Origin of the sequence: Paraburkholderia sp. RL17-347-BIC-D (genome assembly GCF_046027915.1) — a bacterium.
Lineage (GTDB): Bacteria > Pseudomonadota > Gammaproteobacteria > Burkholderiales > Burkholderiaceae > Paraburkholderia.
The window spans coordinates 1-113,479 of record NZ_JARESS010000025.1; the positions used below are offsets into that span (position 1 = coordinate 1).

Genomic DNA, 113,479 nt, shown 5'->3' on the forward strand with positions numbered 1-113,479 from the left:
AATCGGCGCCGAGGCAGGCCTGTATCCCTATCGTCCGAACTGGGACGTGACCGTCTACAACTGGGCGCCAGGGCCGGGCGTCCCAACATCAACCATTCACGCTGATACCCCCCACGCGTGGCAGCTCGGAAAGGTCGTCGGCGTGTCGGTCGGCCGCAGCCCGCTCTCGTTGACCTACCAGCATTATTGGCTCCCCACTCGCTACGACTCGATGCACTCGCCGGCCATCTGGTCTGGTGCTGACGTGCTCATGGTGAAGTATCGGTTCTAGTCGACGATAGGTTCGCGAAGAAATACGTACATCGGGCTCGTAAAATAGTACTTGTCCGATGTCGCTGTCGATGCATCGGCTAGCTCAAGCTGATAATCACTCGTCCGAATGAACGCCCGATATGCATGCGGATGCGTTTGGGCAATACAGCTTATGAACGGACCGGCAAAATCACCGAAAAGCTCAGTGATAATTGCCCTTGGCGGATGCTCTCTTAGAGTCTTGATGGCTCCATGCAGAGCATCGATCTCCGCGCCTTCAATATCGAGTTTCCAGACGTCGAAATGTCCGTACTGCTCGGCCAGATCGTCAATCGTGGTCAGGCTAACCACTACCTTCTGCGGCGAGTCGCCGAAAATAGCCGGAAACATTTCCAGAATTTCCGACTTGAGGCTGGAACCTTGGTTATGCGTACGCGAAACAGTGATTTCAGCATATCCACGGTTAGACGAAATAGCTCTGTCAACCGCGATGATCTGATCATCAGAAACGGTCGAGAGCCTCTTAAACAGTTCCGGTACGGGCTCAACCGCGATCACCTTCTTGGCGCCAACTTCCATGAATTCCAAGGCGGTGAATCCGATGTTAGCGCCAGCATCCAGAACAGAGTCTCCCGGAGCGACGAAATGCTTGAACAGAAACGTGTCGATGTCAGACTGCGGATGGCGCACATGGAGGAGCAGAGTTGCCGCGTATGCTCTCTCGTGCCTATTTGCCAGATCCAATGTGATGGATCGATCACCGATACGAAAGGTTGCCGTACCAGTCGTGCGAATGAATCCATCCAGTTGACTCAAAAGGAGATTTTCGTTGCTCATGGCACATTGGCGACCGTTGTGAATTCTGCATTATGCCCTATGATCCTGCCGGGGAGGCAGACCGGCGCGCATCGGATGCTGGACTCACTGTGGCGTAGAATTCGGACTTCCCTTACATCTAATCAGTCATGCGCAGCCGAACTCGTTACCGCAACAGCTTTGATCTGCTTCGCATCCTTGCTGCGATCGGCGTTTTGTATAGCCATAGCTTCGTTTTGAGCGGGAATCAGGCGATGGAGCCGATCGCCCGCTACACCAGATACGGGTCGATCGGGCAAGTCGCCGTTGACGTGTTTTTCGCGCTGAGTGGATATTTGATGGCGACGTCTTACCGCAACAGTGACGGCCCGGCACACTTTCTTGCGAAACGGGCGCTTCGCATATTCCCGGCGTTATTGGTGACAGTGTGCGTCACAGTCTTCGTTCTGGGCCCGATTCTGTCGCCGTTACCCGTCACGACGTATTTCCATCACCCGCAGGTCTTGGAGTACCTCAAAAACGCATACCTCGATGTGCGATATTCCTTGCCGCTGATTTTCGTCAATAACCCATTCCCCAATGCGGTCAACGGATCGCTATGGAGCCTCCCACTCGAAGCTTTCATGTATCTTGTCGTCGCTTCGCTAGGGATGTTGCGAATGCTGGATGCCAGAGGAGCGCTGGGAATGGCGCTTTTATTCGCAGCGCTGCATTTTTTTGTTCCTTCTCCGCTGTTTTCTGCGAGCGGCACCGTGTTGTGGGTCATGCCATACGATCATCTGACTCGCCTGGGCGCGATTTTCTTTTTCTCCACATTCCTTGGCTGCCTGAATGGACAGCCATTGAACTCGTCCAGATGGGGAATGCCGCTCGCGGTTCTATTCCTGGCGATTTTTGCAAACTCGGCGCTTTCCGGCGTGGCGATCATTTTCGCGCTCCCGTATGTTGTACTGGTGCTTGCATCCTACGAGACCCGTGCATCGAATGCGATTTCACGGATCGGCGACCTTTCTTACGGCACCTATCTATTCGCTTTCCCTATTCAACAAACAGTTGCCATGATGTTGGGCAACAGGGTGTCCACGTACCCGATGTTTGCCATCGCTCTTCCCGTAACGCTTATCCTCGCCTACATATCGTGGCGAAAGGTGGAAAGCCCTGCGCTGGAGCTGAAACGGATCATCTCGATTCGCCGGATAGACTCGCCAACCACCGACCATACTGTGTCACCCGATCATGCTGATGTCGGTGACGGCAGGAACGCAGCGGAAAATTGTGGAAGCGAGGCGAAGTAGGCTGAATATCGCGAATCGCTCAGCGCTACTTCACCCTGATTGGCGAACGCCTGAGCGTTCTGGGGACTGGAGAAGCATGCGATGACCGCCGTTTCGGTCGAATCAGAAAACTGGACGTACATTTTTATCCCTTAGATTTCGTAGCTGTTCACACTGATCGAGAATGTCGGCGTGCCGGCCGTACTCGAACTCGCGTAGTAGAGGGTTTGCAGGAGACTTATCTGGGCGCGATAAGAGGTCGCCACAGCGCCGCTGGCCGCAGATGAAATGAAGTTCAGGCCTTGAGAGCCTGTCGATGCTGCCGAGGAATAGACAGCTTGTGCCGATTGCGATTCCCGAGCCGCAGGATGAAGCCATCCGCGACCTGGTTCGCGCCCGCGAGGATGCTGTGAACGACCAGCGTAGAGTGCGGCAGAGGCTAAAATCCTTCCTGCTTCGTCACGGTCATGCCTACACCGGCACTCGCTGGGGGCCGAAGCACGAACTTTTCCTCTCCAAGATAAAATTCGAGAATTCCGCCCAGCACATCGTCTTCACTGAATACCGGATGGCGGTGCGGTTCGCCACCGAACTCGTCGAGCGCCTCACGCAGTCGCTGCGTGCTCATGCCGAAACCTGGCGGTGGCTGCCAATGGTTAAAGGCCTGATGACCCTGCGCAGCATCGACCTCATCTCCGCGCTCACAATTGTCGCTGAACTCGGCGATCTGCGGCGCTTCCCGCATCCACGCGAATTCATGGGTTACCTGGGTCTCGTGCCCTCAGAGCATTCCAGCGGAAACTCGAAACAACGGGGCAGACTGACCAAGACGGGCAATACGCACGTGCGCAGGATACTCGTCGAGGCAGCCTGGAACTACCGACTGCCGGCGAGGATCGGGGAATCGCTTCAGCCTCGCCTGGAGGGGCAACCTCAACAAATCATCGACATTGCGTGGAAAGCGCAACTCCGCCTCTGTCACAGGTTTCGCCGGCTTCGGGCACGCGGTCTACATCAGAACAAGACATGTGCGGCAATCGCACGCGAGCTGTGCGGGTTCATTTGGGACATAGGAACCCGATTGCAGCCCGCCTGAGCATTCGCGCAGCGCCCTCACCCAGTCATTGAAGTCAGGAGGTGCTATCGCAGAACTACGTCTTCCACCTGATCGGTAACGCGGCACCGGGCTCGATGAGGGGAACCCTCGGGATTTTTTTGTGAGCACGCGATTGCGTGATCTCCGTTTCCAAGAGCGAGGCAGCCCCGCGACGGAAAGATGAAATGCGGTAATCAGCCCGCGGATATGAGCTTGATCCATCGTCGACAAACAGCCCATGTACCGCGTTACCAATCAGGTCGGATGCACCGAAGCTATAAATCGCGGAAGCGAGAGCGGCGCTCGTCCTGCTTGCAAAAACAGGCCATATGAAAAATCAATCTTCCCGTAGAGTGTCTGCGCCGAGATTTCCCGCTTTTCAAGAATGCGTCGGAATGGGGACTTGTCCACGAGCTCCATGAAGATTTCGCGGTTCTCATGGGGCTTCTTCTGGCGCGTTGTCGGGCCGCCGACAGCAAAGGTCTTGCGGCATCCCTTGCACCGATAGCGCCGCGAGCCGTGACGGGTCAGGCCGAACCGCTGGTACGAGGATGGCGAAGCGAAGATGCCGAGCTGATGTGCCGCGCAGCCAGCATTCGGGCAGCTCGGCTCCGTTTCCGGGTCGAGATAGGCGAGCAGCCCGGTTAATTTCCTGGGTGATGGCGAGGTTGGATTTAAGAGCAGGCTTGGACCCGCACAGCTTGCACAGCAGTTTGCTCGCCACGCTGCCGCGCGAACCCGTCGTTCCGTCATCAATTTTGTAGTTATCGCGCAGGCCGGCACCCCTGCCTCGCTTATTGACGGGAAGCGCGGGAATGCCGAAATTGGCGCAGCGTGGATTTTTGCAGAAGTTGACCTGCAGCCCTTCTGCCGAGAGCGGAATTCGAGGCAATCCGGCCTTCGCAGACCGCACTCCGCCCCCAGATTTGCGCTTCCCGGAACCTCCGAAACCGCTTCACCATTATCTGAAGATATTTCCGGCACAAAAAAATCCCACCACGGTAGACCAGTGGCGGGATTCTAGGCAATCAATACGCGTCTACCAACACCTTTGTGGAACGGGTAGCGTAAAACGCTGCGGGGCTTTTTATTGACGCCCTCGCCTGCCAAAGCGAATCGCCCGCTCACGGCAAGCCGCGAGACGACCGGTGCAACGCGGCCCCGTGCACGTCTGCCAAACAGACATCCCGCTTCAGGCGCGAGGCGCTTCCTCGCGACCGTCTCCAACATCACGAAGGGAATAAATGGCGAAGTCTTCCGAGTGCATACAGTCGATAAACGTATGCGCTCGCTTCTCTGCGTATCTGAACGCATCCTGCTCAGAGATGAATTCCAGTTGCTCTGGAAAACTTGCAACCTTTTGTGCAGGTTGACTGGACGAACTGATAGTCCAGGACACCTTGTACCGGCGTCCGACATTGTGCAAACACAACGTCCTCCCGGTCGTGACCTGAACGTAAATTCTGAACCCGCGATACGGAGCATAGGTTTGGCAAACCATGATCATTCTCCTGACGCGATGGTCCGCGTATGCAGCCAACATCGCGCAACCGCCATGCCCCGAGGTGAGCCACCAGGGAAACTACCATCCCGGTTCAGAAAGGCTGAGTAAAAAAAAGCCGCAGGCAACGCTGCGGCTCAAAACACACACACCGCGCTCGGGGCGCTGACGTGAACCATTATCTTACAGAAACCTGTCGATGAATATAACCAGGGATTTCATATGATGTTTTCAAAAACCCTTACCGAGCCGTGATCCACTACTGCTCGATATACATCCGCCATTCCGGGAACTGCTCGAAGAAGCTTTGGCTCACGTAGACCTGGTACAGAACCGGTGAGCTACTGTCGGTCGTGGACCCGGGCTCGCTCAACACAGTCAGTCCCGGATCAACGCCAGAGAGGCTCGCCCATGCGGTGAGATCGTCCGGCAGGTCGGCGGCTTCCTCGCGCGGCACACGCAGTTTGATCGGTTTCATGGGGTCTCCGACAATTGGTGAAGGGCATCTGCCGAATATCATACAAAGAAGCGGCGTGGCCGTGTCAGCAGCGCTTGGGTGCCGGAGAGTTTTTCACGAGATTGCTTGTTCACGCTGCCGCCTTGACCTCAAAGCGGCTATCCGCATCTCTTGCGACGCGGCGGCCAGATACACCCGGGTACGTAGCCGCTTCGATGCGCGCACTCAATACGATACGTTTCGCCCCCCTCGCACCGAGCCCGCGAAGTGATGAGCACGTCGGAAATCATTCACTTACCGCTGCGCTAAGCATTGGCCCGATTCACCTTCGTGGTGACGCCGCGTAGCGCCAATCTCGCCCATGGACCAGTTGCTTGCAATGCGCGCCTTCCGCTTCATCGTCGAAGCGCAGGGATTTTCGGCTGCGGCCGAACGGCTCGACACCACGCATTCAAGCGTGTCGCGTCAATTGAAGCAACTCGAGATTTCGCTCGGTGTTCAGTTGCTCAACCGTAACACGCGACGCTTTACGCTGACGGCCGCGGGTGAGCGCTACTACAGGGCCAGCGTCGATATTCTCGATCGCGTGGAAGCAGCGGCGCAGGCCATGGCGGACGAACATCAACAGGCGGCCGGCTTGCTGCGCGTCACCGCGCCGCTTGCCATCGGCACACTGGAACTGGCTGACTGGCTTCCGGCGTTCCAGAAGCATTATCCCGACATCCAACTAGAGCTGTCGTGCAGCGATCAGTTCGTCGACCTCGTTGCAGAGGGCTTCGACGTAGCGCTGCGCATCAGCGGACCATTGGCGGACACGACGCTGGTTGCGAAGACCTTGGCCGTCTCGGACGTCGTGCTGGTTGCATCGCCGACCTATCTGGCTCGACACGGACTCCCACACACAGCCGGGCAAGTCGCCGAACACGAGTTACTGTCTTTTACCGGCGCGCTCGAACCGACAGAATGGGTGCTGACGTCCGAACAAGGCGCGCCAATCCATGTCTTGCCTTGCAGCCGGCTGAGAACGGACGCTATCACTGCGCTCTACTCCGCGGCGCTCGCGGGCGCGGGTATTGCCGCCTTCACGTGGCAGACGGTTCAGACAGACATCGGAAGCGGCCGTCTCGTTCAAGTCTTGCCAGGCTACACGCTCGGAAGCCGCCATTACTACGCGCTGTATCCGCAAACGCGTTATGTGGCGCCCAAGGTGCGGGCGTTCGTCGATCACATGGCTGAGCACTATCGCGGACGATGACGATGCGCTCGACGCAGCGTCAAGCGAACGCAAATAGAAGAGAGAGAGAGACAACCCAAGATCCACGCAGAAAGCGCGTCGGGTCCAAGATGAACGACGGCCGGCCGACGAAGCTCGCCGCCCAGCCGCCTGAATCGATTACGACGGACGCTTCGGAATATCCAGTCCCTTCGCCACGGCCGGGCGCGCGACGAACGCAGCCAGTGCGCGCGTCACGTTCGGGAAGTCCTGAATGCCGACGAGATCGCCCGCTTCATAGAAGCCGATCAGATTACGCACCCAAGGAAACGTGGCGATATCGGCGATCGAATACGTATCGCCCAGAATCCAGTCACGTCCTTCGAGTTGCCGTTCCAACACGCCGAGCAGCCGTTTCGATTCGCCGATATAGCGATCGCGCGGACGCTTGTCTTCGTACTCCTTGCCGGCGAACTTGTGGAAGAAACCCACCTGGCCGAACATCGGCCCGATGCCGCCCATCTGGAACATCACCCACTGGATCGCTTCATAGCGGCCGACGGCATCCTGCGGAATGAACTGGCCGCTCTTGTCCGCGAGATAAATCAGGATCGCGCCGGATTCGAACAGCGGCAAGGGCTTGCCGTCAGGCCCGTGCGGATCGATGATCGCCGGAATCTTGTTGTTCGGATTGAGCGACAGAAACTCCGGCGTCATCTGATCGTTGGCATCGAAGCGCACGAGATGCGGCTCGTACGGCAAACCCGTTTCTTCGAGCATGATCGACACCTTCACGCCATTGGGCGTGGGCAGCGAGTAGAGCTGAATCCGGTCCGGATGCTCGGCAGGCCATTTCTTCGTGATCGGAAAAGCGGATAGTTCGGTCATGTGGCGGTGTAACCCTTGTGCGAAAGTGGCGACTTGAAAAGAGAATCGGGTATCGGCAGCCGGCCGGACGACCGGCAGCGAAGATCCCAATGCAAGATCGCCAAATATAAACCGACTCGGCGCAACGCGTGCGCGCGCGGCCCGACGCTCCTATCGGCACGCAAGGTTTTACAGTCGACGTGTAACCAGAGTGGCCCGCGAACGCAAAACGCGCACGCTAGCCCGCACTCACCACAAATCCTTGGTCGCCGTGCCGGCGCGCAGGTTATAACCATCTCGCCACAAGGACGCGCCGACCGTCAGCAACAGCGTCTTCTGCTCGCCGTCGAGCAGTGCCCAAGCCGCCGCCAGCCAACTGGCGAAGCTCGCGCAGGTCTGTTCCAGGTCGACGGGCGTTTTGCCCTCGAGGTATTGTCGTTCGAACATCGAAAGAATTTTTTCGGGTGTCATGGGCGCCGTCTCCGTGTTGGATGCGCCAAGTCTAAAGGCGGCGCACCGCGTGCGGAATGCTCCCGACGCCAATCCCGGGTTACTCCCAGGCAAAATCCGCCATCGGTTGAAAAAGGCCGTTGCGCGACGCAAAAGCGTCGGCAAAAAGGAAAAGGCGCCGAAGCGCCTCTTCCGTCGAACCCGTCGCAAGCGGAATTACGGCGCGTTGCGCTTGGCGTTGTCCTTGGCGTCTTCCTTCGCGTCGCCATAGGCCTTCTGCACCTTGCCCGCGCCTTGTTGTAGATCGCCCTTCAGTTCCTTGCCCGGGTTGTTCGTGGCCTTGCCGACCGCTTCGTTGACCTTGCCCTTGACCTGCTCAGTCACACCCTTCACCTGGTCCTTGTTCATGTTCGGCTCCACTATTTGGAATGCCGGCGCGACATTACGCCAGTATCCGTACTCAGCAACGGGTGTGCCCGTGCCTGCGCACGGCTTCGTTTCTCCAGCGCGCGTCGCGTAAAAATATTTTCAGAAAGGCCTAAAGTCCCGCCTCTGCCTGCCGTAAAGGTGCCAAGGAGGAGCCATGGACCGCACACTCATTACGCTTTCGGGATCATCCCAAGCCGCATTGATCGACCGGGACATCGCGCACATTGCGCGTGTGATGCGGCCGTCTTTACACGGCGACCTGGGCGGCCCGATCCTGCCGGCGGCGTATTGGCGCAAGCGTCTGTACCAGCTGCTCGACGCCGGCAACCTGTCCCACGCGCAACTGTGCACGGTCGACAGCCTCCTGCTCCAGCTCGATCAGTACGAAGCCGAACCTCAACTGGCCTGGGACGCATTGGCGCCTGCCACCGCCGCCCTGTTCCCACCGCCCTATCCGGCCAACGCCAGCCACCCGGTCTGACGCGCTGCGAGCCTGAACCCCGGCCCTTCCCAGGCCGGCGGCAGCCCCTTTGCACGAGTTAAAAAAAGGCCGCGAACACGTCGCGGCCTCAACACGTCGCAACGCGGGGAATTCGCGTCACGCCAGAAGCGTACACGCGCAACTGTGACAGCCACATTTAGCCGTGGACTTCCCCTGTCCCCGGTGTGCCGAACCTGGAAATTTACTGCCCAAGCCGCGCAAAAAATAGGGAAATGGGACGACCTTAGGTCATAATGTCCGCAAAAATTCCCAGCAAGGACACCCGTGACCCTCGCCGCACCGCTCGCACTGCTCAAGCAAGCGCGCGCCCGCTTCACTCAACGCGAAATCGCCGCGCATGTCGGCAAGGACATCAAGACGGTGCGCCGCTGGGAAAAAGGCGAAACGCAGTGCCCGGCGATGCTGGAACCGGCCTTGCGCGATCTGCTGCAAAACCGCGCGCGGGCCAAACGCAGCGCGGGCGGCGACGCCCAGTTCCGCTTCATCGATCTGTTCGCCGGCATCGGCGGGATTCGCATGGGCTTCGAGGCGCATGGCGGCGACTGCGTCTTTACGAGCGAGTGGAACGACTTTTCGACCAAGACCTATCGCGAGAATTACCCTGGCGGCGGCGAGCACGCGCTGATCGGTGACATCGTCTCGTTTCCGGCTGAAGACGTGCCGAGCCACGACGTGCTGCTCGGCGGCTTCCCGTGCCAGCCGTTTTCGATCGCCGGCGTGAGCAAGAAGAACGCGCTGGGCCGGCCGCACGGTTTCGAATGCACGACCCAGGGCACGCTCTTTTTCGACGTCGCGCGGATCATCGCGGCGAAACGCCCCGCCGCGTTCCTGCTGGAGAACGTGAAGAACCTGCTCTCGCACGACAAGGGCCGCACCTTCGACGTGATCCTGCAAACCCTGCGCGACGAACTCGGCTACGAAGTGCACTATCGCGTGGTCGACGGCCAGCATTTCACGCCGCAGCATCGGGAACGGATCATCATCGTCGGCTTTCGCGGCAAGACTTCGTTCTCCTGGGACGACCTGCATCTGCCGGCAGACGGCCCGCGCCTCGGCTCGATCCTGCATCGCACGGACGGCAGTGAACCGGTGCTGCCGTGGGACCAGGATCGCTTCTTCGATCACACGGGCCGGCGCGTCCAGCCCAAGTACACGCTCACGCCGAACCTCTGGACCTATCTGCAAAACTACGCGGAGAAACATCGCGCGGCAGGCAACGGTTTCGGCTTCGGCATGGCCTATCCGAACAGCGTGACGCGCACGCTGTCGGCGCGCTATCACAAGGACGGCTCCGAGATCCTGATCTATCAAGGCGAGGCAGTGCGTCCGCGCCGCCTCACGCCACGCGAATGCGCGCGGCTGATGGGTTTTCCCGATACCTTCCGGATCCCGGTAAGCGACACGCAGGCCTACCGGCAATTCGGCAACAGCGTCGTGATGCCGGTGATGCGCGAAGTGGCGCGCATCATGCTGCCGCATGTGCAAACCCTGCTCGCCGAGGAGACGCGCCATGGTTCGAAGCAAACGCTCTCGCTTTACGCGTGAGCGGTCAGCTTGTGTCGGTGGCCGGCGTGTTGAAATCTTCGAAACACTAGCTAAGCGCTAAAGATGGTCGATATCGTCGACAGCGCGACGCGCAGCCGGATGATGTCCGGCATCCGCGGCCGCAATACCAAACCGGAAATCCTGATCCGCAGCCTGCTGCACCGGCAGGGCTTTCGCTTCCGTCTGGATGCGCGCGATCTGCCGGGACGCCCGGACATCGTCTTGCCGCGCTACCGCGCTGTCGTGCTGGTGCATGGCTGCTTCTGGCACGGCCACGACTGTCATCTTTTCAAATGGCCGCAAACGCGGCCGGAGTTCTGGCGCGACAAGATCGGCCGCAATCGCAGCAACGACGACAAGGTTCGCGCGGCGCTGCTCGCCAACGGCTGGCGCGTCGCGGTGGTATGGGAATGCGCTTTACGCGGCGGCAATCGCGATATCGAGGGTGTCTTGCAGCGGCTCGTCGAGTGGCTGAAGAGCGACGCGCCGAGCTTCGAGGAACGCGGCTGAAAGCCGCCTGTAGCCTCGCCGCCTGCCACGAATTCCAAGCCCGCTGGTGATACACTCGACTGGCTAACTCGGGGTACTTCCGCGCGGCGCCCTGCCCCGCAAACCGGTTGCAAAACCGCACGCCCCGACCATCCCAGAACCACTCAAGAAGGGAGGCACATCATGGCAGATTTCCGTCTCTGGTCCGACGAATTTCCCACCAACGGCTTCATGCCAAAAGCCCACGAATACCACGACAAGGCCTTCGGCGTGGACGGCGAGAACATCTCGCCCGCGTTGCAATGGGAGGCGCCGCCGCCCGACACGCAAAGCTTCGCGCTCACCGTTCACGATCCCGACGCGCCCACCGGCAGCGGCTTCTGGCACTGGGTCGTGGTGAACATTCCGGGTGATGCCCGCTCGCTGCCACGCAACGCCGGCAAGGCGGATGGCTCGTTGCTGCCGCAAGGCGCGCTGCAGGTGCGCAACGACTACGGCACGGTCGGCTTCGGCGGCGCCGCGCCGCCGCGCGGCGACAAGGCGCATCGCTACATTTTCCGTCTGCATGCGCTGCGCGTGCCGCATCTGCCGATCAACGCGGACACCACCAACGCGGTGGCGCGCTTCATGACGCATCTGAACGAACTCGACTCGACCACTCACACCGGCTTGTACGAACTCAAATAACGCGGGAGACGCGGTGGCCGGTGCGCGCAAGCAGCGCCGGCCATCGTCGCAGCGGCTGCCTGTTCTCTCAGGTCGGCACGCGGCACGCGCACGCGGCGAGCCACCCCACTACAACTCCAACAATCGATGCACGCACAACCACCGCGCAAGAACGGCGCCATATCCGCCGAAGCGGCCGACACACTCGCCCTCGACAGCTCGTCCTCCGACAACACCGAACAAGGCTTGCCGATTCCGCAGCGCTATTGGGCGATGCTGGTCATCGCACTCGCCCTCACGCTCGCGGTGCTCGACAGCGCGATTGCCAACGTGGCGCTGCCGACTATCGCGCGCAACCTGCACGCGAGCGCGGCCGGCTCGATCTGGGTCGTCAACGCCTATCAGTTGGCAATCACGATCTCACTGCTGCCGCTCGCCTCGCTCGGCGACCGCATCGGCTACCGGCGTATCTATCTCTCCGGGCTGATCCTGTTCACGGTGGCGTCGTTCGGTTGCGCCTTGTCGACTTCGCTGCCGACTCTCGCGCTCGCTCGCGTGATTCAAGGCTTCGGCGCGGCCGGCATCATGAGCGTGAACACGGCGCTGGTGCGCATGATCTATCCGCCCGCGCAGCTTGGGCGTGGCATCTCGATCAACGCAATGGTGGTCGCGGTGTCATCGGCGGTCGGGCCGACCGTCGCTTCCGGCGTGCTCGCCGTCGCCTCGTGGCCGTGGCTGTTCGCCATCAACGTGCCGATCGGCATCGCGGCTATCGTCGGCGGCTTCAAGGCGCTGCCGATGAACCCCGGCCACGAATCGCCCTACGACTACCTCAGCGCGGTGATGAACGCGTTCGTCTTCGGCCTGCTGATTTTTGCGGTCGATGGACTCGGCCACGGCGAGGGATTCGGCTACGTCGCGCTCGAAGCGATCGGCGCGGCGGTGATCGGCTATTTCTTCGTGCGCCGTCAGTTGACGCAGCCCGCGCCCTTGCTGCCGATCGATTTGCTCAGGATTCCCATCTTCGCGCTCTCGATCGGCACCTCGGTCTGTTCGTTCTGCGCGCAGATGCTCGCCTTCGTGTCGCTGCCCTTTATGTTGCAGGAAACGCTGGGGTTGTCGCAGGTCGAAACCGGGCTGCTCATGACGCCATGGCCCGCCGTGATCATCATCGCGGCGCCGATTGCGGGCCTGCTGTCGGACAAGGTGTCGTCGGGATGGCTGGGTGGCGTCGGACTTGTTGCGATGACGGCCGGGCTGTTGCTGCTCGCCACGCTCGGCGCGCATCCGAACGCCATGCAGATCGCGTGGCGCATGGCCTTGTGCGGCGCCGGCTTCGGCATCTTCCAGTCGCCGAACAATCGCACCATACTGTCCGCGGCGCCGCGCGAGCGCAGCGGCGGCGCGAGCGGCATGCTGGGCACCGCGCGTCTGACCGGCCAGACGCTCGGCGCGGCGCTGGTTGCGCTGATCTTCGGCATTGCGGCACAACACGGGCCGATCATCGCGCTCTATGTGGCCGCGTGCTTCTCGGCAGTCGCCGCGGTGATCAGCACGACGCGCGTCATGCAACGGGTCAACGCGCAACCGGCCTGAACGCTCGACTGAAGTATCCGGTCACGCCAATGCAAAAAGGGCGCGCCTCGCATGTCGCGATTCGCGCCCTTCTCTCCCAAATCCGCAAACGCTATTCGGAAGACGTGACCAGCACACGCGGCCGCACTGCAAGCCGCGCGACCGTTGATCCGGCTACGACGACGCGGTCACGTCAGCGAGCTTTACCGCTTTGGCCGTCACCGAAGATGCCGTCGCGACGTTGCGCAGATCGGCAAGGAAGGTATCGCGCCAGACCGACAGATTGTTCTCGCGCATCGGCGCCATCATGTCCGCGTGTCGCGCCTGGCGCTCCGCGAGCGGCATCGAGAGCGCGCGTTCCAGCGCTTCGGCCATCTGCGACAGATCGAACGGGTTGACGACCAGCGCGCCCGGCAGTTGTTCGGCGGCGCCGGCGAATTGCGATAGCACCAGTACGCCCGGATCGGCGGGATCCTGCGACGCCACGTATTCCTTCGCGACGAGATTCATGCCGTCGCGCAGCGGCGTCACGTAGCCGACCTGCGATTGACGGAACAGCGCCATCAGCAGATTGCGCTCGTACTTGCGGTTCAGGTATTGGATCGGCGTCCAGTCGAGCTGCGCGAACCGGCCGTTGATGCGGCCCGCTTCGCCCTCGAGCGTCTGACGAATCCTCTGGTAGGTAGTCACGTCCGCGCGCGTCGGCGGCGCGATCTGCACCAGCGATACGCGGCCGTGCCACCCCGGTGCGTTGAGCAGCAGCCGCTCGAACGCCTGGAAGCGCTCCACCAGACCCTTCGAATAATCGAGGCGGTCGACGCTCATGATCAGCTTGCGTCCGCGCATGCCGTCGCGCAGGCTGCGCACCGGCTTGCGGTCGGTAAACTGCTCGGCGGCTTTGGCGATCGCGTCCGGATAGATCCCGATCGGATACGCGCCCACTTTCAGGAAACGGTTGTACGCGTGCACCATGCCGTCCTCGCTCGAGGTGCCGTGCTGGCCGCGCTCGATAAAGTCGACGAACGACTGGCGATCCGCGTCGGTCTGAAAGCCGATCACGTCATAGCTGCACATGGCCTTGACCAGTTCTTCGTGCGGCGGAATCGTGCGCAGCACTTCCGGGACCGGAAACGGAATATGCAGAAAGAAGCCGATCGGATTCTTCACGCCGAGTTCGCGCAGGCAGCGCGCGAACGGCAGCAGGTGATAGTCGTGGACCCAGATAATGTCGTCGGGCTTGAGCAACTCCTTGAGCTGCTTCGCGAGCGTCGCGTTGACGCGCTGATAGCCCGCGTATTCCTGCCGGTCGTAGCGCGACAGGTCATTGCGATAGTGGAACGTCGGCCACAGCGTCGCATTGGAAAAACCGCGGTAGTACTGGTCATAGTCGCGCTTGGTGAGACCCACCGTCGCGTACGTCACATTGCCTTGTTTCTCGATCACCGGAGCGCTCGGCTCACTCACCGTTTCGCCGCTCCAGCCGAACCAGACCCCGCCGCTTTCCTTCAGCGCGTCCAGCACGCCGATAGCGAGGCCACCCGCTGCAGGACGGCCTTCCTGAGTCGGCGCGACACGATTCGATACCACGATCAGTCTGCTCATTGGTGCTCCACCTAGTTCAGTTGTTTCGTTGCATACGGATATGTGCCGAAAAGGTGCACGCAAGTCGCGTGCCGTTTTTTGAGATGCTGGAAATAAAAATGTATGCAAATGTGACAGACGAGCAGAAACGCGCGGCCCTATCACGCCGCGAAGAATTTTTTTCTGCTTTGTATGACAAAACCGGAAGGCCTCTTACCGGCCGTCAAATCGGCTCAGGCGTCCTGCTCCGAGCCGAGGTCGCGCTGGTATTCCAGCCCTTCCGGACGCACGCCGCCCTGGTTGTGCTCGCCGTCAGGCGGCGCATCGGGCGCGACACGGTTCTGCCCTGCCGGATCGGGCGACGCCGGCGGGCTGTCTTTGCTGCCGCCCGGCCGGGAATCGCGCTTCGAGTGGCGCGCTGAACGTCGCAGTGCTGGATGTCTCATGATCCACGCCTCCAAGGGAAGCCCGCCGCCAAGTTTGCGGCATTCATACAGTCTAGGGGTCACGACGGTAATTTGCCGGTAAAAGATGCGCCGGCTTTGTAACAAGTACATAAATTCCGTGCGCCGGACTGTGGTGTAACGCACAGAACGAGTCAGAGTTGCATGCGTAGCGGCCGTAACGTCTGACGTTGACTGGCTTGTGGCGTTTGCGTGGGCTGCGGCGGCGGATCGCCGATCGGCGGAGCGACCGGCTCGATGGGTTCGATCGGTTGCGGACTCGGATCGGGGCTTGGAACGGGAACGGTGTCGGGCTCGCCGGGGCTCGGCGGCGCAACCGGAGGCGGTGATGGCGGCTCGATCGGCTCGGGACGGTGAGCGTGCATCGGCAGGGGAAGCGCGGGAGCGGCAGCGTAGTCCGGCATGTTATTTATCCTCGTTTGCGTTCCACCAGATCGCAGCAAGGCCTGTGCCGTTACGGATGCGCCCCCGGCTGGGCTGGCACCGGTCGTGTCAGCGCGCGGGTGGCGTTAAGCGTCCGCGCCGCCCAGCGCGCGTGATTCGTCGGCGGCGTCGCCGTCGTCACGCGCGTCGTTGCCGTACTCGACCAGACGGTTGTACAGCGTCTTCAGGCTGATGCCGAGAATCTCGGCGGCCCGCGTCTTCACGCCGCCGCACTGCTCGAGCGTAGCCACGATCAACTGACGGTCCGCTTCGGCGAGCGACGTGCCGAACGGAATCGTGATCGCCGTGCCGGCCGCGGGCTTCGACAGCGTGATCTGTAGCGGCACCGTCGCCGTGCTGTCCGAATCCGAACCCGACATGATGTGCGCGCGCTGCACATAGTTCTTCAGTTCGCGCACATTGCCCGGCCACGGATAGGACATGAGCATGTCCTTCACGGCCGCTGGGAAATGCTTCTTCGTGCTGTGGCGTTCGTTGAGTTCGTCGAGGAACGCCTGAGCCAGCAGCTCCACATCCTTGCCCCGGTCGCGCAATGGAGGCAGGCTGATAGGAAACACGTTCAACCGATGGTACAAGTCGAGCCGCAGCTTGCCTTCCAGCACGGCCTGCTCGGGATCGCGGTTGGTCGCCGCAATCAGGCGCACATCGGTTTCGATTTCCTTGGTCGTGCCGACCCGCATGAACATGCCGGTTTCCAGCACGCGCAACAGCTTCACCTGCAACTCGATCGGCATCTCGGTGATTTCGTCGAGGAACAGCGTGCCGCCGTTCGCTCGCTCGAAATAGCCCTTGTGCTGACGATCGGCGCCGGTAAACGAGCCGCGCTCGTGGCCGAACATTTCCGATTCGATCAGGTTCGGCGAGATCGCGCCGCAGTTCACCGCGAGAAACGCGTGCTTGCGACGCAAGCTCAGTTGATGCAGCGTCTGCGCGGCGACTTCCTTGCCGGTGCCCGACTCGCCCACCAGCATGACCGAGGCCGCCGTCGGCGCGACACGGCCGATCTGGTCGTAGACCTCCTGCATGGCCGGCGAATTGCCGAGCATCAGGCCGAAGCGGCCCATGCGGCGCAACTCGCCGCGCAACGTGCCGATCTCCGCCTTCAGGTCGCCGGCGCGCGGCAGGCGCGAGAGGATCGCCTTCACGCGCTGCATGTTGATCGGCTTCACCAGATAGTCGGTGGCGCCCATCTTCAGCGCGTTGACGGCCGACTCCACCGTGGCGTGGCCGGTAATCACGATCACTTCCACGCCGGAGCGTGGATCCAGATCTTCGAACAGATCGACCCCGCTACCGTCGGGCAGCTTCAGGTCCGTAAAGACGACGTCCGGCATCTGCCGGACCAGTTGAATGCGCGCTTCGCGCAAATCGCCCGCGGTGGCGGTGGTCAGGCCGTCTTCCCCGATGATGGCGGAAAGCGCCTCGCGGGTACCAGCATCGTCATCGACAATCAGTACATGTGGCATCGCGTCTCGAAAGCCTGCAAGCGTGGGGATGGGAAAACATGCAAACGCGCATGCTGAAAAGCGTGCCATCGACCTGGCGCTGCGCCGTTGGCGCGGGCCCTAATGTGAGCACCCACCAACTTTAAGGCAACGCACCAGCCGACGACTTGATTCAATCTTGCAACAATACAAGGGCAAACCCACCCGCCCAAAGCGTCATTGTTGTTTATTTGCCTATTATAAGGCTTTATCGAGACAAATTAGCAAGCTGTACGGGGCGCCGCCCCGTCAGCGCGGTGCGTCGGCGATGCCGTGCAGGCGAGCCCGCTCAACTGCGCGGGAACGGCCATGCGCCGCCATTGCCATTCGGATAAGCGGAGCCGTTGGCGCCATGCGCGCTCGGGCTCGCGTCGCCCGCCGTAGTCGCCTGATTGGCCATCGGCGCAGCCGGCGCCGCGACCGTGCCGCCCTCGTTTTCCCAACGGCTCAATTCGCGCGCCACAGGGACTTGTGCCGCGCGGTTGCGCTGCTGTACGTAGCGCACAGCCAGAAAACCGCCGAGTGCCATCAGTGCGCCGAAGATGCCGATTTTGGGTCGTGCCATCGTGAACTCCTTGTCATCATGAAGCGGATTGGTGCTCGAATGCGCCTCAGCGCGCAGTCAGCACGCCGAGCAGAAAGCCGACGCCCGCGGCAATCCCGATCGAGCGCCACGGGTTGTGCCGCACGTAGCGTTCGGTATTGACGGTGGCCGCGCGGTAACGCCGCTGCGCGTTCTGCTGCGCATCGCCGAGTGCCGATTGCAGGGTTTCGACATGCGTGCCAAGTTTATCGCGCAGTGCGCCGACGCCCTCCCCCGGCACGTTGGCGGCGAGCCGCAGCATTTCTTCCGAGTCCTTCAGCAGCACTCGCAGATCCTCGACAATCTTCTGGCCGCCGAGTGCAATCTGTTGCGTGGTGTCAGTCATCATTCACTCCTGGTCTGAGTTCGGCGTTCGCGTGTGCGTTCCGGCGAGTGCGCATATCGCTGCAAATTGGCGAATGGCGATCGCCACCGTCGCGCAACATGCCGATATGCAAGGCCATCGCGCCAAAAAAGCACACGCGTGTCGGGTGGAAGTCGCAAACGCCGTGCCCGGTAAGTTTGCCTCGCGCGGGCCAAGCAAACACCAAGCCAGTCAGTTTCGACCGGCCGTGCATAAATGTATTTTTTAGGCCCTCACATCGTTTGCCGAAAACGGTGTCAAAGTGGTTAAATCAATCTTTGAGAGATAGCGGCATCGCTGGTTTATCTCATTCCCAGGCCTGCGCGCCGTAACAACGAACTCATTTGCACAGGACCCCCGTTTATGGCGTCAATCGACCTGGCCTCGCCCACCGTCTCCGCTGGCGGCAATGCTTCGGCACTGGCGAAGCAGCGCGTCGCCGACGGCATCGTGGGACTGAAATCGTACGGGCTGCTGTATGGCTCGTCGCCGGTGATGCTGGATCTGTACCAGCAGATCGAACGCGTCGCCGGCACCGACGCGACCGCGCTGATCATCGGCGAATCCGGCACCGGCAAGGAACTGATTGCCCGCACGATTCACGATCAAAGCAGCCGCAAAGACGCACCGTTCGTCGCCGTGAATTGCGGCGCGATTCCCGACGAACTCATCGAAGCCGAACTGTTCGGCCATGAGAAGGGCAGTTTCACCGGCGCGGTCCAGGGCCGCATCGGCTACTTCGAACATGCGAACGGCGGCACCCTGTTCCTCGACGAAATCACCGAAATGGCGCCGGTGCGCCAGGTGAAGCTGCTGCGCGCGCTGGAAACCGGCACCTTCTACCGGGTCGGCGGCAATGACCTGATCAGCGGCAACGTGCGCGTGATCGCCGCGACCAATCGCGACCCCGCCATCGCAGTCAAGGAAAACGGACTGCGTGAAGACCTCATGTACCGGCTCGCGGTTTTCCCGCTGCGCGCGCCGCCGCTGCGCGAGCGCGAGAGCGATCGCGAACTGCTTGCGCAGCACTTCCTCGCGCTGCTGAATCAGCAGGAAGGTACGGGCAAAAGCTTCAGCAAACGGTCGATCGAAACACTGCGCACCTGGTCGTGGCCGGGCAACGTGCGCGAGTTGAAGAACGCGGTGTATCGCGCGTTCATTCTCGCGGAGAAGATCGTGGAGTTGCCGCATCCGCATCTCGCGTCGCGCGTGAAAAAACCCATGACGCAGGGCGACGCGATGAGCGTATGGATCGGCACGCCGCTCGCCGACGCGCAAAAGCAGATCATTCTCGGCACGCTCAAATATTGCGGCGGCGACAAACGACGCGCGGCCAAAGCTCTCGGCGTGAGTCTCAAGACCTTGTACAACCGCTTGAGCGCATACGGCGACGAAGGGGCGGAAGACGAGCCCGAGCAATAACGTCACGACGCGGCACTCAGGTGGCGACGCCGCGTGAGTGCTTGCGACGGCGCCTGAATGTCCGGGCACATGCGTGCTTCGGCGTCTGACCACCAGTTGCAAAAAGCCTGTGCTGCGCGACTTGAACGACCAACCAAATCCCTTCGCACCACCAATCAAAATCGGCCACTGCCCAACAGAAACCGATTTGTCTCGCACCATCTTTTGCAATTGCTTGCATTTTCCCTCTGCCAATTACAAATAGCATCCTGCAAAATGCGGCACACGCATTGCTAGGTGGGGAACGCGTGTTACTCGTTCGCACAGTTGATATCGAGCGCGAACGAAAGGCACTTGCAGGAGCAGAGACAGGGAAATGCAAAAAAGTATGGTGTGGGCTGAATGGGCAAAACGAACAGCCGGGCGTCGACGTCCCAATGCAACGGCACTCGTTGCTCTCGCTGTGGCGATCTCGTCGGCGTTGAGCGGCTGTAGCTCGCTCTATTCGGAAGGCGCCACTGCCGGCGCCGGTATCGCAGGCGCCGCGCTCGCGGCGAAGGTCACCAACAACGCGGCTGTCGCGACCGGTATCGGTCTCGGCGCGGTGGCCGCGGCGCGTGCCGGGGTGCAGTACTCGGAGCGCGTGGTCCACAAGAATACGCAGGACGGTATCGCCAAAATTGCCGGTCCGCTGGACGTCGGCGCAATCGCGCCGTGGAGCGTGACCCATTCGATGCCGATCGAAGACGACGAGCACGGCCGCGTCACCGTCAGCCGCACGATCAGCGCGGGCGCGCTCGACTGCAAGGAAATCGTCTTCTCCGTCGATCAGACGGCGACCAAGAACGTGCCGGCGAGCAGCGCGTTTTACGTGGCGTCGATCTGCCGTGACGGCGACAACTGGAAGTGGGCGTCGGCCGAACCCGCCACCGAACGTTGGGGCGCGTTGCAATGACGGCGCGTTCGTATACGGCTGGCCTCACGGTGCGCCGGCCTCGCCTCGCTGCCTGGTCCGGCAACCGGTTGCGGCTCGTGCTGGCCGGCGCGCTTTGCGTCGGCGCAAGTGTACTGACAAGCGGCTGCTCGTCGGTGGGCGCGGCGAGCGGCGCGGCGGCGGCCGTCGCGTCCGGGCTGGTCACTTCCAATCCGGCAGTCGGCATCGGCATCGGCATTGCCGTGCAGGCGGCTACCGACGAAGCCGTCGGCCGCTACATGCGCACCATGCACACCGATCAGCAGAACATGATCGCCGCGTTGGCGGGCGCCATGCCGGTCGGCGAGACTCGCCCCTGGTCGGTCAAGCACACGCTGCCGATCGAGAACGGCCACGGCCAGGTGCGCGTGACGCGCGCGTTCGGTTCGGCCCTCGCGCTCTGCAAGGAATTCGTGTTCTCGGTGCAGGACGGCGATGGCCCGAACGCGCATGAGGACTGGTACACGGCGAGTGCGTGTCAGCAGGACAAAGGCTGGAAGTGGGCGTCCGCGGAGCCGGCCGTCGCGCGCTGGGGCAGTCTGCAATAAAGGCGCGGAAATGAAAAAACGGCAGGGTCTCCCCTGCCGTTTTTGCTGGCTTCGCGCGTCTTGAACGACTTAAACGCGCAACTCGAAGGCGCTTAAGACTCCACGTCTTCCAAACTGAAGATTTCGGTCTGGTCGTTGTACGAGAAGATCTCGCCATAACGGCCCCAGTTGATGACCGCGTCGAGCGTTTCTTCCGCGGCGCTGTCCGACAGAAAATCCTCCAGCTCCTGCTCGAAGCGCACGCGCGGCGCGCGATGCCCCGGCCGTTCGTTGAGCACCTTCTTGATTCGCGCGGCGAGTGGCACGTGCCGCAACAGATGCTCGGCGAACATCATCTTGCGTTCCTGGGTGCCGAACTCGGAGAACACGCGCGCCGGCGGCGTCAGGAAAATGTCGCCTTCGCGTATGTCGGCGAAACCGAGGTGCTGCAGCACTTCGGCGACCGGGAACAGATCGTCCACCTCCAGATGCAGCGAACGGGCGATTTCCGGCATATCGGCGCGGCCGTGGTACGGCGCCGCGGCCAGCGTTTCGATCAGACCGGCCATCAGGTTGGTCGACACGTGCGGCAGCCAGCTATGCAGCTCGAGACCCTTCTTGGTCTTTTCGTCGGTCTGACGCGCGGTCATCTTCGCGTAGATATCGTCCACCAGCCGGCGGAAAGCCGGGTCCAGACGATTACGCGGATGCTTGAACGGCACCTTGATTTCGGCGATCACACGGCCCGGATTCGACGACAACACCAGAATGCGGTCGCACATGAACACCGCTTCCTCGATGTTGTGCGTGACGATCAGCACGGCCTTGATCGGCATGCGGCCTTGCGTCCACAGATCGAGCAGATCGGTACGCAGCGTTTCGGCGGTCAGCACGTCGAGCGCGGAGAACGGCTCGTCCATGAGCAGCAGCGTGGGATCGACCACCAGCGCGCGCGCAAAGCCGACGCGCTGGCGCATGCCGCCCGACAACTCGCGCGGATAGGCGTTTTCGAAACCGTCCAGACCGATCAGGTCGATCGCCGCCAGCGCGCGCGTGCGCCGCTCGCTCGCGCCGACGCCTTGCGCTTCGAGACCCGCTTCCACGTTTTGCAGCACGGTCAGCCACGGAAACAGCGCGAAGGTCTGAAACACCATCGCGACGCCCTTGGCGGGACCGTCGAGCGGCTTGCCCATGTAGGTGACTTCACCGTCGGTCGGCTCGATCAGACCGGCGATGATGCGCAACAGCGTCGACTTGCCCGAGCCCGAACGTCCAAGCAGTCCGACGATCTCGCCTTCGCGCAGCGACAGATTCGCGTCGTCGAGGACGAGCAGTTCGCCCTGCGACTTGTTGAACCCGCGGCACACGTCCTTGACGAGCAGGATCTCTTCGCCGAGGCGCGGCGGCTTCGGCGGGGTCTGGATCGGCGCGGCGGTCATAGCAGCTTTAGGATTTTGCATCGCGTTTTGCCTTTATTACTCAATCGAGCCGGAGCTTGGCTTCGGCGTAGGCGTACATCGGACGCCACAGCAGGCGGTTGAACAGGGTCACGAACAGGGACATCACGGCAATGCCCACGATGATCTTCGGATAGTCGCCCGCGGCGGTGGACTGCGCAATGTAAGCGCCCAAACCGTGCGCGGCCACTTTCGTGTCGCCCCATTGCACGAATTCCGCGACGATGCTCGCATTCCACGCGCCGCCCGACGCGGTGATCGCGCCCGTGACGTAGTACGGGAAAATGCCCGGCAAAATCGCCTGACGCCACCATTGCCAGCCGCGGATGTGGAAGTTCTTGGCCGCCTCGCGATAGTCGTTCGGATACGACGTCGCGCCGGCGATCACGTTGAACAGGATATACCACTGGGTGCCGAGCACGATCAGCGGCGACAGCCAGATGTCCGGGTTCAGATGGAAGCGCACGATCGCGATCACGAACACCGGGAACAGCAGATTGGCCGGGAACGCGGCGAGAAACTGCGCGAGCGGCTGGATCTTTTCGGCGAGCGCCGGGCGCAAGCCGATCAGCACACCCACCGGCACCCAGATCACAGAGGCGATCGCGATCAGCACGACCACCCGCAGCAGCGTGATCAGCCCGAGCACGAACACGTGCCAGACTTCATCCAGCGACACACCGGTGCGCACATAGATCACGACGCGATACACCACATAGACGGTCGTCAGCAGCACCAGCGTCGCCCACACGATATCGCCGACGCGCGAACTCTTCTGCTTCTGCGGAATCTGGAAGCGCGGCCCCTGGAACGCCGGCAGCCGTAACGGCACGCGCGCGGCCTTGGCGAACATCCAGCCGAGCGGCACCAGCAGCCGGTGGATCAGGCGGGTGCGGCGGATCAGATCGAGCAGCCACGATTCCGGCGCGTCGCCCGAACTGGTGGTTTCCATGCGGAACTTGTCGGCCCACGCGACAAGCGGACGGAACAGGAACTGGTCGTAGGCGAGAATCACGACCGTCATCGCGAGGATCACCCAGCCGATCGCGTGCAGGTTCTTGTCCGAGATCGCCTGCGCGAGATAGGCGCCGATCCCCGGCAGCGTGATCGTTCTGTTGCCGACCGTGATTGCCTCGGAGGCGACCACGAAGAACCAGCCGCCCGACATCGACATCATCATGTTCCAGATGAGGCCCGGCATCGAGAACGGCACTTCCAGCTTCCAGAAGCGCTGCCATGAAGTCAGGTGAAAACCGCGCGAGACTTCGTCCAGATCGCGCGGCACGGTTCGCAGCGACTGATAGAAGCTGAATGTCATGTTCCACGCCTGGCTCGTGAAGATCGCGAAGATCGCCGCGAGCTCAGCACCGAGTACGCGCCCCGGGAACAGTGCTAAAAAGAAGGTGACCGTAAACGAAATGTAGCCCAGCACCGGCACCGACTGCAGGATGTCGAGAATCGGCACCAGCACGAGCCCGGCGCGGCGGCTCTTGGCCGCCAGCGTGCCGTACACGAGTGTGAAGGTCAGCGAGGCGACCATGGCCGCGAGCATGCGCAGCGTGGTGCGCATTGCATATTCAGGCAGGTTCGCCGGGTCGAGCGAGATGACTTGAGTCTTGAGCGTCGACATGGGCGCCAAGGTCTCGTGAAAGCCGATCGCCGCCATGGCGATCACACAGATGATCAGCGGGAAGGCGACGAAGTCCCAGCGGTTGGGCAGCACCCGCCATGCCGAAGCATTGGCGGTGCGCTTCAGGTTGAAGCTGAAGTCCATCAGATGCCCTCCCCGTCGAACCATGCGCTCAAGAACAGCAAGGAGGCCGCGGCTTCGGCGCGGCGGTCTGAAGATCGGTCCGGAAAGCGGAAATCAGGCATGGCAAAACGCGTGTGCGCGGTAAATCGTTAGCGTTGGAGACACGTGAACCGGTGACGAATGTGTCCGTGGACGAACCCGCCCAGGACCGCAACCGTCAAGCCAGACTCCTGTCGCCGCAGGCGCCGCCCGTAAGGGCTGGCGAGCTTTCCTTGTTTTGGACGGCACGACACTACACCATCCTATGTTTCAGGCACAACCTTTCGCGGCAAATAGCAATAAATAGCGGAAAACCTCAGATTGCCGCCCTCGCGCCAGCGAGCACTGTTCGCGACTCAGACTATTTATCGTGGCGCGCCGACCACATCTTCGACCCTCGTGGCGGCTGCCGCGATAGCTCAGAAGCCCACCCGAAAAATCCGAACAACCATCAAGAATCCGGCCGGGCTGCCGTTAATAACCTGATGGACGCGGCAGTCGCACTTCGCATTCCCGCAATAACGGTGGCGTCTGGCCCCATGACGGTTAAAATCAGGAGACGACGCCTGTTATCGGTTTATCCCGGGCCACAGCGACGGCGTATTGCCGACCGCTTCCACAGGGGCGAAACAGCGCAAGCGCGCTGCCACGAAAGAGCCAGTTGCATGTCACAGCCAGACGGATCAGAGAGTCGATGAACAGGACAACCTTGCGCCAGGCAACCGGGCCGGTCAGCTTCATGCTGATCGTCCTGGTTTGCTGGTTCGTGGCCGGCATGGTTGCGGACCGGATGGTACAGCAAGAGCTGGACGCAGCCCTGCGTGCGCAGCGGCAAATGTCCGCGTCGATCGTGGACAACATGGCGGAAGTGATCGCCAGCGACCTTGCGATGTCTCGCGCCATCCCCGCAACCATGGCCGAAATGGACGTGGTCCAGCGCGCTCTGGTGCAATCCCAGAATTATGCCGTGAACGGCGAAGCGACGGAACCCGTCCTGCGCGCCGCGTTGCTGAAAGACAAGCAGATGAGCGCCGTGAGCAACTTCCTGCACGACGCGCAAGGCTTCTCCGGGCTCGACCAGATCTGGCTCGTCAACGCCAACGGCGTCTGCGTCGCCTCGAGCAACTCCATCAACAATCCGCTCGCGGCCGAGCGCTCCTTCGTCGGCACCGACATGCGCGTGCGCGGCTACCTGACGAACGCGCTGCTCGGCGCGTTCTCCGAAGCCTATGGCGTCGGCCGCGCGAGCGGCGAGCCCGGCATCTTCATCGCCGCGCCGGCATACGCGGACGGTCTGCTGGTCGGCGTGGTCGTCGCCAAGGTCGGGATCGCCCGGCTGCGCCACTGGGTCGCGCACGCCGGGACCTTCGTCGCCGACGACAACGGCGTCATCATCATGGCGCACAACAGCGAGCTCGAAGGCCGCGCGCTGCCGAACTCACGCGTCACGCAAATGACGGCCGCCGAGCGCAAGGTCATCTACCTGCGCGACGCGATTCCCGACATCCATATCAGCGTGGATTCGCAAGTGCGCGAACAGGCGCCGTGGGTGCCGTCAGCCGTGGCCGGGCAACTGTTCGGCATGTCCGACCGGCCTATGCCGTCGCTCTATCAGACGCGCGGCGGCCTGAACTCGGGGCTGTCAGCGCATCTGGTCGATCCGCTCGTGGCCTGGCCGGAACTGCTGCGCAATCACAAGCGCGATCATTTGCTGGTGTTTCTGACGCTGGCCGGTACAGTCGCGCTGGCGTGGGTGATCACGGTGTCGTATGTGCGCGAGCGGCGCCACCATCGCGCCACGCGCGATCTCGCTGAACAACTGCAATCCGCCAACACGCTGCTGTCGGCCGAGGCGCGCCACGACGCGCTGACCGGCGCGCTGTCGCGGCGCTACTTTCTCGACCTGCTGCGCCATGAGATCGAACGCGCGCATGCCGGCCACGAACCGCTGTGCATGGCGATCGCCGACCTCGACCACTTCAAGCAGATCAACGACCGCTTCGGCCACGCCGCCGGCGATCGCGCGCTCGAACATTTCGTCGACACCTGCCGCGCCGAGCTGCGCGGCGCCGACGCGATCGGCCGGCTCGGCGGCGAAGAGTTCGGCCTGCTGCTGCCGGCCACGGATCTGGCCGGCGGCCACGAAGTCGTCGAACGCTTGCGGCTGCGTCTGAAAGCGGTCCCTTCGCCGAAGCTGCCCGCTTCGGTGGGCTTGAGCGTGAGCATCGGCATCACCGAACTCTCGCCCGACGATCTGCCCGAGCGAATCATGAGCCGCGCCGACATGGCGCTCTACGCGGCGAAATCGGGCGGCCGCGACCGCACCGAAGCCTTGCCGCCCGACGACACCGCACCGCCCACCCGCACGGTGGCCAACGTGTGGTGATGCGCTCGGCAGACGCGAAACACCGGCGTCTCAATCAACACGCAAGCTGATGCAAGGCAAGACCCGCCCTCCGGCATCCCCTAACGAAGCAGGTATGATCGACCCTGATATCGAGGTTGCCGCTACCGCTTTAACGGGAGATTCGCATGAAGGGAAATTTGGTGATCGTGTGTCGCGATCAGGATGCTGACGCGTTCGACCATCTGCTGGCTGAATACGGCGCGTTCCAGACGCGCCTGTCGTCCACCGCGTGGTATCTGAAACTGGAGGTGGCGCCGGAACTGATTCAGGAAGAGATCCTGGCGCGTCTCGGCAAATACACCACGCACTATATTTTCGAAGCCGAAACGGTGACGTGGAATACGGTGGATAGCGACGCGGCGAATGCGCTGAATACGTTGTTCTCGGACTAGCGCGCCGGTTTCCGGCCGCACCTCTGAACCTTGCGTTCGGATCCCGAGGGCACGGCGCGGGCCGGGAGGCCGACACCGCGCACTGCACGACTTACCAGGCGCTTTCCGACGCTGCCGCGACCTGCGGCAACACTTCAAACGGAAAGCTCATCAGGACTCGCAAACCACGGCCACCGTGGTTGCCGATCTCCCACTCCCCGCCCGCACGCCTTACCAGCCGCTCGACAATGGCGAGCCCGAGACCGCTATGGCCGTTACCGCCGCGCGCCGGATCGAGCCGCACGAAAGGCCGGCTGGCGTTGATCAGATCCTGGGCCGCGATACCGCTGCCGCTGTCGCTCACCGACAAGGTGAAGCCCTGCGAGCTACGCGCCGTGGCGACGACGATCGGCGGCGCACCGTAGGCATGCGCGTTGTCGAGCAGGTTCGACAGAATCCGGTCGAGCGTGGCGGCGGGCAACAGGAACGCCGGCCCCGCATTGAGTTCCGTCTGCACCGTGGCCACACCGGAGGCTACCGCGCGATAGCTGCGCACCACCCGCTCGCACTGCGCGTCCACTTCCACCGCTTCGCTGCGATCGGCGCCGTCGTGCGCGAACACCAGAAACTGTTCGACGATATGCGTCATGGAATCGACATCGCGCACCACGCCGTCGCGCATCTTCACTTCGTCCATCATTTCGGCGCGCAGCCGCAAACGCGCGAGCGGCGTTTTCAGATCGTGCGCGACGCCCGCCAGCATCACGGCGCGGTCGTTTTCCGTGCGCGCCACTTCCTGGACCATCTGATTAAAGCCGTGCGTGAGTTGACGCAATTCGCGCGGCCCGCGCTCCGGCACCGGCGGCACCGGCAAGCCGCGGCCGAAGCGCGCCACCGCCTGGGCGAGCGAGCGCAACGGCTGCTGCAGCGCCCACGCGGCGAACAGCGCCGCCATCACTGCGAACGAGAAAATGATGGCAAGCCACAGCACCGTGCGGTCGAGCGAGCGCGGCGTGCGCAACGGCTGCACCGGTACGACGATCCAGCTTCGGTCGGAGGTGGCGCGCACCCATAGCGTGGGCGGACGACCCGGCAGGCCGACGCGCACCTGCGTGCCCGACGGCATGCGGTCGCGCACGTCTTCGACGAAGCGTTCGAGCGGCGGAGGCATGTCCACGGCCTCCGGCGGCACTTCAGGGCTCGCCGGGTCGACCAGTTTGACGCGCGACGGCAATGGCTGATCCGGCGTTCGGGCGACGTGTTGACGCACCGCGTCGACGAGGAAGGTCGCTTCCTCGACCGCGTAGCGCGTTTGCAGTTGACTGCGCTCTAGGCGCATGAGCGCGTACCACGCGAAATGCGACAGCAGCAGCACCGCGACGACTAGCAGCGCTAGCCGCCCGAACAGCGAATCAATGGGCCGGCGCATGCTGTTCGCCGTCGGGCACGAACACGTAGCCGCGGCCGCGCACAGTCTGAATGAAGCGCGGTGTGGACGGATCGGTTTCGAGAATGCGGCGCAGACGCCAGACCTGCACGTCGATGCCGCGGTCGGTGCCGTCGTATTCCGGACCGTGCAGCAGTTCGAGCAAGCGCTCGCGCGTAAGCGTGCGCATGGGGTGATTGACGAAAATCTTCAGCAACGCGAATTCGCTGCCCGACAACGTGAGCGGCTTGTCTTCCAGATGCAGCGTGCGCGACTGGAAGTCCAGCGTGAAGCGGCCGAAATTGAACGGCTCGCGCTGCTCCGGCGCCGCCGCCGACGGCAGCGTGCGGCGGCGGCGCAGCACCGCCTGTACGCGCGCGAGCAACTCGCGCGGATTGAACGGCTTGCCGAGGTAGTCGTCCGCGCCGAGTTCCAGCCCGACGATGCGGTCGACGTCGTCCGCCCGCGCCGTGAGCATGATCACGGGGATGTCGTCGCCCGACGCGCGCAGCTTGCGCAGCGCCGTGAGCCCGTCGACACCCGGCATCATCAGGTCGAGCACGATCAGATCCGGGCGCTCGCGTTCGAGCCTGCGCTCGAGCGAGCCCGCGTCGTGCAGCACCGAAACCTCGATGCCCTGGCGGGCCAGATAGTCGCGGAGCAGATCGCGCAATTCGACGTCGTCGTCGACAACAAGTATTTGAGTAGCCATGGGATGAAGTTTAACGCGCAGCAGGATGGGTTTTCGATTTCAAACCGGCCCCAAGGGTTACCGGGTGTTACGGTGAAAGGTGTGCGTAATCCCCCGTAACAGCCGCATCCTGCCACGTAACACAGCGAACTGCGCAGTTCTCTACGCTGTGTCTTACCGAATGCAGGCCGTCCACTTTAACCGGTTGCATCGTCGGCTATTCCATTACAGGGAGTCTCACATGTCTACCAAAAAGATGTCGCGCGTTCTCGCCGTTGCCGCCACTGCTCTCGCCATCGGCGCGGGCGCCGCCTATGCCGCACAACCCGCCGAACACGGCGGCCCCGGCGGCTGGCACGGCCACTTTATGAAGCAATTGACCCAGCTCCACGATCAGTTGAAGCTGAACGCGGATCAGGAAAAGCAGTGGCAAGCCGCGCTCGACACCATGAAGCAGAACCACGAGGCCATGCGCGCCAATCATGAACAGATCAAGAACCAGTTCAAGGCTGCGCAGCAACAGCCGATCTTGGATCTGAACGCCATGGCGGCCGCGCACCAGCAAGTCGAGCAGAAAGACGCGCAACTGCGTCAGCAAACCTCGGATGCCTGGCTCAAGTTCTACAACGGCCTGAACGACCAGCAGAAGACCACCGTCAGCACGGCGCTCAAGCAGCGCTTTGCGAAGATGGAATCGCGTCACGAAAAGATGCACGAGCGCTGGGAGCATCGCAAGGGCGCGGCATCGGCGCCGGCGGCCAATCAGTAAGCGGCCCGGTATCGATGCACAGGCGGCCCGCGCGGCCGTCTGCGCTGCTGGATGCAAAAACGCCACGGAGGTTGGCCTTCCGTGGCGTTTTTTTGACTACGTGATGCGGCGCGGTGTGTGCGTGCGGACCGTCGCGATGCATGCGTGAGGCTTGCTCGTTGCGCCTTCAACTATTCCTTCAGTGAAAACGCAACCGAACGGGCACGGCTTAGCCGTTGAGCTGCCCCAGCTCGAAGAGCAGCACTTCAGCGTTCTCGCCCTTCTCCAGCGTCACCGTATCCGTGTCGCTGAGCTTGGCGGCGTCGCCCGCATGGAGCGTCTCGCCGTTCACCGTCAGCGCGCCGCGCGCCACGTGCACATAGGCGAGCCGTCCTTTGGGCAGCGCGAACGTGGCGGATTCCGCGCCATCGATCAACGCCGCGTAAATCGACGCATCCGCATGGATCGTCACCGAACCGTCGCGGCCGTCGGGCGACGCGACCACGCGCAGGCGGCCGCGCTTGTCGGCGGCGTCGAAGCGCTTTTCCTCGTAGCTGGGCTGATCGCCCGCGCGTTGCGGTATTACCCAGATCTGCAGCAGATGCGCCGATTCGTCCTGGGACGCGTTGAACTCGCTGTGCTGCACGCCCGTGCCGGCGCTCATGCGCTGCACGTCGCCGGGACGGATCGTCGAGCCATTGCCCATGCTGTCGCGGTGAGCCAGCGCGCCTTCGAGCACATACGTGACGATTTCCATGTCGCGATGGCCATGCGTGCCGAAGCCCTCACCGCCGGCGATACGGTCTTCGTTGATGACCCGCAGCGGGCCGAAATGCACGTGCTGGGGATCGCGATAGTCGGCAAACGAGAAGCTGTGATACGAGTCGAGCCAGCCGTGGTTGGCGTGACCGCGTTCTTCGGAGCGGCGAATCTCGAACATGGAAGTACTCCTGGTGAGTAAATAGCGATGCCGAGAATGTATGGGCATGGCCTGCACTAAACAATCGGCGCGGGTGCACCGGATCGTTCCATAAATCCGTGCAATCGGGCGTTGGCGCGGTCCGGCGCTGGTCCGGGCGATGTTCCGGCCGCGCGTGCAAGACCGCGGCTGCGATTCCGGCCTCGGCATAGGTACGACAAACGCCCCGCACATGAGTCGCGCATCCGCCGCAAGCGCGACCGGCCTCGCACGGCCTGGAAAGAACGCACCAGCGTCGCGCCCGCACAACGTCCGCGCGCGCCAGTTTGCCGCCGCCGGCGTCCCGGACTGGCGCCTCGTCCCTGTTCGGGTAAAATACCGCGCTTTTCGAGATTGCGTGCGCGCCGAAGGCGCACCGGCGAGCCAGGCATGGCGGGCCGCGGTGGGTCGGCTGCAGCTTTCAGACCCGCGCCGGGCTGCCTCGATGCATCGGATGCACGCGCCGCGCTCCGAAGCAGAAACCCGAGCGGCGCGACAATTTTGACCGCCTAGAATAGCGACGGCCGGCCACGAGCCGGCGGTCGTCGAGATCGAAGCACCACGACGATCAGTTTGACCCAGGAGAAACATGAAGAAGTTCGCACTCTGCGTGGCGCTTACGGTCATGGCCACCGGCGCGCTGGCGAAAGAGTGGAAAACCGTGCGAATCGGGGTGGACGCCAGCTATCCGCCGTTCGAATCCAAGGCGCCCAACGGCCAGGTGGTCGGCTTCGACGCCGATCTGACCCGCGCACTGTGCGCGAAGATGAACGTGAAATGCGTGTGGGTCGAGCAGGATCTCGACGGCATCATTCCGGCGTTGAAGGGCAAGAAGTACGACGCGATCGTGTCGTCGCTGACCATCACGGACAAGCGCCGCGAGCAGATCGACTTCTCCGACAAGCTGTTCGACGCCCCCGCCCGCATGATTGCCAAGGCAGGCTCGCCGCTGCTGCCCACACCTGATTCGCTGAAGGGCAAACGCGTCGGCGTCGAACAGGGTTCGACTCAGGAAGCCTACGCCAAAGTCTGGTGGGAGCCCAAAGGCGTGACCGTGGTGCCTTATCAGAATCAGGATCAGGTGTACGCCGACCTCGCTTCGGGGCGTCTGGACGCCGCCTTGCAGGACGAAGTGCAGGCCGACGCCGGTTTCCTGAAGACGCCGCGCGGCAAAGGCTTCGGCTGGGCGGGCCCGGAAGTGAAGGACCCGAAGACGATCGGCGAAGGCACGGCCATCGGCCTGCGCAAGGACGACGCCGAGTTGAAGGCGATGTTCAACCAGGCGCTGGCGCAGGTTCACCAGGACGGCACGTTCAGGAAGCTCGAGAAGCAGTACTTCGACTTCGACATCTATCCCGGGCATTGAGCCGGGCATCGAGTCTGGACGCTAAACCCGGGCACAGAATGCAGCACCCACGAAACTCGGGGCTCGCCCGCATGGGCTTTCACGAGGCTTCGTAATACAGTCGGCAGTAGATTCACAAGCAGTTTCACAACGAGAGTCGAAAAGCGCGCTGCAAGACCGGCAACGGCCATGCAGTCATGATTTGCACAGCGGTGCGCTGTGCGCCGCTGGTCACAGCGAGCCTCAGGCTCGCGGCAAACGCGGCGCAGAGTTGGCCGCGTCTTTCGCGGTGTGTCGCAAACACATCGTCAAGGACCCCATATGTTCCTTCAAGGCTACGGCCCGCTGCTCCTCAACGGCACCTGGCAGACCGTCAAACTGGCGGTGTTGTCGCTGGCGTTCGCTTTCGTGCTGGGCCTGCTCGGCGCGGCGGCGAAACTGTCGAAAAACCGTTTCTCCTACGGCGTCGGCACGGTCTACACCACGCTCGTGCGCGGCGTGCCCGACCTGGTTCTGATGCTTCTGCTCTTCTATAGCATCCAGATCTGGCTGAACAACCTGACCGATCTGCTCGGCTGGGACCAGATCGACATCGATCCCTTCGTGGCCGGCGTCGCGGTGCTCGGCTTCATTTACGGCGCGTACTTCACCGAGACCTTCCGCGGCGCGTTTCTCGCGGTGCCGCGCGGCCAGCTCGAAGCCGGCGCGGCTTACGGCATGACGGGCTGGCAGGTGTTCACCCGCGTGATGTTCCCGCAGATGATGCGCTTCGCGCTGCCCGGCATCGGCAACAACTGGCAGGTGATGGTGAAGGCCACCGCGCTGGTGTCGATCATCGGTCTCGCCGACGTGGTCAAGGCTTCGCAGGACGCGGGCAAAGGCACGCTGCGGTTCTTCTTCTTCACCCTGTTCGCAGGGGCGATCTATCTCGTCATCACCACAGTGTCCAACTTCGTGCTGATGTACCTCGAAAAGCGTTACTCGACCGGCGTGCGAAAGGCGGATCTATGATCGAGATCATTCAGGAATACTGGCGCAACTATCTCTACACCGACGGCTATCGCATCACCGGCGTCGCGATCACGCTGTGGCTGCTGGTGGTGTCGATCGGGCTCGGCTTCTGCCTGTCGATTCCGTTCGCGGTGGCGCGCGTGTCGAAGAGGAAGTGGCTCTCCCGCCTCGTGTGGCTGTATACGTACATCTTCCGCGGCACGCCGCTGTACGTGCAACTGCTGCTCTGCTACACCGGCTTGTACAGCCTCGAAGTCATTCGCAATCACGAGCTCACCAATGCGTTCTTCCGCGACGGCATGCATTGCACGCTGCTCGCTTTCACGCTGAACACCTGCGCGTACACCACCGAGATTTTCGCCGGCGCGATCAAGGCGACGCCGTACGGCGAGATCGAAGCGGCACGCGCGTATGGCATGTCGTCGTTCACGCTGTACCGACGCGTGATTCTGCCGTCGGCATTGCGCCGCGCGCTGCCCTACTACAGCAATGAAGTGATCCTGATGCTGCATGCGACCACCGTCGCGTTTACCGCGACCGTGCCGGACATTCTCAAGATCGCGCGCGATGTGAACTCCGCGACGTATCAGTCGTTCAATGCATTCGGCATCGCAGCCCTGCTCTATCTGTGCATTTCTTTCGCGCTCGTGTGGCTGTTCCGCCGCGCCGAGCGCCGCTGGCTCGCTTACCTGCGGCCGCAAGGCAAGTAACCCGGGGCACCGCGCCCTCCGCAAGTAAGCATGCCCAAGGATCCTGATGACCACCAAGAAGCAAAAGCTCTTCGTCGACGAGCTTCACAAACAGTACGGCGACAACGAAGTTCTCAAGGGCGTGTCGCTCAAGGCCAACGCCGGCGACGTGATCAGCGTGATCGGCTCGTCCGGTTCGGGCAAGAGCACGATGCTCCGCTGTATCAACTTTCTCGAGCAGCCGAACGCCGGGCGCATCTTCGTCGACGGTGAGGAAGTGCGCACGCAGATTGGCAAGAACGGCGCGTTGCGCGTGTCGGACCCGAAGCAGTTGCAGCGCGTGCGGACCAGGCTGTCGATGGTGTTCCAGCACTTCAACCTGTGGTCGCACATGAACGTGCTCGAGAACATCATCGAGGCGCCCGTCAACGTACTGGGTCTGAAGCGCAAGGAAGCCGAAGATCGCGCGCGTGAGTATCTGGAAAAGGTAGGGCTCGCGCCGCGCCTGGAGAAGCAGTATCCGTCACATCTTTCGGGCGGGCAGCAGCAGCGTGTCGCGATCGCGCGTGCGCTGGCCATGCATCCGGATGTGATGCTGTTCGACGAACCGACTTCCGCGCTCGACCCCGAACTGGTCGGCGAAGTGCTCAAGGTCATGCAGACGCTCGCCGAAGAAGGCCGCACGATGATCGTCGTCACGCATGAAATGGCGTTTGCGCGCAACGTGTCGAATCACGTGATGTTTCTGCATCAAGGCCGGGTGGAAGAAGAAGGCCATCCCGACGAAGTATTCAGGAACACGAAGAGCGACCGGCTCAAGCAGTTCCTGTCCGGAAGCCTCAAATAATAAACTCAACAAAACCCCGGATTCAGCCCGCTATTTGGGTTGTAGTCAAAGTAGCATTACAAGGCGCTTACTAGCGCCTTTTTTGTTTCGCTCACCTGTGCATTCCGGCGATTTCCGCCGCGAAAACCGCGCCCCGCAAGCCTCGAACTCCCGCCTTTTCGCCCTACTCTGCCGCATTTAAAGCGTCAATAGTGGCAATCCTTAACGTTGCCCGCGCCGATCCGTGATTCCCTTGTCGCATAAGGGTTTTCGCGTTTTTCGAAGGCCTTGTAACGGGTCGTCGCGCACATTCGTATTGCAATTTGGAGACATCGATCAAGGCAGGTACTAATTTCTTCTCCCAGTTCAGGGTATTTTTGATAAATTAGTAACCAAAGTAGCAAAACAAAGTTCATTAAAAGTAGTTTCACTTCAAAGCACAGAGGAGAACCGGTCGGCGAGGGATCGGCATGGCGACCAGATAGCCCCAAGGCTACACGTCACGGCAGGAGACCCAATCCACCCGCTAATCTCCCTGGTACCGATTTCTGTTCGGCGCAAATCGCGGCCGAGCACCATTCGCAGTACTGGGTTTCACTTTTTGACAGGGTATGGAGGAGAAGATGAAGAAAGCTTTGCTCGCCGCTGCGCTGATGACAGCCGGTGTTGTTGCGCACGCCCAAAGCAGCGTGACGCTGTACGGCCGCCTTGACGCCGGTATCGAATACATGACGGGCGTTCCGCAAGGCTCGAACGCGGCTGGCCAGGCAACTGGCAGCACGAACCGCTGGCGCGCAGAAAGCGGCGACTGGGGTACCAGTCTGTGGGGCTTGAAGGGCGTTGAGGACATCGGTGGCGGCAACAAGGTCCTGTTCCAGTTGGAAGGCTCCTTCAACACCATGACGGGTGCAGGCCCTGGCGGCGGCGGTCTCTTCAATCGTTGGGCAACTGTCGGCTTGTCGAACGACCAGTACGGTACGTTCACGATGGGCCGCATGCTGTACATCTCGAACGGCGTGTGGGACTTCGACCCGTTCGGTCAATCGAACTGGTCGTCGGCATCGCTGGTGCGTGGCCGCAACTGGCCGCAATCGAGCAACAACTTCGCATACCAGTCGCCGAAGATCGCCGGCTTTGACTTCTACGGTCAATACGCGCTGTCGAACGCAACGAGCTGGAACGGCAACGGCACGACCCCGCAAGGTCGCGAAGCTGGCGCGCAAGTTACCTACACGAGCTCGCTGTTCCAGATTCGCGGTATTTACGACGAAATCCGCAATCCGGCTAACGGCGTGCTGTACGGCCCGAACCCGAGCGCGGTCAATACGGCCAATATCGGCAACGGCGTATTCGCGGCATCGCGTGAATACTCGGCTCTCGTGAACGTCTTCCTCGGCCAGTTCAAGATTCAGGCTGCTTACCAGGCTGTCCGTTCGGCAGGTGCGCAGAACGTTCTGCCGGGCCAGCCGACGACTCTGGATCACGAATGGGGCGGTGTGACGTGGCAAGCAACGCCGGCTGCAGCGCTGATTGCGGCGGTCTACCACGTGAACGGCAACAATGGCGCAGGCAACGCGACGATCTACACGATCGGCGGCTCGTACAACCTGTCCAAGCGCACGCTGCTGGACATCCAGATCGCAACGACGCAAAACAGCAAGACGGCTAACTACGGCCTGAATGCTAACAACGCCGGTACGGCAACCAGCACGGACAACCCGCTGCCGGGTCACAGCCAGTCGGGCGTGTACGCAGGTATTCAACACTCGTTCTAATCGAACGGTGTTCCCCGAAGGGACTTCCTTCGGGGTGTAATCAAGAGTTCTTCAAGAGAATCTTTTTCACGCTGCTGCGAGAGGCGCGTATCGGTGCGATGTCCGAAAGGGTATCGCACCGTTTTTTATTTGAGCGCACGGTTTTTCCACCACCCGAGCGCACCGGCGCGGTGCATTCATGGCTGAGGTTGTGCGGCTGACTGCAGTTGGCAAATCCCGACGCTCGACACCTGCTTTGAGGCGACGAACTCTGGTGCTTCAAACCGCTGCTTCGTTTTCTTCACCCGTACGAATGCGGATCACGCGCTCGACGTCCGCGACGAAAATCTTGCCGTCGCCGATCTTGCCGGTGCGCGCCGCGCCGATGATCGCGTCGATCACCTGGTCGCACTGATTGTCCGCCACCACCACTTCGATCTTCACTTTCGGCAGAAAGTCGACCACATACTCTGCACCACGATAGAGCTCGGTATGGCCTTTCTGACGGCCGAAGCCTTTGACCTCGGTCACGGTCAGCCCAGTGAGGCCGACTTCAGCGAGCGCCTCGCGCACTTCGTCAAGTTTGAACGGTTTGATGACTGCAGTGATGCGCTTCATGGCGAACCTCGTCTCGTGTCTGGAAGAGTGAAAGGGAAATGGATGTTTTTATTCTACGCCGCGCCGGATGCGTTGCGGCAATCCGGCACTCGCTTCGGGTTAGTCCGCAGTCATTCGCCGCGGCTCACTCCACCGGTTCGGTGTAGCGCGACGTGATCGGATAACGCCAGTCGCGCCCGAACGCGCGATGCGTGACGCGAATGCCGATCGGCGCCTGACGCCGCTTGTATTCGTTGATCTTGATGAGGCGCGTGACGCGTTTGACGTCTTCGACCGCATAGCCCGCCGCGATGATTTCGGCGAGCGAGCGGTCCTCTTCCATGTACATGCGCATGATCGCATCGAGGACTTCGTACTCCGGCAAGCTGTCCTGATCGGTCTGGTTCTCGCGCAGTTCCGCCGACGGCGCGCGCGTCAGAATCCGCTCGGGAATGACGTCCCGCTTGTCGAAAGTGGTGGCCTGGTTGCGGTAGTGGCACAGCCGGTAGACGAGCGTCTTCGCAATGTCCTTGATGACCGCGAAGCCGCCGGCCATGTCGCCATACAACGTGCAGTAGCCCACCGCCATTTCGCTCTTGTTGCCGGTGGTCAGCACGATCGAGCCGAACTTGTTCGAGAGCGCCATCAGCAGGGTGCCGCGAATGCGCGCCTGAATGTTTTCTTCGGTGGCGTCTTCGGCGCGGCCCGCGAACTCCTGCGCGAGCGAGCCGCGGAACGCGTCGAACATCGGCGCGATCGCGATTTCGTCGTAGCGCACGCCGACGCGGCGCGCCATCTCGGCGGCGTCCGTGGTGGAAATGTCCGCGGTGTAGCGCGACGGCATCATCACCGCGCGCACCCGGTCCGCGCCGAGAGCATCGCACGCGACGGCCAGCACCAGCGCCGAATCCACGCCGCCGGACAGGCCGATCAGCGCGCCCGGGAAACCGTTCTTGTTGATGTAGTCGCGCACGCCCATCACGAGCGCGGCATAGACCTGCGCCTCGATCGACAGCTCCGGCGCGATCGGCGCGGGCAGCGGCTTGCCGTCTTCGAATTCGACGATTGCGGTCGCTTCCTCGAACTGCGCCATCTTCGCGACCAGTTCGCCTTGCGCGTCGAGGACGAACGAGCCGCCGTCGAACACCAGTTCGTCCTGCGCGCCGACCATGTTCACATAGACCATCGGCAATTCGGTCTCGCGAATCCGCGCGCGCAGAATGTCGAAGCGCACCGCTTCCTTGTTCAGGTGATACGGCGAGCCGTTCGGAATCAGCACCACTTGCGCGCCCGCCGCCTTCGCCATTTGCGCAGCCGACGCATGCCATGCGTCCTCGCAGATCACCACGCCGTACTTCACGCCGTCCAGCTCGAACACGAACGGCTGCGGGTCGGACGCGAAGTAGCGCTTCTCGTCGAACACCTCGGTGTTGGGCAAATCCTGCTTGCGATAGGTGCCGCGCACTTCTCCGTCGACGATCAGCGAGGCCGCGTTGAAGGTATCGACCGGCGGCACGCCGCGCTCGATCGGCGCGTTTGCATTACCATGGCCGTGCGCCGCGCTGTGCGCAACATCACGTAGGGGATGGCCGACGATCACATGCAGGCCGGCGAACGGCTTCAGTTGGAGAGCGAGGTCGGCCAGCGCCGCCGCGCTCGCGGCATAGAACGCGGGACGCAGCAGCAGATCTTCGGCCGGATAGCCGGACAGCGCGAGTTCAGGCGCGATCAGCAGCTTCGCACCATCGTTGTGCGCGGTGCGCGCGGCAGCGACGATCTTCGCGACGTTGCCGGCGAAGTCGCCGACGGTGACATTGATTTGAGCAAGAGCGATTCGGGTCTTCATGGCAGGATCGACAGGCAAGCCGACGTGGCTTGCGAGTACCGCGGCTGGTTAGCTCGACGGAATGGACAAATCGGATAAACGAACGGCATCGCGCTCAGAGCGCCGCGCCGCTCATTGGGAACAGTCACACAGATTGAACCAGGAACGCTTTGATTATCGCACGGGCATTCTGGCGTCGCCCTCCGAGGTGGACGCCGCCGAATGGAATGCCCTTCTCGCGCAGCAGTCGCAGCCCACGCCGTTTCTGCGGCATGAGTTCTTGAGCGCCTTGCATGCGACCCGCTGCGCGGTCGCGGATAGCGGCTGGGCGCCGCAATTCGTCACGCTGACCGACCCGCGCACGGACAAGCTCGTGGCCGCCGCGCCCGTGTATCTGAAAGGGCACTCGTACGGCGAGTACGTGTTCGACTGGGCCTGGGCCGACGCCTACAAGCGCAACGGTTTGCCGTATTACCCGAAGCTGTTGTGCGCGGTGCCGTTCACGCCGGTGCAAGGCAACCGGTTGCTGTCGGCGGATACGTATGCGCTCAGGCATCTGGCGGCTACGCTGATGGCGTTCGCCGAACAGGCCGACGTGTCTTCGCTGCACGTGCTGTTTCCCACGGAAACGGAAGCGGACGCGCTCACCGAAATGGGCATGATGCAACGCGAAGGCGTGCAGTTTCATTGGCTGAACGACGGCTATCGCGACTTCGACGATTTCCTCTCCACGCTCGAACAGAAGAAGCGCAAGAACATTCGCGCCGAGCGCCGTAAAGTGCACGAGGCCGGCGTGACGATGCGCCGGATTCGCGGCGAGGACATCCAGGACGCGGACTGGCGTTTCTTCAGCAAGTGCTATCGGCAGACGTATCGCGAGCACTTTTCGAGTCCGTATCTGAACCTCGATTTCTTCCGCATGATCGGCGCGTCGATGCCGGAGAACCTGCTGCTCGTGATCGCCGAATACGAAGGCAAGCCGATCGCGAGTTCGCTCGTGGTGTATCAGCGCGACGCGAAAACCGGCGGCACACTGTATGGCCGCTATTGGGGCGCGCTCGAACACGTGCCGTGCCTGCACTTCGAAACGGCGTACTACCAGCCGCTCGAATTCTGCATCGAGGAAAAGCTCGGCGCGTTCGAAGGCGGCGCCCAAGGCGAGCACAAGATGGCCCGCGGCTTCCTGCCCACGGTAACGCGTTCGGCGCACTGGCTCGCGCATCCCGCTTTCGCCGATGCGGTCGGCCACTTTCTCGACAACGAAAAGAACAGCATCCACGCGTATGTGGACGAGCTGCGCGAACACAATCCGTTCAAAGGCTGAAGCGCATTCATGGCTTGGTTTCTCTATCTGCTCGAATGCTCGGACGGCAGCGTCTACACAGGCATCGCCGTCGATGTGCAGGCGCGCTTCGACAAACACGTGAGTGGCGAGGGCGCGCGCTATACGCGTTCGCGCAAGCCGGTGCAGGTGCTGGCGTCGTTCGAATTGACGGATCGGTCAAGCGCGTCACGCGCGGAGTATTGGGTCAAGCGGCTGTCGCCGTCCGAAAAGCGTGCGCTTGCGGCGGGCATGCGTACGCTCGAATCGGTGATGCCTTTGCCTGAGCCCGAAACGATTGCCGACGACGAGCAAGCTCAAGAAGAGCAAACCAGCAAGTCCTGATGCTTGAGCTTCGTACCGACTTGCACTGCCTTGGCTATCCCCTCGCCTCGCGCATCCGCTCGTTGAGCAGCCGATGCATCAGCGCAAGCTCGCCCACCGCATCGGCTTCCAGTGAGGTCAGCCCGTCTCGCGCGGGAAGCGCGAGGCGCACCGGCCGCAAATTTCGACTCAACGCGGTGTCGATGTCCGCGCTCACGGTCGCGACCCACGCGCCGAGTTCATCGTGCATGTCGCGCCGGTTCGTACTCAGGCGCAGTTGCGTCGCGGTGCCGGCCATTCTTCGCAACACGCTCAGCACCGTCAGCGTGACGGTATCGACCATCGAGTCCTCGAGTTTTTCAAGGCGCATCCGGCCAATGGCTTCCTCCGCGTTATTGCTGCCCAGACCGGCGGCGCGGCGCAAGCGCTCCATGTCCTTCTCGCTGCGGCGAGGCGATTCCAGCGCGGCCCTCAGATAGGCGAGATTGGCGCGCACCGCCTCGGCCAGATACGCGCGATAGTCGATCTTTTCGCGCGTCGGCCAGAGATAGAACGTGGCCAGCAGCGCCAACACGCAGCCGAGCACGTTGTTGCCGAGCCGCGTGAGCGCATAGGCGAATTCGCTCGCGCCCGGCGTCGCGAAGTCGGCCACCAGCACGAAGGTCGGAGTAAGGAACAGCACGAAGAGGCTGTAGCTGACGGGACGCAGCGCCATGGTCGCCATCACCAGCGGAAACACCGCGAGCGAAATGCCGAGCGGCGAATGGATCGCGTAACCGATACCCGCCGCCAGCACGCCGCCGACAATGCTGCCCGCCGCCCGCTCGATACTGCGCGGCCAAGTCGCGGCAATCGACGGTTGCAAGATCAGCAGCGTCGCCATGGTGGCCCAGTAGCCGAACGGCAGACCGAGCGCACGGATCACGAGAAAGCCCGTGGTGGTCGTCACGCCGACACGCGCCGCATGCCGCAAGCCAACAGATTCGACCGACAGGTTGGCCTTGAGCGTCGACCAGATTCGCGTGAAGAGCCGCGCGGCGCTGTCGCGCCAGCCTTCGGGCTGCGCATGCACCGGCGTGAAGTCGACCAGTTCGAAGTCGGACTTCAGCTTCACGGGTTCCATCAAGGCGGTTTCGAGCCGCCGCGCAAAACGCCGCAGACGTAGTTGCAGATCGGCGAGACGCGCCCACTGTGCGTCGTTGGCGGCCGCGCCGATGCCGCGCAGCACGTCGCCCATGACTGTCAGCAGGCGGGCCGCGCGTTTCGCGCGCCATGCGTCGTCGGGGACTCGTTCACATGCACCGGAGACGGCGATCAGGTACGCGAACAACGCTTCGCCGTCAGTCAGCAAGCCGAGCAGCGTATCGTAGGTTTCACGGCCGCCCGTTCTCGACGCGGGCACGCGCGCCAGCACTTTGCGCGAGCGCTCCAGCGCGGCGCGGGCATCGGCCCGAAATTTCGCGGCATGCGTGGCCCACTCGCCGCGTGCCGCGCGTCGTTCGAGCAGGCGGGCGCTGTCCAGTGCGATATCGGCGAGCCGCAGGTACACGGCGCGCAGCGTCGAGCGGCTCGTGCCAAACGGATGAATGCGCCAGACCGTCAGGCTCAGCGCCACGGCAAACAGACATCCGACCAGATAGATGCCGAGAAACGCCATGCCTTGCCGAACACTGTGCATCGGCCGGTCGACCATCACGACGCATGCGGTCGCCGCGAGAATCGTCACCTGCGAAGTGGCCGCGCCCCAGATCCTGCCGAACGCGCCGAGAGTCGTAAACACCAGCACCGCGAGCGCGGCGAACACGGCTCCAGCGCCGGAAGCGTAAGCCGTCAGGCCACCGCACAGCGTGGACAGCACCGCGAAGCCCATCATCGACGCAAAGCGGGCGCGGTTCGAGCCGGCCGCGTCGGCGAGGCAGGTCCAGAACGCGCCGATCGCGGCCCACGCGAAGGCCGGTTCGTGCAGCACGTTGCCGAGCGCGAGCATGGCCGTCGACGCGCACGCCGCCCTCAAGCCTTCGGACAGACTGGCTTCGCTCGTCGAAAACGACACCATCCATACCGGCCGCTTGCGGTAGATCGCGCTGACGACGGCATACAGCCAGTTCGACCAGCGTTGCGAAGACGACGGGTTGGACTTGCGATTCAACATCCGAACGGTGTGCTCCAAGGAAACGCGGAATGGCGCTGCGTCAGCGCATCGTGCTAGCCAGCGGCAGGCAGGCGCATGCAGATGCATGCACGCGACTAATCATAAGGGTTTACGCCTAGATATAAAAATGGCTTCGGTTCATCCTCTCGATGCACTGTGTCTATGCATCCACACTCAAGACCAGGCGGCGCGCGACGGCCTCGTGTTTCGACAGTCCATGAAATAACCGCGCGGCCTTTGCTGGCTCGCGCGGTTTTTTGTCTGTCCGGAACGCCGCCAAAGGCTCGCCGGTGCAGCGGTCCCGACCCTCTCTTGCGGTGAAGCCTATGCCACGGGGTCCGGTCTCAACCCCGAACTCAGCGGTTTCGTAGCATTGGCCTTCGCTTTGGCGGTCAAAGTCGTTCCAATGTCGGTTGTCGCCTTCGCAGCCGTTAGTCAGACTTCATAGCGCTGCACCGACAAACGGTACGTAATGGTCCGCGGCACTCCTGCTTTGAAGACCATTCCGGTGCGGCCGGCGAGCGGATGATCGGCAGGCGGAATCGCCACCCGGCTGAGGTCAAAGAAGCTGTTGACCGGTTCCACCCCTACAGCGAAGTGTCGCCCTGACCAGGGTTCGTGTGTACGCCCAGCGTTGCTAATCCAAAGCAACGCATCGGGAAGCTCTTCCGCATTCCAGTCGAGAGATACATCGGCGTGCTGCTCCGGGTACCGCAACACAAACGGTGGCTTACATTCTGCGATTTGCAACAACTCTTCGGTTGTTTCGGGCAACGGCAGGCGGGTCACGTCCATCAGCCCTTGCGTGGTCGGAATTTCCTTCAAGGTCGAGATGGTACTGTTCGGCAGAATTCGCGAGACGCCGGGCTCTAGTGGAACGGGGTAGCTGTAGATGGCCTGATACTCACAAGCGAGGATTTCAACGCCTCCCACTGGAACAGCAAAAGTTGGATGAAGGGCGAACGGCAAATTCACGTCACGACGGGCATGGACGGTAAGTGAGACGACCAGCGCGGGTGCGTCAGGCTCCACTTCAATCTTGCGCTCAAGCCTCTCAATCTCGCTGTCAGAGGGGTAGGCGATTTGAAGCGTGAGCATGCGGTCGCTTTGCTCCACCAGTTGCCACATGTGATTCGCGCCATACCCGTGAACCCAGTCATCATCGGCATCACGAATCCGGAAATCGGGCGGCAGATCCGTAGGTACGTCGACCATTCCGAACGGAAGGCAAGGCCATTCCCCGCGCAACGCGCGCATAAGTCCAGGTCGGTGCGCATCATCCTCCCAGGGAGCAACGTGCAGCGGAGAGACAGAACGTCCGCCTCCAAGGTCAAAGCGCACCGGCGCAAGCATTCCACCAAGTGCTTGAACCTCCGCCTCGCCGTGTGCCCATTTCAACGTCCAGCGCTTGATTGATTCCATCGTGAAGTTTTATCAATGTTCAGCCGGAAATCCAAAGATACTCGAGGAAGGCAACACATGGTGCATCGCCTCGTGGGGTGCTAGAACCCTTGAATGTGCCTTACGATGACCACTGGAATTGAACATCGGCTCGCTCTCTAGTTAAATCAATCAAGGTCGCGTTCACTTCGTCAGTTTTCTGAACCCATTGTTCTGCTGCAGCCTGGTCCCGGCCGAAATCAACATGCCGAGTAACAAGACGCTGCCGTCGCAGGTCCGGGTCGACGTTGACATACCAAACTTCGTCGAGCAACGGTCGCGCAGCTTTCCAATGGCCGTGCTCGAGAAGAAGGTAATTCCCTTCCGTGATTACAAGCGGTATATCAGCCGCCACAGGGATTGCGCCGGCGATGGGTTCTTCAATTTCCCGGCGAAATGTGGGAGCGTAGATTGTTTCGTCGTGACGCTGCTCACGCAGGCGCCTCAGAAGTGCAATATACCCCGCACTGTCAAATGTATCTTCCGCACCTTTGCGGGATGCGCGACCGAGCCGCGCGAGTTCGATATTCGCAAGATGAAACCCGTCCATCGGCACAACCACTGCCTTTCCGGGAAAAGCATCAAGGATTGCTTGCGCCAGTGTTGATTTGCCTGCACCCGGCGCACCAACCAAACCGAGGATGTAGCGCCGCCCGTCAGAAACTAACTGGTGGAGGCGACCGAGGTAGCGGTCTTCAATCGTCGACATAATCCAGGGTACTCCAAAAAAGTGACGGTCGGCGAGAACTCTTCTTATCCTCGCCGAAGCCCGATTGCCGAGCCATTGTCGCGACACTTACTTCATCCGGTAGGCGCCTAGTGGTGCGTTTTTGCTTTTGCGGCGGCGTTGATGCCACCAGCGATGAACTCCCGCGCATGTTTGGCCAGGTCCATACCGTCGTCCCACAAGTTGCGCCAGATTGCCAACGCATTGGACAACTGCTCGTTGACGACCGTCGACGAGAAGCTCTCAAAAGTTACGACGCCCTTGTAGTCAATCATGGCGAGTGCGTGGAAGAACTGAGAGAAATCGATCGTCCCCGACCCGAGGTAGCCGCGATTGCTTTCCCCGATATGAACGTAGCCAAGACGCTTGCCACATTGCAGAACCGGCTGCATAAAATCGGATTCCTCAATGTTCATGTGATACGTATCGAGGTGAACGACAACATTGGGCGCATCGACCTCGTCAATCATGGCAAGCGCCTGCGAAGCGGTGTTCAGCAAATTGCTCTCGTAGCGATTTACCACTTCAAGCCCAAGCGTCACGTTCTTCTTCAACGCGAAATCAGCAATGCGCTTGAGCGAATCAATCGCATTACGACGGCCTTGCTTGGTAACCGGTGCATTGTATTTTCCCATCGCACCGTAAAGAATCCCGCCGAAGTAGCCTCCACCCAGCTCTGCCGTGACGCTAATACCTTCCTCCAGCATCGAAACCCCGCGTGCGACCGTAGCAGAGTCCTCGCTGGACACGTCCGCATCAAAGGTGAGACCGCGCGAGCAACCGATATCCAACTCATGCTCTTGCAGCAAATCCCGCGTGAGCGCCAGGTCCATGACCTTCGGCCCATGCAACGACAGTTCAGCCAGGTCGAAACCAGCAGCTTTGGTCTGGCTCAAGACTTTGCGAGTCGATTCGGGGGTGAGGTCGCCAGCCCATACCAGTGCGTGTACGCCAAGCTTATTCATTGTGTAACTCCTTCAGATGCGGTCACGCGCCTGCGGACCAAAGTTTTCGAAATGCCCTTCGCCCATGCCCAACGGAAGAGCATCACAGCAAGCAAGAACACGCCCCACAGCGCAGTCGCCAGGTGTTGGTTGGCACCGAGCAAATTGAGGCCAGAAGCGATAACCTGCAGAATCACAAGTGCAATCACGACCGGTACGACGCGACCAAAGCCGCCGAATGGGTCCACGCGACCCAAGAAGCACGCAAGCACGGAAATGAGCAGAAAGGCCTCGCCATGGCCAACGCGAACCGAGTTGAACTGGGCGGCCATCACCACGCCAGCGACGCCGCACATCAATCCCGATAGCATGTAAATTCGGGTGACGGCGCGTGTCGTCGCGATGCCGGAGTACCGCGTCGCCTCGAGATTCGACCCAATCATGCGTGTGGCGAAGCCTAGCCGCGACCGTGTCATGACAACGTGCCAAAGTAATGCGCAGCCGAGAAAAATCAGGAGGGGAATCGGTACGCCGAGGAAGACCCCGTTGCCCATTTCGCGCACAAACGGCGGGAACCCGGAGATGTCGCCGCCACGAGTGAGGAACTCCCCCAATCCGCGCAAGAAAATCATCATCGACAAGGACACGAGGATGGGGCTTGCTCCCGTACGCGCAATGACGGCGCCCATCACCCAACCGGCGGCGGCGCCTGTGGCCAACGCGGCAGCGATGCCGAGGATGATGGCTAAAGCGCCGGCGTCCGCTCCGCCGTACGTACGCAGCACCCACGCCATGGCCAACCCCGAAATGTTCGCGGTGAAAGTCACCGAGAGATTGAAGCCGCCGGAAATCAAAGGCATCAGCATGGCCAGCGTAAAGAACCCGAGCTCCGGCAACTGGAACGCTACCGACACGAATGTGCTCGCCGAGAAAAAGCGGTCAGATGCGAAGCTCAGGACAGCGACGACCAGGATGAGAAACCCAAGCAACCCGGCGACGTCTGCCGGTACGAGCGGCGCGCGTTGAGATGAGGACATTTTCATGACGAGGCCTTTACGCTTTGTGACGTGAATCGCGCTCCGACGAGCTTGGCGAAGCCGCCGCTCGACAAGGTAATGGCGATGAGGATGATGGCTCCGATGATCATCTTGAACGCGTACGGCGAGATGCCGAGCAAGTTCAGGCCGTTGGCGGTGATGGCGGTCAGGAGGATGCCGAGGATGGCGCCGAGAATCGTGCCGCGGCCGCCGCCCAACCTTGCACCACCGAGCACTACGGCAGCAAGCACATCCAATTCGCGGCCGTAAAATGCGTTCGGAACGACTTCCTGCACGTAGTGGGCTTGCATGAGTCCGGCAATGCCGGCCATCATGCCGAGCCATCCAAAGGCGATGTAATGCATCGCACCTATGTTGACCCCCACGCGGCGCGCCGCCTCGGGGTTGTCGCCCATTGCGTAGAGCTGTCGACCGGTTGTCGTGCGCCGCAGCAGAAACCATGTTGCTATGACCATGACGACCATCACGGCCACAGGCAGTGCGAGATTCGCATTGCCACTCGCGGTGTTGAAATGGATGAGGGAAACTCTGTCCGTCCACCAGTCCGGCAGGTCGTAAATAGAGACCCCGCCCGTGAGAAACATCAACCCGCCGAAGAACACATTGAACGTGGCAATCGTCACCACAATTGAAACAATGCGAAATCTGTAGATAATCGTGGCGTTGATTGAGCCAAGCAGAAATCCGAAAAACGCGGACACGATGAAGCCGAGAGCCCAGTTACCACCACCGAGTCGCATCACGGTCAACGCAGTGAGGTACTGAACCACCGATGCGCCGACGGCGAATGAGATATCAATGCCACCAGCAATCAGCACCACCAGTAGCCCGACTGCGAAAATGATGTTGACGGAACTCTGGTTGAGCAGGTCGAACAGATTGGGAAGAGTAAGGAATGTCGAGGTTGAAAGGCTGAGGCCAATCACCATGATGGCGATTACGAGAATCAGGAGGGCCTCGATCGAACCGATTCCGAGTTTGCGAAAATCAGGCATGGACGTCTCGCTCGATTTGTTCCATCGTTGTCATTCCCGGCACGTACTCTTTAACAATGCGGCCGTCGCGCATATGCAGAATTCGGTCGGAGTTGAAGTAGACCTCCGGAATTTCGTCCGATATCAGCAAGATGGCCATACCCTCAGCAGCGAGCTTGTGAATGATGGCGAAGATGCCGGCACGGGCGCCGACATCGACGCCGACGGTGGGCGAATCCAGAATAAGGAGCTTCGGGTTTGTTGCCAGCCACTTGGCGAGCACGATGCGCTGCTGGTTGCCGCCCGACAGCGTGGAGACCGCATCGTCCGGTTTTCCAATTTTCACGGCCAGTTGTTGGATCCAGTCTTGAATCAGCGCGTTTCTTTTTTTGGCAGCAATGAGATGGGTGCCATCCAGAAGGTTGTCCAACACCGCCGCGACCGTGTTGTCTCCGATTGATTGCGGCTGGACAAGGCCGAGTTGGAGTCGGTCTTCAGACACGTAGGCTATCCCTGCCTGGATAGCATCACGATTTGTGCGCAGCGAAATCTCTTTTCCGTCGAGCTGGATGAAACCCGCACCTGGGCGCGTCATTCCGAAAAGCGACAATGCAACTTCCGTTCTTCCTGCGCCAAGGCGTCCCGTCATGCCAAGAATCTCGCCTCGTCGCACTTTGAACGACACGTCATGGTATTGACGGGCTCGCGATAACCCCTGTACCTCCAGTACAACCGGCGCTTTCTTCAGGTCTGTCGTGCGTACTTCATAGTCGAAAGTTCGGCCCGTCATCAATTCCGTGAGGCGGGTTTGCGTCATCCCTTCGGTGGGAAAGGTGCCGACGTACTGTCCATCGCGGAAAACGGTCACGCGGGTGCAGACGTCCAGCACTTCAGCGAGCCGATGGCTGACGAACACCACGGCAATTCCGTCCGCAGAAAGTCGCCGGACAATTTTCAGCAGAGCTTCGGTCTCAGCATGGCTGAGCGAGGCAGTCGGCTCGTCCATGAAGACAAGACGTGCGTCGCGAACAAGCGCTCTGGCGATGGCCACGACTTGGCGCTGGGCAATTGATAGCGAGCGAACAGAACGGTTGAGGTCGATGGAGACTCCGAGCCGCTCGAGAATCCGGCGGGCCGCCTCCTTCATCTTTCCGTATCTAACGATACGCGGACGAGACCCCAGGTTCTGCTCGAAAGCGATGTTTTCCGCGACAGTCATTTCGGGGAAAAGCGCCAGGTCTTGCCAGATGACCTGAATACCGAGGTCACGGGCCCTGGCCGGGTCGAGCCCTTCGATTGACTCACCGTCCATGAGCATCACTGCGCCAGGCTCCGGCTGATAGACCCCACTGATAATCTTGATGATGGTGCTCTTGCCGCAGCCATTCTCGCCCGCAAGGCAGAGAACTTCTCCGGGCATGACGTCGAACTTCACGGCCCGCAGCGCCTTAACGCCACCGAAGATTTTGGAAATGTTCTCGAGCTTGAGCAGTGGCATGCAGTCGCCGTCGAGCGCGCCCGATGCCATGTGCGCATCACCTCGTTGAGAACGGTGGACGTTGATGGAAGCTGGTTGACTCATGGAAACGCTCCGATGGTACTTGCGCGCGACTGGCTGGCGACCAGATGTGTCGTACCGTTAACTTCCGGGTGAGCAGCGCTGCAACCGCGCTCACCCGTTCGGTAAAAGGATTGCGGTCAGAGGCCCATCTTTGCGAGGTCGTCGACGGTTTTGGCGTTGAGGTCGACAAGTTGGTCGACAATCAGGTTGTGACCGTCGGGATGAACAACACCCAGACCCGGAATATTCGTGCCGTCCTTAATCGGCTGCCCCTTTACGAGCATCGTGCCCAGCGTCACAAACACTTCGCCCGCGACTTCCGGATTCCACATGTACCCGCCGCTCAACACGCCATCGTGGACGAGCTTTCGGCCCTGTCCAGGCGAGAACGGCCCGAGAACCAGGACCTTTCCTTTCGCCTGCTGCTCCGCGACGGCGCGAGCCGCCCCAATCGGGCCCTGACTGCCGAACGCAAGGATGCCCTTCAAGTTAGGATGAGCGCGCATCAGGTCAAGCGCGGTTTTGCGCGACGCGTCCACGTCTTCAGCGACGCCGTAGCGATCGCCGACGAGGGTCATCCCGGGATAGTTGGCCTTGATGTAGGCGATTGCCGCATCCGCCCAGGCGTTATGGAGCGGCACTGTCAGCGAACCGACGAAAACGGCGTATTCGCCCTTCCCGCCCAGCGCCTCGCCAAGGCGTTTTCCGTAGGCTTCGCCGAAACCTTTGGACGAGGCCAGTTCAAAGTCCCAGTCCACGTTCTGCTGCTTCGGTGACTCATGGGTAATGACCTTGATACCGGCGGCTCTGGCGCGCTGAAGAACGGGTTCCAGAACCTGTGCGTCGTTCGGCACGACGCCGATGACGTCTACGTGCTGCGCAATCAAGTCCTCGATTGCTCGTACCTGGAGCGCAGGGTCAGCGCTCGTCGGCCCGACCATGAATGCCTTGACGCCGAGTTGGTCAGCGCGCTTCTTGATGCCCGCTTCCATGGCGTTGAACCATGGAATGCCGCCAATCTTCACAACGACACCGATTACAGGCTTGTCAGGCGAGGCCGATGCAAAACTCGTCGTCAAGGCGAGCGCGACTGCGCCGGCGCCCAAAGTGCGGATGATGTTCTTGAACATGTCTCCTCCGGTAGACGCCTGGGCACGCAGACGCCCTAAATGAGTGATTAAAGGCCCGACTTCGCATCTTGCTAAAGTTGCTAAATCCATTTAGCAGTTCGGGTGGGTGTATGCTGAATCTATTTAGCACTTCGGTCGAGCCGGAAAAACCCTGGTATTGGGTACTGTCGGGAAACGGCTACCTTTTCGGGACATAACGGCGCAATGCCCTCGGAGCAACTTGATGGCAAGCAGCAACCCCGGACGCAAGTCCACGATTTATGACGTCGCAAAGGCGACAGGTTCTTCGACGGCTACGGTCAGCATGGTGCTGAACGGCAGTTGGGTCCGCTATCGAATCAAAGAGGAGACTGCGAACCGAATACTCGAAAGCGCGCGTCAGCTTGGGTATAACGTCAACATGAAAGCTCGAGGACTGCGGCTGTCGCGCTCGGGTCTCGTGGGTATGGTTCTTCCCCATTATCGGAACCGTTTTTTTGCGGGGCTCGCCGAGACCTTCGAAGAGCAGGCTCGTAGTCGTGGACTTTGCCCGATAGTTGTGGGCACTCAGCGCGACCCCGCAGTCGAGGTGAGCGTTACAGAAACACTCCTTTCGCAGCGGGTCGAACTGCTATTTATCGCCGGCGTGCGTAACCCGACACCACTGAACGAGCTCTGTTCGGCCGCAGGTGTCCCTTCCATCAATCTGGACCTGCCAGGTGACGGTGCGCCGTCGGTCGTATCCGATAACCGCAAAGGCGCTCAAGCTATTACGGACGTGCTGATTGACAAGCTGCTAGCACGCGGCGCGGCGCCAGACGAGTTGCTCTTGCTAGGAGGTGTCGCGGATGAATATGCGACTGAGATGCGTATCGCAGGATTCAGAGACGCTTTCGAAGCTCGTCAAATGACGCCTGCTGCAGATGCAATCGACTGCTGTGGATATAACGCCGCTGCTGCCAAACGCGCACTCACGATTCGCTGTGAAAAGCTTGGGCGACTTCCGGCCGGTTTGCTGATGAATTCGATTACCGCGTTTGAAGGGGTGGTTCAGTTCACGTCAACGTTGCCGCCTGACGCGTGGAAGTCTGCGGTTGTCGGCTGCTTCGACTGGGACCCATTCGCGGCAAATCTACCTTTCGACGTGACCATGTTGCGGCAGGACGTGCAAACGATCATTTCTGAAGCGTTCAAGCTGGCCGAAAACTATGACTCGACGGACCGGTCTCTGATTCTCGTGCCAACGGGTCTGGGCAAGAAGTTTGAAGAAGCCGACCAAACGAAGGAGTTTGACCGATAACTTCGGTCTGGAAATAGTGGCGGTCTTTACAACGGGCTGACCATTTTCCATGACCATCACGGGCGCGTAATGCTCAGGATAGATGCGTGAGTCCCGCACCTTACGCTCGGCGCACTGAATGTCCTCCAGTTCGCCGCGCTTCCAGGCGATTTTGTCGGTAGCGATTCGCTGACTTTCGGTTGCAGTCTTGGTCACTTTTACCTGGAGTGACCGGTCGGCGTCCGTTAGCCGTTTACGCTGCTTAAACAGGACATTATGCGAAACGACACGAGCGCTACAGGCGTGCGGTGCCGACGAGATTTTGTGTGAACTTTAGCCAGCATCAGGCTGCCAAACATCATGTGGCGGCTCGGACAATTGCGTATGACAAGCGTATTGCTGGTAGACGATGATGAGGAGACGTTGGCTGCATGGAGCGCCAGTTGTGCCGCTGATGGGTTTGAGGTTAGGAGCGCGCGCGACGGCCAATCAGCATTGGCAATGTTCATCGAATTTCCTGTGGACATTGTGGTTGCCGACTGGCGTATGCCGGTGATGTCGGGAAGCGAACTCTGTCACCAACTGCGCACTCTTCCCGGACTAGCCGATGTTGTCTTCATACTGGTTTCAGGAGAGCCGAGTCCACCCGCCTTCGTCAGCTACGACGGTTTCCTTCGCAAGCCCGTAGATGGGCAAATTTTACTGGCTACCATGCGACGGCTGCTGACAGAGCACGCAACGCATCGAGAGCACCGGCGCGGCGGGACGACGTAATGAAGCGAACGTCTGCTTTTGTGCATGATATACGGCGTCACTCGCGTAGATTGACGCTATCGTGTCGAGGTCTTTCTTCGCCACGGCAGTCATCCATGCGTCGTACCGGGATAGGAAATGTTTTCGGATGTCCTGCTCCGTCGTGGCTTCATTCCTTCAAGATTCTCGGCGACCATGTTTAGGGAATGGGTCGAAGGCGATTAGCAAAGTCCCGCAGGCGATGCATTGGATTCGTCCTTTGCGCCGCCTCTTGGGAGTGCAGTAGGCGGCAGGGACTACGGCCGCCCCTGCCGCGCGGTCAATTGAGCGAGCCGCGTTGTTGCTGGTCCTTCTCCTGCGATTCGAACAGCGTCTTGAAATTGCCTTCGCCAAATCCGTCTTCTCCGCGGCGTTCAATAATTTCGAAGAAGACCGGGCCGATCTGACGCTTCGTGAAGCGTTGGAGCAGAATTTTCTGCGGACCCTTACCGTCGACCAGGATGCCACGCTCAGTCAGACGCCTGATGTCGAGGCCGTGCCCCGGAAGACGTCTATCGATTCCGTCGTAATAGTTCTGCGATGGCGCCGCCATAAACTCGACGCCGGCGGCACTGAGCTTTTGAATGGTGTCTTCGATGTCGGACGTCAGCAGCGCGATGTGTTGAATCCCTTCGCCACCGTAGTCACGGATGAATTCATCGTTCTGGTTGAGCACGCCAGGTTGGTCATGGGCGGCAGCTGCCACCGGAATCGACACGCGGCCGCACGGGCTCACCATTGAGCGCGCACGCATTCCGGACATGTGCCCTTTGACTTCGAGATACTGCTTCTCCGCGAAGCCGAACGTGTCGCGGTAGAAGTTGGCCCACAAATCTAGGTTCTTGGGGTGGACAATATTCGACGTATGGTCGACGGCCAGGATATTGGCGTCACCTTCCTGCGTGTTTCGGGCTTCAACCGGAAGCGAGAAGATTTCGCGGAAGTCGCTGTCAACAAAGTACACGAGACTGTCTCCGATACCGAGAATCGTCGGCGTGTCGAGGACAAACGTTCCTTCCTTTTCGGCAGAGGCGCTAACCGCACCGCCGGCCACTGCCTGCTCGCGTGCAGCCTGTGCGTTGTTGACGCGAATGCCAATCGCCCTCACTGACGCACCATGCCGGGACTCGAACGCGTTCGGATTCCCATTAACGATGAACGCGGCCGCGCCTTGCGTCATCAGGAGCATGCCGCTCCTGGACTTACCGCGAAGACAGAAGCCAAGTTTCTCGAAGAGATCGACGAGCTCCATCGGTCGGGACGAGACGAATTCTACGAAGGCGAATCCGTCAGTTTTTACTCGAGTACTCATGATATTAGGTGGCATTCCAAAGTATGGGCCACGCGCGGAACTAGGCATCGCCGCAAAGGGAGTCGACTGGTATTCCACGAAGTCACCAGCAAAGAGAATCTTCTGCTCCGGCGTGAAAATTACTTGCGGGTCGCAGCGACGACCTTGATTTCGACGATAAGCTCAGGGCGAGCCAGCGCGGCGATACCGAGAATGGTCCATGCCGGGAAGTCGGAGCGGATGTATTGCTCTTTTACCTCGCGGAAGGTGGCGAGTTGTGAGCCAACATCGACGTGATAGGAAACAAGCTCGACGACATCCGTGAAATCGAGGTCCATATGCTTGAGCACGGCTTCGATGCGCTTGAATGCGACGTCGAATTGCTCCTTCGGGTCCTCCGGAATCAACCCGTCGGCGCGCAGCCCGATTTGCCCGGCGATAAACACCAGCCCTTTGGCCGTCACGGCCGGCGAATACTGGAACAGGTCGAAAATTCGATTGCTTCCGAAGGTTGCGTCATCGTCAGGAAGACGCAGGCGCTCGATTTTGCTCATGGCAGTCCTTCAATCAACTGGAGTAGTACGGGAAATTGATTCCAACGTGACCACTTTAAGTGACCGACAAGGCTGCAGTCTGTATAGCGAGTTACCAAATCAGCCGAGAAGTTTGGACGAATCGAGCACCCAGATGCGACGCTGCCGGAGCTCAATCGCGCCGAGCGTCGTCAACCGCTTCAATGCGCGTGTGACAGTGACGCGGGTCGCGCCCGTCATTGCGGCGATTTGCTCGTGCGTCAGAGGGATGGATATCAGCGTCCCGTTCTCGCGCTTCTCGCCGTACAGCTCTGCCAGCCGCCCCAGTAGTTCCCCGATTCTCATCTCCGGCTTCGGAAGTGCAAGGTATTGAATGCGGGAGGCCAGGATCCGCTGCTTGAGCGCAACAATGCGCATGAGGGAGATGGCAAGCTCCGGGCAGGACGGAATGACGCCTGTGATAACCCTGATGTCGAACTCAATCAGTTCCGAATCCTCAGCTGCGATGGCTGTCGCAATGCGCGGAAAACCGTCCATTGCAGGGGACTCGCCAAACATCGCCCATGGCCCCATCATTTCAAGCATGAACTCGGCGCCATCGCTTTGAAAAATCGAGACCTGAATACGGCCTGAAAGCAGAAAGTAAAAGGTAAAGCCGAGTTCGCCCTGACGATAAATCATGCTGCCCTTCTCGACCTTTATCTTCCGACCGAGATGGGCTGCGCGAATCCACACGCCCGCAGTAGCGTCGTCCATATGCCATGTCTCGGTGGTCGCCGCGGCGCTCTTGCTCAAGCCTGTCCCCTTTCATGTAGGCGTGCCGACGCGCGTATTGTGGCACGAACGTAAGACCGGTTCGATTGCGGGTTCGGGTGCCTGGTCACGAAGACGCTTGATAAGCGCAAGCACTTCCTTCATCTGGCGCACAGAGATAGCAGTAGTCGGTTCTACACTTCGTCTCTTATACGTGGCGCGTCGGCGCACATATCCGGGACCGGCAGTGTTGCCCAGGCTGCGGCGGACAGGGTGTTGGTTGCAAATCCAGCGAGGTCCCGCCAATCTACAGGGTGGTCTACGCTCGCGAGAAAGTCATCCAATGCTGCTCGGGAAAGCGACACGCTTGCATTGTTCTCAAGCGGGTGAAACAGAAACGTTGACTCCCGGGCCAGCCCTGAGTCGATGACAAGTCGAACACACCTGGCATCATCATTGACCAACGCGAGGGGGCTCAGAGAGCCAGTCCGTATTCCCAGCAATTCGAAGAGCTTGTCTGCGGACGCGAACGAAAGCCGTTTGCTACCCAGAGCTTCGGCGACCGCGGACAGGTCAAGCGATTTGGTGGCGGCCGTCACTACGAGAAAGTACCGGCCCTTCTTATCTTGGAGGAGCAGGTTTTTACAGCGTGCTCCTTCCAGCGAAAGCGTCAGCTTTTCAGACTCGGCCATATTAAGCACCGAATCATGCTCCTCGCAGAAAAATGGTATCTCCCTTTGTTCCAGGAGATTCAGTAGCTCGTCTTTTCCTAGCATGCTGTCGTCTATCTTTAACCAAAAGCGAGCGGACCCGCAACGGCTCCAGGCCGGCTCGCTCGCAGCGAACGCTTACGCGTCAAACACAGGATACGACGCCTTGCGAATTGCCGCGAAGGTGTCTTCCTTGGAAAGCAGTCCGGACTCGTCCAGAATCGAGACCAGAGAGCGGCCTTCGACCACGGATTGGCGCGCAAGCTTGCTTACACGAGCGTAGCCAATCTTCGGAACCAGTGCCGTAGCAACCGCCATGGATTCCATCAAATGCTGCTCGTTGCGCGCAATATCAGCCTTGATGTCCTTGACGCACTTCTGCGAGAAGCGCTGAATGCCGTTTGTGAGCAGCGCAATGCTGTCGAAAACGCGCGACGCGACCACGGGCTCGAAATGGTTGATTTCCAGTTCGCCGTACTGCACTGCCTGCGCAACTGCAACGTCATTTCCAACAACCGCGAAGCTCAGCTGAATCATCGCCATCGGCAGGACAGGATTCACCTTACCCGGCATGATGGATGACCCGGCCTGCGCTTCCGGCAGCTTCAGCTCTCCAAGGCCGCCAACAGGACCCGACGACAGGACCGTCAGGTCGGATGCGATTTTCGCGAGAGAAACAGCACACGTGCGAAGTTCAGCCGAAACGCGTGAGAACACATCCATGTTCTGCATTGCATCGAACGGATTCGTTGGCGCGTGATAGTCGACTCCGGTGATGTCGCGAAGGTGCGCGTACACAGCGGCACGGTAACCGGCGGGCGCGCCGAAGCCGGTTCCAATTGCGGTGCCACCCAAAGGAAGTGTTCGGAGCTTATGCCGGACCGCAATGAGCTCCTCTGCCAAACGCTGTGTCAGAGACGCGTAGCCTCCGAACAGTTGACCCAGACGCATGGGCTGAGCGTCCTGCAGGCAAGTCCTACCGAGATGCAGTATGTCAGCGAACTCGGTGGCTTTGCTATCAAACAGGGCAGCAAGTTGCGTGAGCTCTTCGATCAATGGGTCGAGCATTGCGTACGTCGCAATTTTCAACGCCGCCGGATAGACATCGTTCGTAGATTGGGACAGGTTGACGTGGTCATTCGGATGAATCACTTCATAGTTTCCGGCAGCGCGACCCAAAAGCTGCTGGGCGCGATTGGCGATGACCTCGTTGAAGTTCATGTTGGTGGATGTCCCGCCCGACCCCTCCATCAGGTCGATCACGAACGAAGCGTCAAAGTGCCCCTCGATGACTTCCTGGCACGCTTTGACGATGGCCTGGCATTGCTCTTTGGTCAGGACCGCGTTATCGCAGTTGGCCAGAGCCGCAGCCCACTTGACCTGGGCGAAAGCGTCTCGGAACTGCGCGTAGTGGGCGATGTTCAGAGACGAAACCGTGAGGTTGTCAACTCCGCGAACCGTGTTGACTCCATACAGCTTGTCGCCTGGAATGGTGACTTCACCGACATAGTCACGTTCGACTCGCTGTTCACCTTGAGTAAGCTTATTCATAAGAATTCCTTTCGCCAACGGTAATAAGTTTCTCTATTTCTCCGCCTAAGGCTTTCAGCCTCGGCAAGAATGACGTTTCAATGACCTCGCGCGCGGTATCGCACGCGTCATCAAAAAATGCGTTGTATTCGTCCCTTCGCGCCACCAGGTAAAGAGAACGCTCGAGACCCAACTTTTCAACCACATGGATAGCGACGTTGCCTGCATGCGTCACCCCCTGAAGATGGCACATTGGGGACGTGATGGCCCATCCAATTCCTTCCGCAACCATCGAGGTCAACGCATCGGCGTTGTCCAGTTCAAGCCGGTTCGGAAGCCGCACTTCAATTCGTCGCAAATATCGCTCAATCTGCATCCCAACCTGTGAAGTGCGATTGAATCGAACAATGGGCAAGCTGTTGCCAAGCGCTCGTACATCCTCGACGGTTCGCACGGGTCTCCTGAGTGCCTTCGGCGTTATGACGAAGTAGCGCTCCGAAAAAAGTCGATACCGAACCACGTCATTCGCATCCATTAACGGGTCGCTCGTGACAATCAGGTCGAGGTCACGCCGCAGAAGCGCTTCTCCCTGCTGGGGACTCAACCCGGTACGTATCGACAGCTGCGAAACTTTTCCCAGCAAGTTCTTTGTAAATACTGAGCCGCAAGTAGACGCAAACGAGTCGACCAGCCCGATACGCAAGTCCGGCTTGATGCCTCGTCCGGCTTCTACGACCTGCGCCTTCAGATTCGCAATCTCTTCGCTTAAAACGGCGCCTCGATTTCGAAGTGCGATGCCAAAGGGTGTTAGCGCCAGCGGCCTAGTCGTGCGGTTGACAAGGACGACGCCCAATTCTTCCTCGAGTTGCCGAATGATTTGCGACACGCCTGATTGAGATATACCCAGCCTGGCTGCCGCCGACGACATGCTTCCCTCTTCGGCGACGGCGACAAAGACCTGTACTGCATGCATATCGATGGGTTTGATTGGCGACATGGCGCGTCCTGATAAGAGCGTACTGTCCTGTGTTCGCGTGTCCGGACCGCCATTCTCTATGGGCAATCAGAACCGTGTTTTGCTGCGTCTCAACGCTGAGGTGGCGATGGATACGTCATGTCGCTCCTCAGCTATCGGTTGGTCTTCGCCCGCAGCATCGGACTTTACGTCCGAGAGGTTTTCCCCACCCGTTTCCGGAGCCAGCACATGGCAGAAGACTCCGCCGATAAGCAGCACCGCAACACAGACACCTAACGGAGCGTGAATGCCAACGTGCTGCACTGCGAGCGGCAGCAGGAATGTGCTGATGGCCGAACCGAAACGGCTTGAGGCGACGGCCAAGCCGACGCCGGATGCTCGAAGGTGGGTCGGGAAGAGTTCGGGCGGATAGACGAATTCGAGGTTTGCTGCGGCTGACAGAATGCATGCGAAGAGCCCGAACGCCAGCATCGTGCCGATGGGTCCAAAGCTGGCGTACGCGAGCACAGCCAAGGCAAGCGCCGCAAAGTAGAAGGTCCCGATGAGGAACATGCGACGGGAGAGCTTATCGATAAGCAGCAGGCCAATCACTGCGCCGGCAAAGAGCAGGATGTTGTAGACGAGGCCGCCCACGAACTTGTCTTTTACTTGCAGCGCCTCAAGAACCTTCGGTGAAAAGGTGCCCAACGCAAAGTAAGGAATGACTTGGCACGTGTAGAAGACGCAGCCAACGATAGTGTTCTTGCGCCAACGCGGTGAGAACAGTTCCGACCAGGCGCCGCGTGATTGTTGAGGCGCCACGGTCTGCTTCGAAAGCATGACCTCTGGGCCGAACTTGCGATGGATGATGGCAAGCGCTTCATCGCCGCGACCACGCTTCATCAGCCACATCGGCGATTCGGGCACGATGAGCCGGAACGGAAGAATCAGCAGGGCCGGAACTCCGCTTGCCGCCAGCATGAGGCGCCATGCGTCAGGGCCGATATCCCGCATCGCGAAGCCGGCCAGGTAGGCACCGACGTACCCGGCGGCCCACGCCGCCGCGAGCACGCTAAGCAGACGTCCACGATAGCGACGAGGCGAATATTCCGTCACAAGGGATTTGCTTACCACGTAGTCGGCGCCGAGAATGAACCCGAGCACGAGGCGCAAGACCAGCAACTGCTCGGGCGACGTCACGAAATACTGGGCAGCGGAGACCACCGCGAAGAGCAGCATGTCGAACGCAAAAATCGTCCGACGGCCGTATTTGTCCGCAATCGGGCCCGCCAGCATGCTGCCAAAGAAGAGCCCTGCAAGCGACGCCGCCCCAAGCAGTCCCATCCATAGGGCATCGAGATGAAGCGGACCGGCAGCCATGGTGACGGCAATTCCGATAATTCCCAAGACGAAACCATCACTGAACTGCCCGCCCGTTCCGCTGAAGGCAACTCCCACGTGGAAGGGGCGAAGCGGTAAGTCCTCCAGCAATATGTGTCTGTTCACAATCGTCTCCTGTCTCTCGTTCTGGTGCTCAAGTGAAGAGCACCTTGGAAACCAGTTTATGGTGACGAATTCAGAAAAACAGCATGTTACGACCTAGTATCACTAATTCTAATACTGCCCCACAGCGGCGTTGAATTTGGGCTAACCCGAAGAAGCGGCCCGGAAAAAACGCCTTTCGCGGACGACAAAAGGCCGGCCGGAGAACCGCCCGGCCCTGGATATGCGGCACGACGTCACTATCCATCGCAGCCCTCGACGCAATACTTGAAGCGTAGGTTGCTAAGGAGCATGACAATCTTCCCGTAGTTATCCTTAGCGAGTCACATCGATCGGATGTTTGAGAGCAAAGAGGATGCGCGGTCGTCCCGCCTGATTCTGCGTGGCGCCGGCGGCGGCCGTCCCTTGTGCGAGAAAGGCGCCGTAGACTGCAAGCAGTAGCAGCCAGCACACGAATGATTATCAAGGATGTCATATAGACGGCATTCAACTATCGCATCTTGCGGTCAACATAGACGCGCCCTACCCTGAGTCCGGCTGAACATAAAGCTTCGGGTCGGCCGCAATTCTGCAATGTCATCTGGAGCACCCTCCCATCCTTCGCAGTTCGTAATGGAGCAAATATGGACGACAAGATGATTGCAGCGATTGTGACTCGGAAGTGGCCACTCGCCCAGGGTTATCACGCAGTCGAATTGCAGATAAAGCACCGGTTGGAACTACCGTCGTTCGAAGACGGAGCGATAGTCGACCTCGCTCGAGGCAATGGAAGCCGAGCCGTGCGGTCGCACCCGCTATGGCACGCTCCTTCACGACGTGACGCGTTTTTACTGGGAATCCGGCAAGAGGACGATAGCGAGACGGCACGAGCAAGTTCAGAATTCCCGTGGAACCGAGGAGACGAAATTTACGTAGGCGTTCCGCGAGACACTGCCGTTGTCATAGACCAAAGCGCGCGCTACATCCTGTTCTCAGCTGGCGTTGGAGTCAAAGCGATCGCAGGTGTGGCAAGGCATATCGCATCAGGGGCGGGATGCTGCCTGGAAATTCACAATTTCGCTAGAACACCCGAGCGAGCTGTCTTCCGGACGGATTTGGACGAACTTCGCGACCATGCTCAGGTTAACCACCGAATCGGTCTAAGCGAGGCGCAGATTGCGAACGCTACGGCTCACGCATTGAGCCCCACCCACGCGAACTCACATGTAATCTGCAGCGGACCACCGGCGTTCATGAAGCTTATCGAATGCCAAGCGCTTCAGTGGGTCTACCCCTCGAACATGCATAAAATCGTGCTTGGCGACAGAGTATTCAGACAATGATATTGCGGCGTTATCGCTTCCACGATACGAGCTCTATCACTGAGCCCGCCACAACGATGCATCAGTCATCGTCATCGTCATGGTGGTGCTTGTACCAACCACGATGCCGGCCATTGTCATGCCAACGCCGCTCCTCCCGGTATTCGTCCTGATATCCGTAGCCATAGGCCGGTACTGGCGCGTAGACGACGGGCGGCGATTGGTAGACAACCGGAGGCGGTTGATAGACGACCGGAGGCGGTGCCGCGTAGACTGGGCCGGGCACGCCAAGAAAGACGCCGATGTCCGCGTGAGCCAGTGCCGAGCTGGATGCACATCCCAGGGAAACTCCCAGCGCGGTTAAAACCAATACGCGTTTCATGGTGCTTTTCCATTCAGATTATGCGGACCGCCTGAAAGGGTCCGGCACAACATCGTAGACGGCGCGGAAAGTGCTCGGTGAAACCGAGTAGTCTCTCCGGTAACCGTTTGTAATACGCGGTATGGCTCACTGGCGGGGCCGTGCCAAATTTCTGACCGGTCCGGCGCTATCGCGAGGCGGCGACGCTCTTCGTTTGCGGATTGTCGTCGCGGCGAGCACGCCAAGAATGATGGGAATGGGCTTGCGATATCGCAGTAAGAAAACACCCAACGGATAAGCTGGTCTTACCATCGAAAGAGCATGGGTCAGGCCGCCGCCTGCGAAGGTCGCACTTCAACGGTGACATGCGACAGCCCCTTGAAGCGCTCGAGTACTGCATGATAGAAACGCGAATCTCGTTGGGGTTCACCTGTTGCCACCGACACCACCGCACTCATGTGACCTGGACCCACGCGCCATACGTGCAGGTCGACGACCTTGTCGCCACGGTCCTCAATAGCATGACGCACGTTCTCTGCCATACGTCGATCGGAGTTCATGTCGAGCAGGATTGCGCCCGTGTCTCGCATCAAGCCGTATGACCAGTTTGCAATCACCAGCGCACCAATCACGCCCGCCAGGGGGTCCATCCACAGCCAGCCGAACGCGCGCGCCAGCACCAGACCGATGATGGCCAGCACCGAGACCGCCGCATCAGCCATGACATGAATATAGGCTGACCGGATGTTGTGATCCCGGGTCGCAGCCTCATGCGCGTCGTGGCCGTGCTCATGCTCTTCGAACTCGACTTCGTGTTCGCCGTCCGGCATCCGCACGATGGCCTTGAAAGCATGCGGCTCGGGAATGTGTTCCTTCGATTCCAGATAGCCGCCACGATCCGCCAGCGCGAATACCTGTTGCGTCCCATCGGGCCGTACCGTCGTAACGGACACCGCTGAAGCGTCCAGTCGTGAACCCTGCGTCGCCGGTGTAATGCGGAAAACGGGTGGCACCCCATCTTCGAAGATGGAAACGGCAAACACACCGGACGGCGCAAAAATCTTTCGCACCTCGTTTTCATGAGCGTGGTCGTCGTGACCATGCTCATGACCATGACCATGGCTATGGCCGTGGTCACCGCCGCTCAGCAGCCACACGCTTGCCAGGTTGACTAGCAGGCCGACCACCGCGATAGGAATCGCTTCGCCGAAGTGAATGGGTACCGGCGACAGAAAACGCGACATCGCCTCGTAGCCAATCAGCACTGCAATCATCGCAAGCACGATGGCGCTCGTGAACCCTGCAAGGTCACCGAGCTTGCCGGTACCGAACACGAAGCGGGAGTCGGTGGCGTACTTGCGCGCGTAGGTGTACGCCAGCGCTGCAATCAGCATTGCTCCAGCATGCGTCGACATATGCAGGCCGTCGGCGACAAGCGCAAGCGAGCCGAACATACTGCCGCCAACGATTTCAACGAGCATCATCGCGCTGCACAGCGCAATCACAGCCCATGTCTTTCGTTCGTTCTTTTCATGACCGGCACCCAGAAAGATATGGTCATGTCCTGCGCCGAATGCGGCGTCTTTGAAATCATTCATTTCGAAACCTACTTGAAATAGCTGTGAACAACCTCGATGAGCTGTTCAGTCGCACTGCCGGCCAGCTCTTCGCCGTCGTTCGCATCGACAAGGTGGTTCCTGATGTGGTCCTCCAGCACCACGGCAAGCAGGCCGTTCATCGCTCCACGACAACTCGTAATCCGCTGCAGGACATCCGAACAACCATGCTCTTCCTCAAGCGCCCGTTCGATGGCCTCAACCTGCCCCTTGATACGGCGAACCCTGTTGAGAAGTCTTTGCTTTTCTTGAACCGTATGACTCATCGTGCTCTCCCGATACCCCCATGGGGTATATTGTGGTTTGCAGTCTACCATAGGGGGTAGGGGTATTGTTTCGTTCGTGGCAGCCGGGTGCCGCAGGCGTCTCGCCAAGGGCACTGCTCGTGGTCGCAGCCTGCAGTAAAAGGCTATTTGATCTTCTATTGGCGTGCGGCAGCGTAAGCAGCATCGGCGACTGGTGCTGGTAAAAAGCGCCTCAAAAAACGAACAGTCTCAGCGCGAGGCCGATTACACCGCATGTCAGCACGACCGGTATTACCCCGACCTTGAACCGGAACAGCGCGATACCGGCAGCCACACCTATAAGCAGCGAGGGCCATTCGAATCCACCATGCATGCCATGCGGCCACAACACGTGAAGGGCGAAGAACACGGCAAGGTTCACGATGACGCCAACCACAGCGGAAGTGATGGCTGTCAACGGCGCAGTAAATTTCAGATTACCGTGGGTCGTTTCGATGAAGGGACCGCCGAGCAGAATGAACAGGAAAGACGGCAGGAACGTAAAGAACGTTACGACGATGGACGCGACGACAGCAGAGGCCATTATTGCGTCCGGTCCGAACACTGCCTTGGTCCAGCCGCCAACGAAACCAACGAAGGAAACCACCATGATGAGCGGTCCAGGCGTGGTCTCGCCGAGCGCCAGGCCATCTATCATCTGCAGTCCGGTCAACCAGTGGTAGTTATCGACGGCACCCTGGTAGACGTACGGCAACACCGCATACGCGCCCCCGAAAGTTAGCAGGGCGGCTTTCGTGAAGAACCAGGCCATTTGCGTGAGTGTTCCCGTCCAGCCGTACACAAGCGAAAGTACCGCGATGGCCGCGAGCCATATAAGCATGAAGGCAGCAAGCACGACAGTGAATCGCTTCCATGTGAAGAGCGCGTGACGGGGAGTGGGTGTGTCGTCGTCAAGGAGTGCGGGACCGAACGCCTTGTCACCGCCCTTGTGCCCTCCACCAACAACGAATCTGGACGGAGCGTACTTGCCTCCAAAGTGACCGACGATCCCGGCGACCAGGACGATGAGAGGAAACGGGACATTGGCAACGAAGATAGCGACGAACGCGGCCGCCGCAATCGACCACAGCCACGCATTCTTCAGTGCGCGAGAGCCGATCCTGTACGCGGCGAAGACGACAATCGCCGTGACCGCCGGCTTGATGCCGTAAAGCACGCCTGCCACAGCCGGAACACTGCCGAAAGCCATGTAGACCCAGGATAGTCCTATCAGGATGAAAAGCGACGGCAGGACGAAGAGGCCTCCTGCAATCACGCCACCCCACGTGCGATGCATCAGCCAACCGATGTAGGTGGCGAGTTGCTGCGCCTCTGGTCCGGGAAGTACCATGCAATAGTTCAATGCATGCAGGAATCGCTTCTCGGAAATCCAGCGTTTTCGTTCGACCAGGTCCTGGTGCATGATGGCAATCTGCCCGGCCGGACCTCCGAAGCTGATAAAGCCTAGCTTGAGCCAGTACCAAAGCGCCTGGCCAATGGTGACCGACTCGACCGCCTGAATGCGCTGATTGCTCATTTCGTTGTCCGGCACCGGTTGACTTTGTTGCACTTGAAACTCCGAATGCTTCAGCTTGCGATTGAATGTTCAGCGGTGTGCCGATACCTCGGCGGCGTTACCCCAGACCGGTGGTCCAAATCGCGCAAGCGGTGCGGCTACGACGCCGGGTTTCCCATAGCGATTGGCAACGGATACTGAACGGAGAAAACTACTACGGAATCGTTCAGAAGTCCGTTCACCTCCGTCGCGTGGCTGCGCTCTTTTCCACCGCAGCGAAATGCGCGAGCAGCGAGTCAAGCATTTGGCTCATTTCGTTCAGCAGTTCGTCCTCGCTCAGCCCGCGTCATCACCGCCTCAAATCCCGCCTCGGGACGCACGTCGTGACGATAGACGTCGAGACACACCGCGCCTACTTTCCACTCAAAAACTTTGGCGGGCAGGCGATGCCGCGAATCTTACAGCCGAGGCTTTAGAAAGGCTCACGCGGCGCGTGCGGCCCTGGCGACCTTGCACCTACAACGTGGGCAGCCGCTCGAAGTTGTCAAAGCGGGCAAACGGTGGCGGAATTTCGGTTACCTCGAGCTCATCGACGAGCGCTGCCGACATGCCCTCACCGAGCCAGGCGCACATGACCGCCAACTGCTCCGGCGAACCCTGCAGCATCACCTCCACCGAGCCGTCCATACGGTTGCGGACCCAGCCGGTGACGCCCAGTTGTCTCGACCGTCGTACACAGGCCTCCCGATAACCCACGCCCTGCACCTGGCCACGGACCCGAATCAATCGGGTCTCCAAGAGCTCATCTTTATCTTCAGATTCCATGGGTGCATCCGTCTCATGAATTTTGACTCTGCTGCTACTCCGTGAATTTACACCTTGTTTCAAGCCGTTCGCCCCAAGGCCGATGACCGTTCGCCCGAGTTGCCGAACGGATGTTCAAGTCGACGTGGCGCAACACGGCACCCCGAAGCGGGTTAACATCGTCGGCGGCCGGCCTCCACCCGCGATTTACAAGGTGTCGTTTATCACTTTTTTACTTGTTGCCGAGTTTCAAGGCCGCCTAGAATCTCTAGGAATATCAAACAGAGGACAGATGCCGTGGACAATCGATGTCGTCGATTTCCTAACAGTTTCGCTGCCTGAGCGACAGGACCTCCGCGCCCGTTTTTTCCAAGCCGCCGTTTTGCCAGCAGGCAGACCTTGCGCGCCGTGGTGACTCTCTCTGTGCACCTCAATTAGCGCCATATGGCCGCAGCGATTGCGTGCGTCCGCATGGCACTGCGTCGTGACGCGTCAACTCTCGCCGCTGCGTTCGTTAGCACCTTTTCGAATCACTGGCGTGGGCAGACGCGTGCCCCCTCACTAAGACACGAGAAGCCTATGCATGCAGACAACGCCGCACTTGCAGCGGAATACCAGCAGTACCTTGGCGAGGCCGAAAAATGGTTCCGTCACGCGAAGGAAGTGACACACGCCGGGGTTGACACCAAGAGCGCCCGGGGAGTCGCGACGGGGTACACCGGCGAGCCGTATGGCCCACTGGCAGTGTTCAACGAATGGGCCGACCGGCAGTTCGCGAAGCAACTCGCGCCGGGATACTTTGACGCCGCGAATCTGAGCGACCGTGCCGCGTTCGACGTTTGGCAGGCTGAAATGGTGCGAGATATTCGCGCCCATTGGTCAAAGAAGCGCGTGTTTGGAACGCGCGGCAAGACCCATCAAATCGAATTCCCACCCCTGCCGTTTTTGCAAGCTTCGCGGCTGGCCAACAGTTTCATCAAGGCGTTGCGCGTCAAATGCAATAAGCGGCCGCACGTACTCGAGGCAATATTTGCCAACGGACACGTGGTGCTGAACGCGCCGACGTTGGCCGTGCTCCGCGACCTGCACACGACACTTCCGGAGTACAACTTGCTGCAAAGCGAGGCCGAAGTCCAGCTAAGCTATCGCTCGATTCAACAGCGCGCGCGAGACTTCTGTGCGGAATATGGCGGCTCTCCACTACTGCTCGATGTCTTCGCTCGTAGCAAGCGGGCGGACCTTGAAGGCAAGGACCTGGATTCCCGCTCTTCTCTGGTTGGCCGGTCGCGAAGTCAGGTCCAGCTCGTAACCTCTTGAAGAATGGCGGCGTTTGTTTCGGCGAGGGGCTCATACCTTTTCGATAACGGGTTGACGAGTTCTTTCGACCGACCATTGGTCGCGAACTACACAAAGGCACGCGCTACACGAACAGTTCACGATTGGCCCGGACAAAGTCTTCAACGGTCTCGGGGGCTTTCCCGGTGACTTGTCCGATGACGCTGTCCTCGCCAACGAAGACGCTGTTCTGGTAGTCAACTGCGACTTCTATGAAGTGCTGAATCGTGAATTCGGGAAGGTCGTATTTTTCAAGGTGCTCGCGATACGCTTCGAGGGTGGTCGGACTGTAGGTGATTTGTCGTCCGACGATGCTGCTCAATTTCTCGGCAATCTCTTGCTGGCTCACTTCCACGGGGCCGCAGAGCTCGTAGCTCTTGCCAATATGGTCGTGAGGATTGGAGAGAACTGCAGCGATGAAGCGCGCCTGGTCCTCTGCCGAAATTGGAGCGTGCCGGCCTGTTCCGTACGGAAGAGCAATCTTCCCTTCTTGCACTATCGTGTCGAGCACCCAAGGGAACGTCAGCCACTCCGAAAAGAAGGTCGGTCGGATGTGGACAGCCGCAACGCCGGACCAGTCCAGAATGCGTTCGGCAATCCAGTGGTCGCGTGCGGCGTGGCTTTTTGCGTCTTCGCGCGCGGATATTTGCGACATGTTCACAACGACTCCAAGCCCGGCGCGGCGTGCGGCGTCTGCGAAATAGGCGGTAGCTTGAATGAAGCCCGGACGCACGGGGTAGCAGAGGTATGCGCCATCCATCCCGGCAGTGGCGCGAATGGCGTCGTCATGCTCGAGCAGGTCTCCTACGACGATTTCCGCTCCGGCTTGTCTCAGCGCTTCGCTGCGCTCATCCTCTTGGCGCACCAGAGCGCGAACGAGATGTCCAGCCTCGAGCAGATGACGAACCGTGTGGACGCCGGTTTTACCAGTGGCGGCAGTAACCAGCAATTTGAGTTGTTTCATGGTGACTTTCCTTTTGAACAATTGAGCGCGCTCGCGACGGGCGCATTGAGTCGGTTATGGACCGAGTCCCTATCTCTCATCGAGCATCCAGCCCGAAGACCAAACGAGTTCAAGCCGAGCTTCCTCGGACGACCCTTCAGCTCTCGAAGGGAGCGTGGTCGATGAGGTCGCAGACGTCTGGGGACTTGAAGCCGTGCACGTGGCGGTAGCCAATGTCGACCAGTCCGGTGCCCGTCGCGGTATGCGGCTTTTTTCGTACGACCTCCGCCAAAGCGGTCTGAAATGCGACCTTGAATCCATCTCGTGGGTAGAGTTGAAGCACGTCGTCAATAAACGAGGGTGCGATCTCATCGAACCAGAGCCCAAACACATCGACATGGGCACCCATATGCACGAGGGCGACTTCTGCTTCCCTGCGCTCCGCGATGCCTGCGCTGGAGTGCAGCGCGATGCCGTCCCAGACGAGTTGCGCTTTCGATTCCGGATAGTCGTTAGCGAGAAGAATCCGACTGGCAGCGTTGGCGCCATCGACTTCGAAGCGCTGGTCCGCTGCGAACTCAGCCGTAAGCCCCAGGTCGTGGAGCAGTGATGCGAGATACACCACCTCTCGGTCGTATTTCAGTCCTCGGACCTTGCCAAGGACCTCGGCGAACCACCACGTACGGTGCACGTGCCCCAGCATCGATTGCGAATGGGCACGCTCGACGATCAAGGCGGCTTGACGGGTGAAGACGGAATCCGGAGCAGTGAACTGTCCGATAGTGACAGGCAGAATCATGAGCGCCCTCCAAAGTGTGAAGTTGACGGTTCAGAATATCGGCGACTCATCCGGCGTAAATGACTGTTTTTGGATGATTTATGCCACAATTGCGTGTTGGTCGGCGGCTCAAGTAGGAGGCATTCATGAGGAATCGGACAAAGCCGAAAGACCTTCGCGCGGGAATGTCAACGAAACGGGTCGTCATTCTGGGTTTGCCGCCAGTTGACGCTCTCGACGTTATTGGCCCGGCAGAGGTCTTCGCATTCGCGAACGAGCTGCAAGCTGGCCAGCCCGCGCCGTACGACCTTCAGCTAGTCAGCGCGGGAGCTGATGTGTTCATGGACAGCGAATCGGGAATTGGTCTTCGGGGACACCGCACGCTCGAACAGGAACGCAGAGAAAACAAGCCCATCGACACCTTGATGGTCGCCACGGGGTTTCAACCCATCGAGCAGCTACACCCCGCTGCCATAGCCTGGATTTCAACCCGGGCTGCGACGATACGGCGGGTGTGCTCGATATGTGTTGGCGCCTTCGCCCTCGCTGACGCGGGGCTTTTAGATGGCCGACGCGCAACAACGCATTGGGCCATGGCCCCTCGCCTTGCCGAGCGCTACCCCCTGGTGCAGGTCGACCCCGCGCCGATATGGGTGAAGGACGACAACGTGTACACGTCCGCGGGAATTTCTTCAGGGATAGACTTAGCTCTTGCTCTCGTCGGCGAAGACCTGGGAAACAGCGTTGCGCTGGAAATTGCAAAAAATCTGGTTCTCTTTTTGCGTCGCCCGGGTGGACAGGCTCAGTTCAGTGCCTCCCTTCGTTCGCAGCACGTTGCTGACTCAAAGCTGGCCAAGCTGTGCCTCTGGATAAGCGAGCACCTTGATTCGGACCTGACGGTAGAGATGCTGGCTGACCAGATGGCCACAAGTGTCAGGACATTGATACGCACGTTCGAGCGAGAGTTGAGAACGACGCCCGCAAAGTACGTCGAGGACGTTCGGCTCGAAGCAATCTGCCGTGCGCTCGAACTGGGCGAACGGTCGATGGAGACTCTTGCACGTCGATTCGGTTACCGCAGCGTCGACGTGTTAAGGAAGGCCTTCGTGCGGCGCTTCGAGATAAGCCCGCGCGAATACGCAGAACGCTTCCTGGTAGTTACATGATGGCTGCGTCGCGGTCACGGTTGCCTGGCGGCTCGCCTTCCATCGCAGCCAGCACCGGGGTTGAGCTCATCTCAACGGCTACGAAGACATGCTCGTAGTGATGCGACAGGAACTCGAACAGCTCTCTCCGAAGTGGTCAATGCGCCGTCGCCGAGGTCAATCAACTGTCGCATCAGAGTGAGCGGCACGACCTCCACTGATGGAGCCGCCGGATGGCAGCACCTATCAGAGCGGTAATCAGCGACCCGATGATGTCGACAAGGACGCCTACGCCGCCAACGACCAGTCAAAAAAATAATGCCATGCGAAACCGGGGCCGTATTTGTTACACGTTGGGTTTCAACCGCTTTGGCATCGTGCTAGCCAGCGGCAGGCAGGCGGCCATTCACAAGGGTTTACACCTAGATATAAAAATGGCTTCGGTTCATCCTCTCGATGCACTGCGTCCATGTGTCCACACTCGGGACCAGGCGGCACGCGACGCCCTCGTGTTTCGACAAGCCATGAAAAAACCGCGCGGCCTTCGCAGGCTCGCGCGGTTTTTCTGTCCATCAAACGTGACGCAGCTTACTTCTTGTAGTTCGCCGCGCCTTCGGTGATTTCCTTGTGCGCGGCGTCGATGCCCGCCCAGCCGTCGACCTTCACCCACTTGCCCTTCTCGAGCGCCTTGTATTGCTCGAAGAAGTGCTTGATCTGGTCTTTCAGGTACGCCGGGACGTCGTCGATCGACTTCAGGTCGGCGGTCATCGGGCAGACCTTGTCGTGCGCGACGGCGACCAGCTTCGCGTCGACGCCGGATTCGTCGGTCATTTGCAGCATGCCGAGTGCGCGGGCACGCACCACCGAGCCAGCCAGCAGCGGGAACGGCGTGATGACCAGCACGTCGACCGGATCGCCGTCGCCCGACAGCGTTTGCGGAATGTAGCCGTAATTCGCCGGATAGCGCATGCCCGTGCTGATGAAACGGTCGACGTGGAGCAGGCCCGTTTCCTTATCCGCTTCGTACTTCACCGGATCGCTTTGCGCCGGGATTTCGATGATGACGTTGAAATCTTGCGGAAGGTCTTTGCCTGCGGGGACGTGATTGAAGCTCATGAGCGCTCTCTGATCAGGATGGAATTCGGAACACGGCGCGCGGTGCGGCCACTCGAACGGCATGCATCGTGAAACTCGCCTCGAGCGCCGGCGCTGCGGCCGGACAGTGCGGAATACGCCATTATAGCCAATCGGCCGATGGCACCCCGCGTTGGATCGGCGCGATAATCATCTGGCGTCTCTCGATTGTGCCTCTCGTTTGTGAACACCACGTAACCGCAACGCGGCCGCGTGACACCTCAAGGAGCATGCATGGAAGAAGCCCGACACTTCATCGGCGGCGAGTGGTCCGCCGCCTCAGGCGGCGAGACGATCGCCGTGCTCGATCCCTCGGACGGTCAGCCCTTCACCCAGCTGGCACGCGGCACCGCGGCGGATATCGACGCCGCCGTACACGCCGCGCGCCGCGCCTTCGAAGGCGCGTGGGGCCAGGCGAGCGCCGCCGAACGCGGCCGCGTGCTGTACCGGCTGTCCATGCTGGTCGCCGCGCGCCAGGAAGAACTCGCCCTCCTCGAAGCCCGCGACACCGGCAAGCCGCTCAAGCAGGCGCGCGCCGATTCGGCCGCCCTCGTCCGCTATTTCGAGTTCTACGCCGGCGCGGCGGACAAACTGCACGGCGAAACGCTGCCTTACCAGACCGGCTACACGGTGCTCACGATCCGCGAGCCGCACGGCGTAACCGGCCATATCGTGCCGTGGAATTACCCCATGCAGATTTTCGGCCGCAGCGTGGGGGCGGCGCTCGCCACCGGCAACGCATGCGTTGTCAAACCGGCCGAAGATGCGTGTCTGTCCGTGTTGCGCGTCGCCGAACTGGCCGCCGAGGCGGGTCTGCCTGCCGGCGCGCTGAATATCGTCACCGGCTACGGGCATGAAGCGGGCGCGGCGCTCGCACGGCACGCCGGCATCGATCACATTTCGTTCACCGGGTCGCCGGAAACCGGCAAGCTCGTCACGCAGATGGCCGCCGAGAATCACGTGCCGGTCACGCTGGAACTGGGCGGCAAGTCGCCGCAAATCGTTTTCGCCGACGCGGACCTCGACGCGGCGCTGCCCGTGCTGGTGTCGGCGATCGTGCAGAACGCGGGACAAACCTGCTCGGCGGGCAGCCGCGTGCTGATCGACCGCGCTATATACGAACCCTTGCTAGACCGGCTGAGCGGCGCGTTTCAAGCATTGCGCGTGGGCCCCTCGCAGGCCGATCTCGACTGCGGGCCGCTGATCAGCGCGAAACAGCAGCGGCGCGTGTGGGATTTCCTCTCCGACGTGCAACACGACGGCATCGCCATGGCGGCGCACGGCGAGGTGATTCCCGAAGCGCCGGAAAGCGGCTTCTATCAGGCGCCGACGCTGCTGCGCGATGTGCCCGCCAGCCACCGCCTCGCCCGTGACGAAGTGTTCGGACCCGTCCTCGCCGCCATGTCCTTCAGCGACGAAGACGAAGCGCTGGCGCTGGCCAACGGCACGCCGTTCGGCCTCGTCGCCGGCATCTGGACGCGCGACGGCGGCCGGCAGATGCGGCTCGCGCGCCGCCTGCGCTCTGGTCAAGTGTTCATCAACAACTATGGCGCGGGCGGCGGCGTCGAATTGCCGTTCGGCGGCGTCAAGCATTCGGGCCACGGCCGCGAAAAGGGCTTCGAGGCGCTGTATGGCTTCACGGTGCTGAAAACCATCGCGATCCGGCACGGTTAGTCGAGCATACGTATCACCATCCACAACAAACAGCGGAGACATCATGCGGTTGACAGGTAAAACAGCCATCGTCACGGGTGGCGGCTCGGGTTTCGGCGAAGGCATTGCGAAGACCTACGCGCGCGAAGGCGCGAACGTCGTGGTCAACGATCTGAACGGCCCGGCCGCCGAGCGCGTGGCGAGTGAAATCGCGCTGGCCGGCGGCAAGGCCATCGCGGTGGCAGGCAACGTCGCCCAGCGCGACGACTGGCAAAAACTGCGCGAAGCCGCGCTCGAAGACTTCGGCAGCGTGCAGATCGTCGTCAACAACGCCGGCACCACGCATCGCAACAAGCCCGTGCTGGAAGTGACGGAAGCCGAATTCGACCGCGTCTACGCGGTGAACGTGAAAAGCATTTACTGGAGCGTGCAGGAATTCGTACCGTATTTCCGCGAGCAGGGCGGCGGCTGCTTCATCAATATTGCGTCCACGGCGGGTGTGCGGCCGCGCCCTGGGCTTGTCTGGTACAACGGCAGCAAAGGCGCGGTGATTATCGCGAGCAAGTCGCTGGCGGTCGAACTGGGTCCGGACCGCATTCGGGTGAACTGCGTGAATCCGGTGATCGGCGAGACGGCGCTGCTGTCCGAATTCATGGGCGTTGAGGATACGCCGGAGAATCGTCAGCGCTTTCTCGCCGGCATTCCGCTCGGGCGTTTCTCGACGCCGCAGGACATCGCCAACGCCGCGCTCTATCTGGCTTCGGACGAGGCGGAGTTCATCACCGGCGTGTGTCTTGAAGTAGACGGCGGGCGCTGCGTGTAGCGCCGCGCCGCAATCCGGTCTGCGAGGGTTTCGCGTGCTGCGGCCCTCGCCGCAGTCAGTGTTTTCCCCCGGTATCGATTCGTCGTGCAAACCACTGAGCGCGGATAGAATCGATCGACAGCGGTACTTCAATTCCACAAGAAAAGAGGAGACACCATGGCTAGTCCCGCAAATCCGCTCCACCATCCCGGCGCGGGTGCGCCGCCTTCCACCTTCGAAGAGGCGACCTACCGCAAGGTCACCTGGCGGCTCGCGCCGCTGTTGATGCTCTGTTACGTGGTCGCGTATCTCGATCGCGTCAACGTCGGTTTCGCCAAGCTGCAAATGACCAGCGATCTCGGTCTGAGCGACGCGGTCTACGGTTTCGGCGCGGGGATTTTCTTTCTCGGCTATTTCATCTTCGAAATTCCGAGCAATGTGATCTTGCACAAAGTCGGCGCACGCGTGTGGATCGCGCGGATCATGGTGTCGTGGGGCGTGATCTCCATGCTGACCATGTTCGTCACTACGCCGACCATGTTCTACGTGATGCGCTTCCTGCTCGGTCTCGCAGAAGCGGGATTTTTCCCCGGCATCATTCTGTACCTCACCTACTGGTATCCGTCGCACCGGCGCGGCCGCATGACCACCTGGTTCATGACGGCGATCGCGCTGTCAGGCGTGATCGGCGGTCCGGTGTCGGGTTATATCCTGAAGAGCTTCAACGGCGTGAACGGCTGGCATGGCTGGCAGTGGCTGTTTCTGCTCGAAGGGATTCCTTCGGTGATCGTCGGCATCATGGTGTTCGTCATGCTGGACGATCGTATCTCGAAGGCGAAGTGGCTCACCAAGGAAGAGCAGCAATTGCTCGAACGCCACGTCTCCGCCGAAGAAGCCACCAAGCACGACATGCCGATTCGCCAGGTGCTCACGAGCGGCCGCGTGCTGATGCTGAGCCTCACGTATTTCTCGTTCGTGATGGGTCTGTATGGCGTGAGCTTCTGGCTGCCGACCATCATCAAGGCGACCGGCGTGACGGATGCGTTCATGATCGGGTTGCTCTCGGCGGTGCCATTCGCGGCGGCCGTGGTGGCGATGGTGTTCGTGTCGCGCAGTGCGGACCGCAAGCGCGAGCGGCGCTGGCATATTGCGTTGCCGGCGTTCGCGGGCGCGATCGGGCTCGTGCTGTCGGTCGTGTGGGCGCACAACACCGTGCTGGCGATGGCCTCGCTCACGCTCGCGACGATGGGCATTCTGACCACGCTGCCGCTGTTCTGGAGTTTGCCGACAGCGATTCTGGCGGGCACGGGCGCCGCTGCCGGCATCGCCATGATCAATTCGATCGGCAATCTGGCGGGTTTTCTCAGCCCGTATGCGGTGGGCTGGCTCAAACAGGTGACGGCCGCGAACGACTCCGGCATGTATATGCTGGCGGCGTTCCTGGTGCTTGGCGGTCTGCTGGCGATCAGCGTGCCGGCGAAGATGGTTAATAAGTGAGAGGGAGGCGCGGGCCTTGGCAGTGATCTACTGCTGAGGCTTTGCGTTGGTGTGCGAAGGAGCGACCACTTCATCGCTGAATATGGTGGTTTCGACAAATGTTGGCGGACTGCTGCCGAGGGCGTGGGGCGGTAGTCGGCCAGCAAGAGACAGTCGGCACATCGCGTCGAACGGCTGAGTTCCATACAAGGCAAACGGTCCCATCAGTCCGGGGCGCGTAGAAACCGTCGCTTGTCATCAGCCGGTTCAAGTTCAACGACTGCAAGTTTTGCCGCGGTGTCGCCGACGACGCGGCTTCGATGTCCTCGTCCGATCGTATCTTCAAGAAGCAGCGCATCGCCCGGCCGGGCAGGTTGGCGCTCTCCCTCAGAGGCCTCGAATTCCATTTCCCCCGTCGAGAACGAATATCCACATGCGAAGCGGAGATGGATGCAGATCACCGATGCACGAAAAGCGCGATGATCAGGTTGTCCTCCACTACCGTGCAACAACCGTCCACTGCACCGCACTAGGCGACCAAATCAAGCACCACAGAACAGGCACAGCAGAAAGCACGAATAAAAAATGGCCGCAGCATCCGCTGCGGCCATCAACTCATCAACCAGCAATTTCAAAGTCTCAAAGCAGCGCTTCAAGAACCACACACGCGCCGCTCAAAAACCCTCAAACGATATTCATCGCCAACGCACTCTCCCGATAGTGCTGGCTAGCTTTGTCCGCATCGCCGAGCTGCTCGTGCAAACGCGCCAACGCACGATGCGAGCGAATCCTCAGCGTCTCGTTGTCCGCGAGCTTCAGCGCGCGCTCAAGGAACGACTGCGCCTTGCCCCACAACTGCTGATGCAGACACAAACGCCCCAGCGCAAACATCAAGTCCGCATCTTCCGGACGATCCTTCTGCCACGCTTCGGCCTTCTGGATTAGCGGCAACGCGTCGCCCGCGGTCGTGTCCGGATAGCGGCGCAGCAAGCGCGCGTCCCAGTTTTGCGCCAGCGCTTCCTCGACGATCTTGCGCGCTTCCTGCGGACGGTTCAGCGACACCAGCAACTCCGCAGCGAGATCCGCGAGACGCGGCGAATGACGCTCGGTGGGCGACAGCGAATTCCACAACTCCAGCAACGCATCGGCATTGTGACGCCGGTCACGCAGCAGGTTTTCCGCCGCGAGTTGGCGCAAGCGCACCGCCACAGCCGGATGAATCGCTTCGCGTTTTTCCAGCATCTTGACGAGCTTGAGCACTTCACTCCAGTTCTTCAATTGCTGTTGCGCGCGCAACATGATCTGCTGCGCGTGAATGCGCCGCGCGCCCTGTGACTGCATTTCGGTCAGCGCCGTCAGCGCGCCGTCCGCGTCACGGCCATCGGCGCGCATGTCGGCGGTGGCCATCAGGCGTGCGTCCTGCCAGTCGGCCTCGTTGATCTGCGCGAGCCACTCGTCGCGCCGCGCATATTCATGCATGCGATGCGCCGCGGTGGCCGCGATCAAGCCGGCCGCGCCCTTGTTGTCGCCATTCGCGAGCGCGTCTTTAGCGGCTTTCTCGGCACGCGAAAAACGCCCGGCGTACAGATTGCCGATCGCGTCACGCAGCGCGGCATGCGCTTTCGCGACACGCGAGCGCGCGCGATAAGCGGCCACACGTTGCGGCATGCGCCAGATATTGCGGAAGATGCGCAGCAGCGCATACATCAGAATGAACAACACCACCAGCCCGACCACGAACAGATTCAACGACATGTCGACGCGGTACGGCGGATAGATCAGCAGCACCTGCCCCATGTCGAAGCGTCCGACCACCGCCAGCACCACCGCGATGGCGAACAGCAACGCAAGCCATAGAAGTCCCCGGATCGCCATGATTAACCTCGGCTCCGGTATTGATTGACGGCCTGCAGGCTCGTGTTCAGATTCGGCAGTTCAACCGCGGCCGAGCCCGCCTCCACCTGCTTGACGAGATCGGTCACGGTTTGCGTCTTCTTCGACGAGTTGTCGAAGTAACGCGTGAGCGCATTCTCCGCCGCCTGCAGGTCGGACTTCAGCGTGGTCTCGTTGCGCGAGAGCAAGGCGAGACGCGCCGACAGCAATCGCAGCTTGAGATTCTCGCGCACGAAGTAGCCCTCGTCGGGCGTGACCAGCATCGCGTCGGCGTTGTCGATGCGACGTACCTGCACGAGGCTCGTCAACTGCTGGCCGATGCCGGTGGTCACTTCACGCCACCACACCTTCCAGCGCGGCTCGCCGGTGGCCGCGGCCACCTTCGCCGTGTCGGCCCACGTCGCGGCTTGCGGCGTGGCATGGGCGATCGGTGCTTCGCCCGAGAGCGGCAGGCTGTCGACCTGGTCGATCGCGTTGTCGAGCTTGATGGCCATGCCCGTGAGATCGGTGGAAGGCGCGGCCTTCAGCTTGTCGATGTCTTGCGCGATCGCCTTGCGCACGGTGACCGCCTGCGGGCTGTCCGAGGCGGCGAGACGCGTGTCGGCGCTTTGCAGCGCGAACAGCGCGAGCTGCGTGTTGCCGGTGAGCTGCAACTGCTGGCTGGCGGCGGAGAGCATCTGGCCGACTTCGGCAAGGGTCCAGTCGTCGCGATTGCGCGCAAGATCCGCGTATTGCTGCTGCAGCGCCTGCTGCCCGGCCTGCGCATCGGCGAGCTTGCCTTCGAGTTGCGCGACCTGCGAGTCCGACTGATGCACGGTGGCGAGCGCCTGTTCCGTCTTGATGCGCAGCTCGTTGGTCTGCGTGTCGTTGGCTTGCTGGCGCTGCACGATCTGCTGCTCGGTGCGCTCCACCTTGCGATTGAGCGCATAGCCGCCCACGCCCGCGGCACAAGCAATGATCACGACGACAAACCACAGCAGCGGTCCGCTCGCGCTATGGCGCTTTTGCGCTTCGTAGGGCGTGAAGGGTTGATTCGGCGGCAACGCAGTGGTCGCGGCCGGCTGGGGTGAAGCGTTCGTGGATGCGTTCGTTTCAGTCATGCGTGATTTAGCCGGTGAATGAGCCGGGTTGGACGGTACCGGTTGAACTACGGTCGGGACGGCGGCAATCAGCGCGCGGGCAATGCGCTCATCGCCCGCGCCGGACACCGTAATGCTATCAAAACCCAATGCCCGCGCGGTCTGCGCGATACGGGGATGCGGCGTGACGAGCGCGGCGCGTTTGAGCTGCGCGATTTCGTCGGCGGTGAGGTGGTCTTGCGCCAGCTCGTGCAGATTGCGCACGCCTTCGGAACTGGTGAGCAGCCAGACGTGCGGCACGCCCGCGAGCAACTCGTGCACGCGCGCCCAGCCGCCGATCGACGGCTCCGGCACGAGGCGCCGGTACGCCGCGACGGTGTCGACTTCGGCGCCGGCTTCGCGCAGCCGGTCGGCGAGCCACTCGCGGCCGCCGTCACCGCGTACGATCAGCACGCGCTTGCCTTCGAGGCTGGTCGCGTCGAGCGCGCTGTCGATCGCCGCAAAGAGACCTTCGGAATCGAAGCGCGCGGTGTCTTCATCCGCGCCGGACGGAGGACTGATCACCTTGTAGGCAGGTGCGGCCACGCCGTGGCGCGCCAGCGCCTGCACGCTGCCCGGCCCGACGACGCCGATCGGCAGCGCATGCGGCCAGATCGCATCGCTGCGGGCAAACGCGTGATCGACGGCATTCGGCGACACGAACACGACGAGCGCATAGCGTTCGAGCGAGGCCAACGCGGCGCGCAACGGCGCCTCGTCGGTGACGGGCGCGATGTCGATCAGCGGAAAGTCGAGCGTGGCGATGCCGGCCGCGGTGAGTCGCGCGATCAGTTCGTTCGACTGACCGGCCGGTCGCGTAATCACGACCGTGAACGCCGCCTTGTCGACGGATGGGGATGTGTTGCCGGGGATATCGGCCGCCATCACTCGCCGGTCGCCGCGCTGTCCGGCGCGCCGTCTTGCGCCGTGCCCTGCTTCGCAGCGGCGGGACCGCTGGCGGTGCTGAGCGCGCGAACGATGTCCATCGCGCCTTGCTGTTCGAGCGCGCTCGCCACTTCCTGGCCGAGCGCGACGGCGCGTTCGACGCTGGGCGCGGGCGCCGACGCCTGTGCGCTCAGCACACGCTGCCCGTCGGGCGTGGCGACGATGCCGCGCAGATGCAGCGCGCCGTCGCACCACATGGCATACGCGGCGAGCGGCACTTCGCAGCTGCCGCCGAGCGCGCGCGAAACCATGCGCTCCGCTTCGACGGCGGCTGCCGTGTGGTCGTGATGCAACGGTGCGAGCCATGCAGCGAGCTCTGCGCGGTCGGCGCGAATCTCGATGCCGAGCGCGCCCTGGCCCGCCGCGGGCAGGCTGTCTTCGGGATCGAGCAGCGCGCGGATGCGCTCGCCCAGACCCAGCCGCTTCAGACCGGCTGCGGCCAGAATGATCGCCGCGTAATCGCCGCGATCGAGTTTCGACAGACGCGTATCAAGGTTGCCGCGCAACGGCCGCACTTCGAGGTGCGGATAACGCATGCGCAGCATGGCCTCGCGGCGCAGGCTGGAGGTGCCGACCACGGCGCCGGCCGGCAGTGCGGCGAGCGAGTCGTAGTCGTTGGAGACCAGCGCGTCGCGCGGATCTTCGCGCTCCATGATGGTGGACAGCGCAAAGCCTTCGGGCAATTCCATCGGCACGTCTTTGAGCGAGTGCACGGCGAGGTCGGCGCGGCCGTCGGCGAGCGCGGCTTCAAGTTCCTTCACGAAGAGGCCCTTACCACCAACCTTCGACAAAGTGCGATCGAGAATTTGATCTCCACGTGTTGTCATTCCGAGGATTTTTACGTCACAAGATGGATATAATTTGTGCAGCGCACATCGCACATGCTCCGCTTGCCACATGGCCAGGCGGCTTTCTCGCGACGCAATCACAAGCGTGTGGGGTGGCGTGGAAAACGTCTCGGTGTTCATTAGCTTGCTGATCGAATGACGGGATGTAATAACAAACAATGTTAGCACGCGCCCTTGTGTCTCAAGACGCGGCGGAGCGCCGTGCTGAAGCGGTATCGATGGAGGAGACGGGCTTCGCGCTGCGCGCGCCTGCCCCATCCCAGCCTGTTCACGCACGGTCGTTCGCGCACCGGGCCGCCGCATGCGGGATGATGCAATGCGGCCTGACGTGGCTCAGGTGCCGCAGGTGCCTCGAACAAGTGTCGTGCGGATGCGCGGCACCGTTCAGGCGCACAGTCTCCTCTCAGGCGTATCGCCATCGGCGCATACCGTTTCGCGCGGTTCCCTTTGCAGTTCACGTTGCAGTTCATAGTGCAGTTCCGCAGTAGCAGTTCATCACTCAACAGACCCTGGCTTCCCTGAGGAAACCCATCGTGACGTCTTCCGGATCGGCGCGCCCTGCCCGCCGCAACACTGCATCGCCCAACGCTCGCGCGGCCGACGCCGCCAAGCCCGCCGCCTCTGCCGCCGCCGCTGCCGGGCCGACATCGGCCAAACGCGCCGGCAAACCCGCTCAGGCTGCTCACGCTGCCAAAGCCGGCAAGGCCGCCAAAACCTCCACGCCCGTCAAGACGGACAAGACCGTGAAGGCAGTCAAAACGGATAAGACGACGCAAGCCGCATCCGCCGCCAAGGCGCAAAAGGCCGCCAAGGGCGGCGCCACGAAGATCAAGGTCGTCGCCGACGCGCCGCAAGCGCCCGCGCTGCAGGCTGTGCCAGATGAATCGTCCAGCGCCGCGCCTTCTTCCGCGTCCGCGCCGAAGAACAACGGCCGCACGCGCGAGGACAAGGACCATCCGCTATTCCAGGACATCCGCTATCTCGGACGCCTGCTCGGCGACGTGCTGCGCGAGCAGGAAGGCGACGCGGTGTTCGACGTCGTCGAAACGATCCGTCAGACCGCCGTGCGCTTTCGCCGCGAAGACGACAGCGCCGCCGCGCAAACGCTCGACAAGAAACTGCGCTCGCTGAGCCCGGAGCAAACGGTCAGCGTGGTGCGCGCGTTCAGCTACTTTTCGCATCTCGCGAACATTGCTGAAGACCGCCACCGCAATCGCCGCCACCGGATTCACGCGCTGGCCGGCTCGACCTCGCAACCGGGCACGATCGCCCACGCGCTCGAGCGGCTCGTCGAAGCCAACGCGGCCGCCACGCCGGTGCTGCAGCAGTTCTTCAACAACGCGTTGATCGTGCCGGTGCTGACCGCGCACCCGACCGAGGTGCAGCGCAAGAGCATTCTCGACGCGCAACACGACGTCGCGCGTCTGCTCGCCGAACGCGACCAGCAGTTGACCGACCGCGAACGCGCGCACAACGAAGCGATGCTGCGCGCGCGCGTCACGTCGCTGTGGCAAACGCGCATGCTGCGTGATTCGCGCCTTTCCGTGGCCGATGAAATCGAGAACGCGCTGTCGTACTACCGCGCCACCTTCCTCGAAGAAATCCCGGCGCTCTACGCCGATATCGAAGAAGCGCTCACCGAACACGGCATCGACGCGCGCCTGCCGCCGTTCTTCCAGATGGGCAGCTGGATCGGCGGCGACCGCGACGGCAATCCGAACGTCACGGCCGAAACGCTCGAAAACGCGATCACCCGCCAAGCCGCGGTGATCTTCGAGCACTACATGGAGCAGGTGCACAAGCTCGGCGCCGAGTTGTCGGTGTCGAACCTGCTGGCCGGCGCCAGCGACGCCCTGAAGGAACTCGCCGCCGCCTCGCCCGACCAGTCGCCGCATCGCACCGACGAGCCGTATCGCCGGGCATTGATCGGCATGTACACGCGGCTCGCGGCAAGCGCGCGCGTGCGCCTCGGTGAAGGCAGTGTGCCGGTGCGCAGCGCGGGCCGCGGCGCGGCGCCGATACGCGCCAAGCCGTACGGCGATTCGTCCGAATTCGAGCGCGACCTGCACGTGCTGATCGATTCGCTCGCCGAGCATCATGGCGCGCCGCTCGCCGCACCGCGTCTGTCGCCGCTCGCGCGCGCCGCCGAAGTGTTCGGCTTCCATCTGGCGAGCATCGACTTGCGCCAGAGCTCCGATATCCACGAAGCGGTGATCGCCGAACTGCTCAAGCGCGCGGGCGTCGTAGACGACTACGCGGCGCTCACGGAAGAAGAAAAACTCAAGGTGCTGCTCGCCGAACTGGCGCAGCCGCGTTCTTTGCGCCTGCCGTACGCGGAGTACTCCGATCTCGTGAAGAGCGAACTCGGCGTGCTCGAAGAAGCGCGTATCACGCGCGAAAAATTCGGCGCGCGTGCGGTGCGCAACTACATCATCTCGCACACCGAGACCGTGAGCGATCTGGTCGAAGTGATGTTGCTGCAAAAGGAAACCGGCCTGCTGCACGGACGTCTGGGCGATGCGAACGATCCGGCGCAAGCGGGCCTGATGGTGATCCCGTTGTTTGAGACGATCCCCGACTTGCGCAACGCACCGCACATCATGCGCGATCTGATCGCGCTGCCGGGCGTCGACGCGCTGATCGAACATCAGGGCAACGAGCAGGAAGTGATGCTCGGCTATTCGGACAGCAACAAGGACGGCGGCTTCCTCACGTCGAACTGGGAGCTGTACCGCGCCGAACTCGCGCTGGTGTCGCTCTTCAACGAACGCGGCGTGACGCTGCGTCTGTTCCATGGACGCGGAGGCACCGTGGGCCGTGGCGGCGGTCCGACCTATCAGGCGATTCTGTCGCAGCCGCCGGGCACGGTCGACGGCCAGATCCGTTTGACCGAACAGGGCGAAGTGATCGCGAGCAAGTTCGGCAATCCGGAGATCGGCCGGCGCAATCTGGAGACGGTGGTCGCCGCGACGCTCGAAGCGTCGTTGCTGCCGCACGGCATTGCGCCGGCGCAACTGCCCGCGTTCGAAGAAACGATGCAGCAGTTGTCCGACGCCGCAATGGCGTCCTACCGCGCGCTGGTCTACGAAACGCCGGGCTTCAAGGAGTATTTCTTCGAATCGACGCCGATCGCGGAGATCGCGGAGTTGAACATCGGCAGCCGGCCGGCTTCGCGCAAACTGCAGGACCCGAAGCAGCGCAAGATCGAAGATCTGCGCGCGATTCCGTGGGGCTTCTCATGGGGCCAATGCCGTTTGCTGCTGACCGGCTGGTACGGGTTCGGCAGTGCGGTGGCCGCACATCTGGACAGCGCGCCGAGCGACGCCGAACGCACGCGCCGTCTCGCGCTGCTGAAGAAAATGCACAAGACGTGGCCGTTCTTCTCGAACCTGCTGTCGAACATGGACATGGTGCTGGCGAAGACCGACCTCGCGGTCGCTTCGCGCTACGCCGCACTCGTATCCGACAAGAAACTGCGCAAGCACGTGTTCGAGCGGATCGTCGCGGAATGGGAGCGCACGTCGAAGGTGTTGTCGGAGATTACGGGCAAGAGTGAGCGGCTCGCGGAGAACCCGCTGCTCGCGCGTTCGATCAAGAATCGCTTCCCGTATCTCGATCCACTGAATCACTTGCAGGTGGAGTTGCTCAAGCGTCACCGCGGCGGCGACACCAACGCGCGCGTGCGGCGCGGGATTCATCTGAGCATCAACGGGATTGCGGCGGGATTGCGCAATACGGGCTAAGCGCGAACGCAATTCATCACACGCATTTGAGCACTCAAGCCGTGCGCGACGTAGTTCGTCGCGCACGGCTTTTTTCATTGCGCTTCGATCATCGACGCGTCAAGCTTGAATGAGCCGTCTTCCTGCACGTCGAAGTATTGACGGACTTCATCCGGCGAATTCGCCCACATCGAGCGAATCGCCACCACGCGCGGTTCCGGCGTGCGCATGCGCGCCACCCACGAACTGAACTCGATGTCGATGCGCCAACGCTCGCGAATCGATGCCCGGAACCCCGCCGTGGCAAATAACGCAATCCACTCGTCGGCACGGTAATCGCGAATATGCGAGCCGTCGCGCAATAACTCGATCGCCTGAATGTGCGTGTCGAGCAATGGATGATCGCTGCCGGCGATATCGATGAACAACACCTTGCTGCCCGGCTTCAGCACACGCCGTACTTCGGCGAGCGCGAGCGGCACGTCGTGCCAGTGATGCGCGCTCATCCGGCTGATCACCCAGTCGAACGAATGATCGTCGAACGGCAGCACTTCGGCCGCGCCCTGTTGCGTGCGAATGTTGGCGAGACCGCGCTCCTTCGCTGCGTCTTCCACCGTCGCCAGCATTTGCGGTGCGATGTCGTAGGCGACCACCGCTTTCGCGTGCGGCGCGACGGCGAAACTCGCGTGGCCCGCACCGCAACCCATGTCGAGTACCGTCGCATCCGGCGTCGCCGCGATCGATTCGGCCAGCGTCCGCAGATCGGCGCCGGTGGCATGGGTCGGGCTCGTCAAATAGGCGGCGGCGGTCGAGCCGAAGGCGTCGGCGACCTGATCGTGATGCTTCATGGGAGGCTCCGGTTATGTATTCGGGGTAGCGCTGGAAGGCGTTGTGCCGTTCCAGCCGCTACAATAGATCCCGCGATGTACCAGTACAAGTTAAGCAATTATTCTGGTATCTCCATTACCTCCCTCCACTTCCGCCGCCTGCCGCCGAACAGAATGACCACGCCGTCTCCCGCCGACAACCCGCCGCCGCTCGACGCCACCCCGGCCCGCGCGCTCGGCGACTTCATCCGCGCTCACCGCGAGCGGCTCTCGCCGCAAGCGGTCGGCCTGCCGCCGGGGCCGCGCCGCCGCACGCCAGGTTTGCGGCGTGAAGAAGTCGCGCAACTGTGCGGCGTGAGCCCGACCTGGTACACGTGGATCGAACAGGGACGTCCGGTCTCCGCTTCCGCCGACGCGCTCGCGCGCATCGCGGTCGCGTTGCAACTGTCGCGCGCCGAACGGGCTTATCTGTTCGAACTGGCCGCCCAGCGCGACCCGGCGGAACCCGATCCGGCCGCCGCCGACGCGCCCGCCACCCTGCTGGAAACCGTGCAACTCGTGAGCGCGCCGGCCTATGTGCTCGACCGTCAGTGGAATGCGCTCGCCTGGAACGAGCGCGCCAAAGACCTGTTCGTCGGCTGGCTGGACGGCGCACACGACCGGAATCTGCTGCGCTACACCTTCACGGAACCGGCCGCACGCGAGCTGATCGTCGATTGGGAAACCCGCGCGCGGCGGCTCGCCGCCGAATTCCGCGCCGACTCGATCCGCCATCTGAACGACGCGCCCACTCGCGCGCTGATCGACTCGCTCGCCGCCGCGAGCGACGCGTTCGCGCGCTTCTGGGCCTCGCAGGACGTCGGCGGCCGCGAAGGCGGACGGCGCGAGTTCAACCATCCGCGCGACGGCCGCATCGTGTACGACCAGATCACGTTCAAACCCGCGCATCGCGAGGATCTGAAGCTGGTGGTGCTGGTGCGCGAGTAGGCGTCGGCGGGGCGACGGCCTTGGCGTCACACGCACTCGACGTGCGCGCCCCAGCCGCCATCCGCATCGCCCAACCTGGGCCGCGCCGGCGAGGCGCCGCCCGGGTTCGCGCAAGTTGCCCGTGCGAACTTCGGCTGTGTCGCGTACGAGACTTGAAAGCCTGCCGAGTCTTTCCGGCCCGCGCCCAGTGTTAAAATCCCTGTCTTTCCTCGCTTCGGCGGCACCTTTGCACGGCACGTGCATTCGCGTCGTCAGCCTCCTCACCGCTCGCTCAACTGCCGCTTAACTGCCCAACACCATGACGTCCCAACTGCACAAAAAAGGCGAAGCCTGGTCGGCTCGCTTCTCGGAGCCGATGTCGGAACTCGTCAAACGCTACACGTCGTCGGTTTTCTTCGACAAGCGTCTGGCGCTCGTCGATATCGAAGGGTCGCTCGCGCACGCCTCGATGCTGGCCGCGCAGAAGATCATCGCCGCCGACGACCTCGCCGCGATCCAACGCGGCATGGCGCAGATCAAGGGTGAAATCGAGCGAGGCGAGTTCGAGTGGCAACTCGATCTGGAAGACGTGCACCTGAATATCGAAGCGCGCCTGACCGCCTTGATCGGCGACGCCGGCAAGCGCCTGCACACCGGCCGCTCGCGTAACGACCAGGTGGCGACGGATATCCGTTTGTGGCTGCGCGGCGAGATCGACCGGATCGGCGGTTTGCTGACCGAATTGCGCACGGCCCTGCTCGACATGGCGGAGAAAAACGCCTCGACCATCATGCCGGGCTTCACGCACCTGCAAGTGGCGCAGCCGGTCACGTTCGGCCATCACCTGCTCGCTTACGTCGAAATGTTTTCGCGCGACGCCGAGCGCATGATCGATTGCCGCAAGCGTGTGAACCGTCTGCCGCTCGGCGCGGCCGCGCTCGCCGGCACCAGCTATCCGATCGACCGTCACGCGGTGGCGAAGACGCTGGGCTTCGACGGCATCTGCGCGAACTCGCTCGACGCGGTGTCCGACCGTGACTTCGCGATCGAATTCACGGCGGCGTCGGCACTCGTGATGACGCACATCTCGCGCTTCTCCGAAGAGCTCGTGCTGTGGATGAGCCCGCGCGTCGGCTTCATCGATCTGGCGGACCGCTTCTGCACCGGCTCATCGATCATGCCGCAGAAGAAGAACCCGGACGTGCCCGAACTCGCGCGCGGCAAGACCGGCCGTGTGAACGGCCATCTGATCGCGCTGCTCACGCTGATGAAAGGCCAGCCGCTCGCGTACAACAAGGACAATCAGGAAGACAAGGAGCCGTTGTTCGACACCGTGGATACGGTCGCGGATACGCTGCGCATTTTCGCTGAAATGGTCGCCGGTATTTCGGTGAAGCCGCAAGCCATGCGCGACGCCGCGCTGCAAGGCTTCTCCACGGCTACCGATCTGGCCGACTACCTGGTCAAGCGCGGCCTGCCGTTCCGCGATGCGCACGAAGCGGTGGCGCTGGCCGTGCGCGTGTGCGCGGATCGCGGCTGCGATCTGGCGGATCTGACGCTCGACGAAATGCGCAAGGAACTGCCGAACGTCGCGCATCTGATCGGCGAAGATGTGTTCTCGTATCTGACGCTGGAAGGGTCGGTGGCGAGCCGCAATCATCCGGGCGGCACGGCGCCGGAGCAAGTGCTTGCAGCGGTTAAGGCGGCACGCGAAGCGTTGAAGTAACAGGTCGCGCTGTGAGCGGCGAGCACTGAGGCGAGATCACGCGCTCGTTGCTTGCTTGCCTCTTGCTCGCAGCTTGTGGATAGAAAGGCGAACTCGTAGTCGGATTCGCCTTTTGTTTTTTGCGCCGCACGGGCCCGCGTGAACCGCGCTGCAAAAAAGAAAAAGCCCGCGCGAAGCGGGCTAAATGAAAGACTTCCACCGATGCCTCTCGAAAGAGGCCATCAGAGTGTAGGCGCGTTTTCGCCGCGCACCAATTCGCTCATATTTCAGCCTATTACAGATGGTTGGGCCACATACAGCGGGCGAACGCCAATTGATTCCTGGCGGTTTTTGACTACCATCAAATTACATCCTGCCTCGAGTTTTTCTCCGACAATGCTCACCCGCACGCGTCACCTTCGCTGCCTGACCGGACGCCGTGTGCGCGGCACGCTGCTCGTTGCTGCGTTGGGCGTCGCCATCGCTGGCTGCACCATCACGCCGCCGCCAAGCGCGACCGTACCGACGCCCGCGGCCGCCATCAACAGCGCCACACTCGATCAATACCGCGATGCCGTGGCGAGGCGCATCATCGAACGCAATCCGTCTTATGTGCTGCGCGGCACGCCGCAAGCGATGCTGCGCTCGCTGGTGGTGGTGTCGTTCACGGTCGATCGCAACGGCCACGTGGTGGAGTCATCCGTGTATCGCACCAACGGCGACGACGAAGCCGAGAGCACCGCGCTCGCCACCTTGCGGCGCGCCGCACCGCTGCCGCAGCCGCCCGGCAAGTTGCTGAACGGCCGTGGCCAGCTCGAACTGTTCGAAGACTGGCTTTTCAACGACAACGGCAAATTCCAGCTTCGCGAGTTCGCCTCGCCACAAGCGCAAACCATCGACTGAACGCGGTTCGTTTCGTGCAAAGCACGCGGCGAGCCCGGCGCCGCCTTGCTGCGGCGCGGCCGCGCTCGTTATAATTTTCCGATTCCCTGCGCCGGATCCTTCCGGCATGGCTCACGCCGCCCGCTTACCCGCGGGCGCGGCAAGAGCCCGATTGCAGCGCCGCCGCGCCATCCGCGAGCGCCGCCTGCTTGAGGCACGATGCGTGCGCCGCTGCCCTGATCGCAAATCATCAAGGCCTCGCGCCGCACCGGCCGCTTTACCTTGCTCGCCGCACACGTCACGCGTCCCGCCTGGTTTTTCGCCTTGCAGGAGCGCTTCCGCCAGTTGCCGTTGTAAGCTGTCGCACAGTCGCTCGCGCCGTGCGTGGCCGCCCATCGGCCCGCGACCGACGCGAGGCGCATGAACCTGAACAAAGATGCCGCCCACACACGCGCACCCCCGGCTCACGAACCGGGCGCCCAACGGCATCACGACACATGGAGACCCTGCATGTCCACTTCGCCGATTTCCGCGACCCAGCCCAATGCGGCCGGGCAGAACAAGAGTTCGCGGATCATCTTCGCGAGCTTTATCGGCACCGCGATCGAGTTCTACGATTTCTACGTCTATGCGACCGCCGCGGCGCTCGTCATCGGACCGGTGTTTTTCCCGCATGGCTCGGCGACGGCGCAGGCCTTGTCGGCCTTCGTCACGTTCGGCATCGCCTTCGTGGCGCGGCCGATCGGCTCGTTCCTGTTCGGCCACTTCGGCGACCGGATCGGCCGTAAATCGACGCTGGTGGCGTCACTGCTCGTGATGGGCCTGTCCACCACGCTGATCGGTTTCGTGCCCGGCTACGACTCGATAGGCAGCCTGGCGCCGATCCTGTTGTGCATCTTGCGCTTCGGCCAGGGCATCGGTCTGGGCGGCGAATGGGGCGGCGCGGCGCTGCTCGCCACCGAGAACGCGCCGGCCGGCAAACGCGGCTGGTTCGGCATGTTCCCGCAACTCGGGCCATCGATCGGCTTTCTGGCTTCTAACGGCCTGTTCTTCGCGCTGGCGCTGTCCTTGAGCGACGAACAATTCCGTAGCTGGGGCTGGCGCGTGCCGTTCCTGGTGAGCGCCGTGCTGGTCGCGCTCGGCTTGTACGTGCGCTTGAAAATCGCCGAGACGCCGGCGTTCCAGGCGGCGATCGACCGTCAGGAACGCGTGAAGGTGCCGATCGCCACACTGCTGTCGCAACACTGGCTGCCGACTTTGCTCGGCGCGCTCGCGATGGTGGTCTGCTACACGCTGTTCTACAACGCCACCACGTTCTCGCTGTCGTACGGCGTCTCCGTGCTGCATATTCCGCGGCCGACGTTCCTCGGCCTGCTGTGCATCGCCGTGGTGTTCATGGCGCTCGCCACGCCGCTGTCGGCCTGGGCCGCCGACCGCTATGGCCGTAAGCCGGTGCTGATCGTCGGCATCATCGCGGCGATCCTGTCGGGCTTCACGATGGCGCCGCTGCTCGGCAGCGGACAGACGTCGCTGGTGCTGCTGTTCCTCGTCATCGAACTGTTCCTGATGGGCGTGACCTTCGCGCCGATGGGCGCGCTGCTGCCGGAGTTGTTCCCGACCAACGTGCGCTATACCGGCGCGGGTGTCGCGTACAACCTCGGTGGGATTCTCGGCGCGTCCGTCGCGCCGTATATCGCGCAGATGCTCGCCGCGCGCGGCGGGCTGCCTTGGGTTGGCGCCTATGTGTCGATCGCCGCGGCCGTGAGCATGATCGGCGTGCTGTGCATGCGTGAAACGCGCGACACACAGCTGATGTAACGAGGGGCGCCGATCTCGGCGCCTTGACTCTTCGCTCGGTGCCGCCCGGCGCGCGCTTCTCACGCCGCGGCGGCATCGGCCACCGCCTCCGCCTGCTTGCCGCTTCACGCCCTCCGCTTGCCGAGCATTCCTGAGTAAATTCCCGGCCTTGCGCGTCTTTTTGACATGCCTATACTCGACTCAAATAACCCTATAGGTAGCAGGGAGGCACGGATGAACGTTCATCTTCACAACGCGGATGTCGTGATGATCATTGCGCTGGCGCTGCTCTGTTCGCTGTTGCTTGCATTGCGCTTTCGGCCGGCGACATGGAAAGGTATCGTCGTGGAAGCGCTGGCTGCGAATGCCGCTGCCATTGCCGCGGTCGTCGCGTTTGAAATGCTGCTGGCCTGACTGACGGTCAGCACCGCAGCGCCGTTATAGGCGCCGCGGCTACAGCCGGAACCGTTAACGGTAGTAATAGCCGCCGTGATGGTAGTAACCACCGCCGCCGTAGTAGCCCGGTGCCGGCGCGACGATGCAACCGCCAAGTGCCGTTGCGAGTAGCGTGCCTGCGATCAGGCTCAAGATTAAGCGTTTCATATTTGTTCTCCGTCGAGTCAGATTCATTCGAGCCGAAACCCCGAATGACTCGATTGAACACGACGGCGCCTTGCGCGAGCGTTGCCATTTGTAAGGGAAGATCACCGAGGTGTTACATGATCGACGCGCGCGACACGCTGCGTCCTGCGCGCGATCACGACGAATTCACATCAGAGGAAAACACCGCCTATACTGGTTTGAACGTGTCGGTCCGGCGCGTGCCTTGCTGGCGGCGCATGCGCGGTGCAAGGTAGAGATGCCGGATAGCGTGCCTACGAATGCGCGCACCGCGCCGGCGCCTTTGGCGACATGAAAAATGCGCGAGTAGCCAATTAGGCGCTCAACGAAAAGCGACAGATTTAACAGGCGTGTAATGCGCGACGCCTTTTTGGATCGGCGGCTGTGGGGAAGCCGAAGTGCCGCACGAAACCGTGCGGACATTCGCACCCATACCCGGCAGATGAACCAGAGATGAACCCGGCGGACCGCCAGGCGGCGGTCGTCGCGTCAACACTGAGCGCGTGTGCGTGGTCACCGCTCAGTGCGTACCCGGATGTGTTGTTTGCAACGATTCCTCTCCGCCCGCTGTTCCCCGACACGGGCGTTTTCGGAGGCGTTACGAGGCAGCGCTCATTTGCTTGAGCGGACTGCGCGTCACGCCTCTTTTCTTTTCGAGCAAACGATTGCGCAAGACCGCGCCGCGAGAAGGCACGCTCAGACGCCAGCGGAGCCGTGCTGCACGGCGACGTCATGCGCCTCGGTGTGAACGTAGTCGATCGCCTCGAGCGCGGCGCTGATGGGCGGCACTGACTGGCCGTCGCCGATGGAAATGGAGCGGAACGGTGATTCGATGCCGTAATGCGACGGCGGGGTCGCCACGAAGATCATCACGGTGCGCTTCTGCAGCGCGTGCGCGAGATGGACGAAGCCGGTGTCGGTGCCGACCACGAGCGAGCACGCGTCGATCATCTGCGCGATTTCCGTCACGCTCAGTTTCGGCAGGACGGTCGCGCCCGGCAATTGCGACGCGATCTGCTCCGCTTCGAGGCGCTCGCCTTCCGAGCCCCACGGCAGCACCAGTTGAAAACCGCGCTGCGCCAACTCGCGGCCGATCGCCACCCAATGGCCTACCGGCCATTTCTTGTCGTCTTTCGAGGTGGCGTGAAAAAACGCCGCGACCGGTGCGCCGTTCGGCTCGAAGGGAAGCCCGGCCGGCTCCGGCAGCCGCAGATTGAAGACCGCCGGGCCTTCTATTTCATAGCCTAGCGCCTCGCCCGCGCTGATGCGCATGCCATGCCACGCATTGCATTTCGGACGCGGGCCGAATCGCCCGGTATAAGCGAACGCGGCGCCCTGCTCCCCCAGATCCGGAGCCCGGTAGCCGATGCGCCGCGACGAGCGCGCCAGAAACGCAATGATCGCGCTCTTGTACACGCCCTGAATGTCGATGATGAAATCGTAGCGATAGGCGCGCAGTTCGGCGATGGACGCCCAGATCGATTTGAAATCGGCCCAGCGGCGCGCTTTCTTGAAGCGGCGCAACGGCGCGCACAACACGCGGTCCACGTTCTCGCTCCAGTGCACCACTTCGGCGAATGCTTCGTCGGCGGCCCAATCCACCTGAACGCCAGGAAACGCGCGCTTGATATCGGCGACCACCGGCAGGGCCTGCACGATATCGCCGAGCGAAGTGACCTTGACGATAAGGACTCGCTTCATTAAAGACCTGTCAGTTGTTCGAACATCCAAGCATTTTAGCCGACCAACAGGATAATCATTGCCGAGCGAGTCAGCGCGTCTATCGGTCATCAATACGGCGGTTACGTCCAGCCCCTTTCACGCAGCCCTTTTACACCACTTCAAAATACTTTCATATCGGTTTACGGGCCCGGCGCGCCTTATACTGCACCCTTTGCGACAACACTCGCTCATGTCCCGGCCCATCCCGCTCCGATCTTCCGCCATCGTTCGACGCGCGAAGCGACTCTGGCGCCAATATGGCATCTTCTGGCTCGGCGCGATTGCGGTCGGGCTCGTCGCGGTGCTGTACGCGAGACTGATCGACTGGGGCTACAGCGAGTTCCACTCCGTGCAGCAACGGCACGGGTGGGCGCCCTTGATCATCACGCCCGCGGTCACGGCGCTCGCCGTCTGGCTCACGCGCAAATTCTTCCGCGGCGCCGAAGGCAGCGGCATTCCGCAGGTCATCGCCACTCTTCACTCGAAACCCAGCGAATACGGCGCGCGGCTTCTGTCGTTTCGAATTCTGTTCGGCAAGATCGCCGTGTCGTTTCTGGCGATTCTCGGCGGCTTGACGATCGGCCGCGAAGGACCGACCGTGCAGGTCGGCGCCGCGCTGATGTTCAATCTGCGCCGGCTCTATCCACGTTCGAATGCGCTGATCGAGCGGCAACTGGTGCTGGCCGGCGCGGCGGCGGGTCTGTCCGCGGCGTTCAATACGCCGCTCGCCGGCATCGTCTTCGCGATCGAGGAATTGACGCGCAGCTTCGAGGCGCGCGCGAGCGGCGTGCTGATCACCGCGATCATCATCGCCGGCGTGATCGCACTCGGCGTCAATGGCAACTACACCTATTTCGGCACGATTCAGATCGGCGCGAACTTTCCCGATCTGCTGGCGCTCGCGGTGCCGCTCACTGCCGTCGTCACCGGGCTTGCGGGCGGTTTGTTCGACTGGCTGCTGTTGAATACCGCGCGCTGGATTCCGGCGCCGCTGCGTCAGTTGCATAGCGAGCGGCCGGTTGCGTTCGCCGCGCTGTGCGGTTTGGTGATCGCGGTGGTCGGCCTGATTTCCGGCGGCACGACTTTCGGCAGCGGCTACGCGGAAGCGCGCGGCTTGCTCGACGGGCACGTGCAGTCGTCCGTCTTCTACCCGTTCTTGAAAATGATCTCGTTGGTCGGCTCTTACCTGCCGGGCATTCCGGGCGGCATCTTCGCGCCGTCGCTGGCGATCGGCGCGGGCTTCGGCAATCTGCTGCACAGGGTGTTCGGCTCGATGGATCTGCCGATGCTGATCGCGCTCGGCATGGTCGGCTATCTGGCCGCCGTCACGCAGTCGCCGATCACCTCGTTCGTGATCGTGATGGAGATGATCAACGGCCACGCGTTGGTGATCTCGCTGATGGCCACCGCGTTGATTTCGAGCCGCGTGTCGCGCCTGTTCGCGCCGCCGCTGTACGAGGCGCTGGCGGCGCGCTATATGGCGCCACTGCCGCAACCTGCGCCCGCGCCGACGCCAGAAATGCCGGACGTCGAACCGACAGATCCGGCCGCGGCGCAAGTTGACGGCGAGCCGTCTGCCGAAGATGCCGATGGCGGCGCTCCGCAAGTCGACGCGCCCGCTCCGGTTGTGGAGAGAGCCGATAGCGAGCCGCCTGCCGAACACGCCAGCGGCAGCGCTCCGCAGGTCAACGCGCCCGGTCCGGCCGCTGGGCGAGCCGATGGTGAGCCGCCAGCCGAAGACACCGACCGCGGCACACCGCGTCAGTAAACGACGACGGCCGGCGCGCGCAGATACACCGGCCGCGCCGGCACGACGACGCAGCCGGCCAGCATGACCGCCAGCACGGCGATCAGAAGCAGATTCTTTTTCATCACATGGTTTCCTGAAGCGCGCGCGGGCGAGCGCTACGCCGAGTGCGTGCGCGGCGCCTGCATTTGTCTGCGCTTGTCGAAATGGAAGGGACGGCACACGCGGTATTCACCGCGCCGCGCCGCGCACTGCGTAAGTCCGTAGCGTTACGCCCAGTGACCTTGAACCCAGTGATAGTTCGGACCGTGCGCGACCCAGTGGCCCGGCACCCAGTGATAGCCGACACGTTCGGCTTGCCAGTGACCGCCGACCCACACATAGCGGCCGTGATCCCAGCGCCAATGACCGTGATCCCACACGTAGCCGACACGCGGCGCCGGCACGGCTTCGTAGCGCACCGGCGGCGGCGCGGACGGCGCGATCACGACGACTTCCGCGGCCGAAGCCGATGCCACAGCGGCTGCGCCGGCGGCGATCAATACGGTGTTGGCAAGCAGCAAACGAAAGGTCTTGTTCATGTTTTCCCTCTGTAGGTGAACACCGAAGGCGGCATTACGCGTTTAATGCGCGAGGGAACAAAGCGGCTGACTGCGGGCGTGTAACGCCGCACGCTGAAGTGCAACGGATTATTTCGACGCACGGTCGACGCGCGCGAGCAAGCCCATGCACGCGCGCACGAACAATGAGGAAGTGGGAATAACGAAGCGGCACAACAGCGCGGCGCGCTCGCGCACCACTCTGCGTCACGTCATCTCGACGCAACGCAGCGAAGCGCGCAGCACGTCATAAGAAACCGGCCGCGAGAGGAAACAGGCTTTAAGCGATCAGGCCTGCGGTATTTCGATCTTGACCTCGAGCACTTCGAGATCGTCCTGACGTTCGAGACTCACGCGAATATCGTCATTGGAAATCTTCACGTACTTCGAGATCACGGCCACCAATTCGCGTTGCAACGCAGGCAGGTAATCGGCAGGCGCATGGCCGCCGGCGCGCTCATGCGCGATGATCAACTGCAGGCGTTCCTTCGCTACCGACGCGGACTTCTTCTTCTCGCCCAGCAAAAACGAAAGAATCGACATTACGTGCGCTCCCCTTACTTGGTGCCGAAGAGGCGCTGCAGCAGCCCGGGCTTCTGGTAGTCGGTAAAGCGAAGCGACTTCTGCTCGCCGAGGAAACGCGACACGACGTCTTTATAGGCTTCGGCCACATCGGTGCCGTCCAGATGCACCGCCGGCAAGCCCTGGTTCGATGCGTGCAGCACCGCTTCCGATTCCGGAATCACGCCGATCAGATCGATGCGCAGGATTTCCTGGATATCGGTCAGCGACAGCATTTCGCCTTCGCTGACGCGCTTGGGGTTGTAGCGGGTGATCAGCAGGTGTTCCTTGATCGGTTCCTTGCTTTCGATTGCGCGCTTAGTCTTCGACGACAGAATGCCGAGGATGCGGTCCGAGTCGCGCACCGACGAGACTTCTGGATTCGTCACGATCAGCGCTTCGTCGGCGAAATGCATGGCGAGCAGCGCGCCCGATTCGATACCGGCCGGCGAATCGCAGACGATGAATTCGAAGTCCATCGCGATCAGATCGTTGATGACCTTCTCGACGCCTTCCATCGTCAGGGCGTCTTTGTCACGCGTCTGCGAGGCCGGCAGGATAAAGAGGTTCTCGCACTTCTTGTCCTTGATGAGCGCCTGGTTCAGATTGGCTTCGCCCTGGATCACATTGATCAGGTCATACACCACGCGGCGTTCACAACCCATGATGAGGTCGAGGTTACGCAGGCCGACGTCGAAGTCGATCACGGCGGTTTTGCTGCCACGCAGAGCGAGGGCCGATGCAAAACTCGCGCTCGTGGTCGTCTTGCCCACGCCACCCTTGCCCGAAGTCACCACAATGATTTTTGCCATTACCCTTACCTTGTGTTCGTCAAATTCGTCAATTATGCGCGGCCATATTTGCCGTGAAACGCAGCGTGCCTCAGATCGATCGAGGCAGCGCGCTTCACGTCGCTTACGTGAGCCGCAGCGGTTCGATCATCAACTTTTCTTCTTCGAGCCAGATCTGCACCGGCTTGCCGAGCACGTCGGCCGGCAATGGGTTCTCAGTCGTTCGATAGATGCCTGCGATCGAGATGAGTTCCGGCTCGAGACACGTGCAGAAAATGCGCGCATCGTGATTGCCCTGCACGCCGGCCAAAGCCCGGCCGCGCAGCGGCGCGTAAATATGGATGTTGCCTTCCGCGATCACTTCGGCGCCGTAGCTCACGAGCCCGAGCACCACCAGGTCGCCCTTGGCATAAATGCGCTGGCCGGAGCGCAGCGGCTTGTCGACCACCATGGTTTGCGACGACGTGGCAAGACGCACCGGCTCCGCGGCGGGAGCGGGTTCGACGGCGGCGGCCGTGGCCGGTGTGCCGTTTTCCGGCGTGCCGGCGGCGAGCTCGAACAGATCGGCCGGCGGCGTGGCCGTGGCGGCGGTGACGACCGGCGCCGCTGCGGCGGCGTTGGCGCTGTCTTCGTCTGCGGATTTCGCGGCGGCGCCGCGGCGGTCACGAGCTTCCAGAAGCGGCAACTGCGACTCCGCAGCCCACGTCTGCTGCGCGTTGGCGACCACGCCGACCGGACGCATGCGCACGCTGTCGAGCAGTTGCGCGATGTCGGCGAGCGGCACGCGTTCGTTCTCGGCGAGACGGCGCACATCGATCGCGACGACGTCGTTAGCGAAAAATTCGGGGGTCGCCTCGAAGCGCCGGGTCAGTTCGGCACGCATGGCGTCGAGGTCGGTTGTCTTGACCACGAACAGGAGCGTGTCGACAGAGCCGCTGCGAAGTTCGAAAAAGGGCGATTTCTTGGGCGACATAGCGTTCGGCAAAAAATTTTGCGTATTTTACAGGCGTCGACGCGCGCGGCCAGCTTTTTTGCCGGGAGAACGGGCCGCCACGATGACGACGCGGCCCTGCACAGGCAACGCGACGGCCTCGCAGCGGCCATTCAGGCCGCGCATCGCGCCGATGACCCGGCGACAAACGCTGAAGAGACGCGGAAGGGAATCGAGCGGCAGACTGTTGCGCCGCTCGCGAGATCACTGCTGAAACACCTGGGACGTGGTCGGCACATGTCGCACCAGCAGGCTTTCGGCCTGGTCCGGTGCGCGCATGACGCGCCGATGCTCGCCGGTCGGACCGAAGCCGAGCGCCTCGTAAAAGCGCATGGCGTTGCGGTTGGCGTCGGCGACCCACGCGTAGATTTCCGTGGCGCCTTCATTCGAGAGCCACGCGGCGGCCGAATCGACCAGCAGCTCGCCGCCCCGCAGATGACGCACGGCCGGCGCCACCCACAGTTCGCAAACGAATGCGCGGCGCGCCGCGGTGTCGTCGAAGTGCGCTTCGATCAGTCCCGCTGGATGGCCCTCGGTGTAGAGGATGAAGGTGGTGATGATGAAGGAAACCGCGTGATCCGCGGCGGTGGCGTCGAAACTGGCGGCGTCGGCCGACAACGCGTCCTCGAGCGTGGCGCCGAAGGCATAGGGTGCCTCCCGCAGCGACGCAGTACGGAGTTCGCGGAAAACGGCGCCCTGATCAGCGGCGATACGGCGAACGGTCAATGACGGACTCATGCAGACGAAAACCCCTTGAAACCCTAAGGCGTAGCTTTAACCGAACCGGCGCGAGAGTCAAATCATTCTTTACCGGAATGTGGCGCGCGCCGCAGGAAGTCCCCTTTGGAGGCTACATATGGAGCATATCCAGACTCAGCAGCATGCCGCGCGCCTGCCTGCGGCGCATGCGCCGGACGCAGTACACGCCATGCATGGTCATGGCGCTTCGTAGCTACCGGTGCCGTCCGGCCACGGTGTCAGCAGTTCATAGCCGTCGTCGGTCACGGCGATCATATGTTCCCATTGCGCCGACAGCGAGCGGTCCTTGGTGACCACGGTCCAGCCGTCGCGTTGCACCGCGGTGCCCGCGCGGCCGGCGTTGATCATCGGCTCGATCGTGAAGACCATGCCCGTCTTCAGACGCACGCCCTGCCCCGGCTGGCCGTAGTGCAGCACTTGCGGGTCTTCGTGGTAGACCTTGCCGATGCCGTGCCCGCAATAGTCGCGCACGATCGAGAAGCCGTCGCGCTGCGCCACCTTCTGAATCGCATGGCCCACGTCGCCGAGCGTGGCGCCCGGCTTTACTTCGCGGATGCCGGCAAGCATCGCTTCATAGGTCGTGTCGATCAGCTGGCGCGCCACCGTGCTCGGCTGGCCGACGCAATACATGCGGCTCGTGTCGCCGAAGTAGCCGTCCTTGATGATCGCGACGTCGATATTGATGATGTCGCCGTCTTTCAGGATCTCGCCGCGATTCGGAATGCCGTGGCACACCACCGAGTTGACCGAGGTGCACACGGTCTTCGGAAAACCCAAATAGCCGACATTTGCCGGAATCGACTTTTGCGTATTGACAATGTAGTCGTTGCACAGTGCGTCCAGCTCTTCGGTGGAGACACCGGCCTTGACGTGCTCGCCGATCATCGCCAGCACGTCGGCCGCGAGGCGGCCGGAAATGCGCAGCTTGGCGATGTCGTCGGGAGTCTTGTAGGTAATGGCCATGAATTCGGTCGATGTGGGTCGAATGGGAGGTCGATGTTCAAATCGATCGGCCAATTGTACAGAGGATCGCCGCCGAGCCTCGGCGAGCCGCGCCAGACTCGCCGCGCCGGGGATTTCGTTGCGACGTTTTGCTCGGAAGAATGGAGGCTCTTGCGTGCGCGTCTTTGGGTCGTCGCATCGCGTGAACAGCAGATGTCCGCGACATTGGGTATGCGAACCATTTGAGGAGCATAGCCATGCCGGAGTCCGGCGACAAATCAGCATGACTTATCGATGCATCCGCTCGCAGCGCCAAGCACTGCCTGCATCCGCTTTCGGGATTCACGCGTACATGGTTCGAAAGCATCTCTTCGAACGGATCCGACTCTCATGCCTCGACGCCTGCTTACCTTGACCGCCGCGTTGGCGCTCGCCGCTCTCGGCGGCTGCAGCGCCGCCGGCGTGCTCAACGCCGCCGTATTGCACAAACATTTCCGGGCCGAGAACGGCCTGGCTTACGGCAACGCGCTGCGCCAGAAACTCGACGTCTACGTGCCCACCACCGACGCGCCGCCAGCCGCTTCACACGGCCGCCCGGTCGTGGTGTTCTTCTACGGCGGCAGTTGGCAGACCGGCTCGCGCAACAGCTACCTGTTCGTCGGCGCGGCGCTGGCGTCGCGCGGCTTCGTCGCCGTGCTACCGGACTATCGGACGTGGCCCGACACCGCCTTCCCCGGCTTCGTCGACGATGCGGCCACGGCCGTGCGCTGGGCACGCGACCACGCGGCCGAGTTCGGCTGCGACTCGTCGCGAATCTTCCTGATGGGACATTCGGCGGGCGCGCATATCGTGATGCTGCTCGCCACCGACGGCCGCTATCTCGCCGCGCAGCAAATGAGCAAAAGCGATATCGGCGGTGTGATCGGCCTGGCCGGCCCGTATGATTTTTTGCCCTTGCACGACGCCACGCTCGAGGAAATCTTCCCGCCCGCGTTGCGCGCCGCGAGTCAGCCGATCAACTTTGTCGCTGGCGACGAGCCGCCGATCTTCCTCGCGGCAGGCCAGCGCGATACCACCGTCGATCCGGGCAACACCGATAGGCTAGCGGCGAAACTGCGTGCATTGGGCGACGCGGATGTCGAAGTGAAGCACTATCCGCGCGTCGGGCACGCGCTGCTGATGGGCGCGTTTGCCGGGCCGTTGCGCGGCTTTGCACCCGTGCTCGACGATGCGAGCGGGTTTATCCACAAGCAGACGAACAATGAAGCGCGGCGTTCGCGTGACGGTGCGGGTGATGTGCAAGGCGACGTTTATCAAATGCGCCGGCAGCGCGCGAATTCGGCTACCGCGCCGCCGTGCCCAGCAATTGCTTGCGTAAAATAGGCGCGCGCGTCGACGGATCGAGCCAGATGCCGAAGAATGCGCGCGCGAACGCGGGATCGTCGAACTCGCCGGTCATGCGGTCGCCGACATAGAAACGCACGCCTTGGTCCGGCAGATACACCGCGCTCAACTGATCGCCGGGGCCGACATCCACGAAGGCCTGCAGCATGTCCGCGCGCCAGCGTTCCAGTGTATCGGCCGGAATCGGCGCGGCAGCCAGGCGTTTGATCTCGCTGATACCGGTGTCCGCGAGGCGCTCGCGCTTGATGCCGCGCGCGTAGACGATGTGCAGCGCGAAGCGTTCGTCGTAATCGACCGGCACGCGTTCGCTCCACATCTGCGCGCGATAGAGCCGGAAGCCGAACACGCTGAAATCGCCTTCGCCGACGAGTTGCGCGGATTGCACATCGCCGCGCCAGTCGGCGCAGGCGGCGCTTGCCCACAACATCAGCGCGAGAGCGGTGAACGCGCGCACGTCAGTCGGCCTTCAAGAGCACGAACTGCATCACGTCCGTGCGCCCTTCGTCGAAGCCGGCTTCGCAATACGCCAGATATAGGCGCCACGTGCGCACGAAAATCTCGTCGAAGCCTTGTGTGCGGATCGTGTCGAGTTGCGCTTCGAACGCGCTGCGCCAGCGGCGCAAGGTCTCCCCATAATCGCGGCCAAAAGAGAGCGACGTGCGCGTCACGAGCTTGCAACGCCGCGCGGCTTCCGTGAAACGCTGCGGACTCGGCAACATGCCGCCTGGGAAGATGAACTCGCGGATAAAGTCGCTCGTCGCTCGATAAGCGGCAAAATGCGAGTCGTCGATCGTGATGGTTTGCACCAGCGCGCGAGCGCCCGGCCGCAGACGTTCGCGCAGAATGCGAAAGTACGCCGGCCAGAATTTTTCGCCGACGGCCTCGAACATTTCGATCGATACGATGCTGTCGTACTGACCGGTCAAGCCGCGGTAGTCGCGCAATTCGAGTTGCACGCGATCGCTCAGGCCTGCTTCGTTCACGCGCTGCTGCGCGAATTCGAGTTGTGCCGGCGAGATCGTCACGCCATGCACGTGGATGCCCAGACGCGCCGCGTGCATCGCAAACCCGCCCCACCCGCAGCCGATTTCCAGAATGCGCATGCCTTCGCGCAAACCGAGCGTATCGACGATCCGTTGATACTTCGCACGCTGCGCGTCTTCGAGTGATTGATGGACATTGCCGTCGAACACCGCGCTCGAATAGGTGAAGCTCGCGTCGAGCCACTGCGCGTAAAACGCGTTGCCGATGTCGTAATGCGCGTGAATATTGCGCCGGCTGCCCGAACGCGTGTTCGGCCTCAGCTTATGGCGCAGCCCATACCAGAGTTGCGCGAGCCAGCCGCCATACACCGTGCGTTGCAGCGCACGCTCGTTGCGGATCGCGACGCGCAGCAGCGCGGCCAGGTCGGGCGTATCGACCCAGAAGGCGCGCCACGCGTCCGCGAAACCAATGTCGCCTTTGCGCAGAATCGCGCCGCACGCGCGCCAGTCACGCAACTCCAGGCGCGCGCCGGGCGCCGCGTGCGGATCGCCGAACACGCGCTGTTGACCGTCGGGCGTGATCAGGACCAGATGCCCCACCTGGACCCGTTCGAGCAACGAGAGAAAGAGACGGCCTGACGCGGGGGCGGTTTGGTGCCCGCTCAGGGTTCTTGAAAGCGCCATGGCTGAATCTCCTCAATCGGACGAAATGGGGCGCGCGGCGGCGGATGGTCGGCCGGCTGCGGCGTGGTCGGTGGGCGCGTCGCCGGTGCGGGCCGGCGCGGGATGCTTGCCGTGAAACGGCACTTTCTTGAGAGCAAGGCGCAAGGCCTGCCAGTGAATTCTCGCGATGACACCAACGGTCAGCAGCGGCTGACGCAGCAGCGCGGCGAGCGCGCTCGCGCCTGTTAGCGGCGTCAGGCGGCCGCCCAGTGCGGTGCGGATCAACAGACCGTCGGCGTCGTGATAATCGATCGAGACCGACGCGCTGTTGGAAGCTTCCCTCACGCGAAAGGTGTAGCCGCCTTCCACACGGCAAAACGGCGACACGTGCAGCACTTTGCGGCACATGAGCCGCGTATTCGCGGCGATCGGCGCGTTGCCGTTTGCGCTGAGCAGATAGCTGTGGCGCTCGCCGAATGTGTTGCGCACTTCGGCAAGCAGCGCGCGCAACCGGCCGTCGCGGTCGTGACAGAACCAGAAACTGACCGGATTGAACGCGTAGCCGAACACGCGTGGGAAAGCTTGCAACCAGATCCGGCCGTTCGCTTCTTCGACGCCCGCGGCCGATAGTTGCTCGCGCATCCAGGTGGCGAGGTCGCGGCCGTCGCGCGGACCGTGGTCGCGCCGGTACAGGCTGAGCGGCCGCCATCGGTCGATGCCGAACCAGCCGCTATCGAGCGAGGCCAGTCGATCCAGGTCGCAGCGCACGTAAAACACCGGATACGTGAAGCGATGATGTTTTGGCCGCAGTCGCTCGTGCATCACCTTGCCGGTCAGAAGCCAGGCTGCCGGAATCGAGGCGGCAATGTCGCTATCGCTGTCGCTCGGCGGTTTCATAGCCTGGCCCACGGCGGCGATGCGTCGAAATCGGCGGCAACGCGCAGCGCCGATTTCAGACCGTCCTCGTGAAAACCATAGCCCGTCCATGCGCCCGCGAACCACGTACGGCGCTTGCCCTGCAGTGAAGGCAGACGATGCTGCGCGTCGATCGCGGCCAGATCGAACAGCGGATGGTCGTAGACGAAGCGGCGCAGTTCGGTGCCCGGCGCCGGCTGGGTCACCGGATTGAGCGTGACGACGAGCGGCGTCCTGAATGGCAGCGGCTGCAACTGATTAACCAGATAACTGACGCACACCGGATGCATGCCGTCGATACTGCGGCTGCCCAGGTAATTCCACGCCGACCATACGCGCTGACGACGCGGCAGCAGGTTCGTGTCCGTGTGCAGTACCGCGACGTTCGGTTGATAGCGCACCGCCGCGAGCACGCCGCGCTCGTCCTGATCGGCGTCTTCCAGCAACCGCAGTGTGGTCGGCGCGTGAGTGGCGAGCACCAGCGCGTCGAAGCGTTCCGTGCCGTTCTCCGTGAACACGTCGACACCGTCCGCGTCGCGCCGCACGGCGTGGACTGCCGTGCCGATGCGAACGTCGTCGAGCGTGCTCGTAAGGCGCTGTACGTACTCCCGACCGCCGCCGACCACGGTCTTCCACTGCGGCCGGCGATTCACCTGCAGCAGCGCGTGGTTCAGGCAGAAGCGCAAGAAGGTGGTGGCCGGGAACGCGAGGATGTCGGCGGTGGCACTCGACCAGATCGCGGCGGCCATCGGCAGCAGATATTGACGCTGGAACGCGCCGCCGTAGCCGCCTTCGGTCAGTAGTTCGCCCATCGACGCGCGCGTTTGAATCGCCAGTTCGAGGTTGCGTTGCGCGCTGCCGTTAAAACGCATGATGTCGCGCAGCATGCCGATGAAGGTCGGCGACAACAGGTTGCGGCGCTGCGCGAACACCGTGTTCAGACTGGTGCCGGCCCATTCGAGGCGGCCTTCGTCGAGCGAGACCGAGAAGGTCATGTCGCTCGGATGCGATTGCACGCCCAGTTCGGCGAACAGCGCGATCAGGTTCGGATAGGTGCGGTCGTTGAACACCAGGAAGCCGGTGTCGACGGGGTGCGTGTGGCCGTCGAGCGTGACGTCCACCGTGTTGGTATGGCCGCCCAGGTAGCCGGCCGATTCGAATAGCGTGACCCGATGATTGCGCGCCAGCAGATACGCACTGGCCAGACCCGAAATGCCGGCGCCGATGACCGCGACCCGCGAGCCGCGCGGTAGTGGTGAGGTCGGTGCGGAATGGGGCATGGGCGCGTCTCCTGGTCGGGGCGCGCGGTTGGTCAGTCGGGTGTGGCGGGGTTGCGCGTCCTTGAGGGGATTTACGCAGCGAGGAAGGGAATGGATGCGTTTAGCCGCGATTGCGGAGTCGATTCAGTTTGGCGGCCGGTCTGCGGACGACAATGGACAGTGAGTCGTTGCGACGCGATTCGGAGCGATGGGCGGAGATCGATGTGGAGTTGTATCGCGGAATGTTGACGTGGCGCTCGATCGCGCGGCGACCGCGAGACGAAGCTGATGCGGTAGCAGTGGGTGCTCTCGCTGCGGTCAACGGCTCGATACATTGATCGGTTGCCACGAGAATTGTCGAACGCGTCAAGCAGAAACGAAAACAGGCCCCGAAGGGCCTGTTTTCTGAATTGGCGGAAAGGGTGAGATTCGAACTCACGGTACCCCTAAAGGTACACTGGATTTCGAGTCCAGCGCATTCGACCACTCTGCCACCTTTCCGGGTCTTCTTACTCACAGCGACGAGGTTGCTTAGATCACTGCAGAGTCAGATCCAAGCGGGTCGTTGCTTGGGAGAAAAAGATTATAAAACAGCTGAATTCGATTTCCAAGCCCCTCGACAAAAATTTTTCGAAGAGGCTTGGAAACGACAACAGCGACCCGCTGCGCTCCAATCAGGCAGCCGGCAATTCCAGCCGCTCCACACCGCCGAGGTACGGACGCAACGCCGCCGGCACGGTGACCGAACCATCGGCGTTCTGGAAGTTCTCGAGCACCGCCACGAGCGTACGGCCCACGGCCAGACCCGAACCGTTCAGCGTGTGCACCAGCTCCGGCTTGCCCTGCGCATTGCGATAACGCGCCTGCATGCGGCGAGCCTGGAACGACTCCGTGTTCGAGCAGCTCGAAATTTCGCGATACGTGTTTTGCGCCGGCACCCACACTTCCAGGTCGTACGTCTTGGCCGCCGAGAAACCCATATCGCCCGTGCACAGCGTGATCACACGGTACGGCAGCTCCAGCTTCTGCAGAATCGTCTCAGCGTGGCCGACCATCTCTTCCAGCGCGTCGTAAGACGCTTCCGGCGCGACGATCTGCACCATCTCGACCTTGTCGAACTGATGCTGGCGGATCAGACCGCGCGTGTCGCGGCCATACGAGCCCGCTTCCGAGCGGAAGCACGGCGAATGCGCGGTCAGCTTGACCGGCAGCGCGTCCGCTTCGAGGATGCTGTCGCGCACCGTGTTCGTCAGCGAAATTTCCGAGGTGGAGATCAGATACTGCGTAACCGTGTTCTCTTCACCGCCCTTCTCGACGCGGAACATGTCATCGGCGAATTTAGGCAATTGGCCGGTGCCGTACAGAATTTCCGGATTCACGATGTACGGCGTGTAGATCTCCGTATAGCCATGCTGCTGCGTGTGCGTGTCGATCATGAACTGCGCGAGCGCGCGATGCAGCCGCGCAATCTGGCCGCGCAGCATGGTGAAGCGCGCGCCCGAGAGCTTCGCGCCGGTCTCGAAGTCGAGCCCGAGCGGCGCGCCGACATCGACGTGATCCTTCACCTCGAAGTCGAACTGGCGCGGCGTGCCCCAGCGGCGCACTTCGACGTTGCCGGTTTCGTCATCGCCCATCGGCACGCTTTCGTGCGGCAGGTTCGGCACGCCGAGCAGCAGGTCCGACAGACGCTTCTGGATCTCGTCCAGCTTGGCCGCCGACGCCTTCATTTCGTCGCCGATGCCGCCCACTTCGGCCATCACCGCCGACGTGTCCTCGCCCTTGCCTTTCATCGCGCCGATCTGCTTCGACAGGCTGTTGCGGCGCGCCTGCATCTCTTCGGTACGGGTCTGGGTATCGCGGCGTTCCGCTTCGAGCGCGGTGAAGGCCGCCACGTCGAGGGTATAGCCGCGGTCGGCGAGGCGTTTGGCGACGCCGTCGAGGTCTTTGCGCAGCAGCTGTATGTCGAGCATGGGATGGGGCGGGTGTTCGTTGTATGAAGGTGGGATTTTAGCGCACCGGCGCGGGCGGCCGGTGCGTTAGATGGTGAACGCGTGCGGATGCCGCCGCAAACCCTCACCCCTTCTTCGGCTTGTTCTCGCTGCGCCACTGCGCGTCGAGCTCCGCCAGACGCGCCATCTTGTCGCCGATCTTGCCTTCGAGCCCGCGCGGCGTCGGCTCGTACCAATGCGGATCGCGCATGTTCTCCGGCAGGTACGTCTCGCCGGCCGCGTAGGCATCGGGTTCGTCGTGCGCGTAGCGATACTCGTGACCGTAGCCGAGTTCCTTCATCAGTTTGGTCGGCGCGTTGCGCAAATGCACCGGCACGCCGCGCGACTGATCCTTGCTCACGAAGCGGCGCGCCTCGTTATACGCGTTGTACCCGGCGTTCGATTTCGGCGCGACCGCCAGATAGATGATCGCCTGCGCCAGCGCCAGCTCGCCCTCGGGCGTGCCGAGGCGCTCATAGGTTTCGGCGGCGTCGAGCGCGATGCGCGCGGCGCGCGGATCGGCGAGGCCGATGTCTTCCCAAGCCATGCGCACGATGCGGCGCGCCAGATAACGCGGGTCCGCGCCGCCGTCGAGCATGCGGCAGAACCAGTACAGCGCACCGTCCGGGCTGCTGCCGCGCACCGATTTATGCAGCGCGCTGATCTGGTCGTAGAATGCGTCGCCGCCCTTGTCGAAGCGGCGCAGATTTTCGGCGAGCGCGCTGCCGAGCAAGGCGCCGTCGATCTCGGTGGTCTTTTGCTGCGAGGCCGCCCGGGCGACGATTTCGAGGTTGTTCAACAGCTTGCGGCCGTCGCCGTCGGCGGAACCGATCAGGGCGTCGCGGGCTTCGTCGGTGAACGTGAGGCCGCCGAGTTCCTGCTGCGCGCGTTCGAGCAACTCGCGCTGCTCTTCGTCGTTCAGGCTTTTCAGCACATAGACGGCCGCACGCGAGAGCAATGCGCTATTCACCTCGAACGACGGATTCTCGGTCGTCGCGCCGACGAACACGAACAGCCCCGACTCGACGTGCGGCAAGAACGCATCTTGCTGGCTCTTGTTGAAGCGATGCACTTCGTCGACGAACACGAGCGTCTGATGCCCGTTCGCGCGATGAATCTGCGCGGTCTCGACCGCCTCGCGGATGTCCTTCACGCCCGAGAGCACCGCGGACAGCGCGATGAACTCGGCATGAAATGCATCGGCCATGAGCCGGGCAAGCGTGGTTTTCCCGACGCCGGGCGGTCCCCAGAGGATCATCGAATGGGCCTCGCCGGATTCGAAGGCGACCCGCAGCGGCTTGTTCGGGCCGAGCAGGTGCTTCTGGCCGATCACTTCGTCGATATTGCGGGGCCGCAGGCGTTCGGCGAGCGGAACATTGGCACGGGTTTCTTCAAACATGACGTTTTGGGGATAATCTCGGCTTTTCCGGACGCAGTCCGTGTGAAGGCGGCGTACTGCCGGTGAGCCACGCCAGCACGCGAAAGTGCGGGCAACGTCCTGCATTATGACAGTGACGGCGCCCGGACGAAGACCGCGCGGCGCGCCGGGAGGACTTGGGCGGCCGGGCCGGGCGGAAATCCGTCAGCGAATGACGCAACCCGATAAGCAACCGCGGATATAACAGCAAACGCAACCGCCGACCCAACTTCACAGGTAAGTTTGCAAGCAACACCAACAGGGACAAGAACAGATGGCACAAGATCCACTCGCCGGCGACGCCGGTTCCACCTACGCACCGCTCACGCCGGTGCCCGACGCGCGCCGCGCATTCCGCACCGGCGACGCGTTCGCGCTCTGGTTTTCGCTCGGCATCGGCCTCCTGGTCGCGCAAGCGGGCGCGTTGCTGGTGCCAGGATTGTCGCTGCCGCATGCGTTGCTGGCCATCGTGATCGGCAGCGTGATCGGCGTGGTGCTGCTGGCGCTGGCCGGCGTCATCGGCACGGATACGGGGCTCGCGGCGATGTCGTCGCTGCGGCCGACGCTCGGCGTGCGCGGCGCTTCCGTGCCAGCCGTGCTGAACGCGGTGCAACTGGTCGGCTGGGGCTCGTTCGAGGTGATCGTGATGCGCGACTCCGCCGACGCCCTCGCCAAACAGGCCTTCGGCCTCTCCATGCCGCTCATCTGGACGGTGATCTTCGGCTTGCTCGCGACGCTGCTGGCGATCAGCGGCCCGCTGTCGTTCGTGCGGCGCTTTCTGCGCACGTGGGGCATCTGGCTGCTGCTCGCGGGCGCGGCCTGGCTCACGTGGAATCTGCTCGCCAAGCACGATCTGGCTGCGCTGATGCAGCGTCCGGGCACGGGTGAGATGTCGTTCGGCGGCGCGATCGATCTGGTGGTGGCCATGCCGCTGTCGTGGCTGCCGCTGATCGCCGACTACACGCGCTTCGGACGGCGGCCCGGCGAAACCTTCCGTGGCACGCTGCTCGGCTACGGCATCGCCAACATCTGGTTTTACGCGCTCGGCGCGATCTACGGCCTCGCGGCAGGCGGCGGCGACGCTCTGCTCACGGGCGCGCTGGCGCAAGCCGGCGGCGGCCTCGCCTTGCTGTTGATCCTGATCGACGAAGTCGACAACGCCTTTGCCGATATCCATTCGGCCGCGGTGTCGACCGGCACGGTCTGGGCGCGCGGCAGCGTGCCTCTGTTGTCGGCGGCGTTCGGCGCGTTGTGCACGCTGATCGCCGTGGCCGTGCCGATGGCGAAGTATCAGAACTTCCTGCTGCTGATCGGCTCGGTGTTCGCGCCGCTGTTCGGTGTGGTGCTGGTGGATCACTTCATCGTGCGCAAGCGCCGCATCGAAGCCGCCGCGCTCGCCGACGTGCGCGGCCGTTACGGCTTCTCGGGCGGCTGGCATCTGAGCGCGTTCCTCGCGTGGGCCATTGGCATCGTCGCGTATCAGGCGATCAACCAATGGCTGCCGAATCTCGGCGCGACGCTGCCCGCGCTGGTGATCGGCGCGGCGTGCTATCTGGTGTTCGTGTCGACGCGCAAGACGGCGTATGCCTGAGTCTTGAGCGAGCGTCACGCGACCCCAGAAATGCGAAAAGGCCTGCAAATGCAGGCCTTTTCTTATCACGCAAGTCGCTTCAGCGCGTGGACGCCCGATACTCGACGCCCGGCAGCACGCACAGCAATTCGAACGCCAGATTCGCGCCAAGCAGCGCGGTCGTGCCGAACGGATCGTACGGCGGCGCGACCTCGACCAGATCGCAGCCGACGATGTTCAGTCCACGCGAGCCGCGAATGATTTCCAGCGCCTGCGGCACCGTCAGGCCGGCGATTTCCGGCGTGCCCGTACCCGGCGCAAAGGCCGGATCGATGCCGTCGATGTCGAACGTGATGTACACCGGACCGTCGCCCATACGCTCGCGAATACGCGCCATCAACGGCACGAGCGACTGGTTCCAGCACGCCTCGGCCTGCACCACTTCGAAGCCCTGATCGCGGCACCAGTCGAAGTCTTCCGCCGCGTAGCCCGTACCGCGCAAACCGATCTGCACGACACGATCGCAATCGAGCAAGCCCTCTTCCACCGCGCGCCGGAACGGCGTGCCGTGCGCGATCTTCTCGCCCATCATCGTGTCGTTGACGTCCGCGTGCGCATCCACGTGGATCAGGCCGACCTTGCCGTGCTTGCGATGAATCGCGCGCAGGATCGGCAGCGCGATGGTGTGATCGCCGCCGAGCGTGATCGGCTTGCAATCGTGCTGGAGAATTTCGTCGTACGCGGTTTCGATGCGCTTGATCGAATCGTGCAGGTTATACGGATTGATCGCGACGTCGCCGAGATCGGCCACGCGCAGCGAATCGAAGGGCGCCGCGCGCGTCGCCATGTTGTACGGACGCAGCAACACGGACTCGCTGCGGATCTGGCGCGGACCGAAGCGCGCGCCGGTTCGGTTCGAGGTGCCGAGGTCGAACGGCACGCCGACGAAGCAGGCGTCGAACCCTTCGGCCGAGCCGACGTTCGGCAGCCGCATCATCGTCGCGATGCCGCCGCAGCGGGGCATGGCGTTGCCGGACAGCGGCTGCGGCCGTTCGCCGGCTTCTGGGGAAATGAAGGAAGAGGTATTCATCGTGTCTCGGCAATGAAAAGGGGGCAGCAAGCAAAATCGTGCAGACCGGCCGAGGAGAAGCATCAAAACCGCACCTTGCCGGGCGAATCTCGATTCTTGAGCAGTTTTCGAGAAGTTAAAATACCGACGGAATAAACTTCACATTGATTCTCAGCGATGTATCCTGACCTATGTTCTCCCAACTCACCGATCTCGACCTGCGGCTGATCCGCGTATTTCTCGCCATTGTCGACGCGGGCGGCGTGTCGCCGGCCCAAGCGACCCTGAACGTCGGCCAGTCGACCATCAGCACGCAGCTTGCCACGCTGGAAACGCGCCTCGGCTACCGGTTGTGCGAGCGAGGCCGCGGCGGCTTCAGCCTGACCGCGCGCGGCGAGCAGTTCATCGACGCCGCCCGCGCTCTACTCTCAGCCGTCGACACCTTCGGCATGCAGGCGCGCAACGTCGGTCGCAAGCTCGTCGGCACACTCGATATCGGCATGATAGGCCACACGCCGGTGTCGGCGAGCGCGCGCATCAGCGACGCGATCGGCCGCTTCCGGGCGCGCGATCAGTCGGTGCGGTTTTCGATTCTGGTGCGCTCGCCGGGCGAACTCGAAGAGTTGCTGTTGAATGGGCGGATTCAGATCGGCATCGGCTATTTCTGGCATCGAGTGCCGTCGCTCGAATACACCGAGGTGTTCGCGGAAGATCAGTTCGCTTATTGCGCGAAAGGGCATCCGTTGTTCGCTCAAGCCGGCGAGGTGCCGCCTGCCGAGGCCGCGCAGCATGAATGGGCGTGGCGCAGTTATCCGCTGCCCGAAGCCGAGAGTTCGACCACGCCGCAGAACGTCACTGCCGTCGCCGACAACATGGAAGCGGTCGCGATGCTGGTGCTCTCCGGGCATCACCTCGGCTATCTGCCCGGGCATTTCGCGGCGCCGTTCGTCAAGCAAGGGCTGCTCGGCGCGCTGAATCCGGCGCAGATGCGTTACCGCGTCGCGTTCCACATGGTCACGCGGGCGCGGCAGCATCGCACGGATATCGTCGAAGCGTTCATCGACGACATGAAGGCCGCGCATCCGGTGCAGGTTCTGGAAGTGGACGAGTAAGTTAGAAAACGCGCGCAATAAAAAAGCCGCGCTTTCGGGCGCGGCTTTCTCTGCACTTCGTCTCGCCCAAGGCGGCTTATCCGTTGATCACGTCCGCGCCCTTCGGCACCGTGAACTTGAATGCATCGGCCGGCAGCGGCGGATTCTTCTGAATGTTCGAGAAGGTCAGCAACGTCACGTTGCCGAACACGTCGTGCAGTTCCATCGCTTCGAGATTGCCGTCCTTGAAGCCGATGCCGACGCGTTGGAATTGCGTGTCCTTCGCCTTCGGCGTCAGTTCGAGCCAGTCGATGCCGGCCTTCACGCCCGCATCACGCAGCGTGAAGTTCTTGTCCAGATCGTTGCTGCCGAACAGGATTGCCGCCGGGCTCGCGCCGAGCGCGCCGCCGAGGCTGCGCACCGTCACCTGATTCAAATCCTTGTCGTACACGTAGAGCTTGTCACCGTCCGCCTGCAGCAGTTGGGCATACGGCTTTTCGTATTGCCAGATGAATTTGCCGGGACGCGCGAACGTGAACGTGCCGCTCGACGTGCCGGTCTTGCCGGTACCCGTGGTCGACAACGTGCCGCTCGCACTTTGCGCCTTGCTCGGTGCCCGCACTTCCTGCTGCACGAAAGTGCCGCGCGCCGAATGCACTTGCGCGACGAACGCCTTCAGTTGCTCGGTGCCGCTCGCGAACGCCTGCGACGCGAACAGCACCGACGCGCCGATCGCCACGCTGCCCGCGCTACGCACGAGGGTGCGGGCAAGCTGACCGAAACGGCTGGATTGAGCATTCTCTCGAGCGTGCTGCTGCGCGAATAGCTGCATATAGTTTTCTCCCTTGATTGAATTCGTTGAGCGGCCGTGGTCGCGGGCGCACGGGCGATCCTTGTGTGCCCGCGGCGATGAGCGCCTGGCGCAAAGCCAGATGGCTTGCCCTCGGCCGGCCATGCTTACGTGTTACAGCAGCTTAGGCAATCAGCCTTAAACGAGCCTTAGAGAGTCGGCCGGCGCCTGAACGCCGTAGAAGCACGGCTTGCCGTCCGCTCCCCGCTGCAGTAACGCAGGCGCACAGCTTCGCAACCGGCGGCACACCGCCCGTCTCACCGCGGAACTGAGGCCCGTCGGCCTATTCCGCTTCCCGCGCCGGCGCAAGAATCTCGCGATTGCCGTTCGACGACATCGCCGACACCACGCCCGAGTTCTCCATCTGCTCGAGCAGGCGCGCCGCGCGGTTATAGCCGATGCGCAAATGCCGCTGCACCAGCGAGATCGACGCGCGACGGTTCTTCAGCACCACATCGACCGCCTGGTCGTATAACGGGTCCGACTCACCGTCGCCCGAGCCGGTTCCCCCGGCGCCCGCGGAGCCTTCGTCGCCCTCGCCCGTCACGCCGCCCTCGAGAATGCCTTCGATATAGTTCGGCTCGCCCTGTTCCTTGAGCTTGTCGACGACGCGGTGCACTTCCTCGTCCGACACGAACGCGCCGTGCACGCGCACCGGCAAGCCGCTGCCCGGCGGCAGATACAGCATGTCGCCCATGCCGAGCAGCGATTCCGCGCCCTGCTGGTCGAGAATCGTGCGCGAGTCGATCTTGGATGACACCTGGAAGGCCATCCGCGTCGGCACGTTGGCCTTGATGAGACCGGTGATCACGTCCACCGACGGACGCTGCGTGGCCAGAATCAGATGAATGCCAGCCGCGCGCGCCTTCTGCGCGATCCGCGCGATGAGCTCTTCGACCTTCTTGCCGACCACCATCATCAGGTCGGCCAGTTCGTCGATCACCACGACGATGTTCGGCAAGCGCGTGAGCGGCTCCGGATCGTCCGGTGTGAGGCTGAACGGATTCGGCAGCTTTTCTTCGCGTTTGGCGGCTTCGTCGATCTTGTTGTTGTAGCCGGCGAGGTTACGCACGCCGAGCTTGCTCATCAGCTTGTAGCGTCGCTCCATTTCGGCGACCGCCCAGTTCAGCGCGTGACCGGCCTGGCGCATGTCCGTGACTACCGGACACAGCAGATGCGGAATGCCTTCGTACACGCTCATTTCGAGCATCTTCGGATCGATCAGGATCATGCGGACCTGTTCGGCGCTCGCCTTATAGAGCAGCGACAGGATCATCGCGTTGATACCCACCGACTTGCCCGAACCCGTCGTACCCGCCACCAGCAAGTGCGGCATCTTCGCGAGGTCGGCGCACACCGGCTTGCCGCCGATGTCCTTGCCAAGGCCCATGGTCAACGGCGACGCGGCATCCGCATAAACCGCCGAGCCGAGAATCTCGGACAGGCTCACAGTCTGGCGACGCTGGTTCGGTAACTCCAGCGCCATGAAATTCTTGCCCGGAATGGTTTCGACCACGCGGATCGACACGAGCGACAGCGACCGCGCGAGGTCCTTGGCGAGGCCGACGATCTGGCTGCCCTTCACGCCCGTGGCCGGCTCGATTTCATAGCGCGTGACCACCGGCCCCGGATACGCTGCGACCACGCTCACTTCGACGCCGAAGTCCTTGAGCTTTTTCTCGATCAGACGTGAGGTAAATTCCAGCGTATCCGCCGAAATGGTTTCCTGCGCGACGGGCGCGGCGTCGAGCAGCGAAATGGGTGGCAAGGTGGAATCGCCCGGCAGGTCCGTGAACAGCGGCACTTGCCGCTCCTTCTCGACACGCTCCGATTTGGCCGGCGTGACGACTGGCGGCACGATCATGACCGGCTCGTGCTCC

Annotated in this window: 104 protein-coding genes, 1 tRNA gene and 1 pseudogene (1 of these 106 cut by a window edge); 40 read left to right on the top strand and 66 right to left on the bottom strand. The window is 61.9% G+C overall.

The genetic code is table 11. The features are described 5' to 3' along the window. Positions 1 to 271: hypothetical protein (locus P0D96_RS28360; RefSeq protein ID WP_408316730.1), on the top strand; the 271-nt coding region annotated here is incomplete at its 5' end. Here the strand turns inward: P0D96_RS28360 and P0D96_RS28365 are convergent. Next, the gene (locus tag P0D96_RS28365) at positions 268 to 1,089 is read right to left on the bottom strand and encodes an FkbM family methyltransferase (RefSeq protein ID WP_408316732.1); all 822 of its coding nucleotides are present in this window, start codon (positions 1,087 to 1,089) and stop codon (positions 268 to 270) included. The two genes, P0D96_RS28360 and P0D96_RS28365, sit on opposite strands and share 4 nt — an antisense overlap. 128 nt (positions 1,090 to 1,217) lie before the next feature. Here P0D96_RS28365 and P0D96_RS28370 point away from each other — a divergent pair, with 128 nt between their 5' ends. Then, positions 1,218 to 2,363, top strand: a complete 1,146-nt coding sequence (locus tag P0D96_RS28370; RefSeq protein WP_408316734.1) for an acyltransferase family protein — start codon at positions 1,218 to 1,220, stop codon at positions 2,361 to 2,363. Positions 2,364 to 2,658: 295 nt separating this feature from the next. Continuing rightward, positions 2,659 to 3,438, top strand: a complete 780-nt coding sequence (locus P0D96_RS28375; RefSeq protein ID WP_408316736.1) for an IS110 family RNA-guided transposase — start codon at positions 2,659 to 2,661, stop codon at positions 3,436 to 3,438. 436 nt (positions 3,439 to 3,874) lie between these two features. On the opposite strand, the gene P0D96_RS28380 is transcribed toward P0D96_RS28375, so the two are convergent. Together P0D96_RS28380 and P0D96_RS28385 are read right to left on the bottom strand one after the other, a co-directional pair. Beyond that, positions 3,875 to 4,330 (bottom strand): hypothetical protein, encoded by a 456-nt coding sequence (locus P0D96_RS28380; protein WP_408316738.1) that lies wholly within the window; start codon positions 4,328 to 4,330, stop codon positions 3,875 to 3,877. Between the two features lie 868 nt (positions 4,331 to 5,198). After that, a complete protein-coding gene (locus P0D96_RS28385) occupies positions 5,199 to 5,417 on the bottom strand; it encodes a hypothetical protein (RefSeq protein WP_408177907.1) in 219 nt (72 codons plus the stop codon). A 340-nt stretch (positions 5,418 to 5,757) separates the two neighbouring features. Between P0D96_RS28385 and P0D96_RS28390 the strand changes: the two genes are divergently transcribed. Further along, a complete protein-coding gene (locus tag P0D96_RS28390; protein ID WP_408316740.1) occupies positions 5,758 to 6,651 on the top strand; it encodes a LysR family transcriptional regulator in 894 nt (297 codons plus the stop codon). Positions 6,652 to 6,789: 138 nt separating this feature from the next. Here the strand turns inward: P0D96_RS28390 and P0D96_RS28395 are convergent, their stop codons facing one another. From P0D96_RS28395 to P0D96_RS28405, 3 genes are all read right to left on the bottom strand, one after another. Continuing rightward, positions 6,790 to 7,497, bottom strand: coding sequence for a glutathione S-transferase N-terminal domain-containing protein (locus P0D96_RS28395; protein ID WP_408316742.1), 708 nt, complete (start codon positions 7,495 to 7,497; stop codon positions 6,790 to 6,792). Between the two features lie 228 nt (positions 7,498 to 7,725). Further along, entirely contained in the window at positions 7,726 to 7,947 is a 222-nt protein-coding gene (locus P0D96_RS28400) for a hypothetical protein (protein WP_408316744.1), read from the bottom strand. 195 nt (positions 7,948 to 8,142) lie between these two features. Continuing rightward, positions 8,143 to 8,334 carry a CsbD family protein gene (locus P0D96_RS28405; protein ID WP_132375502.1) on the bottom strand — a complete coding sequence of 64 codons (192 nt, stop codon included), beginning with the start codon at positions 8,332 to 8,334 and terminating at the stop codon, positions 8,143 to 8,145. 175 nt (positions 8,335 to 8,509) lie between these two features. On the opposite strand from P0D96_RS28405, the gene P0D96_RS28410 reads away from it, so the two are divergent. From P0D96_RS28410 to P0D96_RS28430, 5 genes are all read left to right on the top strand, one after another. After that, positions 8,510 to 8,836: a hypothetical protein gene (locus P0D96_RS28410; RefSeq protein ID WP_132375504.1), complete on the top strand. Its 327-nt coding sequence runs from the start codon at positions 8,510 to 8,512 to the stop codon at positions 8,834 to 8,836. Between the two features lie 285 nt (positions 8,837 to 9,121). Beyond that, positions 9,122 to 10,402 carry a DNA (cytosine-5-)-methyltransferase gene (gene dcm / locus P0D96_RS28415; RefSeq protein ID WP_408316745.1) on the top strand — a complete coding sequence of 427 codons (1,281 nt, stop codon included), beginning with the start codon at positions 9,122 to 9,124 and terminating at the stop codon, positions 10,400 to 10,402. Positions 10,403 to 10,465: 63 nt separating this feature from the next. Next, positions 10,466 to 10,912 carry a very short patch repair endonuclease gene (locus P0D96_RS28420; RefSeq protein ID WP_408316747.1) on the top strand — a complete coding sequence of 149 codons (447 nt, stop codon included), beginning with the start codon at positions 10,466 to 10,468 and terminating at the stop codon, positions 10,910 to 10,912. A 162-nt stretch (positions 10,913 to 11,074) separates the two neighbouring features. Beyond that, positions 11,075 to 11,578 (top strand): YbhB/YbcL family Raf kinase inhibitor-like protein, encoded by a 504-nt coding sequence (locus P0D96_RS28425; protein ID WP_132375510.1) that lies wholly within the window; start codon positions 11,075 to 11,077, stop codon positions 11,576 to 11,578. Between the two features lie 126 nt (positions 11,579 to 11,704). Beyond that, positions 11,705 to 13,153 (top strand): MFS transporter, encoded by a 1,449-nt coding sequence (locus tag P0D96_RS28430; protein WP_408316749.1) that lies wholly within the window; start codon positions 11,705 to 11,707, stop codon positions 13,151 to 13,153. Between the two features lie 153 nt (positions 13,154 to 13,306). Here P0D96_RS28430 and otsA read toward each other — a convergent pair whose 3' ends face one another. From otsA to P0D96_RS28460, 6 genes are all read right to left on the bottom strand, one after another. Continuing rightward, entirely contained in the window at positions 13,307 to 14,734 is a 1,428-nt protein-coding gene (gene otsA / locus P0D96_RS28435; RefSeq protein WP_132375514.1) for an alpha,alpha-trehalose-phosphate synthase (UDP-forming), read from the bottom strand. Between the two features lie 212 nt (positions 14,735 to 14,946). Further along, positions 14,947 to 15,159: a hypothetical protein gene (locus tag P0D96_RS28440; protein WP_408180381.1), complete on the bottom strand. Its 213-nt coding sequence runs from the start codon at positions 15,157 to 15,159 to the stop codon at positions 14,947 to 14,949. Between the two features lie 152 nt (positions 15,160 to 15,311). Continuing rightward, a complete protein-coding gene (locus P0D96_RS28445) occupies positions 15,312 to 15,581 on the bottom strand; it encodes a hypothetical protein (RefSeq protein WP_408316751.1) in 270 nt (89 codons plus the stop codon). A gap of 105 nt (positions 15,582 to 15,686) precedes the next feature. Next, positions 15,687 to 17,087 (bottom strand): sigma-54-dependent transcriptional regulator, encoded by a 1,401-nt coding sequence (locus P0D96_RS28450; protein ID WP_132375519.1) that lies wholly within the window; start codon positions 17,085 to 17,087, stop codon positions 15,687 to 15,689. Between the two features lie 307 nt (positions 17,088 to 17,394). Further along, positions 17,395 to 17,670 (bottom strand): hypothetical protein, encoded by a 276-nt coding sequence (locus P0D96_RS28455; protein ID WP_408316753.1) that lies wholly within the window; start codon positions 17,668 to 17,670, stop codon positions 17,395 to 17,397. A gap of 46 nt (positions 17,671 to 17,716) precedes the next feature. After that, positions 17,717 to 18,034 (bottom strand): ElaB/YgaM/YqjD family protein, encoded by a 318-nt coding sequence (locus P0D96_RS28460; protein ID WP_408316846.1) that lies wholly within the window; start codon positions 18,032 to 18,034, stop codon positions 17,717 to 17,719. Positions 18,035 to 18,415: 381 nt separating this feature from the next. Between P0D96_RS28460 and P0D96_RS28465 the strand changes: the two genes are divergently transcribed. From P0D96_RS28465 to P0D96_RS28475, 3 genes are all read left to right on the top strand, one after another. Continuing rightward, the gene (locus P0D96_RS28465; RefSeq protein ID WP_132375524.1) at positions 18,416 to 19,474 is read left to right on the top strand and encodes a sigma-54 interaction domain-containing protein; all 1,059 of its coding nucleotides are present in this window, start codon (positions 18,416 to 18,418) and stop codon (positions 19,472 to 19,474) included. 355 nt (positions 19,475 to 19,829) lie between these two features. Further along, entirely contained in the window at positions 19,830 to 20,408 is a 579-nt protein-coding gene (locus P0D96_RS28470) for a hypothetical protein (protein WP_408316755.1), read from the top strand. After that, positions 20,405 to 20,974, top strand: coding sequence for a hypothetical protein (locus P0D96_RS28475; RefSeq protein WP_408316757.1), 570 nt, complete (start codon positions 20,405 to 20,407; stop codon positions 20,972 to 20,974). Before P0D96_RS28470 ends, P0D96_RS28475 begins: the two co-directional genes overlap by 4 nt. A 92-nt stretch (positions 20,975 to 21,066) precedes the next feature. On the opposite strand, the gene P0D96_RS28480 is transcribed toward P0D96_RS28475, so the two are convergent. Continuing rightward, positions 21,067 to 22,413, bottom strand: a complete 1,347-nt coding sequence (locus P0D96_RS28480; RefSeq protein WP_408180376.1) for an ABC transporter ATP-binding protein — start codon at positions 22,411 to 22,413, stop codon at positions 21,067 to 21,069. Positions 22,414 to 22,432: 19 nt separating this feature from the next. Then, positions 22,433 to 24,184 carry an ABC transporter permease gene (locus tag P0D96_RS28485; protein WP_408180375.1) on the bottom strand — a complete coding sequence of 584 codons (1,752 nt, stop codon included), beginning with the start codon at positions 24,182 to 24,184 and terminating at the stop codon, positions 22,433 to 22,435. 712 nt (positions 24,185 to 24,896) lie between these two features. Between P0D96_RS28485 and P0D96_RS28490 the strand changes: the two genes are divergently transcribed. Then, complete coding sequence (locus tag P0D96_RS28490; RefSeq protein ID WP_408316759.1) at positions 24,897 to 26,588, top strand: sensor domain-containing diguanylate cyclase; 1,692 nt, start codon at positions 24,897 to 24,899, stop codon at positions 26,586 to 26,588. Between the two features lie 146 nt (positions 26,589 to 26,734). Beyond that, complete coding sequence (locus tag P0D96_RS28495) at positions 26,735 to 27,001, top strand: double-stranded DNA-specific endonuclease (protein WP_038458190.1); 267 nt, start codon at positions 26,735 to 26,737, stop codon at positions 26,999 to 27,001. Positions 27,002 to 27,092: 91 nt separating this feature from the next. Here the strand turns inward: P0D96_RS28495 and P0D96_RS28500 are convergent, their stop codons facing one another. Together P0D96_RS28500 and P0D96_RS28505 are read right to left on the bottom strand one after the other, a co-directional pair. Then, positions 27,093 to 28,409, bottom strand: a complete 1,317-nt coding sequence (locus tag P0D96_RS28500; protein WP_408316761.1) for an ATP-binding protein — start codon at positions 28,407 to 28,409, stop codon at positions 27,093 to 27,095. Beyond that, complete coding sequence (locus tag P0D96_RS28505) at positions 28,393 to 29,118, bottom strand: response regulator (RefSeq protein WP_012432166.1); 726 nt, start codon at positions 29,116 to 29,118, stop codon at positions 28,393 to 28,395. The genes P0D96_RS28500 and P0D96_RS28505 overlap by 17 nt, the downstream gene beginning before the upstream one ends. 220 nt (positions 29,119 to 29,338) lie before the next feature. On the opposite strand from P0D96_RS28505, the gene P0D96_RS28510 reads away from it, so the two are divergent. Beyond that, the gene (locus P0D96_RS28510) at positions 29,339 to 29,866 is read left to right on the top strand and encodes a Spy/CpxP family protein refolding chaperone (RefSeq protein ID WP_007175816.1); all 528 of its coding nucleotides are present in this window, start codon (positions 29,339 to 29,341) and stop codon (positions 29,864 to 29,866) included. A 208-nt stretch (positions 29,867 to 30,074) separates the two neighbouring features. On the opposite strand, the gene P0D96_RS28515 is transcribed toward P0D96_RS28510, so the two are convergent. Continuing rightward, a complete protein-coding gene (locus P0D96_RS28515) occupies positions 30,075 to 30,785 on the bottom strand; it encodes a pirin family protein (RefSeq protein WP_408316763.1) in 711 nt (236 codons plus the stop codon). A 607-nt stretch (positions 30,786 to 31,392) separates the two neighbouring features. On the opposite strand from P0D96_RS28515, the gene P0D96_RS28520 reads away from it, so the two are divergent. The 5 genes from P0D96_RS28520 (at position 31,393) to P0D96_RS28540 (ending at position 36,449) form a co-directional block, all read left to right on the top strand. Beyond that, on the top strand, positions 31,393 to 32,169 hold the full coding sequence (locus P0D96_RS28520; RefSeq protein WP_408316765.1) for an ABC transporter substrate-binding protein: 777 nt from the start codon (positions 31,393 to 31,395) through the stop codon (positions 32,167 to 32,169). A gap of 300 nt (positions 32,170 to 32,469) precedes the next feature. Beyond that, positions 32,470 to 33,159: an ABC transporter permease gene (locus tag P0D96_RS28525; protein ID WP_012432163.1), complete on the top strand. Its 690-nt coding sequence runs from the start codon at positions 32,470 to 32,472 to the stop codon at positions 33,157 to 33,159. Continuing rightward, a complete protein-coding gene (locus P0D96_RS28530; RefSeq protein ID WP_408180370.1) occupies positions 33,156 to 33,869 on the top strand; it encodes an ABC transporter permease in 714 nt (237 codons plus the stop codon). Before P0D96_RS28525 ends, P0D96_RS28530 begins: the two co-directional genes overlap by 4 nt. A 46-nt stretch (positions 33,870 to 33,915) precedes the next feature. Further along, the gene (locus P0D96_RS28535; RefSeq protein ID WP_342960076.1) at positions 33,916 to 34,695 is read left to right on the top strand and encodes an ABC transporter ATP-binding protein; all 780 of its coding nucleotides are present in this window, start codon (positions 33,916 to 33,918) and stop codon (positions 34,693 to 34,695) included. A 602-nt stretch (positions 34,696 to 35,297) separates the two neighbouring features. Further along, complete coding sequence (locus P0D96_RS28540; RefSeq protein WP_408180369.1) at positions 35,298 to 36,449, top strand: porin; 1,152 nt, start codon at positions 35,298 to 35,300, stop codon at positions 36,447 to 36,449. A gap of 258 nt (positions 36,450 to 36,707) precedes the next feature. On the opposite strand, the gene glnK is transcribed toward P0D96_RS28540, so the two are convergent. Both glnK and P0D96_RS28550 read right to left on the bottom strand, forming a co-directional pair. Then, positions 36,708 to 37,046, bottom strand: a complete 339-nt coding sequence (gene glnK / locus P0D96_RS28545) for a P-II family nitrogen regulator (protein ID WP_006048444.1) — start codon at positions 37,044 to 37,046, stop codon at positions 36,708 to 36,710. Positions 37,047 to 37,170: 124 nt separating this feature from the next. Continuing rightward, positions 37,171 to 38,871, bottom strand: coding sequence for an NAD+ synthase (locus P0D96_RS28550; RefSeq protein ID WP_408316768.1), 1,701 nt, complete (start codon positions 38,869 to 38,871; stop codon positions 37,171 to 37,173). Between the two features lie 133 nt (positions 38,872 to 39,004). On the opposite strand from P0D96_RS28550, the gene P0D96_RS28555 reads away from it, so the two are divergent. Next, positions 39,005 to 40,174 carry a GNAT family N-acetyltransferase gene (locus P0D96_RS28555; RefSeq protein WP_408316769.1) on the top strand — a complete coding sequence of 390 codons (1,170 nt, stop codon included), beginning with the start codon at positions 39,005 to 39,007 and terminating at the stop codon, positions 40,172 to 40,174. 9 nt (positions 40,175 to 40,183) lie between these two features. After that, entirely contained in the window at positions 40,184 to 40,516 is a 333-nt protein-coding gene (locus P0D96_RS28560) for a GIY-YIG nuclease family protein (RefSeq protein WP_132375545.1), read from the top strand. 34 nt (positions 40,517 to 40,550) lie between these two features. Here P0D96_RS28560 and P0D96_RS28565 read toward each other — a convergent pair whose 3' ends face one another. From P0D96_RS28565 to P0D96_RS28600, 8 genes are all read right to left on the bottom strand, one after another. Continuing rightward, entirely contained in the window at positions 40,551 to 42,647 is a 2,097-nt protein-coding gene (locus tag P0D96_RS28565) for an FUSC family protein (protein WP_408316771.1), read from the bottom strand. A 435-nt stretch (positions 42,648 to 43,082) separates the two neighbouring features. Beyond that, the gene (locus P0D96_RS28570) at positions 43,083 to 44,069 is read right to left on the bottom strand and encodes a hypothetical protein (RefSeq protein WP_408316773.1); all 987 of its coding nucleotides are present in this window, start codon (positions 44,067 to 44,069) and stop codon (positions 43,083 to 43,085) included. 100 nt (positions 44,070 to 44,169) lie between these two features. Beyond that, a complete protein-coding gene (locus tag P0D96_RS28575) occupies positions 44,170 to 44,796 on the bottom strand; it encodes a nucleoside/nucleotide kinase family protein (RefSeq protein ID WP_408316775.1) in 627 nt (208 codons plus the stop codon). Between the two features lie 107 nt (positions 44,797 to 44,903). After that, positions 44,904 to 45,779 (bottom strand): sugar phosphate isomerase/epimerase family protein, encoded by an 876-nt coding sequence (locus P0D96_RS28580; RefSeq protein ID WP_132375553.1) that lies wholly within the window; start codon positions 45,777 to 45,779, stop codon positions 44,904 to 44,906. After that, complete coding sequence (locus P0D96_RS28585; protein ID WP_408180362.1) at positions 45,776 to 46,801, bottom strand: ABC transporter permease; 1,026 nt, start codon at positions 46,799 to 46,801, stop codon at positions 45,776 to 45,778. The genes P0D96_RS28580 and P0D96_RS28585 overlap by 4 nt, the downstream gene beginning before the upstream one ends. After that, the gene (locus P0D96_RS28590; protein ID WP_132375557.1) at positions 46,798 to 47,811 is read right to left on the bottom strand and encodes an ABC transporter permease; all 1,014 of its coding nucleotides are present in this window, start codon (positions 47,809 to 47,811) and stop codon (positions 46,798 to 46,800) included. The genes P0D96_RS28585 and P0D96_RS28590 overlap by 4 nt, the downstream gene beginning before the upstream one ends. Continuing rightward, positions 47,804 to 49,318 (bottom strand): sugar ABC transporter ATP-binding protein, encoded by a 1,515-nt coding sequence (locus P0D96_RS28595; protein ID WP_408316848.1) that lies wholly within the window; start codon positions 49,316 to 49,318, stop codon positions 47,804 to 47,806. The genes P0D96_RS28590 and P0D96_RS28595 overlap by 8 nt, the downstream gene beginning before the upstream one ends. Before the next feature lie 170 nt (positions 49,319 to 49,488). Beyond that, positions 49,489 to 50,481, bottom strand: coding sequence for a substrate-binding domain-containing protein (locus tag P0D96_RS28600; protein WP_132375561.1), 993 nt, complete (start codon positions 50,479 to 50,481; stop codon positions 49,489 to 49,491). A gap of 223 nt (positions 50,482 to 50,704) precedes the next feature. On the opposite strand from P0D96_RS28600, the gene P0D96_RS28605 reads away from it, so the two are divergent. Next, the gene (locus P0D96_RS28605) at positions 50,705 to 51,760 is read left to right on the top strand and encodes a LacI family DNA-binding transcriptional regulator (protein ID WP_408316777.1); all 1,056 of its coding nucleotides are present in this window, start codon (positions 50,705 to 50,707) and stop codon (positions 51,758 to 51,760) included. 24 nt (positions 51,761 to 51,784) lie between these two features. Here P0D96_RS28605 and P0D96_RS28610 read toward each other — a convergent pair. Next, positions 51,785 to 52,009 (bottom strand): annotated as a pseudogene (locus P0D96_RS28610) (SOS response-associated peptidase family protein); the annotation flags it as partial. Between the two features lie 114 nt (positions 52,010 to 52,123). Here P0D96_RS28610 and P0D96_RS28615 point away from each other — a divergent pair. Then, complete coding sequence (locus tag P0D96_RS28615; RefSeq protein ID WP_408316779.1) at positions 52,124 to 52,513, top strand: response regulator; 390 nt, start codon at positions 52,124 to 52,126, stop codon at positions 52,511 to 52,513. A 298-nt stretch (positions 52,514 to 52,811) separates the two neighbouring features. Here the strand turns inward: P0D96_RS28615 and P0D96_RS28620 are convergent, their stop codons facing one another. The 12 genes from P0D96_RS28620 to P0D96_RS28675 all read right to left on the bottom strand — a co-directional run bounded on the left by P0D96_RS28620 (position 52,812) and on the right by P0D96_RS28675 (position 65,709). Then, entirely contained in the window at positions 52,812 to 53,891 is a 1,080-nt protein-coding gene (locus P0D96_RS28620) for a 4-hydroxyphenylpyruvate dioxygenase family protein (RefSeq protein WP_408316850.1), read from the bottom strand. A gap of 71 nt (positions 53,892 to 53,962) precedes the next feature. Continuing rightward, complete coding sequence (locus P0D96_RS28625) at positions 53,963 to 54,376, bottom strand: RidA family protein (protein WP_408316781.1); 414 nt, start codon at positions 54,374 to 54,376, stop codon at positions 53,963 to 53,965. A 99-nt stretch (positions 54,377 to 54,475) separates the two neighbouring features. Then, positions 54,476 to 55,150: a Crp/Fnr family transcriptional regulator gene (locus tag P0D96_RS28630; protein ID WP_408316783.1), complete on the bottom strand. Its 675-nt coding sequence runs from the start codon at positions 55,148 to 55,150 to the stop codon at positions 54,476 to 54,478. Between the two features lie 152 nt (positions 55,151 to 55,302). Continuing rightward, complete coding sequence (locus P0D96_RS28635; RefSeq protein WP_408316785.1) at positions 55,303 to 55,884, bottom strand: prolyl-tRNA synthetase associated domain-containing protein; 582 nt, start codon at positions 55,882 to 55,884, stop codon at positions 55,303 to 55,305. Positions 55,885 to 55,956: 72 nt separating this feature from the next. After that, complete coding sequence (locus P0D96_RS28640; RefSeq protein ID WP_408316787.1) at positions 55,957 to 57,369, bottom strand: aspartate ammonia-lyase; 1,413 nt, start codon at positions 57,367 to 57,369, stop codon at positions 55,957 to 55,959. Continuing rightward, positions 57,362 to 58,345 carry a LysR family transcriptional regulator gene (locus P0D96_RS28645; protein ID WP_132375575.1) on the bottom strand — a complete coding sequence of 328 codons (984 nt, stop codon included), beginning with the start codon at positions 58,343 to 58,345 and terminating at the stop codon, positions 57,362 to 57,364. The genes P0D96_RS28640 and P0D96_RS28645 overlap by 8 nt, the downstream gene beginning before the upstream one ends. 66 nt (positions 58,346 to 58,411) lie before the next feature. Continuing rightward, positions 58,412 to 59,809, bottom strand: a complete 1,398-nt coding sequence (locus P0D96_RS28650; RefSeq protein ID WP_408316789.1) for an MFS transporter — start codon at positions 59,807 to 59,809, stop codon at positions 58,412 to 58,414. Positions 59,810 to 61,189: 1,380 nt separating this feature from the next. Beyond that, the gene (locus P0D96_RS28655) at positions 61,190 to 61,489 is read right to left on the bottom strand and encodes a hypothetical protein (RefSeq protein WP_132375577.1); all 300 of its coding nucleotides are present in this window, start codon (positions 61,487 to 61,489) and stop codon (positions 61,190 to 61,192) included. 305 nt (positions 61,490 to 61,794) lie between these two features. Continuing rightward, positions 61,795 to 63,066, bottom strand: a complete 1,272-nt coding sequence (gene dmeF, locus P0D96_RS28660) for a CDF family Co(II)/Ni(II) efflux transporter DmeF (protein WP_408316792.1) — start codon at positions 63,064 to 63,066, stop codon at positions 61,795 to 61,797. Positions 63,067 to 63,074: 8 nt separating this feature from the next. Beyond that, positions 63,075 to 63,350 carry a metal/formaldehyde-sensitive transcriptional repressor gene (locus P0D96_RS28665; RefSeq protein ID WP_408180352.1) on the bottom strand — a complete coding sequence of 92 codons (276 nt, stop codon included), beginning with the start codon at positions 63,348 to 63,350 and terminating at the stop codon, positions 63,075 to 63,077. 211 nt (positions 63,351 to 63,561) lie between these two features. Then, positions 63,562 to 64,905, bottom strand: coding sequence for a chromate efflux transporter (chrA, locus tag P0D96_RS28670; RefSeq protein WP_408316794.1), 1,344 nt, complete (start codon positions 64,903 to 64,905; stop codon positions 63,562 to 63,564). Positions 64,906 to 65,400: 495 nt separating this feature from the next. Beyond that, complete coding sequence (locus tag P0D96_RS28675) at positions 65,401 to 65,709, bottom strand: acylphosphatase (RefSeq protein WP_408316796.1); 309 nt, start codon at positions 65,707 to 65,709, stop codon at positions 65,401 to 65,403. A 558-nt stretch (positions 65,710 to 66,267) separates the two neighbouring features. On the opposite strand from P0D96_RS28675, the gene P0D96_RS28680 reads away from it, so the two are divergent. After that, positions 66,268 to 67,005, top strand: coding sequence for a hypothetical protein (locus P0D96_RS28680; RefSeq protein ID WP_408316798.1), 738 nt, complete (start codon positions 66,268 to 66,270; stop codon positions 67,003 to 67,005). Positions 67,006 to 67,108: 103 nt separating this feature from the next. Here the strand turns inward: P0D96_RS28680 and P0D96_RS28685 are convergent, their stop codons facing one another. Continuing rightward, the gene (locus tag P0D96_RS28685; RefSeq protein ID WP_408316800.1) at positions 67,109 to 67,987 is read right to left on the bottom strand and encodes an NmrA family NAD(P)-binding protein; all 879 of its coding nucleotides are present in this window, start codon (positions 67,985 to 67,987) and stop codon (positions 67,109 to 67,111) included. A 136-nt stretch (positions 67,988 to 68,123) separates the two neighbouring features. Next, on the bottom strand, positions 68,124 to 68,765 hold the full coding sequence (locus P0D96_RS28690) for an HD domain-containing protein (RefSeq protein WP_408316802.1): 642 nt from the start codon (positions 68,763 to 68,765) through the stop codon (positions 68,124 to 68,126). Between the two features lie 125 nt (positions 68,766 to 68,890). On the opposite strand from P0D96_RS28690, the gene P0D96_RS28695 reads away from it, so the two are divergent. Next, a complete protein-coding gene (locus tag P0D96_RS28695) occupies positions 68,891 to 69,910 on the top strand; it encodes a GlxA family transcriptional regulator (RefSeq protein WP_408316804.1) in 1,020 nt (339 codons plus the stop codon). A gap of 567 nt (positions 69,911 to 70,477) precedes the next feature. Here the strand turns inward: P0D96_RS28695 and ppa are convergent. Further along, positions 70,478 to 71,005: an inorganic diphosphatase gene (gene ppa, locus P0D96_RS28700; protein WP_132375596.1), complete on the bottom strand. Its 528-nt coding sequence runs from the start codon at positions 71,003 to 71,005 to the stop codon at positions 70,478 to 70,480. Between the two features lie 252 nt (positions 71,006 to 71,257). Here ppa and P0D96_RS28705 point away from each other — a divergent pair, with 252 nt between their 5' ends. The 3 genes from P0D96_RS28705 to P0D96_RS28715 all read left to right on the top strand — a co-directional run bounded on the left by P0D96_RS28705 (position 71,258) and on the right by P0D96_RS28715 (position 74,975). After that, the gene (locus P0D96_RS28705) at positions 71,258 to 72,697 is read left to right on the top strand and encodes an aldehyde dehydrogenase family protein (protein WP_408316806.1); all 1,440 of its coding nucleotides are present in this window, start codon (positions 71,258 to 71,260) and stop codon (positions 72,695 to 72,697) included. Between the two features lie 43 nt (positions 72,698 to 72,740). After that, complete coding sequence (locus P0D96_RS28710; protein WP_132375598.1) at positions 72,741 to 73,499, top strand: SDR family oxidoreductase; 759 nt, start codon at positions 72,741 to 72,743, stop codon at positions 73,497 to 73,499. Positions 73,500 to 73,655: 156 nt separating this feature from the next. Further along, a complete protein-coding gene (locus tag P0D96_RS28715) occupies positions 73,656 to 74,975 on the top strand; it encodes an MFS transporter (RefSeq protein WP_408183259.1) in 1,320 nt (439 codons plus the stop codon). A gap of 203 nt (positions 74,976 to 75,178) precedes the next feature. On the opposite strand, the gene P0D96_RS28720 is transcribed toward P0D96_RS28715, so the two are convergent. The 4 genes from P0D96_RS28720 to hemC all read right to left on the bottom strand — a co-directional run bounded on the left by P0D96_RS28720 (position 75,179) and on the right by hemC (position 79,878). Next, a complete protein-coding gene (locus P0D96_RS28720; RefSeq protein WP_408316808.1) occupies positions 75,179 to 75,361 on the bottom strand; it encodes a cupin domain-containing protein in 183 nt (60 codons plus the stop codon). Between the two features lie 277 nt (positions 75,362 to 75,638). After that, a complete protein-coding gene (locus tag P0D96_RS28725) occupies positions 75,639 to 76,829 on the bottom strand; it encodes a heme biosynthesis protein HemY (RefSeq protein WP_408316810.1) in 1,191 nt (396 codons plus the stop codon). Between the two features lie 2 nt (positions 76,830 to 76,831). Beyond that, positions 76,832 to 78,850 carry a fused uroporphyrinogen-III synthase HemD/membrane protein HemX gene (gene hemDX / locus P0D96_RS28730; RefSeq protein ID WP_408316812.1) on the bottom strand — a complete coding sequence of 673 codons (2,019 nt, stop codon included), beginning with the start codon at positions 78,848 to 78,850 and terminating at the stop codon, positions 76,832 to 76,834. Then, positions 78,850 to 79,878, bottom strand: a complete 1,029-nt coding sequence (gene hemC / locus P0D96_RS28735; RefSeq protein WP_408316814.1) for a hydroxymethylbilane synthase — start codon at positions 79,876 to 79,878, stop codon at positions 78,850 to 78,852. The genes hemDX and hemC overlap by 1 nt, the downstream gene beginning before the upstream one ends. A gap of 413 nt (positions 79,879 to 80,291) precedes the next feature. Here hemC and ppc point away from each other — a divergent pair, with 413 nt between their 5' ends. Further along, the gene (ppc, locus tag P0D96_RS28740; RefSeq protein WP_132375608.1) at positions 80,292 to 83,501 is read left to right on the top strand and encodes a phosphoenolpyruvate carboxylase; all 3,210 of its coding nucleotides are present in this window, start codon (positions 80,292 to 80,294) and stop codon (positions 83,499 to 83,501) included. Positions 83,502 to 83,575: 74 nt separating this feature from the next. On the opposite strand, the gene P0D96_RS28745 is transcribed toward ppc, so the two are convergent. Beyond that, the gene (locus tag P0D96_RS28745) at positions 83,576 to 84,328 is read right to left on the bottom strand and encodes a class I SAM-dependent methyltransferase (RefSeq protein ID WP_408316816.1); all 753 of its coding nucleotides are present in this window, start codon (positions 84,326 to 84,328) and stop codon (positions 83,576 to 83,578) included. Between the two features lie 153 nt (positions 84,329 to 84,481). Here P0D96_RS28745 and P0D96_RS28750 point away from each other — a divergent pair, with 153 nt between their 5' ends. The 5 genes from P0D96_RS28750 to P0D96_RS28770 all read left to right on the top strand — a co-directional run bounded on the left by P0D96_RS28750 (position 84,482) and on the right by P0D96_RS28770 (position 90,071). Further along, entirely contained in the window at positions 84,482 to 85,294 is an 813-nt protein-coding gene (locus P0D96_RS28750; protein WP_408316818.1) for a helix-turn-helix transcriptional regulator, read from the top strand. Between the two features lie 298 nt (positions 85,295 to 85,592). Then, positions 85,593 to 86,999, top strand: coding sequence for an argininosuccinate lyase (argH, locus tag P0D96_RS28755; protein ID WP_408180662.1), 1,407 nt, complete (start codon positions 85,593 to 85,595; stop codon positions 86,997 to 86,999). Positions 87,000 to 87,374: 375 nt separating this feature from the next. Next, positions 87,375 to 87,881: an energy transducer TonB family protein gene (locus tag P0D96_RS28760; RefSeq protein WP_408316820.1), complete on the top strand. Its 507-nt coding sequence runs from the start codon at positions 87,375 to 87,377 to the stop codon at positions 87,879 to 87,881. A gap of 489 nt (positions 87,882 to 88,370) precedes the next feature. Then, the gene (locus P0D96_RS28765) at positions 88,371 to 89,678 is read left to right on the top strand and encodes an MFS transporter (protein ID WP_132375618.1); all 1,308 of its coding nucleotides are present in this window, start codon (positions 88,371 to 88,373) and stop codon (positions 89,676 to 89,678) included. Between the two features lie 213 nt (positions 89,679 to 89,891). After that, positions 89,892 to 90,071: a hypothetical protein gene (locus tag P0D96_RS28770; RefSeq protein ID WP_132375620.1), complete on the top strand. Its 180-nt coding sequence runs from the start codon at positions 89,892 to 89,894 to the stop codon at positions 90,069 to 90,071. 54 nt (positions 90,072 to 90,125) lie between these two features. Here the strand turns inward: P0D96_RS28770 and P0D96_RS28775 are convergent, their stop codons facing one another. Continuing rightward, complete coding sequence (locus P0D96_RS28775) at positions 90,126 to 90,260, bottom strand: hypothetical protein (protein ID WP_012432108.1); 135 nt, start codon at positions 90,258 to 90,260, stop codon at positions 90,126 to 90,128. A 116-nt stretch (positions 90,261 to 90,376) separates the two neighbouring features. Between P0D96_RS28775 and P0D96_RS28780 the strand changes: the two genes are divergently transcribed. Beyond that, positions 90,377 to 90,514, top strand: a complete 138-nt coding sequence (locus P0D96_RS28780) for a hypothetical protein (protein ID WP_408316822.1) — start codon at positions 90,377 to 90,379, stop codon at positions 90,512 to 90,514. 460 nt (positions 90,515 to 90,974) lie between these two features. On the opposite strand, the gene waaC is transcribed toward P0D96_RS28780, so the two are convergent. Beyond that, on the bottom strand, positions 90,975 to 91,979 hold the full coding sequence (gene waaC / locus P0D96_RS28785; RefSeq protein ID WP_408316823.1) for a lipopolysaccharide heptosyltransferase I: 1,005 nt from the start codon (positions 91,977 to 91,979) through the stop codon (positions 90,975 to 90,977). Positions 91,980 to 92,190: 211 nt separating this feature from the next. Here waaC and P0D96_RS28790 point away from each other — a divergent pair, with 211 nt between their 5' ends. Then, entirely contained in the window at positions 92,191 to 93,768 is a 1,578-nt protein-coding gene (locus tag P0D96_RS28790) for a chloride channel protein (RefSeq protein ID WP_408316825.1), read from the top strand. Between the two features lie 248 nt (positions 93,769 to 94,016). Here the strand turns inward: P0D96_RS28790 and P0D96_RS28795 are convergent, their stop codons facing one another. From P0D96_RS28795 to map, 6 genes are all read right to left on the bottom strand, one after another. Then, positions 94,017 to 94,328: a hypothetical protein gene (locus P0D96_RS28795; RefSeq protein ID WP_408236262.1), complete on the bottom strand. Its 312-nt coding sequence runs from the start codon at positions 94,326 to 94,328 to the stop codon at positions 94,017 to 94,019. A gap of 306 nt (positions 94,329 to 94,634) precedes the next feature. Beyond that, positions 94,635 to 94,889, bottom strand: coding sequence for a cell division topological specificity factor MinE (gene minE, locus P0D96_RS28800; protein ID WP_091796304.1), 255 nt, complete (start codon positions 94,887 to 94,889; stop codon positions 94,635 to 94,637). A gap of 14 nt (positions 94,890 to 94,903) precedes the next feature. Continuing rightward, positions 94,904 to 95,719: a septum site-determining protein MinD gene (minD, locus tag P0D96_RS28805; protein WP_063495093.1), complete on the bottom strand. Its 816-nt coding sequence runs from the start codon at positions 95,717 to 95,719 to the stop codon at positions 94,904 to 94,906. Between the two features lie 103 nt (positions 95,720 to 95,822). Further along, on the bottom strand, positions 95,823 to 96,671 hold the full coding sequence (gene minC, locus P0D96_RS28810; protein ID WP_132375628.1) for a septum site-determining protein MinC: 849 nt from the start codon (positions 96,669 to 96,671) through the stop codon (positions 95,823 to 95,825). A 222-nt stretch (positions 96,672 to 96,893) separates the two neighbouring features. Continuing rightward, entirely contained in the window at positions 96,894 to 97,427 is a 534-nt protein-coding gene (locus P0D96_RS28815; RefSeq protein WP_408180667.1) for a GNAT family N-acetyltransferase, read from the bottom strand. Between the two features lie 198 nt (positions 97,428 to 97,625). After that, the gene (gene map, locus P0D96_RS28820) at positions 97,626 to 98,411 is read right to left on the bottom strand and encodes a type I methionyl aminopeptidase (protein WP_408316827.1); all 786 of its coding nucleotides are present in this window, start codon (positions 98,409 to 98,411) and stop codon (positions 97,626 to 97,628) included. Between the two features lie 369 nt (positions 98,412 to 98,780). On the opposite strand from map, the gene P0D96_RS28825 reads away from it, so the two are divergent. Continuing rightward, entirely contained in the window at positions 98,781 to 99,773 is a 993-nt protein-coding gene (locus tag P0D96_RS28825; RefSeq protein ID WP_408316829.1) for an alpha/beta hydrolase, read from the top strand. Here P0D96_RS28825 and P0D96_RS28830 read toward each other — a convergent pair. From P0D96_RS28830 to P0D96_RS28860, 7 genes are all read right to left on the bottom strand, one after another. Beyond that, positions 99,733 to 100,248: a chalcone isomerase family protein gene (locus P0D96_RS28830; protein ID WP_408316831.1), complete on the bottom strand. Its 516-nt coding sequence runs from the start codon at positions 100,246 to 100,248 to the stop codon at positions 99,733 to 99,735. The genes P0D96_RS28825 and P0D96_RS28830 overlap by 41 nt on opposite strands. Before the next feature lies 1 nt (position 100,249). Beyond that, the gene (locus P0D96_RS28835; RefSeq protein ID WP_408316833.1) at positions 100,250 to 101,461 is read right to left on the bottom strand and encodes a class I SAM-dependent methyltransferase; all 1,212 of its coding nucleotides are present in this window, start codon (positions 101,459 to 101,461) and stop codon (positions 100,250 to 100,252) included. A 12-nt stretch (positions 101,462 to 101,473) separates the two neighbouring features. After that, entirely contained in the window at positions 101,474 to 102,337 is an 864-nt protein-coding gene (locus P0D96_RS28840) for a DUF1365 domain-containing protein (protein WP_408316835.1), read from the bottom strand. Further along, the gene (locus P0D96_RS28845; RefSeq protein ID WP_408316837.1) at positions 102,334 to 103,635 is read right to left on the bottom strand and encodes an NAD(P)/FAD-dependent oxidoreductase; all 1,302 of its coding nucleotides are present in this window, start codon (positions 103,633 to 103,635) and stop codon (positions 102,334 to 102,336) included. Before P0D96_RS28845 ends, P0D96_RS28840 begins: the two co-directional genes overlap by 4 nt. Before the next feature lie 390 nt (positions 103,636 to 104,025). Then, a tRNA-Ser gene (locus tag P0D96_RS28850) sits at positions 104,026 to 104,115 on the bottom strand. Positions 104,116 to 104,288: 173 nt separating this feature from the next. Continuing rightward, positions 104,289 to 105,584 (bottom strand): serine--tRNA ligase, encoded by a 1,296-nt coding sequence (gene serS / locus P0D96_RS28855; protein WP_408290921.1) that lies wholly within the window; start codon positions 105,582 to 105,584, stop codon positions 104,289 to 104,291. 103 nt (positions 105,585 to 105,687) lie between these two features. Then, positions 105,688 to 107,001, bottom strand: coding sequence for a replication-associated recombination protein A (locus P0D96_RS28860; protein ID WP_408180675.1), 1,314 nt, complete (start codon positions 106,999 to 107,001; stop codon positions 105,688 to 105,690). 292 nt (positions 107,002 to 107,293) lie between these two features. On the opposite strand from P0D96_RS28860, the gene cytX reads away from it, so the two are divergent. Next, entirely contained in the window at positions 107,294 to 108,610 is a 1,317-nt protein-coding gene (cytX, locus tag P0D96_RS28865; RefSeq protein WP_132375646.1) for a putative hydroxymethylpyrimidine transporter CytX, read from the top strand. Between the two features lie 79 nt (positions 108,611 to 108,689). Here the strand turns inward: cytX and speB are convergent, their stop codons facing one another. After that, entirely contained in the window at positions 108,690 to 109,679 is a 990-nt protein-coding gene (gene speB, locus P0D96_RS28870; protein ID WP_012432090.1) for an agmatinase, read from the bottom strand. Positions 109,680 to 109,849: 170 nt separating this feature from the next. Here speB and P0D96_RS28875 point away from each other — a divergent pair, with 170 nt between their 5' ends. After that, the gene (locus P0D96_RS28875; protein WP_132375648.1) at positions 109,850 to 110,770 is read left to right on the top strand and encodes a LysR family transcriptional regulator; all 921 of its coding nucleotides are present in this window, start codon (positions 109,850 to 109,852) and stop codon (positions 110,768 to 110,770) included. Positions 110,771 to 110,846: 76 nt separating this feature from the next. On the opposite strand, the gene lolA is transcribed toward P0D96_RS28875, so the two are convergent. Both lolA and P0D96_RS28885 read right to left on the bottom strand, forming a co-directional pair. Next, positions 110,847 to 111,581 carry an outer membrane lipoprotein chaperone LolA gene (gene lolA, locus P0D96_RS28880; RefSeq protein WP_408316839.1) on the bottom strand — a complete coding sequence of 245 codons (735 nt, stop codon included), beginning with the start codon at positions 111,579 to 111,581 and terminating at the stop codon, positions 110,847 to 110,849. 301 nt (positions 111,582 to 111,882) lie between these two features. Beyond that, a protein-coding gene (locus P0D96_RS28885) for a DNA translocase FtsK (protein ID WP_408316841.1) crosses the window boundary here: on the bottom strand, positions 111,883 to 113,479 show its 3' portion. The gene runs 716 nt beyond the window's last position; only the last 1,597 of its 2,313 coding nucleotides appear in the window; the start codon falls outside the window, past its right edge — the gene reads right to left on this strand; the stop codon is at positions 111,883 to 111,885.

What these genes read in the sequence shown, in the direction of transcription:
- P0D96_RS28790 (WP_408316825.1), top strand. Translation starts at nt 92,191, where the DNA reads ATGTCCCGGCCCATCCCGCTCCGATCTTCCGCCATCGTTCGACGCGCG.
- P0D96_RS28480 (WP_408180376.1), bottom strand. Translation starts at nt 22,413, where the DNA reads ATGCAAAATCCTAAAGCTGCTATGACCGCCGCGCCGATCCAGACCCCG.
- P0D96_RS28390 (WP_408316740.1), top strand. Translation starts at nt 5,758, where the DNA reads ATGGACCAGTTGCTTGCAATGCGCGCCTTCCGCTTCATCGTCGAAGCG.
- P0D96_RS28410 (WP_132375504.1), top strand. Translation starts at nt 8,510, where the DNA reads ATGGACCGCACACTCATTACGCTTTCGGGATCATCCCAAGCCGCATTG.
- serS (WP_408290921.1), bottom strand. Translation starts at nt 105,584, where the DNA reads ATGCTCGACATACAGCTGCTGCGCAAAGACCTCGACGGCGTCGCCAAA.
- P0D96_RS28540 (WP_408180369.1), top strand. Translation starts at nt 35,298, where the DNA reads ATGAAGAAAGCTTTGCTCGCCGCTGCGCTGATGACAGCCGGTGTTGTT.
- P0D96_RS28640 (WP_408316787.1), bottom strand. Translation starts at nt 57,369, where the DNA reads ATGAATAAGCTTACTCAAGGTGAACAGCGAGTCGAACGTGACTATGTC.
- P0D96_RS28845 (WP_408316837.1), bottom strand. Translation starts at nt 103,635, where the DNA reads ATGCCCCATTCCGCACCGACCTCACCACTACCGCGCGGCTCGCGGGTC.
- P0D96_RS28445 (WP_408316751.1), bottom strand. Translation starts at nt 15,581, where the DNA reads ATGCCGGACTACGCTGCCGCTCCCGCGCTTCCCCTGCCGATGCACGCT.
- P0D96_RS28770 (WP_132375620.1), top strand. Translation starts at nt 89,892, where the DNA reads ATGAACGTTCATCTTCACAACGCGGATGTCGTGATGATCATTGCGCTG.
- P0D96_RS28595 (WP_408316848.1), bottom strand. Translation starts at nt 49,318, where the DNA reads ATGGCATCGGGCGCGCTCGACGGCGACTGCATGCCACTGCTCAAGCTC.
- dmeF (WP_408316792.1), bottom strand. Translation starts at nt 63,066, where the DNA reads ATGAATGATTTCAAAGACGCCGCATTCGGCGCAGGACATGACCATATC.
- P0D96_RS28720 (WP_408316808.1), bottom strand. Translation starts at nt 75,361, where the DNA reads ATGGAATTCGAGGCCTCTGAGGGAGAGCGCCAACCTGCCCGGCCGGGC.
- P0D96_RS28600 (WP_132375561.1), bottom strand. Translation starts at nt 50,481, where the DNA reads ATGTTCAAGAACATCATCCGCACTTTGGGCGCCGGCGCAGTCGCGCTC.
- P0D96_RS28605 (WP_408316777.1), top strand. Translation starts at nt 50,705, where the DNA reads ATGGCAAGCAGCAACCCCGGACGCAAGTCCACGATTTATGACGTCGCA.
- P0D96_RS28440 (WP_408180381.1), bottom strand. Translation starts at nt 15,159, where the DNA reads ATGAGACATCCAGCACTGCGACGTTCAGCGCGCCACTCGAAGCGCGAT.
- P0D96_RS28645 (WP_132375575.1), bottom strand. Translation starts at nt 58,345, where the DNA reads ATGTCGCCAATCAAACCCATCGATATGCATGCAGTACAGGTCTTTGTC.
- P0D96_RS28695 (WP_408316804.1), top strand. Translation starts at nt 68,891, where the DNA reads ATGAGGAATCGGACAAAGCCGAAAGACCTTCGCGCGGGAATGTCAACG.
- P0D96_RS28465 (WP_132375524.1), top strand. Translation starts at nt 18,416, where the DNA reads ATGGCGTCAATCGACCTGGCCTCGCCCACCGTCTCCGCTGGCGGCAAT.
- P0D96_RS28875 (WP_132375648.1), top strand. Translation starts at nt 109,850, where the DNA reads ATGTTCTCCCAACTCACCGATCTCGACCTGCGGCTGATCCGCGTATTT.
- P0D96_RS28370 (WP_408316734.1), top strand. Translation starts at nt 1,218, where the DNA reads ATGCGCAGCCGAACTCGTTACCGCAACAGCTTTGATCTGCTTCGCATC.
- P0D96_RS28725 (WP_408316810.1), bottom strand. Translation starts at nt 76,829, where the DNA reads ATGGCGATCCGGGGACTTCTATGGCTTGCGTTGCTGTTCGCCATCGCG.
- P0D96_RS28835 (WP_408316833.1), bottom strand. Translation starts at nt 101,461, where the DNA reads ATGGCGCTTTCAAGAACCCTGAGCGGGCACCAAACCGCCCCCGCGTCA.
- minD (WP_063495093.1), bottom strand. Translation starts at nt 95,719, where the DNA reads ATGGCAAAAATCATTGTGGTGACTTCGGGCAAGGGTGGCGTGGGCAAG.
- P0D96_RS28745 (WP_408316816.1), bottom strand. Translation starts at nt 84,328, where the DNA reads ATGAAGCATCACGATCAGGTCGCCGACGCCTTCGGCTCGACCGCCGCC.
- P0D96_RS28620 (WP_408316850.1), bottom strand. Translation starts at nt 53,891, where the DNA reads ATGCCTAGTTCCGCGCGTGGCCCATACTTTGGAATGCCACCTAATATC.
- P0D96_RS28780 (WP_408316822.1), top strand. Translation starts at nt 90,377, where the DNA reads ATGATCGACGCGCGCGACACGCTGCGTCCTGCGCGCGATCACGACGAA.
- P0D96_RS28475 (WP_408316757.1), top strand. Translation starts at nt 20,405, where the DNA reads ATGACGGCGCGTTCGTATACGGCTGGCCTCACGGTGCGCCGGCCTCGC.
- P0D96_RS28515 (WP_408316763.1), bottom strand. Translation starts at nt 30,785, where the DNA reads ATGTTCGAGATTCGCCGCTCCGAAGAACGCGGTCACGCCAACCACGGC.
- P0D96_RS28860 (WP_408180675.1), bottom strand. Translation starts at nt 107,001, where the DNA reads ATGTTTGAAGAAACCCGTGCCAATGTTCCGCTCGCCGAACGCCTGCGG.
- P0D96_RS28585 (WP_408180362.1), bottom strand. Translation starts at nt 46,801, where the DNA reads ATGAAAATGTCCTCATCTCAACGCGCGCCGCTCGTACCGGCAGACGTC.
- P0D96_RS28690 (WP_408316802.1), bottom strand. Translation starts at nt 68,765, where the DNA reads ATGATTCTGCCTGTCACTATCGGACAGTTCACTGCTCCGGATTCCGTC.
- P0D96_RS28715 (WP_408183259.1), top strand. Translation starts at nt 73,656, where the DNA reads ATGGCTAGTCCCGCAAATCCGCTCCACCATCCCGGCGCGGGTGCGCCG.
- hemDX (WP_408316812.1), bottom strand. Translation starts at nt 78,850, where the DNA reads ATGGCGGCCGATATCCCCGGCAACACATCCCCATCCGTCGACAAGGCG.
- P0D96_RS28420 (WP_408316747.1), top strand. Translation starts at nt 10,466, where the DNA reads ATGGTCGATATCGTCGACAGCGCGACGCGCAGCCGGATGATGTCCGGC.
- lolA (WP_408316839.1), bottom strand. Translation starts at nt 111,581, where the DNA reads ATGCAGCTATTCGCGCAGCAGCACGCTCGAGAGAATGCTCAATCCAGC.
- P0D96_RS28500 (WP_408316761.1), bottom strand. Translation starts at nt 28,409, where the DNA reads ATGCGCCGGCCCATTGATTCGCTGTTCGGGCGGCTAGCGCTGCTAGTC.
- P0D96_RS28565 (WP_408316771.1), bottom strand. Translation starts at nt 42,647, where the DNA reads ATGTTGAATCGCAAGTCCAACCCGTCGTCTTCGCAACGCTGGTCGAAC.
- P0D96_RS28635 (WP_408316785.1), bottom strand. Translation starts at nt 55,884, where the DNA reads ATGCTAGGAAAAGACGAGCTACTGAATCTCCTGGAACAAAGGGAGATA.
- P0D96_RS28490 (WP_408316759.1), top strand. Translation starts at nt 24,897, where the DNA reads ATGAACAGGACAACCTTGCGCCAGGCAACCGGGCCGGTCAGCTTCATG.
- P0D96_RS28655 (WP_132375577.1), bottom strand. Translation starts at nt 61,489, where the DNA reads ATGAAACGCGTATTGGTTTTAACCGCGCTGGGAGTTTCCCTGGGATGT.
- P0D96_RS28625 (WP_408316781.1), bottom strand. Translation starts at nt 54,376, where the DNA reads ATGAGCAAAATCGAGCGCCTGCGTCTTCCTGACGATGACGCAACCTTC.
- glnK (WP_006048444.1), bottom strand. Translation starts at nt 37,046, where the DNA reads ATGAAGCGCATCACTGCAGTCATCAAACCGTTCAAACTTGACGAAGTG.
- P0D96_RS28825 (WP_408316829.1), top strand. Translation starts at nt 98,781, where the DNA reads ATGCCTCGACGCCTGCTTACCTTGACCGCCGCGTTGGCGCTCGCCGCT.
- P0D96_RS28615 (WP_408316779.1), top strand. Translation starts at nt 52,124, where the DNA reads ATGACAAGCGTATTGCTGGTAGACGATGATGAGGAGACGTTGGCTGCA.
- P0D96_RS28705 (WP_408316806.1), top strand. Translation starts at nt 71,258, where the DNA reads ATGGAAGAAGCCCGACACTTCATCGGCGGCGAGTGGTCCGCCGCCTCA.
- P0D96_RS28665 (WP_408180352.1), bottom strand. Translation starts at nt 63,350, where the DNA reads ATGAGTCATACGGTTCAAGAAAAGCAAAGACTTCTCAACAGGGTTCGC.
- P0D96_RS28525 (WP_012432163.1), top strand. Translation starts at nt 32,470, where the DNA reads ATGTTCCTTCAAGGCTACGGCCCGCTGCTCCTCAACGGCACCTGGCAG.
- P0D96_RS28450 (WP_132375519.1), bottom strand. Translation starts at nt 17,087, where the DNA reads ATGCCACATGTACTGATTGTCGATGACGATGCTGGTACCCGCGAGGCG.
- P0D96_RS28400 (WP_408316744.1), bottom strand. Translation starts at nt 7,947, where the DNA reads ATGACACCCGAAAAAATTCTTTCGATGTTCGAACGACAATACCTCGAG.
- P0D96_RS28710 (WP_132375598.1), top strand. Translation starts at nt 72,741, where the DNA reads ATGCGGTTGACAGGTAAAACAGCCATCGTCACGGGTGGCGGCTCGGGT.
- P0D96_RS28685 (WP_408316800.1), bottom strand. Translation starts at nt 67,987, where the DNA reads ATGAAACAACTCAAATTGCTGGTTACTGCCGCCACTGGTAAAACCGGC.
- ppa (WP_132375596.1), bottom strand. Translation starts at nt 71,005, where the DNA reads ATGAGCTTCAATCACGTCCCCGCAGGCAAAGACCTTCCGCAAGATTTC.
- minC (WP_132375628.1), bottom strand. Translation starts at nt 96,671, where the DNA reads ATGTCGCCCAAGAAATCGCCCTTTTTCGAACTTCGCAGCGGCTCTGTC.
- P0D96_RS28840 (WP_408316835.1), bottom strand. Translation starts at nt 102,337, where the DNA reads ATGAAACCGCCGAGCGACAGCGATAGCGACATTGCCGCCTCGATTCCG.
- P0D96_RS28535 (WP_342960076.1), top strand. Translation starts at nt 33,916, where the DNA reads ATGACCACCAAGAAGCAAAAGCTCTTCGTCGACGAGCTTCACAAACAG.
- cytX (WP_132375646.1), top strand. Translation starts at nt 107,294, where the DNA reads ATGGCACAAGATCCACTCGCCGGCGACGCCGGTTCCACCTACGCACCG.
- P0D96_RS28425 (WP_132375510.1), top strand. Translation starts at nt 11,075, where the DNA reads ATGGCAGATTTCCGTCTCTGGTCCGACGAATTTCCCACCAACGGCTTC.
- otsA (WP_132375514.1), bottom strand. Translation starts at nt 14,734, where the DNA reads ATGAGCAGACTGATCGTGGTATCGAATCGTGTCGCGCCGACTCAGGAA.
- P0D96_RS28485 (WP_408180375.1), bottom strand. Translation starts at nt 24,184, where the DNA reads ATGGACTTCAGCTTCAACCTGAAGCGCACCGCCAATGCTTCGGCATGG.
- P0D96_RS28750 (WP_408316818.1), top strand. Translation starts at nt 84,482, where the DNA reads ATGACCACGCCGTCTCCCGCCGACAACCCGCCGCCGCTCGACGCCACC.
- P0D96_RS28510 (WP_007175816.1), top strand. Translation starts at nt 29,339, where the DNA reads ATGTCTACCAAAAAGATGTCGCGCGTTCTCGCCGTTGCCGCCACTGCT.
- P0D96_RS28405 (WP_132375502.1), bottom strand. Translation starts at nt 8,334, where the DNA reads ATGAACAAGGACCAGGTGAAGGGTGTGACTGAGCAGGTCAAGGGCAAG.
- P0D96_RS28530 (WP_408180370.1), top strand. Translation starts at nt 33,156, where the DNA reads ATGATCGAGATCATTCAGGAATACTGGCGCAACTATCTCTACACCGAC.
- P0D96_RS28470 (WP_408316755.1), top strand. Translation starts at nt 19,830, where the DNA reads ATGCAAAAAAGTATGGTGTGGGCTGAATGGGCAAAACGAACAGCCGGG.
- P0D96_RS28675 (WP_408316796.1), bottom strand. Translation starts at nt 65,709, where the DNA reads ATGGAATCTGAAGATAAAGATGAGCTCTTGGAGACCCGATTGATTCGG.
- P0D96_RS28455 (WP_408316753.1), bottom strand. Translation starts at nt 17,670, where the DNA reads ATGGCACGACCCAAAATCGGCATCTTCGGCGCACTGATGGCACTCGGC.
- P0D96_RS28385 (WP_408177907.1), bottom strand. Translation starts at nt 5,417, where the DNA reads ATGAAACCGATCAAACTGCGTGTGCCGCGCGAGGAAGCCGCCGACCTG.
- chrA (WP_408316794.1), bottom strand. Translation starts at nt 64,905, where the DNA reads ATGAGCAATCAGCGCATTCAGGCGGTCGAGTCGGTCACCATTGGCCAG.
- P0D96_RS28520 (WP_408316765.1), top strand. Translation starts at nt 31,393, where the DNA reads ATGAAGAAGTTCGCACTCTGCGTGGCGCTTACGGTCATGGCCACCGGC.
- P0D96_RS28680 (WP_408316798.1), top strand. Translation starts at nt 66,268, where the DNA reads ATGCATGCAGACAACGCCGCACTTGCAGCGGAATACCAGCAGTACCTT.
- speB (WP_012432090.1), bottom strand. Translation starts at nt 109,679, where the DNA reads ATGAATACCTCTTCCTTCATTTCCCCAGAAGCCGGCGAACGGCCGCAG.
- P0D96_RS28505 (WP_012432166.1), bottom strand. Translation starts at nt 29,118, where the DNA reads ATGGCTACTCAAATACTTGTTGTCGACGACGACGTCGAATTGCGCGAT.
- P0D96_RS28575 (WP_408316775.1), bottom strand. Translation starts at nt 44,796, where the DNA reads ATGTCGACGATTGAAGACCGCTACCTCGGTCGCCTCCACCAGTTAGTT.
- P0D96_RS28430 (WP_408316749.1), top strand. Translation starts at nt 11,705, where the DNA reads ATGCACGCACAACCACCGCGCAAGAACGGCGCCATATCCGCCGAAGCG.
- P0D96_RS28580 (WP_132375553.1), bottom strand. Translation starts at nt 45,779, where the DNA reads ATGAATAAGCTTGGCGTACACGCACTGGTATGGGCTGGCGACCTCACC.
- P0D96_RS28550 (WP_408316768.1), bottom strand. Translation starts at nt 38,871, where the DNA reads ATGAAGACCCGAATCGCTCTTGCTCAAATCAATGTCACCGTCGGCGAC.
- P0D96_RS28765 (WP_132375618.1), top strand. Translation starts at nt 88,371, where the DNA reads ATGTCCACTTCGCCGATTTCCGCGACCCAGCCCAATGCGGCCGGGCAG.
- hemC (WP_408316814.1), bottom strand. Translation starts at nt 79,878, where the DNA reads ATGAACACCGAGACGTTTTCCACGCCACCCCACACGCTTGTGATTGCG.
- P0D96_RS28495 (WP_038458190.1), top strand. Translation starts at nt 26,735, where the DNA reads ATGAAGGGAAATTTGGTGATCGTGTGTCGCGATCAGGATGCTGACGCG.
- P0D96_RS28815 (WP_408180667.1), bottom strand. Translation starts at nt 97,427, where the DNA reads ATGAGTCCGTCATTGACCGTTCGCCGTATCGCCGCTGATCAGGGCGCC.
- P0D96_RS28395 (WP_408316742.1), bottom strand. Translation starts at nt 7,497, where the DNA reads ATGACCGAACTATCCGCTTTTCCGATCACGAAGAAATGGCCTGCCGAG.
- argH (WP_408180662.1), top strand. Translation starts at nt 85,593, where the DNA reads ATGACGTCCCAACTGCACAAAAAAGGCGAAGCCTGGTCGGCTCGCTTC.
- P0D96_RS28375 (WP_408316736.1), top strand. Translation starts at nt 2,659, where the DNA reads ATGCTGCCGAGGAATAGACAGCTTGTGCCGATTGCGATTCCCGAGCCG.
- minE (WP_091796304.1), bottom strand. Translation starts at nt 94,889, where the DNA reads ATGTCGATTCTTTCGTTTTTGCTGGGCGAGAAGAAGAAGTCCGCGTCG.
- P0D96_RS28460 (WP_408316846.1), bottom strand. Translation starts at nt 18,034, where the DNA reads ATGACTGACACCACGCAACAGATTGCACTCGGCGGCCAGAAGATTGTC.
- P0D96_RS28760 (WP_408316820.1), top strand. Translation starts at nt 87,375, where the DNA reads ATGCTCACCCGCACGCGTCACCTTCGCTGCCTGACCGGACGCCGTGTG.
- P0D96_RS28560 (WP_132375545.1), top strand. Translation starts at nt 40,184, where the DNA reads ATGGCTTGGTTTCTCTATCTGCTCGAATGCTCGGACGGCAGCGTCTAC.
- P0D96_RS28590 (WP_132375557.1), bottom strand. Translation starts at nt 47,811, where the DNA reads ATGCCTGATTTTCGCAAACTCGGAATCGGTTCGATCGAGGCCCTCCTG.
- P0D96_RS28570 (WP_408316773.1), bottom strand. Translation starts at nt 44,069, where the DNA reads ATGGAATCAATCAAGCGCTGGACGTTGAAATGGGCACACGGCGAGGCG.
- P0D96_RS28775 (WP_012432108.1), bottom strand. Translation starts at nt 90,260, where the DNA reads ATGAAACGCTTAATCTTGAGCCTGATCGCAGGCACGCTACTCGCAACG.
- map (WP_408316827.1), bottom strand. Translation starts at nt 98,411, where the DNA reads ATGGCCATTACCTACAAGACTCCCGACGACATCGCCAAGCTGCGCATT.
- P0D96_RS28795 (WP_408236262.1), bottom strand. Translation starts at nt 94,328, where the DNA reads ATGAACAAGACCTTTCGTTTGCTGCTTGCCAACACCGTATTGATCGCC.
- waaC (WP_408316823.1), bottom strand. Translation starts at nt 91,979, where the DNA reads ATGAAGCGAGTCCTTATCGTCAAGGTCACTTCGCTCGGCGATATCGTG.
- P0D96_RS28365 (WP_408316732.1), bottom strand. Translation starts at nt 1,089, where the DNA reads ATGAGCAACGAAAATCTCCTTTTGAGTCAACTGGATGGATTCATTCGC.